The 106,392-nt window shown below is 41.4% G+C and carries 112 protein-coding genes and 1 riboswitch (1 of these 113 cut by a window edge); of the genes, 19 read left to right on the top strand and 93 right to left on the bottom strand.

The window, feature by feature from the left end:
- The first annotated feature begins 82 nt into the window (after positions 1 to 82).
- Positions 83 to 973 carry an SDR family oxidoreductase gene (locus NOM01_RS09035; protein WP_255748173.1) on the top strand — a complete coding sequence of 297 codons (891 nt, stop codon included), beginning with the start codon at positions 83 to 85 and terminating at the stop codon, positions 971 to 973.
- Positions 974 to 1,025: 52 nt separating this feature from the next.
- On the opposite strand, the gene NOM01_RS09030 is transcribed toward NOM01_RS09035, so the two are convergent.
- Complete coding sequence (locus NOM01_RS09030) at positions 1,026 to 1,499, bottom strand: GNAT family N-acetyltransferase (RefSeq protein WP_255748172.1); 474 nt, start codon at positions 1,497 to 1,499, stop codon at positions 1,026 to 1,028.
- 373 nt (positions 1,500 to 1,872) lie between these two features.
- On the opposite strand from NOM01_RS09030, the gene NOM01_RS09025 reads away from it, so the two are divergent.
- Both NOM01_RS09025 and NOM01_RS09020 read left to right on the top strand, forming a co-directional pair.
- On the top strand, positions 1,873 to 3,024 hold the full coding sequence (locus NOM01_RS09025; RefSeq protein ID WP_255748171.1) for a glycosyltransferase family 4 protein: 1,152 nt from the start codon (positions 1,873 to 1,875) through the stop codon (positions 3,022 to 3,024).
- A 200-nt stretch (positions 3,025 to 3,224) separates the two neighbouring features.
- Positions 3,225 to 3,662 (top strand): YrvL family regulatory protein, encoded by a 438-nt coding sequence (locus tag NOM01_RS09020; protein ID WP_255748170.1) that lies wholly within the window; start codon positions 3,225 to 3,227, stop codon positions 3,660 to 3,662.
- Positions 3,663 to 3,892: 230 nt separating this feature from the next.
- Here the strand turns inward: NOM01_RS09020 and NOM01_RS09015 are convergent, their stop codons facing one another.
- The 6 genes from NOM01_RS09015 to NOM01_RS08990 form a co-directional block, all read right to left on the bottom strand.
- Positions 3,893 to 4,084, bottom strand: coding sequence for a YwbE family protein (locus NOM01_RS09015; protein ID WP_255748169.1), 192 nt, complete (start codon positions 4,082 to 4,084; stop codon positions 3,893 to 3,895).
- Positions 4,085 to 4,171: 87 nt separating this feature from the next.
- Positions 4,172 to 4,975: an alpha/beta hydrolase gene (locus tag NOM01_RS09010; RefSeq protein ID WP_255748168.1), complete on the bottom strand. Its 804-nt coding sequence runs from the start codon at positions 4,973 to 4,975 to the stop codon at positions 4,172 to 4,174.
- 100 nt (positions 4,976 to 5,075) lie between these two features.
- Positions 5,076 to 5,414: a DUF5412 family protein gene (locus NOM01_RS09005; RefSeq protein WP_483315990.1), complete on the bottom strand. Its 339-nt coding sequence runs from the start codon at positions 5,412 to 5,414 to the stop codon at positions 5,076 to 5,078.
- Between the two features lie 295 nt (positions 5,415 to 5,709).
- Entirely contained in the window at positions 5,710 to 6,402 is a 693-nt protein-coding gene (locus NOM01_RS09000; protein WP_255748165.1) for an ABC transporter ATP-binding protein, read from the bottom strand.
- 4 nt (positions 6,403 to 6,406) lie between these two features.
- Positions 6,407 to 7,480, bottom strand: a complete 1,074-nt coding sequence (locus NOM01_RS08995; protein WP_255748164.1) for an ABC transporter permease — start codon at positions 7,478 to 7,480, stop codon at positions 6,407 to 6,409.
- A gap of 110 nt (positions 7,481 to 7,590) precedes the next feature.
- On the bottom strand, positions 7,591 to 8,178 hold the full coding sequence (locus NOM01_RS08990; RefSeq protein WP_255748163.1) for a TetR/AcrR family transcriptional regulator: 588 nt from the start codon (positions 8,176 to 8,178) through the stop codon (positions 7,591 to 7,593).
- A gap of 259 nt (positions 8,179 to 8,437) precedes the next feature.
- Here NOM01_RS08990 and NOM01_RS08985 point away from each other — a divergent pair, with 259 nt between their 5' ends.
- Together NOM01_RS08985 and NOM01_RS08980 are read left to right on the top strand one after the other, a co-directional pair.
- On the top strand, positions 8,438 to 9,340 hold the full coding sequence (locus tag NOM01_RS08985; protein ID WP_255748162.1) for a methyl-accepting chemotaxis protein: 903 nt from the start codon (positions 8,438 to 8,440) through the stop codon (positions 9,338 to 9,340).
- 164 nt (positions 9,341 to 9,504) lie between these two features.
- Positions 9,505 to 9,978 (top strand): glutathione peroxidase, encoded by a 474-nt coding sequence (locus NOM01_RS08980; RefSeq protein WP_255748160.1) that lies wholly within the window; start codon positions 9,505 to 9,507, stop codon positions 9,976 to 9,978.
- A 117-nt stretch (positions 9,979 to 10,095) separates the two neighbouring features.
- Here NOM01_RS08980 and htpG read toward each other — a convergent pair whose 3' ends face one another.
- Entirely contained in the window at positions 10,096 to 11,979 is a 1,884-nt protein-coding gene (htpG, locus tag NOM01_RS08975; protein WP_255748158.1) for a molecular chaperone HtpG, read from the bottom strand.
- A gap of 277 nt (positions 11,980 to 12,256) precedes the next feature.
- Between htpG and NOM01_RS08970 the strand changes: the two genes are divergently transcribed.
- Complete coding sequence (locus NOM01_RS08970) at positions 12,257 to 12,907, top strand: histidine phosphatase family protein (RefSeq protein WP_255748156.1); 651 nt, start codon at positions 12,257 to 12,259, stop codon at positions 12,905 to 12,907.
- Between the two features lie 135 nt (positions 12,908 to 13,042).
- Here the strand turns inward: NOM01_RS08970 and NOM01_RS08965 are convergent, their stop codons facing one another.
- Genes NOM01_RS08965 through NOM01_RS08955 form a run of 3 tightly spaced genes read right to left on the bottom strand, consistent with a single transcriptional unit; the run spans position 13,043 to position 15,297 of the window.
- Positions 13,043 to 13,576 (bottom strand): GNAT family N-acetyltransferase, encoded by a 534-nt coding sequence (locus NOM01_RS08965; protein WP_255748154.1) that lies wholly within the window; start codon positions 13,574 to 13,576, stop codon positions 13,043 to 13,045.
- A gap of 54 nt (positions 13,577 to 13,630) precedes the next feature.
- Positions 13,631 to 14,797 carry an aminotransferase gene (locus NOM01_RS08960; protein WP_255748152.1) on the bottom strand — a complete coding sequence of 389 codons (1,167 nt, stop codon included), beginning with the start codon at positions 14,795 to 14,797 and terminating at the stop codon, positions 13,631 to 13,633.
- A complete protein-coding gene (locus tag NOM01_RS08955) occupies positions 14,797 to 15,297 on the bottom strand; it encodes an Lrp/AsnC family transcriptional regulator (protein ID WP_255748199.1) in 501 nt (166 codons plus the stop codon). Before NOM01_RS08955 ends, NOM01_RS08960 begins: the two co-directional genes overlap by 1 nt.
- 221 nt (positions 15,298 to 15,518) lie before the next feature.
- Here NOM01_RS08955 and gpmA point away from each other — a divergent pair, with 221 nt between their 5' ends.
- The 3 genes from gpmA to NOM01_RS08940 all read left to right on the top strand — a co-directional run bounded on the left by gpmA (position 15,519) and on the right by NOM01_RS08940 (position 18,015).
- A complete protein-coding gene (gpmA, locus tag NOM01_RS08950; RefSeq protein WP_255748150.1) occupies positions 15,519 to 16,244 on the top strand; it encodes a 2,3-diphosphoglycerate-dependent phosphoglycerate mutase in 726 nt (241 codons plus the stop codon).
- Positions 16,245 to 16,261: 17 nt separating this feature from the next.
- On the top strand, positions 16,262 to 17,611 hold the full coding sequence (locus NOM01_RS08945) for an MATE family efflux transporter (RefSeq protein ID WP_255748148.1): 1,350 nt from the start codon (positions 16,262 to 16,264) through the stop codon (positions 17,609 to 17,611).
- 113 nt (positions 17,612 to 17,724) lie between these two features.
- The gene (locus NOM01_RS08940; RefSeq protein ID WP_255748147.1) at positions 17,725 to 18,015 is read left to right on the top strand and encodes a hypothetical protein; all 291 of its coding nucleotides are present in this window, start codon (positions 17,725 to 17,727) and stop codon (positions 18,013 to 18,015) included.
- 41 nt (positions 18,016 to 18,056) lie between these two features.
- On the opposite strand, the gene NOM01_RS08935 is transcribed toward NOM01_RS08940, so the two are convergent.
- From NOM01_RS08935 to NOM01_RS08905, 7 genes are all read right to left on the bottom strand, one after another.
- Positions 18,057 to 19,337: a condensation domain-containing protein gene (locus tag NOM01_RS08935; protein ID WP_255748145.1), complete on the bottom strand. Its 1,281-nt coding sequence runs from the start codon at positions 19,335 to 19,337 to the stop codon at positions 18,057 to 18,059.
- A gap of 379 nt (positions 19,338 to 19,716) precedes the next feature.
- A complete protein-coding gene (locus tag NOM01_RS08930) occupies positions 19,717 to 20,442 on the bottom strand; it encodes an ABC transporter ATP-binding protein (RefSeq protein WP_255748143.1) in 726 nt (241 codons plus the stop codon).
- On the bottom strand, positions 20,435 to 21,211 hold the full coding sequence (locus NOM01_RS08925) for an ABC transporter ATP-binding protein (protein WP_255748141.1): 777 nt from the start codon (positions 21,209 to 21,211) through the stop codon (positions 20,435 to 20,437). Before NOM01_RS08925 ends, NOM01_RS08930 begins: the two co-directional genes overlap by 8 nt.
- Positions 21,208 to 22,503, bottom strand: a complete 1,296-nt coding sequence (locus NOM01_RS08920) for a branched-chain amino acid ABC transporter permease (protein WP_255748139.1) — start codon at positions 22,501 to 22,503, stop codon at positions 21,208 to 21,210. Before NOM01_RS08920 ends, NOM01_RS08925 begins: the two co-directional genes overlap by 4 nt.
- Complete coding sequence (locus tag NOM01_RS08915; RefSeq protein ID WP_255748137.1) at positions 22,504 to 23,496, bottom strand: branched-chain amino acid ABC transporter permease; 993 nt, start codon at positions 23,494 to 23,496, stop codon at positions 22,504 to 22,506. It abuts the gene before it with no gap.
- A 193-nt stretch (positions 23,497 to 23,689) separates the two neighbouring features.
- Positions 23,690 to 24,871: a branched-chain amino acid ABC transporter substrate-binding protein gene (locus NOM01_RS08910; RefSeq protein WP_255748135.1), complete on the bottom strand. Its 1,182-nt coding sequence runs from the start codon at positions 24,869 to 24,871 to the stop codon at positions 23,690 to 23,692.
- A 352-nt stretch (positions 24,872 to 25,223) separates the two neighbouring features.
- Positions 25,224 to 27,401, bottom strand: coding sequence for a methyl-accepting chemotaxis protein (locus NOM01_RS08905; protein ID WP_255748133.1), 2,178 nt, complete (start codon positions 27,399 to 27,401; stop codon positions 25,224 to 25,226).
- Positions 27,402 to 27,669: 268 nt separating this feature from the next.
- Between NOM01_RS08905 and metA the strand changes: the two genes are divergently transcribed.
- Positions 27,670 to 28,578, top strand: coding sequence for a homoserine O-acetyltransferase MetA (gene metA / locus NOM01_RS08900; RefSeq protein WP_255748132.1), 909 nt, complete (start codon positions 27,670 to 27,672; stop codon positions 28,576 to 28,578).
- 203 nt (positions 28,579 to 28,781) lie between these two features.
- Here metA and plsX read toward each other — a convergent pair whose 3' ends face one another.
- The 6 genes from plsX to NOM01_RS08870 form a co-directional block, all read right to left on the bottom strand.
- Positions 28,782 to 29,795 (bottom strand): phosphate acyltransferase PlsX, encoded by a 1,014-nt coding sequence (gene plsX, locus NOM01_RS08895; RefSeq protein WP_255748198.1) that lies wholly within the window; start codon positions 29,793 to 29,795, stop codon positions 28,782 to 28,784.
- A gap of 144 nt (positions 29,796 to 29,939) precedes the next feature.
- Positions 29,940 to 30,722 (bottom strand): hypothetical protein, encoded by a 783-nt coding sequence (locus NOM01_RS08890; protein WP_255748130.1) that lies wholly within the window; start codon positions 30,720 to 30,722, stop codon positions 29,940 to 29,942.
- Positions 30,719 to 31,141: a permease prefix domain 1-containing protein gene (locus NOM01_RS08885; protein WP_255748129.1), complete on the bottom strand. Its 423-nt coding sequence runs from the start codon at positions 31,139 to 31,141 to the stop codon at positions 30,719 to 30,721. The genes NOM01_RS08890 and NOM01_RS08885 overlap by 4 nt, the downstream gene beginning before the upstream one ends.
- Positions 31,141 to 31,440, bottom strand: a complete 300-nt coding sequence (locus NOM01_RS08880; protein ID WP_255748127.1) for a PadR family transcriptional regulator — start codon at positions 31,438 to 31,440, stop codon at positions 31,141 to 31,143. The genes NOM01_RS08885 and NOM01_RS08880 overlap by 1 nt, the downstream gene beginning before the upstream one ends.
- A gap of 240 nt (positions 31,441 to 31,680) precedes the next feature.
- A complete protein-coding gene (locus NOM01_RS08875) occupies positions 31,681 to 32,925 on the bottom strand; it encodes an ABC transporter permease (RefSeq protein WP_255748126.1) in 1,245 nt (414 codons plus the stop codon).
- On the bottom strand, positions 32,918 to 33,817 hold the full coding sequence (locus NOM01_RS08870) for an ABC transporter ATP-binding protein (protein WP_255748124.1): 900 nt from the start codon (positions 33,815 to 33,817) through the stop codon (positions 32,918 to 32,920). Before NOM01_RS08870 ends, NOM01_RS08875 begins: the two co-directional genes overlap by 8 nt.
- Before the next feature lie 154 nt (positions 33,818 to 33,971).
- Between NOM01_RS08870 and NOM01_RS08865 the strand changes: the two genes are divergently transcribed.
- Positions 33,972 to 34,385, top strand: coding sequence for a DUF2871 domain-containing protein (locus NOM01_RS08865; protein ID WP_255748122.1), 414 nt, complete (start codon positions 33,972 to 33,974; stop codon positions 34,383 to 34,385).
- 117 nt (positions 34,386 to 34,502) lie between these two features.
- On the opposite strand, the gene NOM01_RS08860 is transcribed toward NOM01_RS08865, so the two are convergent.
- The 8 genes from NOM01_RS08860 to NOM01_RS08825 form a co-directional block, all read right to left on the bottom strand.
- Positions 34,503 to 35,414: a branched-chain amino acid transaminase gene (locus NOM01_RS08860; RefSeq protein WP_255748196.1), complete on the bottom strand. Its 912-nt coding sequence runs from the start codon at positions 35,412 to 35,414 to the stop codon at positions 34,503 to 34,505.
- A gap of 248 nt (positions 35,415 to 35,662) precedes the next feature.
- Complete coding sequence (locus NOM01_RS08855; RefSeq protein ID WP_255748120.1) at positions 35,663 to 37,519, bottom strand: glycoside hydrolase family 13 protein; 1,857 nt, start codon at positions 37,517 to 37,519, stop codon at positions 35,663 to 35,665.
- Between the two features lie 33 nt (positions 37,520 to 37,552).
- Positions 37,553 to 39,964 carry a glycogen/starch/alpha-glucan phosphorylase gene (locus tag NOM01_RS08850; protein ID WP_255748118.1) on the bottom strand — a complete coding sequence of 804 codons (2,412 nt, stop codon included), beginning with the start codon at positions 39,962 to 39,964 and terminating at the stop codon, positions 37,553 to 37,555.
- Between the two features lie 315 nt (positions 39,965 to 40,279).
- Positions 40,280 to 41,515 carry a glucose-1-phosphate adenylyltransferase subunit GlgD gene (glgD, locus tag NOM01_RS08845; RefSeq protein ID WP_255748116.1) on the bottom strand — a complete coding sequence of 412 codons (1,236 nt, stop codon included), beginning with the start codon at positions 41,513 to 41,515 and terminating at the stop codon, positions 40,280 to 40,282.
- A complete protein-coding gene (locus tag NOM01_RS08840) occupies positions 41,502 to 42,650 on the bottom strand; it encodes a glucose-1-phosphate adenylyltransferase (protein ID WP_370646017.1) in 1,149 nt (382 codons plus the stop codon). Before NOM01_RS08840 ends, glgD begins: the two co-directional genes overlap by 14 nt.
- 348 nt (positions 42,651 to 42,998) lie before the next feature.
- On the bottom strand, positions 42,999 to 44,426 hold the full coding sequence (gene glgA / locus NOM01_RS08835) for a glycogen synthase GlgA (RefSeq protein ID WP_255748112.1): 1,428 nt from the start codon (positions 44,424 to 44,426) through the stop codon (positions 42,999 to 43,001).
- 41 nt (positions 44,427 to 44,467) lie between these two features.
- A complete protein-coding gene (gene glgB, locus NOM01_RS08830) occupies positions 44,468 to 46,414 on the bottom strand; it encodes a 1,4-alpha-glucan branching protein GlgB (protein WP_255748110.1) in 1,947 nt (648 codons plus the stop codon).
- Between the two features lie 352 nt (positions 46,415 to 46,766).
- Positions 46,767 to 47,651 (bottom strand): 5'-3' exonuclease, encoded by an 885-nt coding sequence (locus NOM01_RS08825; RefSeq protein ID WP_370646016.1) that lies wholly within the window; start codon positions 47,649 to 47,651, stop codon positions 46,767 to 46,769.
- A gap of 182 nt (positions 47,652 to 47,833) precedes the next feature.
- Here NOM01_RS08825 and NOM01_RS08820 point away from each other — a divergent pair, with 182 nt between their 5' ends.
- Positions 47,834 to 48,691, top strand: coding sequence for an alpha/beta fold hydrolase (locus NOM01_RS08820; RefSeq protein ID WP_255748107.1), 858 nt, complete (start codon positions 47,834 to 47,836; stop codon positions 48,689 to 48,691).
- Positions 48,692 to 48,864: 173 nt separating this feature from the next.
- Here NOM01_RS08820 and NOM01_RS08815 read toward each other — a convergent pair whose 3' ends face one another.
- The 32 genes from NOM01_RS08815 to NOM01_RS08660 form a co-directional block, all read right to left on the bottom strand.
- Positions 48,865 to 49,338 carry a QueT transporter family protein gene (locus tag NOM01_RS08815; RefSeq protein ID WP_255748194.1) on the bottom strand — a complete coding sequence of 158 codons (474 nt, stop codon included), beginning with the start codon at positions 49,336 to 49,338 and terminating at the stop codon, positions 48,865 to 48,867.
- Positions 49,339 to 49,361: 23 nt separating this feature from the next.
- A riboswitch (PreQ1 riboswitch) is annotated at positions 49,362 to 49,410 on the bottom strand.
- Positions 49,411 to 49,545: 135 nt separating this feature from the next.
- On the bottom strand, positions 49,546 to 50,226 hold the full coding sequence (locus tag NOM01_RS08810; RefSeq protein ID WP_255748106.1) for a zinc metallopeptidase: 681 nt from the start codon (positions 50,224 to 50,226) through the stop codon (positions 49,546 to 49,548).
- A 174-nt stretch (positions 50,227 to 50,400) separates the two neighbouring features.
- Positions 50,401 to 51,189 carry a sporulation protein YpjB gene (locus NOM01_RS08805; protein WP_255748104.1) on the bottom strand — a complete coding sequence of 263 codons (789 nt, stop codon included), beginning with the start codon at positions 51,187 to 51,189 and terminating at the stop codon, positions 50,401 to 50,403.
- A gap of 102 nt (positions 51,190 to 51,291) precedes the next feature.
- Entirely contained in the window at positions 51,292 to 51,837 is a 546-nt protein-coding gene (locus NOM01_RS08800; protein ID WP_255748103.1) for a YpiB family protein, read from the bottom strand.
- Positions 51,838 to 51,900: 63 nt separating this feature from the next.
- Positions 51,901 to 53,157, bottom strand: a complete 1,257-nt coding sequence (locus NOM01_RS08795) for a tetratricopeptide repeat protein (protein ID WP_255748102.1) — start codon at positions 53,155 to 53,157, stop codon at positions 51,901 to 51,903.
- A 191-nt stretch (positions 53,158 to 53,348) separates the two neighbouring features.
- Positions 53,349 to 54,167, bottom strand: coding sequence for a tryptophan synthase subunit alpha (trpA, locus tag NOM01_RS08790; protein WP_255748100.1), 819 nt, complete (start codon positions 54,165 to 54,167; stop codon positions 53,349 to 53,351).
- Positions 54,164 to 55,333 (bottom strand): tryptophan synthase subunit beta, encoded by a 1,170-nt coding sequence (gene trpB / locus NOM01_RS08785; RefSeq protein WP_255748192.1) that lies wholly within the window; start codon positions 55,331 to 55,333, stop codon positions 54,164 to 54,166. The genes trpA and trpB overlap by 4 nt, the downstream gene beginning before the upstream one ends.
- Positions 55,334 to 55,385: 52 nt before the next feature.
- Entirely contained in the window at positions 55,386 to 56,036 is a 651-nt protein-coding gene (locus tag NOM01_RS08780) for a phosphoribosylanthranilate isomerase (RefSeq protein ID WP_255748098.1), read from the bottom strand.
- Entirely contained in the window at positions 56,017 to 56,802 is a 786-nt protein-coding gene (gene trpC / locus NOM01_RS08775) for an indole-3-glycerol phosphate synthase TrpC (protein WP_255748190.1), read from the bottom strand. The genes NOM01_RS08780 and trpC overlap by 20 nt, the downstream gene beginning before the upstream one ends.
- A gap of 4 nt (positions 56,803 to 56,806) precedes the next feature.
- Entirely contained in the window at positions 56,807 to 57,832 is a 1,026-nt protein-coding gene (trpD, locus tag NOM01_RS08770; RefSeq protein WP_255748096.1) for an anthranilate phosphoribosyltransferase, read from the bottom strand.
- A 301-nt stretch (positions 57,833 to 58,133) separates the two neighbouring features.
- Positions 58,134 to 58,925: a CheR family methyltransferase gene (locus NOM01_RS08765; RefSeq protein ID WP_255748094.1), complete on the bottom strand. Its 792-nt coding sequence runs from the start codon at positions 58,923 to 58,925 to the stop codon at positions 58,134 to 58,136.
- A gap of 40 nt (positions 58,926 to 58,965) precedes the next feature.
- On the bottom strand, positions 58,966 to 59,388 hold the full coding sequence (gene ndk / locus NOM01_RS08760) for a nucleoside-diphosphate kinase (RefSeq protein WP_255748092.1): 423 nt from the start codon (positions 59,386 to 59,388) through the stop codon (positions 58,966 to 58,968).
- 98 nt (positions 59,389 to 59,486) lie between these two features.
- Entirely contained in the window at positions 59,487 to 60,455 is a 969-nt protein-coding gene (locus NOM01_RS08755; protein ID WP_255748188.1) for a polyprenyl synthetase family protein, read from the bottom strand.
- A 57-nt stretch (positions 60,456 to 60,512) separates the two neighbouring features.
- Complete coding sequence (locus NOM01_RS08750) at positions 60,513 to 61,232, bottom strand: demethylmenaquinone methyltransferase (RefSeq protein WP_255748186.1); 720 nt, start codon at positions 61,230 to 61,232, stop codon at positions 60,513 to 60,515.
- A 5-nt stretch (positions 61,233 to 61,237) separates the two neighbouring features.
- Positions 61,238 to 62,032 (bottom strand): heptaprenyl diphosphate synthase component 1, encoded by a 795-nt coding sequence (locus NOM01_RS08745; RefSeq protein ID WP_255748090.1) that lies wholly within the window; start codon positions 62,030 to 62,032, stop codon positions 61,238 to 61,240.
- A gap of 54 nt (positions 62,033 to 62,086) precedes the next feature.
- Positions 62,087 to 62,317 (bottom strand): trp RNA-binding attenuation protein MtrB, encoded by a 231-nt coding sequence (gene mtrB, locus NOM01_RS08740; protein ID WP_255748089.1) that lies wholly within the window; start codon positions 62,315 to 62,317, stop codon positions 62,087 to 62,089.
- A 28-nt stretch (positions 62,318 to 62,345) separates the two neighbouring features.
- A complete protein-coding gene (gene folE / locus NOM01_RS08735) occupies positions 62,346 to 62,909 on the bottom strand; it encodes a GTP cyclohydrolase I FolE (protein WP_255748087.1) in 564 nt (187 codons plus the stop codon).
- A 471-nt stretch (positions 62,910 to 63,380) separates the two neighbouring features.
- Positions 63,381 to 63,653 carry an HU family DNA-binding protein gene (locus NOM01_RS08730; RefSeq protein WP_023510384.1) on the bottom strand — a complete coding sequence of 91 codons (273 nt, stop codon included), beginning with the start codon at positions 63,651 to 63,653 and terminating at the stop codon, positions 63,381 to 63,383.
- Between the two features lie 290 nt (positions 63,654 to 63,943).
- Positions 63,944 to 65,431: a stage IV sporulation protein A gene (gene spoIVA, locus NOM01_RS08725; RefSeq protein WP_255748086.1), complete on the bottom strand. Its 1,488-nt coding sequence runs from the start codon at positions 65,429 to 65,431 to the stop codon at positions 63,944 to 63,946.
- Positions 65,432 to 65,772: 341 nt separating this feature from the next.
- Positions 65,773 to 66,036, bottom strand: coding sequence for a stage VI sporulation protein F (locus NOM01_RS08720; protein WP_255748084.1), 264 nt, complete (start codon positions 66,034 to 66,036; stop codon positions 65,773 to 65,775).
- A 61-nt stretch (positions 66,037 to 66,097) separates the two neighbouring features.
- Positions 66,098 to 67,144 (bottom strand): NAD(P)H-dependent glycerol-3-phosphate dehydrogenase, encoded by a 1,047-nt coding sequence (locus NOM01_RS08715; protein WP_255748082.1) that lies wholly within the window; start codon positions 67,142 to 67,144, stop codon positions 66,098 to 66,100.
- A gap of 47 nt (positions 67,145 to 67,191) precedes the next feature.
- On the bottom strand, positions 67,192 to 67,794 hold the full coding sequence (gene plsY, locus NOM01_RS08710; protein WP_255748080.1) for a glycerol-3-phosphate 1-O-acyltransferase PlsY: 603 nt from the start codon (positions 67,792 to 67,794) through the stop codon (positions 67,192 to 67,194).
- A 17-nt stretch (positions 67,795 to 67,811) separates the two neighbouring features.
- A complete protein-coding gene (gene der / locus NOM01_RS08705) occupies positions 67,812 to 69,128 on the bottom strand; it encodes a ribosome biogenesis GTPase Der (RefSeq protein ID WP_255748078.1) in 1,317 nt (438 codons plus the stop codon).
- A 382-nt stretch (positions 69,129 to 69,510) separates the two neighbouring features.
- A complete protein-coding gene (gene rpsA / locus NOM01_RS08700; RefSeq protein ID WP_255748076.1) occupies positions 69,511 to 70,665 on the bottom strand; it encodes a 30S ribosomal protein S1 in 1,155 nt (384 codons plus the stop codon).
- Positions 70,666 to 70,738: 73 nt separating this feature from the next.
- Positions 70,739 to 71,335: a lysophospholipid acyltransferase family protein gene (locus NOM01_RS08695; protein ID WP_255748075.1), complete on the bottom strand. Its 597-nt coding sequence runs from the start codon at positions 71,333 to 71,335 to the stop codon at positions 70,739 to 70,741.
- A complete protein-coding gene (cmk, locus tag NOM01_RS08690) occupies positions 71,332 to 72,009 on the bottom strand; it encodes a (d)CMP kinase (protein ID WP_255748073.1) in 678 nt (225 codons plus the stop codon). Before cmk ends, NOM01_RS08695 begins: the two co-directional genes overlap by 4 nt.
- A 65-nt stretch (positions 72,010 to 72,074) precedes the next feature.
- Positions 72,075 to 72,761 carry a flagellar brake protein gene (locus NOM01_RS08685; RefSeq protein ID WP_255748072.1) on the bottom strand — a complete coding sequence of 229 codons (687 nt, stop codon included), beginning with the start codon at positions 72,759 to 72,761 and terminating at the stop codon, positions 72,075 to 72,077.
- 144 nt (positions 72,762 to 72,905) lie between these two features.
- The gene (gene ypeB, locus NOM01_RS08680) at positions 72,906 to 74,234 is read right to left on the bottom strand and encodes a germination protein YpeB (RefSeq protein WP_255748071.1); all 1,329 of its coding nucleotides are present in this window, start codon (positions 74,232 to 74,234) and stop codon (positions 72,906 to 72,908) included.
- An 11-nt stretch (positions 74,235 to 74,245) separates the two neighbouring features.
- Positions 74,246 to 75,100, bottom strand: coding sequence for a spore cortex-lytic enzyme (gene sleB / locus NOM01_RS08675; protein ID WP_255748069.1), 855 nt, complete (start codon positions 75,098 to 75,100; stop codon positions 74,246 to 74,248).
- Positions 75,101 to 75,288: 188 nt separating this feature from the next.
- Positions 75,289 to 76,494, bottom strand: a complete 1,206-nt coding sequence (locus NOM01_RS08670; RefSeq protein ID WP_255748184.1) for a Glu/Leu/Phe/Val family dehydrogenase — start codon at positions 76,492 to 76,494, stop codon at positions 75,289 to 75,291.
- A gap of 230 nt (positions 76,495 to 76,724) precedes the next feature.
- The gene (locus NOM01_RS08665; RefSeq protein WP_255748067.1) at positions 76,725 to 77,345 is read right to left on the bottom strand and encodes a genetic competence negative regulator; all 621 of its coding nucleotides are present in this window, start codon (positions 77,343 to 77,345) and stop codon (positions 76,725 to 76,727) included.
- Positions 77,346 to 77,566: 221 nt separating this feature from the next.
- Positions 77,567 to 78,334, bottom strand: coding sequence for a metallophosphoesterase (locus tag NOM01_RS08660; RefSeq protein ID WP_255748065.1), 768 nt, complete (start codon positions 78,332 to 78,334; stop codon positions 77,567 to 77,569).
- Between the two features lie 181 nt (positions 78,335 to 78,515).
- Between NOM01_RS08660 and NOM01_RS08655 the strand changes: the two genes are divergently transcribed.
- From NOM01_RS08655 to NOM01_RS08645, 3 genes are read left to right on the top strand one after another with little or no spacing between them, the layout of a single operon-like run.
- On the top strand, positions 78,516 to 78,752 hold the full coding sequence (locus NOM01_RS08655) for a spore coat associated protein CotJA (RefSeq protein WP_255748064.1): 237 nt from the start codon (positions 78,516 to 78,518) through the stop codon (positions 78,750 to 78,752).
- On the top strand, positions 78,745 to 79,014 hold the full coding sequence (locus NOM01_RS08650; RefSeq protein WP_255748062.1) for a spore coat protein CotJB: 270 nt from the start codon (positions 78,745 to 78,747) through the stop codon (positions 79,012 to 79,014). The genes NOM01_RS08655 and NOM01_RS08650 overlap by 8 nt, the downstream gene beginning before the upstream one ends.
- A gap of 25 nt (positions 79,015 to 79,039) precedes the next feature.
- A complete protein-coding gene (locus NOM01_RS08645; RefSeq protein WP_255748061.1) occupies positions 79,040 to 79,606 on the top strand; it encodes a manganese catalase family protein in 567 nt (188 codons plus the stop codon).
- A 63-nt stretch (positions 79,607 to 79,669) separates the two neighbouring features.
- Here NOM01_RS08645 and NOM01_RS08640 read toward each other — a convergent pair whose 3' ends face one another.
- The 4 genes from NOM01_RS08640 to NOM01_RS08625 all read right to left on the bottom strand — a co-directional run bounded on the left by NOM01_RS08640 (position 79,670) and on the right by NOM01_RS08625 (position 83,424).
- On the bottom strand, positions 79,670 to 80,128 hold the full coding sequence (locus tag NOM01_RS08640; protein ID WP_255748059.1) for a DUF2663 family protein: 459 nt from the start codon (positions 80,126 to 80,128) through the stop codon (positions 79,670 to 79,672).
- An 85-nt stretch (positions 80,129 to 80,213) separates the two neighbouring features.
- The gene (locus NOM01_RS08635; RefSeq protein ID WP_255748058.1) at positions 80,214 to 80,777 is read right to left on the bottom strand and encodes a CPBP family intramembrane glutamic endopeptidase; all 564 of its coding nucleotides are present in this window, start codon (positions 80,775 to 80,777) and stop codon (positions 80,214 to 80,216) included.
- On the bottom strand, positions 80,774 to 82,324 hold the full coding sequence (locus NOM01_RS08630; protein ID WP_255748057.1) for a RecQ family ATP-dependent DNA helicase: 1,551 nt from the start codon (positions 82,322 to 82,324) through the stop codon (positions 80,774 to 80,776). Before NOM01_RS08630 ends, NOM01_RS08635 begins: the two co-directional genes overlap by 4 nt.
- 14 nt (positions 82,325 to 82,338) lie before the next feature.
- Positions 82,339 to 83,424 (bottom strand): YpbB family protein, encoded by a 1,086-nt coding sequence (locus tag NOM01_RS08625; protein WP_255748056.1) that lies wholly within the window; start codon positions 83,422 to 83,424, stop codon positions 82,339 to 82,341.
- A gap of 154 nt (positions 83,425 to 83,578) precedes the next feature.
- Here NOM01_RS08625 and NOM01_RS08620 point away from each other — a divergent pair, with 154 nt between their 5' ends.
- Positions 83,579 to 83,836, top strand: a complete 258-nt coding sequence (locus NOM01_RS08620; RefSeq protein WP_255748055.1) for a ferredoxin — start codon at positions 83,579 to 83,581, stop codon at positions 83,834 to 83,836.
- A gap of 113 nt (positions 83,837 to 83,949) precedes the next feature.
- On the opposite strand, the gene NOM01_RS08615 is transcribed toward NOM01_RS08620, so the two are convergent.
- The 19 genes from NOM01_RS08615 to NOM01_RS08525 all read right to left on the bottom strand — a co-directional run bounded on the left by NOM01_RS08615 (position 83,950) and on the right by NOM01_RS08525 (position 100,500).
- Positions 83,950 to 85,737 (bottom strand): ATP-binding protein, encoded by a 1,788-nt coding sequence (locus tag NOM01_RS08615; protein ID WP_255748054.1) that lies wholly within the window; start codon positions 85,735 to 85,737, stop codon positions 83,950 to 83,952.
- Positions 85,734 to 86,456 (bottom strand): response regulator transcription factor, encoded by a 723-nt coding sequence (locus NOM01_RS08610; protein WP_255748053.1) that lies wholly within the window; start codon positions 86,454 to 86,456, stop codon positions 85,734 to 85,736. The genes NOM01_RS08615 and NOM01_RS08610 overlap by 4 nt, the downstream gene beginning before the upstream one ends.
- 220 nt (positions 86,457 to 86,676) lie before the next feature.
- Positions 86,677 to 87,399, bottom strand: a complete 723-nt coding sequence (locus NOM01_RS08605; RefSeq protein ID WP_255748052.1) for a pseudouridine synthase — start codon at positions 87,397 to 87,399, stop codon at positions 86,677 to 86,679.
- A gap of 131 nt (positions 87,400 to 87,530) precedes the next feature.
- Complete coding sequence (locus NOM01_RS08600; protein ID WP_255748051.1) at positions 87,531 to 88,061, bottom strand: spore maturation protein; 531 nt, start codon at positions 88,059 to 88,061, stop codon at positions 87,531 to 87,533.
- Complete coding sequence (locus NOM01_RS08595) at positions 88,061 to 88,654, bottom strand: nucleoside recognition domain-containing protein (RefSeq protein ID WP_255748050.1); 594 nt, start codon at positions 88,652 to 88,654, stop codon at positions 88,061 to 88,063. The genes NOM01_RS08600 and NOM01_RS08595 overlap by 1 nt, the downstream gene beginning before the upstream one ends.
- A 4-nt stretch (positions 88,655 to 88,658) precedes the next feature.
- Positions 88,659 to 89,789 carry a D-alanyl-D-alanine carboxypeptidase family protein gene (locus NOM01_RS08590; protein WP_255748182.1) on the bottom strand — a complete coding sequence of 377 codons (1,131 nt, stop codon included), beginning with the start codon at positions 89,787 to 89,789 and terminating at the stop codon, positions 88,659 to 88,661.
- Positions 89,790 to 89,981: 192 nt separating this feature from the next.
- A complete protein-coding gene (locus NOM01_RS08585; protein WP_255748048.1) occupies positions 89,982 to 90,305 on the bottom strand; it encodes a hypothetical protein in 324 nt (107 codons plus the stop codon).
- Positions 90,306 to 90,368: 63 nt separating this feature from the next.
- The gene (gene scpB, locus NOM01_RS08580; protein WP_255748046.1) at positions 90,369 to 90,971 is read right to left on the bottom strand and encodes an SMC-Scp complex subunit ScpB; all 603 of its coding nucleotides are present in this window, start codon (positions 90,969 to 90,971) and stop codon (positions 90,369 to 90,371) included.
- Positions 90,934 to 91,722, bottom strand: coding sequence for a segregation/condensation protein A (locus NOM01_RS08575; protein WP_255748044.1), 789 nt, complete (start codon positions 91,720 to 91,722; stop codon positions 90,934 to 90,936). The genes scpB and NOM01_RS08575 overlap by 38 nt, the downstream gene beginning before the upstream one ends.
- Positions 91,723 to 91,895: 173 nt before the next feature.
- Positions 91,896 to 92,273 (bottom strand): GNAT family N-acetyltransferase, encoded by a 378-nt coding sequence (locus NOM01_RS08570; RefSeq protein WP_255748042.1) that lies wholly within the window; start codon positions 92,271 to 92,273, stop codon positions 91,896 to 91,898.
- 165 nt (positions 92,274 to 92,438) lie between these two features.
- A complete protein-coding gene (gene lysA / locus NOM01_RS08565) occupies positions 92,439 to 93,761 on the bottom strand; it encodes a diaminopimelate decarboxylase (RefSeq protein WP_255748040.1) in 1,323 nt (440 codons plus the stop codon).
- A gap of 192 nt (positions 93,762 to 93,953) precedes the next feature.
- Positions 93,954 to 95,444: a spore germination protein gene (locus NOM01_RS08560; RefSeq protein WP_304654828.1), complete on the bottom strand. Its 1,491-nt coding sequence runs from the start codon at positions 95,442 to 95,444 to the stop codon at positions 93,954 to 93,956.
- Between the two features lie 29 nt (positions 95,445 to 95,473).
- The gene (gene spoVAE, locus NOM01_RS08555) at positions 95,474 to 95,824 is read right to left on the bottom strand and encodes a stage V sporulation protein AE (RefSeq protein WP_255748038.1); all 351 of its coding nucleotides are present in this window, start codon (positions 95,822 to 95,824) and stop codon (positions 95,474 to 95,476) included.
- Entirely contained in the window at positions 95,821 to 96,840 is a 1,020-nt protein-coding gene (gene spoVAD / locus NOM01_RS08550; RefSeq protein ID WP_255748036.1) for a stage V sporulation protein AD, read from the bottom strand. Before spoVAD ends, spoVAE begins: the two co-directional genes overlap by 4 nt.
- Positions 96,841 to 96,854: 14 nt before the next feature.
- Entirely contained in the window at positions 96,855 to 97,304 is a 450-nt protein-coding gene (gene spoVAC / locus NOM01_RS08545; RefSeq protein WP_255748034.1) for a stage V sporulation protein AC, read from the bottom strand.
- Positions 97,305 to 97,566: 262 nt separating this feature from the next.
- Entirely contained in the window at positions 97,567 to 98,325 is a 759-nt protein-coding gene (gene sigF / locus NOM01_RS08540; RefSeq protein ID WP_255748033.1) for an RNA polymerase sporulation sigma factor SigF, read from the bottom strand.
- 12 nt (positions 98,326 to 98,337) lie between these two features.
- Positions 98,338 to 98,778 carry an anti-sigma F factor gene (gene spoIIAB, locus NOM01_RS08535; protein ID WP_255748032.1) on the bottom strand — a complete coding sequence of 147 codons (441 nt, stop codon included), beginning with the start codon at positions 98,776 to 98,778 and terminating at the stop codon, positions 98,338 to 98,340.
- The gene (gene spoIIAA / locus NOM01_RS08530; RefSeq protein ID WP_253062812.1) at positions 98,779 to 99,129 is read right to left on the bottom strand and encodes an anti-sigma F factor antagonist; all 351 of its coding nucleotides are present in this window, start codon (positions 99,127 to 99,129) and stop codon (positions 98,779 to 98,781) included. It abuts the gene before it with no gap.
- Positions 99,130 to 99,327: 198 nt separating this feature from the next.
- Complete coding sequence (locus tag NOM01_RS08525) at positions 99,328 to 100,500, bottom strand: D-alanyl-D-alanine carboxypeptidase family protein (protein ID WP_255748028.1); 1,173 nt, start codon at positions 100,498 to 100,500, stop codon at positions 99,328 to 99,330.
- Positions 100,501 to 100,742: 242 nt separating this feature from the next.
- On the opposite strand from NOM01_RS08525, the gene NOM01_RS08520 reads away from it, so the two are divergent.
- Genes NOM01_RS08520 through NOM01_RS08510 form a run of 3 tightly spaced genes read left to right on the top strand, consistent with a single transcriptional unit; the run spans position 100,743 to position 102,208 of the window.
- Entirely contained in the window at positions 100,743 to 101,138 is a 396-nt protein-coding gene (locus tag NOM01_RS08520; protein ID WP_255748180.1) for a DUF5937 family protein, read from the top strand.
- Positions 101,116 to 101,535, top strand: a complete 420-nt coding sequence (locus NOM01_RS08515) for a hypothetical protein (protein WP_255748027.1) — start codon at positions 101,116 to 101,118, stop codon at positions 101,533 to 101,535. The genes NOM01_RS08520 and NOM01_RS08515 overlap by 23 nt, the downstream gene beginning before the upstream one ends.
- Complete coding sequence (locus NOM01_RS08510) at positions 101,471 to 102,208, top strand: ABC transporter permease (protein WP_304654834.1); 738 nt, start codon at positions 101,471 to 101,473, stop codon at positions 102,206 to 102,208. The genes NOM01_RS08515 and NOM01_RS08510 overlap by 65 nt, the downstream gene beginning before the upstream one ends.
- A 101-nt stretch (positions 102,209 to 102,309) precedes the next feature.
- Here the strand turns inward: NOM01_RS08510 and NOM01_RS08505 are convergent, their stop codons facing one another.
- From NOM01_RS08505 to NOM01_RS08480, 6 genes are all read right to left on the bottom strand, one after another.
- Positions 102,310 to 103,119, bottom strand: coding sequence for a purine-nucleoside phosphorylase (locus NOM01_RS08505; RefSeq protein WP_255748025.1), 810 nt, complete (start codon positions 103,117 to 103,119; stop codon positions 102,310 to 102,312).
- A 34-nt stretch (positions 103,120 to 103,153) separates the two neighbouring features.
- Positions 103,154 to 104,056, bottom strand: coding sequence for a tyrosine-type recombinase/integrase (locus NOM01_RS08500; protein ID WP_255748024.1), 903 nt, complete (start codon positions 104,054 to 104,056; stop codon positions 103,154 to 103,156).
- Positions 104,057 to 104,060: 4 nt separating this feature from the next.
- Entirely contained in the window at positions 104,061 to 104,303 is a 243-nt protein-coding gene (locus NOM01_RS08495; RefSeq protein ID WP_255748023.1) for a DUF4227 family protein, read from the bottom strand.
- A 149-nt stretch (positions 104,304 to 104,452) separates the two neighbouring features.
- On the bottom strand, positions 104,453 to 104,953 hold the full coding sequence (gene fur / locus NOM01_RS08490; RefSeq protein WP_255748022.1) for a ferric iron uptake transcriptional regulator: 501 nt from the start codon (positions 104,951 to 104,953) through the stop codon (positions 104,453 to 104,455).
- A gap of 221 nt (positions 104,954 to 105,174) precedes the next feature.
- Positions 105,175 to 105,807: a stage II sporulation protein M gene (spoIIM, locus tag NOM01_RS08485; protein ID WP_255748020.1), complete on the bottom strand. Its 633-nt coding sequence runs from the start codon at positions 105,805 to 105,807 to the stop codon at positions 105,175 to 105,177.
- Between the two features lie 110 nt (positions 105,808 to 105,917).
- On the bottom strand, positions 105,918 to 106,392 hold the 3' portion of the coding sequence (locus NOM01_RS08480) for an NUDIX hydrolase (protein ID WP_255748018.1). 62 nt of this gene lie beyond the right edge of the window; only the last 475 of its 537 coding nucleotides appear in the window; its start codon lies off the right edge, out of view; the stop codon is at positions 105,918 to 105,920.

Raw genomic sequence — 106,392 nt, 5'->3', positions numbered from 1 at the left:
TTTAACGTAAAATAAAACAGATGATTTAGTGCATGCTATGAATGAAAAAATGATTAAAATCTCAGAAAAAGAGGGAGAATTTATGGTTCAAACAGTCGTTGAAGATCCTACGAAAGAATACACGTCGAGCACTTATCCTAAGCAAGAACAGCCTGCCCCCGGACTGCAGTCGCGAATGAATCCAGTGCCGGACTGTGGTGAGAAAACCTACAAGGGAGCCGGCAGGTTACAAGGAAGAAAAGCGCTCATTACAGGTGGAGATTCGGGAATTGCCCGAGCAGCTGCAATTGCCTACGCACGGGAAGGCGCAGATGTCGCGATCAATTATTTGCCTTATGAGCAATCGGACGCTGAGGATGTCAAAAAGTTGGTTGAGGGTGCGGGGAAAAAAGCAGTGCTGATTCCCGGTGATATAACCAACGAAGCATTCTGCAAGCAAATGGTTGATAAAGCATTCCAAGAACTTGGCGGTCTAGACACGCTCGCCCTCGTTGCTGGCATGCAGCAGGCTTATAAAAATATTACCGAAATTCCAACAGATGTTTTGCGCAAATCCTTTGAAACAAATGTTTTTTCTCTTTATTGGATCGTTAAAGCCGCCTTGCCACATCTGCCAAAAGGATCTTCAATCATTACCACAAGTTCTGTTCAAGCATATAATCCAAGTCCGGAACTGCTGAGCTACTCGCCGACAAAAAGTGCGATTGCCACATTCACTAAAGGACTTGCAAAACAATTGATTTCAAAAGGGATTCGCGTCAATTCTGTCGCGCCTGGGCCGATATGGACACCGCTTCAAGTATGCGGGGGACAAATTCAAAGCGACATTCCAAAGTTTGGACAGTCTTCTCTATATAAACGTGCCGGACAGCCTGCAGAACTTGCCGGAGTTTATGTCCTGCTCGCATCCGATGAATCCAGCTATATAACCGGACAAATTTACGGCGTTACCGGCGGATTGCCGATTGCCTGATTAACCCAATAGATTTGATGAAACAGTTCTTGTAACACAGAGAACTGTTTTATTATTTTTGAACATAATACCGCATCATTCGTTTCCATTTCGAACGCCTCACTGTTTCTCTAAAACCGGCCTTCTCAAAAACAGAGGGAATCCCTTTCCATAAAAAAGCTGCTGGCTCATTTGAGTTATAAGGAATCTCTGGGTAGGCTTCAATCACTGCAGCTCCATTTTGTATGCAAAAATTAACAGTAGCCTGGATCAATTCTGCTGATAATCCTTGCCTTCGAAACGGTTTGGCAATAAAAAAGCAGGTGATCGACCATACAGGCAGATCATCAACTCGCTTGAAGACCCTTGAGCGTTCTAAACGACCATATTGATTGCGGGGCGATGCGGCGCACCATCCTGCTGGCTGATCGTTTATGTAAAGCAAAATGCCAACAGATTCGTCATTTTCAACGAGTTGATACATCGCCTGCTTATTTTTCTCCCCTTTTTGTGCTTCAAAGTCTGCTTTTTTCAAACGCCAGTTCATACACCAGCATCCCCCGCATGCTCCTCGTTCGCCGAATAGCACAGTGAAATCATCCCAATGTTCGCAATCCAATGCATAAGCCTTTATTTTTTTTGATTTATTTTCATAGACGAGCAAGGTCTCACCTCTTTCTAATTATATTGAAAACAGTTTAAGTCATATAGAATGATTTTTTCTTTTTAATATAGCTCATTATGTCTAAGCTGTCTCGGCATCATTGTATTTTTTTTACATTTTTTTTGTACCAGATTTACAACATATAGAACAAACTTAACGATCTCTAATTAAACTAAAAGAATGATCATGAATTTCTTTTCACGAAACGAAAACGCCCTTGGCCATTGACTGTCCGATATAATGGGGAGGCTCATCGATGAAAATTGCTATTTTTACAGATACCTTTACTCCACAGATTAACGGCGTTGCGAAAACTCTGGATCGTCTAACAAGCTATTTTGATCGTAAGCGAATAAGTTATACGGTATTCGCACCGATAAATGTAAATGACGAAAATACAAATAATCATGTACAAAAATTAAAAAGTATTCCATTTGCGGTTTATCCGGAATGCCGCCTTGCTGTGCCAAATCATCATCTTATTAAGAAAAAACTGCTGCATTTCAAGCCGGATCTCATTCATGTAGCAACGCCTTTTACAATGGGGCTGCTCGGAAAATATTACGCGAACAAGTTTAACATTCCGCTTGTGGGTTCCTATCACACTGACTTCGACGCTTACTTAACCTATTATAAGATGGAATTTCTCTCCCCAATATTATGGAATTACCTTCGCTGGTTTCACAATTCACTGCAAAAAACCTTTGTACCGTCTCATGAAACACTTAAACAGTTGGAGAAAAGACAGTTTCAGCATCTAAGCATTTGGAGCAGAGGTGTAGACTGTGACTTGTTTCATCCAGTTGAGCATCCAAACGACATTCGAAGAAAATATTCAATTACTGCAAAACACTTGATCTGTTTTGCAGGACGATTAGCTCCAGAAAAAGATATTGACACGCTGCAATCAATTATAGGCATGGTAAATGATAAGTATGGAACCAGTATCCAGTGGCTGATTGCGGGCGATGGTCCGCTTGCGAAGGACATGAAGTCCAGTGCCGCCAAAAATGTTCAATTTACCGGATACTTAACACCAGACCAATTAGCAGAGGTTTATGCCGCTTCTGATTTGATGGTATTTCCTTCATCAACTGAAACCTTCGGCAATGTTGTATTGGAATCAATGGCATGTGGAACACCTGTAATCGGCGCAAATGCCGGCGGAGTGAAAAATATTATCACTGATAATCTAAACGGCAAACTATGTACTCCAAAATGTGCTCGTGAATTTGCAGATGCACTTTTCACTTTGCTTAAGGATTCAACCATACGTCATGAAATGAGCCAAAGCGCCAGATCCTATGCCTTGTCACAAAGCTGGGACCGCATTTTCGCACAACTCCTCAATGACTACACCGAGCTGTTTGATCATAGCTCTTCAAACCTATTGAGAGTAGATATGTAGATCGAACATGGTGAACATTGGCGTTATGCATGCAATAATAAACTGCTTCATATTGCCACATTCTTTGATGTAGTTTACATTTATGATTTTTACCATTAAACGACCAAGACAAACTTTTCACCGGATTTATCTGTGTTATAATTTTATAATATGTTAAGTTTTTTCAAGAAATAAAGGATTACCGGAAGTGAGTTTTTGATATGAAAGATGATGAAAAACGATTGCCTATCGGCATTAAAATAGTTGTCGGAATATTAATTGGATCGATTATCATTGGGGCACTGCTGATTTCTCTTGGTGCAATCTTTTTCGGTTTTATCGGCATGTTCAATTTACTTGGTATCTTCTACGATAATTTTAGCACTTTATTCGCATTTACAATTTTTTATTGTGCTTTAGCTCTGTTCAGCAATGTCCCTTTCAAAGGCTGTATTTTTATGGTGAACTTTTATAAGACTCATCTAGGGCAAGCCAAGTGGGGCATTCTTTTTCTTATTGCTCTGTCAATTAACTTCATTTTAATTTCTTTTCTGGATGATCAAATGACTGGCATTTTTATTGGTCCTCGGACAAAAATTGTTGCTTCAGCATTTCTGGCAGCACTTGACCTTGTTGTTAATTCTGAACGAATTCGCTAGAATCAGCCCCCGTGCTTTTATTATTGATTGTGTTGGTACCCAGACAGAAATTCAATTCAAGTCGTACGCAAAAAAAAGAAGCAGTGATTCCTGATGTGAACCTCCAAAGTTGGATTTTTATTGTCCAACTTTAGGAGTTCAATTCATCCATTAATCGGTCAGGACTGTTTCTTTTCATGGAAGTTACATTCATAAAAGTTAATCAACACGGTAGAAAGTCTTCCCGAAGATTATTTTATCTCCTGCACTCGGCCAACAATGCCACTTTCTAACATGACCTTAATGCCGCGATGATGTACGGCTGAATTCGTCAAAATACGTTTTACAATACCTTCAGTTAACTTGCCCGTCCTCTGATCCTGCTTTTGCACTACCATCACCGTTGCTCCAATTTGAATATCCGCACGTCTTGTACCGTCCATTTTAATCGTCCTCTTTTCTGTTCCCATTGCTACTTTACCTTTATTTCACTCAACCCGCCAATCTAGGCTTGGAGTGAGCTTTCAGCACTATTCAAGGCCCAACCACCATTCATTAAGGAGCGGCCACCATTCCGAGCTTCTTTTAATTGTATCTACATGATTAGATGATGATCCATGTATGTAGGTTAGTTCAATACGTTTTGCAGCCTGAGGAGATAACTCAAATAACTGCTTGCGAAATCGCTCCGCATTTTCCGGTGGGATATGATTATCTTTCTCACCAAGGATCATTTTCATCGGAGGACAGTTGATATATCGGCTCAAATGCGTTATCGGATTCAATTGATCGTAAAAGAATTGAGCGTAACTGTCGGGCTTCCCAGGATCAAGTAATTGCTTGGGATGGAATAAGTTGTGCATACCCGGACGCAGCCAGTCCGGTGTGGTAACTATGGGTGCCACGCGAACAATACGTGAATCTATTCCTGCCGCAGCAACTGATATATCCCCGCCCATCGAGATTCCACCCATATAGATTTGCGGCACTACATCCAGATTTGCGATCGCCCAATCGATCACTTTCTCCGTATCTAAAATCGTCTGTCCCAGAATTGGCCAACCAAATCGACGCATATTGGAAAATACACGTTCCGTTATTTCTGCTCCGCTTTCTTTTCCACGTTCGCCATGCTGATAGTTGTCAAAAGCTAATCCAATAAATCCTTTACGCGCAATGTCAGATAAATAAGGTACAAGGTCTTCCTTAGTGCCGCCTAAGCCGCTTAAAAAGATCGCTAATTTTCTTTTACTGAGGGTTTCCTCTGGTTTGATATAGATCACCGGTATATGATCAACTAAAGTCTTTTGTACAGGTATGCCATTAATTTTCATAAGAACCTCCTTACTACCTTTAGGTTAACATTAATACAATTTGTTCACTAGTCAACGCATTCTTACAAGAACACTTTGGCCATGCAGAGGAAGACAGTGGTTACTTATCATGTCGATAATCATATTTTTGGCTTTCATCCTTCACATTGAATTCGTGATTACCTATGGCAACTGTTGTATTATTGATCCATTTAACCTGGGGGTTCTGTCTTAGGACATAATACATAGCCCGCTCTTTGTTCGTTACGTTATCTCTTATTACACCAAGAACTTCATCTTCTGCAAGTCCATTAGAATTGAAATACACGATCGCTGTATATTGCTTATTTGGTGATGCGTAATGGTCATGAAACTCTCCATGAGGAATCATGTTCAAATTAAATTCCCAATTATATCCGTATATGGAAAGAAAGCCAATAATAATTAATGTAGAGATCAATAGATGTTTGCTTTTTTGTATGTTACGCCATGCAAATAGTCGAACAATAAATATGATTAAGTTAACGATTAGGACCACAGTCAGAATACATGCGAGCACTAATAAAAGATAATAAAGATTAGAATTCAGATTCCCCTCACTCCAATGTCATTAAAAAAGTCAATTTCGTAAGTACTATTGATTACCTGTGCTTCTTCTATTTCGTCTTTTTGAAAGAGTTGATTTTAAATTAAAATTACTATTTAAAAATGATTTGTTTTGTAATTCAAAATTCCCAAGTCTAAAAAATTCAGTATTAAGGACGGATTTGCAAGTTGTCCGACACCAGACTGAGACCGCCGTCAACGATCGTATACACTTTGTCACAGTATTTTGTTAAGCGGTTATCATGTGTTACCATAATGGTCGCTTTGTTTTTTTCTTTAGTTTCTTGAGCCAGCATCTTGATTACTTCGAATGCTCGATTCGAGTCCAGAGATGCCGTCGGCTCATCTGCCAATATAAGGCTGGGATTAGTGTACAGCGCTTTGGCAATTGCCACTCTTTGCTTTTCGCCGCCTGAGAGATCTGCAGGATATTTCTTTGTTAAGTTTTCAATGCCTAATTGTTTTAAGAGTTGTGCTTTTTCCTGTTGATTCATATTGCCTTTTTTTACTTTATCAAGCAAACGGAACTGGTTGTCAACACTCAAATAAGGAACCAGATTAGAAGCTTGCAGGATAAAGCCAACTTCCTTAAGGCGAATCATTGACCGTTTTCTCTCACCTAGCTTTGTTACCTCTTGCCCATTTATCAGAACAGATCCATTTGTTGGGTTTTGCAATCCGCCTGCAATGGTCAAAAAGGTACTTTTCCCGGATCCCGAAGGACCAATAACAGCAATCAGTTCACCTTTTTCAGCCGAGAATTGAGTGGTTTTTAAAGCGGTTACTTGTGTATGTCCACTGCCATAAGTCTTTGATGCGTTTTGAATGTTTAAGATGCTCATTGGTTTAACCTCCGATCGCTTGTACAGGATCAATTTTCACAATCGTTTGAACGGAGAACAAACTGCCAAGGGCAGCGACGAAAATAAAAATTGCTCCGTAGCCAATAAGTGCCGGAATGTCTAATTGAATCGGAACAGCAGACGGTAAGAAAGCACCTGTGACTGCTGTTAAGATAAATCCGGCACAAACACCAAAAAGTGCTAACAGAAATGTTTGTGCGATTACAGAACGGATCAGAAAGAGCGATGAAATCCCCTGTGCCTTCATCACTCCGAAAATACTGACTTTCTGTATGGTCAGCACATAGAGAAAAATACCGATAGTTACCGATACAATGACAAATAAGAAATAAATCATGAAATCCAAGCTGATTTTTTGTGGTGTGTATCCAGGCATATGTTCAATAAACGGCTCAATGGGGGTCAGCTTAAAGCTAGAAGGAACTTTAATTTTAGTAAAATAAGGATCACGTATGACTACTCCATTAATTATGCCTTTGTCACTCGTATCCGTCTTACCATATTTTATTTTTTGTACAGTTGCAATGGTTGTATAAAGTACAGGGGCTGCGTTGAATTTTGCTTTTTTAGTAAATCCAACAATGACCAATTTTTGTTCCGAAGATGAAATCGTCAAACGATCCCCAAGCTTTAATCCATCAGCTTTTAACGAATCGTCTGCAATGACCTCATGATCACCTCTAAAGGAACGACCTTCCGACACGTTTGGCATGAGAAATTGGTCCTTGTGGATACCTGTGATGGCCACACTTTCTTTAATTTTTGTTCCGCTTTTTCTTGCTACGGCGAGAATTTGTGCGATTTCAGCCTTATGTTCCGCTGAGATACGTTGAGCCTCATGAAGGGTCATACTGGATTGAGAAAGATTCATATCAGATTCATCGGTTAAAACAATGGCATCTGCCTTCCATTGATCGACCGCCTCCCGATTCATTTCCGCGAGTCCGTTTGCTAGACCAGATAAAAGAAAAACCAAATAAGTCATTAGAGTCAAAACACCGATGATTAATAAGAAACGAAGCTTGGCGCTTTTCATTTCATTCCAGGCTAAGAACACAATGACCACTCCTCGTTTGTTTAGACATCTAATCCTCACATCACAATCCACTTATCAGTCGATAAGCGAAACTGCATAAAAAAAAATTTTGCCTAATACAAAATACTTTACTAGTTTAACAGTCCATGGAGTAAAAAATCAATGATTGCGCTCAGTCGGTCTGATAGTGAAGGTTCTGCTTCGTTTTCAACATGAGTGGAGGTCAGCGGGACTATTGAAGACAAACAAAAACGTGCTGCTGCGTCACTATTTATCTGTTCCCTAAGTATTCCTTGTTTTTCCCATTTCGCAAATAATTCTTTAAATGGATTTAGGTAAGTTTGCTGCCAGAGTTCATAAAGCATGTGCTGATTCTCCTGATTCATTTCATTTACAATATCCTGAATCATCATCATTATATTTGTCGGATGTTTTTGTATTAATACCATCAGCATTTTCTTTAATGCAATCTCCGGACGATCCGTATCTCTTTTTAGATTTTTAAATTCTTGTCGAATATCCGCTGTAACATACCGAAGTGCCGCTAAGTAGATGCTTTCCTTGTCTGGGAAATGGTGATAGAGTGCAGGTTGAGTCAAGCTGCACTGTTTTGCAATTTCACGTGTGGACACAGCATTATAACCTTTATCCATAAACAGTTTATTTGCGGTCTGAATAATTTTTTGTCTTGTGCGTTTGTATTCTTCTGCCCTTGTCAACTTTTTCCCCCTCATTCTAACTCTCAATAACTACTCAGTTAAAGATGTTGATCTTCGTTCGTATTCCCATAAGCTTTTAACAACTTTATTGTCTCATTAGTTGGACATAAATACATTAATATTGCAAGTTATTTTGCTCAAACTTACCAGCATAAATCGTTAAATCATATGGTTTCTAAACATAGTGTGACAAAAAGTGCTGTTCCCTGTTAAAGAGTGCTATAATTCCTACAGCAGATAACCAAGGGAGCAGTCGATTATGACGCAAACACAAGAAAATCTTAATCTACTTAGTAGAGCAGTAGATAAAAATTTAGCAATAATCAGCTTTAATACACAACATAAAGTGGTTTATGTCAATTCAAATTTTGCGCATACACTTAATTACACACAGGATGAAATGATTGGAATGGATCATTCATCACTGTGCTTTCCTTCCTTTGCAAATAGTCCAGAGTATCTGACCTTTTGGAAAGACCTATTGAACGGCAAAAGTTATCAGGATAAAATTGAGCGTAAGAGTAAGCAGGGTGAATCTATATGGCTTGAAGCAACCTATATGCCTATTTATGATGCGAACGATGAAAATGTCATTGGGGTCCTGAAGGTCGCAACCGATATAACAGAGCGAGAGAAACAAATCAGAACCTTCACACGAGAACTTAGTGAGATGGCAGCTGAATTAAATGCGCAATCTACAGAAGGCAATAGTAAAAACAACGAATTATTAAATGAAATTGACAAAATTGAAACCTATTCGAATGAAAATGCCGAAAAATTGACGTCCCTTCAAACACAGGCAAAACAAATTCGAGGAATTGTTGATGTCATCAAACAAATTTCAGATCAGACCAACATTTTGGCAATTAATGCTGCCATTGAAGGTGCACATGCTGGTGATTCCGGACGGGGATTTGTTGTTGTAGCAAAGGAATTACAAAGACTTTCAGACCAAGTGAAGCATTCGATTAAAGAAGTAGAGAAACAGGCTTCCTCAATAATTTCAAGTGTTAACGAGATGACACTTGGAACACAAACAGTACAGAAAAATGTTCATGAGAGCCGTGAAAATGTTGCGTCGGCAGTTCAATCTTTTAAAGATATCGCCAATGCTGCGAACGCCTTGGATAAACATTCCAATCAATATCAGGAGATTCTCTAATTAAGGCCATAGATTCGCTAATTAATAAATAATCAGCATACCGGAAGCTGGCACTGTGGTGATGCCGGCTATTTTTATTTTTCTAGACGCACTTTCTTTGCAGATTATACGAGCTCGAACTAGACTATAGATAACACAAACGAACTCAGAAAGAAGGATAACTGATGACGATCTATGATTATTCATTTTCGAAGCTTACGGGAAGCGAGACGGTCCCTTTGTCTCATTATCGAAACCAAGTGCTTCTTATTGTCAATACCGCGAGCAAATGCGGCTTCACACCTCAATATGAAGGATTGGAAAAACTGTATAAAGGATACAAGGATCAAGGCTTTACGGTGCTCGGCTTTCCAAGTGACAGTTTTTTGAATCAAGAATTTGCCGACGGCGAAAAAACCGCCGAGTTCTGCAAGCTGAATTATGGTGTCACCTTTCCTCTCTTTCAAAAATCAAAAATGAAAGGTAAAGAAATGAACCCGCTCTTCCATGAATTGTTGGAAGAATCAGGTGAGAAAAAAATCACTTGGAATTTCAACAAATTCCTCGTTGATCGCGGTGGCAAAGTCGTGCACTATTACGGCTCACGAACAAAACCGGAAGCAATTGAAAGCGAAATTCAGGCGCTGCTAAAGAAGTGAAGTTCCTCTGTATGGCTGCATGATCAATAAATCAACAGATTTGCCTTGAATTTATATAAAATAAAAGCTGCTTATCTCCTGTTGTTTTGGAGATAAGCAGCTTTTTTCTAAGATGAATCAGCCCATTAATTCACAAATATTATTCGAGAACGCAACCGGATCTGATACCGGGAGACCTTCGATGAGAAGGGCTTGATTGTAAAGCAGGTTCGTATAAAGATCAACTTTTGTTTGGTCGTTGAGATCAAAGGCAGCTTTAAGTGCTTTGAACACGTTATGGTTGGTGTTAATCTCGAGAATCTTGTCTGCCTTGACATTTTCATTGTTCGGCATTTGATTGAGCACTTTTTCCATCTCAATGGATACTTCGCCTTCTGTCGCGAAGCAAACTGGGTAGGACTTCAGACGTTTGGAAGCACGCACGCCTTTTACTTTGTCTGAAAGCACATCTTTCATTTTATCAAATAAGCCCTTGTTCGCCTTTTCGTCGGCTTCGTCTTGCTTCTTGTCCTTCTCGTCCTCAATACCAAGGTCACTGCTTGATACAGACTTGAATTCTTTTTCCTTATATTTCTGAAGCATCTTGATCGCGAATTCATCAATATCTTCGGTGAAATAAAGAATCTCATAGCCTTTATCGGCGACAAGTTCGGTTTGCGGGAGCTTATCAATCTTGTCATTCGTTTCACCGACTGCATAATAGATGTATTTCTGTTCTTCAGGCATACGTGAAACATATTCGTCCAGCGTGACCATTTTCTTTTCTTTCGATGAATAGAACATCAAAAGATCCTGAAGATCGTCCTTGTGCTGACCGTAATCCGAATAAACGCCATATTTCAGTTGACGTCCAAAGGCTTTATAGAATGTTTCATATTTCTCGCGATCTTCCTTAAGCAGCTTTTCGAGTTCTTTCCTGATTTTATGATTAATATTCTTAGCAATCAGTTTAAGCTGCTTGTCCTGCTGAAGAATTTCACGCGAAATATTCAGTGACAGATCCTCGGAATCCACCATGCCTTTAACAAAGCTGAAATAATCCGGGAGCAAATCCGCACATTTCTCCATAATCATGACGCCGTTCGAATACAGCTCAAGACCTTTTTCATATTCCTTGGAATAATAATCGAACGGAATGCTTTCCGGGATGTAGAGGATCGCGTGGTAGCGGATCATTCCGTCGGCCTGAATATTGATATAGCGAAGCGGCTTGTCAAATCCGTAATGCTTCTCCATATAGAAGTTTTCGTAATCTTCATCCTTCAGCTCCGACTTGTTCTTGCGCCAAATAGGAACCATGCTGTTAATCGTTTGAACTTCTTTTACTTCTTCAAATTCTTTCTCATTGTCTTTCTTTGGACGACTTTCCGTCACTTCCATTTTAATTGGGTAGCGGATGAAATCCGAATACTTTTTGATGATCTGACGCAAGCGATATTCCTCAAGATACTCACTGTACTTCTCATCCTCGGTATCTTCTTTCAATTCCAGGATGATATCTGTACCTACTGAATCCTTTTCAACAGGAGTTATCGTGTATCCGTCCGCACCCTCAGATTCCCACTTGTACGCTTGGTCACTATCGAGTGCCTTGCTAATGACGGTGACCTTGTCGGCAACCATAAATGAAGAATAGAAACCAACACCGAATTGACCAATGATGTCATGGTTATCCTTGGATTCATTTTCCGATTTAAATTTGAGAGAACCACTCTGAGCAATCGTTCCAAGGTTATCTTCCAACTCTTCCTCGGTCATACCGATTCCGGTATCGGAAATCGTCAACGTGCGCTTATCCTTGTCCGGAGTAATTTCAATGTAGTAGTTGTCCTTATCAAAATCAATCTTGTCGTCGGTCAGCGCGCGATAGTAGATTTTATCCATCGCATCACTCGAGTTGGAGATGATTTCTCTTAGAAAAATTTCCTTCTGTGAATAAATCGAGTGGATCATCATATCCAACAATTTTTTGGATTCTGCCTTAAATTCTTTCGTAGCCATCGGTAATCCCCTTTCTCGTGCATCTCTATAATAATCAGTTGTTTACGTAACGATTAGCACTCATCCAATCGGAGTGCTAATACTATTTTTATAGCTCATACAGCGTTATTTGTCAAATATGAGCAAGCAATAATTGGCATGAATAAGCTTTCCTTCGCTGATATCAATACTGAACTATATATGGTGCTAGTTTAAACAGTTAACCGTTTACATAAATTACAGTGCATGATACGATGAAAGAAATTGATAGTATAAATTAAAGTGATCAGGTGAAAAAATGAAAACAATTTATATTGTTCGTCATGGAGAAACACTGCTTAATCTGCTTAATCGCTCTCAAGGCTGGGCGGACTCACCGTTAACCAAAAAAGGCGTTCAACAGGCAATTGATTTAGGAGACAAACTCAGAAAACAATCTCTCACTTTCGACGCTGCTTTTTCGAGTGATACCGGAAGAGCACGCCAAACTGCCCAAGTTATTCTCGATCATTCGGGAAATGGTGAAACACCAATTAAAGAACTTTTTGAATTAAGAGAAGCATCATTCGGTCTTTTTGAAGGTGCCGATAATGATGTGATGTGGGAAGAAGGCGGAAAAGCAGTCGGTGAACCAGGTATGAGCCGTAAATCGCCGATTGATCTGAAAATCAAAGCACTCACCGGTATCAAACAGCTCGATACGATCGATTATGCAGAAGATTATCAGGACTTGAAAACGCGCATTCTCGCATTGAAAGAAAAGCTGCTCAAGTCGGATGCTTCGACAATCCTGATTGTTACCCACTCACTATACATTTGCTGCATGCTTTATGCACTCGTGGGTGAAGACTTAACCATTGGCAAGGTACCCAACTGCAGTGTAACGAAACTGCAACTGGACGGACAAAACTTCAAGCTTGACTATATTGGCAGAACAGAAGAACTGTAAAAAAAAAGAGGTTGCCCCAAAAGGGTATTCTCAAACAACTCCATGATTAAACATGGTCGATAAATTAAGAGTTTGCATAATCAAAGAGGGTGTATCATTGTCAAAAAGTGACTTTTGATACCCCCTCTTTTTTGATTATTGATTATCTGGCAGAAATGCATAAGTGATCGTGTCATGCGCAACACCATTTTGATAAATATAGTTTCTTAAAAGGCCTTCTTTTTTGAAGCCTAATTTCATTAACAACCTGTTTGATGCAGTATTTTCAGTAAAGACGACAGCGCCAATGCGTGTCAGGTGAAGGTCACTAAACCCATAGGATATAACTTCCGTAACAGCTTCTTTGGCGTATCCCTTATGCCAATAGTGAGGATGAAGCTCGTAGCCGATTTCAGCTCTTCTGTGTTTTGATGACCATGCATTAAACCCGATCGTTCCGATAAGTCCCGGCTGCTCTTTCCGTTCAATACTCCATCGGATGCCGCGCTTTTCACTGTAATTCCGAGAAAAAAAGGCAACAAATTGCTGTGCCTGTTCAATACTTGTTAAATTATCCTGACCATAATAACGTGTCACATTGTCATTTGAAAAGCAATCAAAAATACTTTGCGCATCTTCATAAACGATTTCTCTTAAAATCAGTCTTTCGGTTTCAAGTAACGGGACCACTTGCTCACCTCTTCGTAGAAAACTATTCACAGATAAGCCACTATAATGGTTGACTTACAATTTATCCACAAATCGGCGCATACGCTTCATTGCTTCCTGAAGCTGGCTCATCGAAGTGGCATAGGAACAACGCACATGGCCCTCTCCACTGTCGCCGAACGCATTGCCGGGAACCACGACAACGCGCTCCTCCTGCAACAAGCGAGTTGCAAAGGTTTCGGAGTTCATGCCGGTCGCTTCAATGCTAGGGAATGTATAGAACGCGCCTTCTGGTTTGTAACACGGCAATCCCATCTCATTCAGTGATTGTACAATGTAGTTTCTTCTTTGGCGATAGCTTTTACGCATATCTGCCATATCCGAGCGTCCGTTACGCAACCCTTCCAGTCCCGCATGCTGCGCCATGGTCGACGCGCACATGATCGCGTACTGATGAATTTTTAGCATGCCCTGCGAAATATCCCGTGGCGCGCAAACAAATCCCAAACGCCAACCGGTCATCGCCAGATCTTTTGAAAAGCCGCTGACAAGAATAGTTTGATCCTTCATCCCATCAATTGCGGCGAAGCTTGTGTATAGCTCATCGTAAACAAGCTCTGCATAGATCTCGTCGGAAAGAATCAGCAAGTCATGCTTTTTGGCAACTTCTGCAATACGTTCCATTTCAATTTTGCTGAGCATGGAACCGGTCGGGTTGTTCGGCGAGCAGATCATTATTGCTTTTGTTCGTTCAGTTACCGCGGTTTCAAGTTGCTCCGGTTGCACTTTGAAATCATTTTCTTTTTTTGATTCAACGATGACTGGAACTCCTCCAGCCAATGTCACGAGCGGTGCATAGGATACAAAACAAGGCTCGACAACGAGAACTTCGTCCCCAGGATCAAGAATGGCGCGCAACGCGATATCAATAGCTTCACTGGCGCCGACAGTCACTGTGACTTCATGTTCCGGATCATAGGAGACACAGTAATAGTCATCCACGTATTTCGCAATCGCTTCGCGCAATTCAAGCAATCCAGCATTCGCTGTATACGATGTATATCCGTCTTCAAGTGAAAGAATCGCAGCCTCGCGGACATTCCAAGGTGTGACAAAATCCGGTTCACCAACACCAAGTGAAATCACATCGGTCATGCCCGCCGTCGCGTCAAAAAACTTACGAATTCCCGAAGGCTTCAATGTCCGGACATGCTTTGCTAAGTACGAAGTTTTAATTGGCATCACGGGGACACCACAATTCGTTTATCCCGATCATCCGAATCGTACACAGTCCCATCATGCTTAAACTTTTTCAAAACAAAATGGGTTGTCGTCGAGATCACTCCATCGATCGTGGACAATTTCTGACTGACAAAGTGTGCTACTTCGTTTACTGACTGACCTTCGACCTGCACTGAAAGATCATAGGTTCCGGACATAAGATAGACCGATTTGACTTCCTTGTGACGGTAGATTCGCTCAGCAACATCATTGAAACCTACATCGCGTTTCGGAGTCACTTTAACATCAATCATCGCGGTGACTCCCTGATGACCATCGATTTTCGTCCAATCGACAAGCGAAACGTAACGGACAATAACTTTTTCATCTTCTAGTTTTTTAACCATTTGATGAATTTGATCTACACTTAAGTTCATCATTTTTGCAAGTTCATCATTCGTAAGCCGCGCATCTTTTTCCAGTATTTCTGCGACTTCAATTTCTGTTGCAGTAAGTTTCATACTCATCATTCCCCTCTTGCATTTGTAACTTACAGACATTATATAACGGTACAAGATCTCTAACCACTATTTTCAAGTAAAAAGTCGAAACATATACTTGCTTCTTTACAATTCAAGTATACGACGCTGATTGTTGATTCAAGACGCAATTGGAAAAATGTTTTCAATACAGTATACTAAAAATGACACTATTTAATCAGTGCGCATACGGAGGTATCATGATGAAATTAGTTATTGTGCGACATGGGGAAAGCGCATTTAACGAATCCAACCTCTTTTCCGGGTGGGAAGATGTAGATCTTACAGCAAAAGGAATAGAAGAAGCAAAAAAAGCTGGGACTAATCTTGCTCAGCAACAAATTATATTTGACCATGCATTTACATCAGTATTGAAACGATCCATTCGATCACTAAATTATATTTTACAAGAAATGAATCAGGAATGGCTGCCGGTACAAAAAACATGGCGGCTTAATGAACGGAGTTACGGTGCACTGCAGAGACTGAACAAAGCAGAAACTGCAGAAAAGCAAGGCAAAGAACTTGTTAACCGTTGGCGGAAAAGTTATGATGCACTGCCCCCGATGCTTGACTTGTCTGATCCGAGGCATCCGATTCACGACCCGCGTTATCATGATGTCGATCCGCGGCTGCTACCTGGCGGAGAAAGCCTGAAAACAACACAGGAACGTGTCCTGCCCTTCTGGTCTGACAACATTGCGCCTTTATTAATAGAAGGAAAAAATGTTCTTGTCGTCAGCCATCGTAATACGCTGCGCGCCCTTGTTAAGTTTCTTGAACATATATCCGATGATGCAATTGTTCACTTTGATGTTCCTACCGGGATTCCGGTTGTCTATGAATTCGATAAAAACTTGAACATCGTGTCAAAAAAGGAACTAACTGGGCAGGCAACTGTGGGCACGATCAATGCAGATATGAACTAAAGGTTGTGTAAAACGACTTGAATGCTGTATTAAAGAAGAAAACCAGCAAGGTACTTGCTTTAGCAATCCCCGCAATGGTCGAGAGTTTGCTGCAAACCGTTGTTGGGTTTGTCGACACATTATTTGTTGCACGGTTAGGATTAGCTGAAGTAACTGCAGTCGGTGTTGCTAATACATTACTAGCCGTCTATATTGCTGTATTTATGGCCATTGGTATTGGAACTTCATCAATTATTGCAAAACATATCGGTGCAGGAGATTCAGAGGGAGCACGAGAAGCGGCTCGGCAATCAACGTGGATTACGCTGGTTGCCGGTCTTCTTTTTGGTGTGCTTACCCTATGTTTTGCTGAACAACTTCTTCGTATGATGGGTGCCGGTGATGAGGTGCTCAGTCAAGGAGCACTTTATTTTCGTATTGTCGGCACACCAGCATTTGTTATTTCATTAATGATTAATTTTGGAAATGTTCTGCGCGCATCCGGAAATACAGTCTCTCCAATGATGATCAGTTTTTGGATGAATTTAATTCATATTGTGCTTGATTATGTGCTGATCTTTGGCATCTTCCAATTTACCGGCTTTGGCGTTGGCGGAGCTGCCGCAGCAACTGTACTCACAAGAATTATCGGCGTTATCATGCTTCATGCAGCAATTCGTCATTCTCCAGTGCATTTTTCATTAAGAAGGCAAAGGAAAAATCGCAATAAGCGTCTTATGTGGGAAATTATCCGATTATCCACTCCGGCTACCGGGGAACGACTAATCATGCGTCTCGGTCAAGTGGTCTATCTTGGCTTAATCGTCCACATGGGAACAGAAATATATGCAGCAAATGCAATTGCGGAAAATATTGAAACGTTCGCATATCTTCCCGGACTGGGATTGAGTGTTGCAGCAACCGTGCTCGTGGGAAAAGAGCTTGGTGCAAAAAGATACAAGGAAGCATATTCTTACGGGTTGCTGACTGCAATCATTTCAGTTGTTATCATGTGTATTACAGGCATTCTGCTGTTCTTTATGACTCCATTTTTTGCAGCATGGTTTACAGATCAGGTCAGCACTGCTGAAATGATAACGCTCGCCATGAGAATTGATGCATTTTTTATGCCGCCCCTCGCGATCGGTTTAGTACTTGCGGGAGCACTTCAAGGTGCAGGCGATACAAAAACACCGATGTATAGTACAGCAATCGGAATGTGGGGCATTCGCGTTGTTTTTATCTATTTGCTTGGCGTACGTGGAACGATGGGGATTGCAGGAATTTGGATTGCACAAGGCATTGATCTCACGGTTAAAGCACTCTTTCTCTACTTCTGTTACCGGAAAATGTTTAAGCATTCACTAAACAAGAAGGTTGTCTCATGACCATGTACCTAATCACCTTAGATTCAACAAAAAATAGGGTCAGTAGTCACTTTTCTATAGTGTATAAGTGACTATACTTAGTTTTAAACTATATGATCCGGGAGTGAATTCTGATGCAGGTGCCTCAGGTTCGGACAGTTATTACGACAGGGCAGTCAATGAAAAACACATTTAATCAGCTCTCTGCCTTAGAGCAAGAAAAAAGAGCGCTGCAATACCATGCTGACCAGATCCATTTTCAATCTAATTCCAGTGGGACTAAAGATAACCTGACGAAAATTGAAACCAGCATTACCGGGTTGGATCGACAAATTCAACAAGTACGGAACGAACAGATGACCTCTTCTTCAGATCAAATAACCATAAGTCGAGAAGCCTACCAGCTCTATAAACAAATAGTCTAAGAAACAAAAAGGAAACCAAGATGCGGTTTCCTTTTTGTTTCTTACTGGTGCGGCAAGAATTCGATCATTCGATTAACAAATCTTTCAAGAAATGTTCTGTCCTGATCTGTTCCATGAAAATTTGTACAAAAAGTCATTTTTTTTCTAAATGTGGTCACCGCAATTTGAAAATAAGGGGCGTATTTAATCGAACCGGATATAAAAACATCACGTATGACAAGACCAGCAAAAGCCAACTTGTTTTCATCAATGATACCTATATTTGTCATGCCATTAACAGGAATGCTATAAATGCTTGGAAAAATTCGTTTTGCTTCTGAAAGTGAATGTGTTTGATAGGCTTCTTCCAAGTCCCAGTAGACACGAAGCGGCTCAAGACTGCTTTTCTCTGCATCCATAGCTTTCTTTACGCTAAGCAGCGCCTCTTCAAAGGTCGTTCCAACATGACTTGGAACGACACATGTAATATTCGAGGTTAAATTGCAAAAGCCTGGATGCGTTTCTGGCGGTAAATAGGCGCGCAAATTAACCGGACAATCCAAAACAATAGGATCAGCCCGTACAACATCGGATAACGCACAGACATAAGCTGCAAACAATGCGTCATTAATGGTTGCTCCCTTGCTTTTTGCATCATTCTTTATAGAGTCAAAACGTGCTGCATTCGTCTCATGAGTAATAATAAACGGTTGATTTTCATCACCGCTAAGTGGAAGATGATCTTTTTCACTTTGCACATAATTTGTTAACTGTGCGTTCTTGATTTGATCTAATTGCTGATCATTCATCGTGTCAAAAATTTGATAAATACTGCGTGCTGTTGGATCAGGAAGATACGGATCGTCCAATAACGATTCGCCACTTGCAATACGCGAATAACAGGAACTCAACAAATATAAATACTCTTTGAATCCTCCACCATCGCAAATCATATGATTCAAGACAATCGCAAGCGAATCCTTTTTATTTTTTCTAATTACAGAAATTCGCAACTGCGGACCTTTTTTTTCATTCAGTTTCACCGTTAAATTTTTTTGAATTGCCGATTCCCGATCATCAGTTTCTTCAACATGCACCATAGTCTGTGCTTTCCAACCTGTTTCTTCCCAATACGCCTTATCATTCTGTTCAACATAGCGACATGAAAGAAGGGGCAATGATGACAAAGTCGCCTGAATTGCTTGAATCAGAACATTTTCATCAATCATTCCATCAAAATGAATAACGGCATGTAAATAGTGATCGTTCTTCTTCTTTTCTCCCGAAACAAAGTGCTTTATATCTGCACTTTCAGCCGAGTATGTTTTTTGTTGCACGGCCATTCATGATCACCCTTTCTTTTACTTCACTTTTCTATAAGCCCTTCGCTCCGCGTAAGTACTGCAAGCAGGACAAATATTTATTTGATTGCCATGATCATCTACATATTTTCTCATTCCCGGAACATGCTGATGGCAGAGTGCACATTTATTACTAGACAACAGTCTCTTCAAGGAATGGAACAACGTTCTTCGCAGCCCATTCATGAATGAATGCCCCCTTTAAATCAATAGATGATATTTATTATTATACGTGTTGCAAGAACGACTGATCAAATATTAGACACTGGTTTAATTATAGAAACAGATATAAAGACAGCTGGATTAACAAAAAGTTAATCCAGCTGTCTAAAGTTAAATAGATGTGAAAACATAAATCCGTTCAAGCAAGATAGGCTTCTCGAACCTGTTCGTTTTTCATCAATTCGTCCCCTTCGCCATGAAGCACAATTTGCCCGGTTTGGATAACGTAACCTCTATCGGCAATTTGCAATGCTTGGTACGCATTTTGTTCAACAAGCAGGATGGTCATTCCTTCTTTATTCATTTCTTGGATAATATCGAAAATTTGTTCAACTATGATTGGTGCAAGCCCCATTGACGGTTCGTCAAGCATTAACAACTTTGGCTTCATCATCAGTGCACGCCCGATCGCAAGCATCTGCTGCTCGCCGCCACTCATTGTTCCGCCTTTTTGGTTTAATCGTTCTTTTAATCGCGGAAAATAAGTAAAAACACGTTCCATTCGTTCAGTAATCACGCTTTTATCTTTAACAGAAAATGCACCGATTTGCAGATTTTCCCGCACGGAAAGTCGTGGGAAAATACGACGTCCCTCAGGAACCTGAGCAATGCCAAGCAATGCGGTTTGATGCGCTTGATATTTCGTTATTTCCTTGCCGTCAAAAATAATTGAACCGCTCTTAGGACGGACTTGCCCGCTAATGGATTTCAATGTTGTTGATTTCCCAGCACCATTGCTCCCGATCAAGGTCACTATTTCTCCTTTATCTATAAACAAGTCAATGCCGTTAAGTGCTTGAATTTGACTGTAAAAACTATCAATTTTTTTTACTTCAAGAAAATGATTTGAAAGTGTTTCAGCCATTTGCGATCGCCCCCTTGCCGAGGTATGCTTCAATAACTCTCTTGTTGTTTCTGATCTCGTCGGGTTTCCCAGAGGCAATGAGTTCACCATGGTCCAGCACATAAATAAAGTCGGATATTTTCATAACCAGCTTCATGTCGTGTTCAATAAGGATAATCGTTACATCAAGCTTGGACCGTAAATCGTAGATCAAATTTGTCAAACGTTCGGTTTCTTTAGGATTCATTCCTGCTGCCGGTTCATCCAAAAGCAGTACTTTCGGTTTTGCAGCCATAGCACGCCCGATCTCCAATCGACGCTGTGCACCGTATGCGAGATTACCGGCGTTTTCATTAACATAATCCTCTAACCCAACATATTTCAAGATATCATAGGCTTCAACTTTTGCCTTCTCTTCCATCTTCCGAATATGTGGTAATTGAAGCAGCGTGCCTACCCAATGAGCTTTAAGATTTTGATGCATCCCCACCATCACATTTTCCAGAACCGTCATATCATTAAATAAGCGGATGTTCTGAAAGGTTCGTGTAATTCCATAGTGTGATACCTGGTGAGGCTTCAGACCAACCAGTGATTTCCCATTGAGCAGAATATCGCCTGCTGTCGGTTTATAAACAGCGGTAATCATGTTGAAGAAAGTCGTTTTGCCGGCACCGTTTGGCCCGATAACAGCAGTAATTGAATTTTTTTCAACATTCATATTAATATTAGAGGTTGCCGTCAAACCCCCGAATTGTTTGGTAAGATTTTTCACTTCCAAAATATTCACGATTCGGTACCTCCTGATGTTGCTTTTTCACGAGCTAATGCCGCTTTTTCGGATTCTTTTTTCAGTAGTTCAACGTCTACCTTCCTATTTTTGTGCGGTATCAACCCCTGTGTACGATATAAGGCGAAGATGATGAGCAAAAGGCCAAAAATAAGCAGCTGCATTTTCTCGGGTGAAAGTGCCGGCGGAATCGAAATGCCGTAATCCGTACTCATTGATGATAACCAGTTCGAAATGTTCGTCAGCACTTGAGTTCTTAGGATAATAACAACCGCTGCACCTAGAATGACGCCTGGAACACTTCCCATGCCTCCGAGAATAACCATAACCAGAACCATTGTTGATTCCAGATATGTAAAGCTGGTTGCATCGACAAACATTTGCTTTGCTGCAAAGACAACACCCATCATACCTGAGAAGGAAGCGCCAATTGCAAAAGCAGCAAGTTTTGTTTTCACAAGCGGAATACCCATCGCTTGGGCAGCAATTTCATTGTCACGAACTGCCTTCCATGATCTGCCCAGCTTTGAATTTTCTAACTTGCGGACTACATAGATGACCACCAGAAAAATACCGAAGGCAATATAGTAAAACTGACTGGAGCTCCCGATACTTATTCCAAAGAAGTTTGGTGGAGTAATCGAAGCAATACCCATCGAACCGTTTGTAATATTGATCGGGTGATCCATATTGTTAAGCAAGATTCTAATAATTTCCCCGAAGCCTAGCGTAACAATAGCAAGATAGTCACCGCGAACACGCAATACCGGTATACCAAGGAGAATACCGAAAATTGCTGCAACGCACGCCCCTACAATAATAAAGATCCAAAATGTGCCCCCGGGAAGCGGGTAGTGACCAAAAGGCATAAACTTTGATGCCTGACCGCTGGCAAATATTGCATAGGAATATGCACCGACTGCAAAAAAGGCAATGAACCCAAGATCAAGCAATCCGGCAAAACCGACTACGATGTTTAGTCCTAATGCCATCGCACAATAAATACCAACGAGTGTACCAACTTCCATGTATGTTTGGTAGGAATCACTGTGACTTGCAATAAAAGGAACAATAGCCGCCAGAATGACAATTCCTGTGACCCATTTGGCTCTAAGATTGAAATTAAGGTAATACAAAATCAAAATCGAGAAAAGCAACAGCAAGAACGCGATCGTTGAATCAGGAAGAAGGAAAAGCCCTGCTCCTGTTAGGAAGACGTACGCAATGAACAAGATGATCTGATTCTTTTTGCTTTGCGTTAATTTTTCAAACAATGCACTCACACTTGTCACCTACACTTTCTCTACGACGGCTTTGCCAAACAAGCCTTCTGGTTTAAAGATAAGTACCAGAATCAATATGATGAAAGCAAACACGTCTTTGTATTCGGCGCCCATTGCACCATGAGTAATAATTGAAAGATTAGCCGCTGCAAACATTTCAAGCAGTCCAAGCATAACACCACCAAACATTGCACCGCGGATATTTCCAATTCCTCCAAGGACAGCAGCCGTAAATGCCTTTATTCCCAAAATGAAACCGATATAAGGATCAATGGTTCCATATTGAATCATAAACAATACACCGGTTGCACCACCGAGAGCAGACCCTATAAAGAATGTGACCGAGATAACACGGTTAACGTTGATTGTCATCAATGAAGCAGTATCACGATCTTGGGCAACGGCACGCATTGCCATGCCCCATTTCGTTTTGTTTACAAACAAATCAAGTGAAACCAGCATAACGATTGTTACAATCAGAACAACCAAGAATGAGCCCTGAAATGTCGCATTATTAAAATAAGGAATCACATGATGGATATCAATATTGAACTTATGATTAAACATTGACGGAGCCGTAACAATATAGTTTCCAGTTTTGAGTTCCGCGATAAACCGAACCGCATCCTCAAGTACAAACGAGATGCCAATGGATGTAATCAGCGCGATCAGTTTCGGCGCGTTTTTCCGTCGTAAAGGTCGATACGCAACACGCTCGATACCAACGCCGAGCAATCCTGTTGCGATCGCCGCGATAACAATCACAATTAAGAAAACGATTAGAGCAGGCATTGCCGATAAAAAACCTAACCCCATCATAATAAAGAGCACAACTGCTCCCATAAAAGCACCTGTCATGAATACGTCGCCATGAGCGAAGTTAATCAATTCCAGAATCCCGTAAACCATTGTATAGCCTATTGCGACGACTGCATAGACAACGCCTAGCGTCAGACCATCAATGAGTACTTGGGGCAAGTTCTGAAGAATATGTGCGAGCATTATCTCACCACTTTCCTTACGAGTTGTTAATATGGATGTATTTGTAAAGTGCAGATCATTTTCCGACTTGTACTATGTGATATCTTTCTAAAAAAATCCTAAAAGGGTATAGCCTTAGTGCTCCATACCCTTTTAGTCCACATCAGTTATTCATAAATGTCATTAAGACACTCAAATCTTTGAGAGCAGGCTATTATTGGCTGATTTCAGCTTTTTGTACCGGCGGGTATTTCGCTTGTTCAAAGTTGTAGATGTAAACTTTAGCGAATTTGTTGTCGCCTTTATTATCAAAGCTTACTTTCGTTGTTACACCGTCATAGTCTTGGACTGCACGGATCGCTTTCATAACTTGTTCACGAGATGGCTTTTTGCCGTCATTGTCGTTAATCGCGTTCATAAGTCCTTTAAGAATAACGCCGGCAGCATCATAGCCGTATGCTGAATAAGATTCAACATTCTTGCCGAACTTTTCTTTATATTTCTTGGCAAATGCCTGACCTTTTTCCGTTTTTGAAACATCTCCGGCAACAGAAGTCAGGTATACACCTTTAACTGCGTCTCCAGCGATTTGTACGGTTGATGAGGAGTCAAGACCATCACCGCCCATGATCGGTCCGGTAAATCCTTTTTGACGTGCTTGTTTGATGATCAAGCCGCCTTCAGCATAAACACCGCCAAAATAGATAAGGTCAGGTTTCTTTGTCATTGCCTGGCTGATAACACCATTGAAGTCTTTTTCACCTACAGTAATACCTTCGTAACCGACAATATCAGCACCAAGTTTCTTTGCTTGATCTCTGAATTGTTCTGCAAGACCAGAACCGTAAGCAGTTTTATCTTGGATGATAAAAATTTTCTTAGCTTTCAAAGTCTTAACTGCATAGTTCGCACCGGCTGGGCCTTGGAAGTCGTCACGCGCACAGATACGGTTAACAGTTTTTAGTCCACGGTCTGTGACAACCGTTGCTGTTGTAGCCGGAGAAACCATAGCCAGGTTATTCTTTTCATAAACTTCCGAAGAAGGAATCGCAACGCCTGAGTTTAAGTGACCGACAAGAGCGAGTACGTTCTTGTCAGAAGCAAGAATTTGGGCATTGGCAACACCTTTTTTAGGATCGCCCTGATCATCCAAATCCTTCAGCTTAATCGTAAAACCCTTCTTAGCAAATGCTGCTTGTTGGTCATCAATTGCTAATTCAGCACCGAGACGAATCGCATCGCCAAGTGTCGCACTACCGCCTGAAAGCGGTGATTGACTTCCGATTTCAATTACAGTCTTACCATTAGAACCACCTGATTTTGAAGAGCAACCGCCAATAACTCCTAATAATAATACTACTGCAGCCAATAATGGGATAATTTTTCTAAAATTCATTTTAACCCTCCTTTTTATAAAAACGGAACAACTCTAAAAACTCAGATAGTTTTATGTAGGACTCACCCCCGCAATTTATTTCTACTGTTTCTCTCTTTTTTAATGCGGCTCTTTAAAAACATAATAATTTATTATAAGACTATAGTCATTATCTATGTCATAATATCTGACAATGTATTTGAATAATCTCTTTTTTCTTGCATTTCAAAAAGCTGATTGTACCGATACGTTAACCGCTTTCTTTTAAGGCTGCTAGTAACTTAAAAATATTTGATTAAAAAGTACCATTTTTTCGATAAATGCAATAAATAAAATAAACCAATCAAAAAATGACTGGTTTATTAAAAAAAGCTTATACAGTTTTGAATGAGGTTACCATTTCTTGCAGCTGATTCGATGTATAATCCAAATTATCTGTGATTTGATTCAAGCGACTAATCTCTTCATTTACAGAGCGCAGCTTGTCAATTGATGCCTCGCTGCTTGATGCATCTTGTGCGGTTTTCATTTTAATCTCGTCTGCAGAGCGATTTATTGACTGAACGATTCCATCCAGATCCCTGCTCTCTTTTGTTGTTATTTCCAGCAATTGATCCGTTTTTTTAGAAATGTCGCCAACATTATTTGTAATATTATTAAAAGTTTCGATGGTCGATTTTATTTGCGCTGTCGATTGATTTACTTTATCGTTCGTATTCCTTATATCAATTAGGGTTCGTTTTGTTTCATCTTGAATGTTACGTACGAGATTGCCAACCGATTGTGTCGCTTCTTCAGTTTGTTCGGCCAGTTTTGACACTTCTTTAGCGACAACTGCAAATCCCTTTCCGGCTTCACCGGCACGAGCGGCCTCGATTGCAGCGTTCAGCGCAAGGAGCTGAGTCTGTTCACTAATGTCTTTAATTACGATTACTGCTTTGGTAATCATTTCAGAGTGCGTATGTAATTGATCAATGCGCTTCATTGTTCCGCTCATTTCGTGTTCGAGATCATTTACCAATTCAAGTGCATACGTTGATGCCTTATTTGCTCTGATCGTGTGCTCCTTTGTATCATCGGTATTCGCGCTTACTACATGGATCAGCGATCCCATTTCTTGTATGGAAGCAGAAAGACCGTTAAAATGATCCCGCGCGTTCTGGAACACATTATTTTGCATCTTTGCAGTTGTAATCAGCTCATCTACAGTACTGCCTACAAGATCCATTCCTCCGGCAATACTTTTTGTCATCTTGGAGACTGTTGTCACGACATTTTTCGATGAATTTGCTGATATACCGACACGCTTAATCATCATCATTTGGCTATTGATAAATTTATTGAACCAGCGAGATAATTCGCCAATTTCATCATAAGAATTTTTATCCAGCCTTTTCGTTAAATCGCCTTCTCCTTCAGCAATTTCATGAAGAATGTTTACTGTTTTTTTAATTGGAGAGGTCACCATACGCCTCGTTGAAAGAAGAACCGACAAAATAAGTGCAATCCAAGTGGCTAGCGTACACCAGATTCCGATTTGGAATGAAAGATAAAAACCGATACCATTTAATGCTAGAGCAAGTGCGCTTCCGACTGAAAAATAAAGCGGTATTCTGAAATTTAAACTTTTAAAATCATAAATTTCCGAAATATCCCCTTCGCACATCATCCCCCAGATCTCATTAGAGTGCGGCGGTCGTATCAACGTTCCTTTCCCTCCAACCATGATATGCCGATAATCCGGATATCCCGGCCATGTATCTAAATTATTTCCATTTTCAATTGTATTTTTAACACCAGGATGCAGTTCTTTGGTTTTAGGATCTGTAAAGCGAATCTCGAATTCGGTATGTTTCTCTATTTGAACTTTACCCCATTTTGCTGTGCGAACGCCGTCCTTCAAATTATCGCCAAGCGTAAACGTATCATCTTCAAATCGACTGCGTGAAATCGCTGTTCCCGGGAGTATATCCCGATCGGTTTTCACCATAAAAAGATAGTTGTCTCCAGAATCTTTATAAACATGAGTATCCTCATCTTGAATAACATTGCTCATTCGGTCATTCAAAACGCGTCCCATAAATACCCTTGGGACACCTTTGCCATTAGCAACTGGCAAAGAAAACATTAAGGTCACTTCGTCCGCGAAATGATAATCACTTAAGTCAATATCCAATGTACGTGCGTCCGAATAGGGTCCGTACATAAGTTTTTGATGATCCATCGCTTGTATGTAATTCGGAAGTTCAGCCAATTGCATTCCAATATGCTTGTCGCAGGTTGTTACGATAACCTTTCCGTTCTCATCAAGGAGCATAAATTCAATAAAGTCATTGCTTTGCGCTATTTGTTTTTTCATTATGTCGATAACTTTCTTGCCACGTTCATCATAACTGTAAGCAATTTGATTAGCATTTTCCAATTCAACCCAGCGGTCACGAAACCAGTCGTCCAACGCTTTTTTTCGTCCTCTGGATATTCCTTCAAACACTTTTTCGGATTCGTTACCAATCTCTCTATTTAACGCATGCATCAGACGCAATTGCAGCATTAAAGACCCTCCCCTGACGAGTATAATATCTTTTTTTCTATCATTTATGATAATATAATAAAATTGAAACTTTACTCTAACTTCATGCGAAGCTTAAATTCTGTATCATTCACCCGCTTCCACAATTTCTGTGCCAAATGGACTATATCTTTATTCTCGACATTCTTCGTCATTTTCTTTAGCACAGATTTTCTCAAACAAACTAGAAGCATTATTTAAAAAAGATTATAATAATAATGCCAAGTATACCATGAGGAGAACTGATGTTATGCCAATAAAAATACCTAAATTGCTTCCTGCGAGGGAGGTTTTGGAAAATGAAAACATCTTCGTCATGGATGAAGATCGAGCAACCACTCAGGACATCCGTCCGCTTAATATATTAATTTTGAATTTAATGCCGGAAAAGGAAATGGAAGAAACTCAGCTGCTTCGCCATCTTGGCAATACGCCGCTTCAAGTTAATATCTCTTTCATGAAAACGGCTTCTCATCAATCAAAAAATACAAGTCATCTTCACCTTGATCAGTTTTACACTGTTTTTGATGAAGTAAGAGAAAAAAAATTCGACGGTATGATCATTACCGGTGCACCTGTAGAACGGCTGCCTTTTACTGAAGTGGATTATTGGGCAGAACTGAAAGAAATTATGCATTGGTCGAAGAGTCACGTCACCTCAACCCTGCATATTTGTTGGGGAGCTCAAGCTGCCTTGTACTATCATTTTGGCATTAATAAAGTGCCATATCTTGAAAAGTTGTCAGGCGTATTCAGCCATTCTCTTTGTGATCCTAAGGAAAAATTGCTGCGTGGATTTGATGATGTTTTTTTTGCACCTCATTCGCGCTACACAGATGTTGATCGCTTAGCACTCGCGAAACATCCGGAAATTCATGTACTTGCACGTTCCGAAGAAGCAGGGCCGTTCATAATGATGGCAAACAAAGGAAAACAGATCATGATCACAGGTCATCTGGAATATGATACGGGAACACTTGCAAAAGAATATCATCGTGATTTAAATAAAAACATGACACCAAATTTGCCAAAGCACTACTTTCCAAATGATAATTCTGAAAAACAACCGATAAATAATTGGCGGTCTCATGCGCATCTTTTATTTTCAAACTGGCTGAACTATTACGTCTACCAAGAAACGCCTTATCAGTGGGATTAGTAACATTAGAAAACTTGACTTCGTCAAGCCTCTGACGAAGACGAAAACTTAGTTGCGACGGTTATGAATGACCAAGTATCCGCGTCGCCAAAGGATATGGCGTTATCCCGGATCATTTATACTATTTTCCTTAAAAATTTGTATACTTACTTATAGTACAAAAAAGCTCGGGCATATGCCCGAGCTTTTTTTGTTTCCTTATATTATGCTTTGCTGTTCATCCAGTCATATTGTTTGTCATGAAAAGTGTGTTCGATTGTACCGACAACATCTTCTTTAATCAAAAGCTGTGCCTGCTTAATCGCAGTATAGACAGCTTCGCTCTTTGCCGCACCATGCACTTTAATGATTGGAGCTGCTAAGCCAAAGAGCAAAGCGCCACCGTATGCTGATGTATCCATGTGCTGCTTTACCGATTTTAATTTACCATACATAAGACCGGTGAGTACTTTGGTATATAAGGAACCGCCTAGTGTTTCCTTAAGCAGTTTCATCAATGACATTGCCGTTCCCTCAATGCTTTTGAGTACCATATTACCGGAAAATCCATCGGCAACAATTACATCCGCCGGACCTTCAAGCAATTCACGGGATTCAACGTTGCCAACAAAGTTTATCGGTGCATTGCTCAATAATTTGTACGCTTCTTTGACTAATTCGTTGCCCTTGCCCGGTTCTTCGCCTATATTCAGCAAACCAATTCTCGGATTGGGCCGATGCATTACTTTCTCAGCGTAGATTGCACCCATAATTGCATACTGCAACATGTTTTCAGGCTTTGTCTCCGCATTGGCACCCACATCGAGGAACAAAAACCCTTTATTTTGATGAATGGTGGGTAAAGTCGGTGCAAGTGCAGGACGATCGATTCCTTTAATGCGGCCGACACCAAATAAACCGGAAGCCATCAAAGCACCGGTATTTCCGGCAGAAATCGCTGCATCGCATCGTTTTTCCCGAACCTCTTGAACAGCCAGTACCATCGACGCTTGTTTTTTTCGCCGAACGGCTTGAACGGGTGCATCCGTACCTTCAATTTTCTCTGTAGTGTGAAGAATCTCAATGCGATCCTGTTTGCCTACCAAATTAACCAGTTTATCCTGATCGCCTACAAGTGTGATCTGCAGTTCAGGGAATTCATTTAGTGCCTTTAACGTCCCTTCAACGATTGCTTCCGGTGCATGATCTCCACCCATAGCATCAATTGCCAACTTCATCATTTATTCTCTCCTTTATAAAAAAAACTTTCCAAGCCAAGCCGTACATGAAAGTTTCTCAATTCATCCATATCGTTGTTTGATTCTCGATTCACTGTATCACTTAATACGTATTCTGTCCAAACTATGTTTCAAAAAAAGTGTTTATGTTTCAATCTGTTTTCCTTTTGCCGGACATTTCACGAAATAATATACAGAAAGCGGCCACCAGAAAATAACAAATGCGGGATAAACAGCCCATAATTGATTTGGAGATAGAAGTGTGTTGATGGCTGAAAAATAAATGATAGTCATTGATGCGCCGAGAACAGCATATTGAAAAGGCTTTTTGGCTAAAAAGACACTGAGTGGCCACCAAAGGACAGCAAAAATTGGATGAATAGCCCAAAAAATTTCGGGTGTTGTGATCAGATTCAATGTGAAAAAAAATAAAAAAATCCAACCTGCACCAAGGACACTGAATATGCGCACTTTTTTCCCAAAAGTCATGCTCATTGGCCACCAGACAAGCCCAAAAATTATAAAAATACTCCAAAAAAAACTTGGTTCAAAGAATAGGTTAAGCATCACATAAAAAATAATGACAGAAAAACTGATGATATAAGATGCGGTCCTTGTCCAAGCTGTCCGACCTAAGCTAACAAGTATGGGAAACGCCACAGACAGCGGAATGATAAAGATATACCAGAGATATTGTGGTGTCTCAATTAAATTCTGGATCGTGCAAGCAGCCAAGAACAATAGGGAAACAATAAACGCTCCAATTTTTTTATTTTCAATGAACAGCCAGATTAGCGGGCAAAACAGTGATGCCAATGGATAGATCGCCCAGAAATGTCCCACATCTGTGAAGATATTGACCAAAAGTAAAAATACACCAGTCATAATGCAACCAGAGGCAACGAATCCTTGCAAATCTTTCCTCATGGTCTGTTCTCCAGTTTCTTGCGATGAAGATGATAAAACATCGCCAGCGGCCACCAGGCAATGCCAAACGAAGGGTAAATGAACCAGATAATATGCGGTGTATAGTAAAAATTTACAAAAACAACCAATGCAATGATAAGAAAGCTTCCCCATAAGGAAAAACCAAAATTTAGGCGTGCTAATTCTTGTTTACGATTTTGTGGAGTTTGTGGCAAATCCATTTCACGTTTAATTTCTTCAATATCACCAAATTCGACCATTACTTTATTGATAGCATCTTCCTCGGTTTTGCCTTCCTCAATTAAATCCGACACTTTTTCTTCCAAGTCGCGGAGAATTTCTTCTTTAACTTTTTCTGTTTCTACTCCTTCCGGCATGTCTTCAAATAATTTATTCGTGTATGCAGTCAAGCGTTTCATCAATCAATCTCCTCCATAAATAAATTAACAATTTCTTTAACCTCGCGCCATTCATCAACCATTTCACGAAAATATGCCTTTCCCAATGTTGTAATGCGATAATACTTTCGTTTTCCTCCATGAGATCGTTCTCCATAATAGGACTCAATCAACTGTTTTTTTTCGAGTCTTTGGAAGATGGCATAAAGCGTGGCTTCCTTAATTTCAAATCTTCCATCTGTTTTCTTACTAATTTTCTTGGATAATTCGTAACCATATGAATCCTCATCCTTGAGCAACCGAAGGATAATTGAATCCAAATGTCCTCTTAGAATATCGCTTCGAATAGTATCACCTCATCTCAGTCTGAATTACTCCATCTGATAAAGTAATAATAGCGCCAACTACTCTATCTGTCAAAGTAATTTTCCGCTTAAAAACTGACATGAACCATTGACTTAATGGTATTGAACCACTTTCGGTAAATGTGTTTGCTATTCTCAAAGAAAAAAGACCGAAAGCATACTCCTTCCGATCTGCCTTCAGTCTCTTTGTGCTGTTTATTTGGAAAGCTGAATTGCCTGTTTGATTTTCTTGATGAACGAACCGTTTGTGTACGTGAGCACTGACCCACGATAGAAACGCAAACTGAAAATAAAGAGTCCGACAATGGTTAAACCAAGAAGCACCAATGAAAGGAAACCTTGCCATAAGCTCATGTCTGTTGCACCAATACGCATGGGCATAATCATTGATGCGGTAAAAGGAATAAAAGAGAAAATTTTGATCAGCAAAGTATCCGGATTGCTCATTCCGCTGATCGCAATAAAGAATCCGACCATGAGCACCATCGTTACCGGCATAACCGCTTGACCTACATCCTGTACTTTGTTAACGAGTGATCCGAGCACAGCTCCTAACAGCGTGTAAAGAACGCACGCAAAGAAAAAGAAGAGAATAGCGAAAACAGTATAGCCTGCGGTGAGCGATGAAAATAAATCACTAATCAGGTGCCAGTACTTTCCGGATTGAAGGACGCGGGCCATGATTAAAGCTGCTCCGATTAGAACAGTGAATTGAGTCATTGCAAGGGCTAATACCCCGCAGACTCGAGAGAGCAAATGCACAATAGGCGACGTACTGGAAATAATGATTTCCATAATCCTTGAATCTTTTTCGGCAGCAATTTCAGATGAAATAATCGACAGATAGGAGAGAACAAATAAATAGATAATCAACGCGACTGCATACGAAACAATGGTAGCAGTCGTTTTTTGCTGGCTGCTCTTCCCCTTATCCGCGGTAGGAGAAATCACTTTTTGATTCAGGTTTGTTTTTTGATCGATGATCCGCTGTGCCTGATCCGCAGTCAATTTAAGTTGTTGAATGGTAAGCAGCTGACCTGCAGACCGTACCTGTTCCTCAAGTATTTGCTGGGTATTTAATTCGAAAGGTTTCTTTGTTCGAAGCTGAGCATCTAATTGGCTCCCTGATTTTAACGATAAAATAAGCAGTGCATCTACTTTGCCCGTCACTACTCGATGTTCTTCTTGCTTTACACTTTGCTTTGCCGGTTTAAAGATGATTTTTTTATTGTTCTTAAAATAGGAAATTGCGCTGCCCTTTGTCTGATCAGCGACTGTAATTGTCACTGGTTTTTCGTTTGAAGAAAACCACCCGCTAATTGTCGGCCACATAAAAAAGGCAGTGATCCCTAAGAGCATAATTAGTGTCGTGATGTAAAAGGACTTGGTTTTCAATTTACTAATGTATGATTGTTCAAACAGCAGCAGAAATTTAGACAAGTGTGCTCGCCACCTTTCGTTTGAAGAGCTCTTCAAGTGACAAATAGTCTAAACTGAACCGCTCGATGAACCCATCTGTGGTTAGCATCTGAAAGATCGGCTGTGCGTCGTTTTCGTGGGATAAAAGCAACCGATACATGTCTTTGTCTTTCGCAACGGAAACGACTCCTGGAATTTTAGAAAGCTCCATCTCATCAAACGGTCCACGAATGGTTAAATTAATTTTGCCAAACTGTTTCTTTAAATCAATTATTGCTCCTGTGAACAAGGATTTTCCTCTTTTCAGCAGGCAGATGTGATCGCATAGCTCTTCCACATGATCCATCCTATGGCTGGAAAATATGATCACGGTTCCCTGCTTCTTGAGCGAAACAATAGCATCCTTAAGCAAACCGGCGTTAACCGGATCAAGTCCGCTAAAAGGTTCATCTAGAATAAGTAACCGCGGTTTGTGAATCAAACTCGCAATCAATTGCACCTTTTGTTGATTACCCTTGGAAAGTGTTTCTGTCAGTACCTTTCTTTTGTCAGACAAATAGAAACGTTCCAGCCAATCATCAATCTCCGCTTTCAATGCAGCCTTTGAGCATCCGCGCAACCGACCAAAAAACATGAGCTGATCTTCGACCGGCATTTTAGGATACAAACCGCGTTCTTCCGGAAGATAGCCAATCATATCACGATTCAATGTGTGAACCGATGCATCAGCCCACTTGATCGTTCCAGAAGAAGGAGCTAGTAAATTCAAAATCATGCGGAATGTCGTTGTCTTCCCCGCACCGTTTTGACCAATCAAGCCAAATATTTCACCTTGCTCTGCGACAAAATTAAGATTATCAACAGCATGAAAATCTTGAAATCGTTTCGTCAAGTGTTCAATGGTTAAAGTCATCGTTTCCCTCGCTTTTCTCGATAGTTTTCCGATTCCTCACTTGCTTCCCGATGTAATTGTAACAAGAGCAGTACAAGCAGCGCAAATCTCTATCCATTTCTCTTGATCACGATATAATAATAGAGAATGATACATAAGACGGGAGATTCTGTTCATGAAAAAATTATACAATGCAGCACTTATTTACATGATCATGGGACTTGTTTCAGGTATTTACTATCGTGAACTGACGAAAGCCCTTCATTTTCAAGGGGACTCTATGCTTTCTATTCTGCATACCCATTTGCTCATTCTCGGCATGTTTTTCTTTTTAATTCTTATTGCCTTGGATAAACAGTTTTCTATCACCCATAACAAACGGTTTTCATTGTTCTTTTGGACATACAATGTCGGCGTTGTTTGGACTATCGCTGTCATGGCTGTTCATGGAACGCAAGATGTTCTCGGTGCCCTGTCCGGCGCAGCTATCGCCGGAATGGCGGGAATGGGACATATTGTGTTGACGATCGGTCTAATCCTATTTTTCATTATCCTCAAAGATGCTCTTTTTCCCAATAAAAGATCATAAAAAAAAGAGGTAAAGATTAAGATGATAAAATCAGACTGTTCATGCCTGATTTTATCATCTCTTTCATTCCCTCTCTTTTTCGTTACTGTCTATATCTATCCGCAAGAGATGATTCGATTATTTATCGTAAACAGGTGTGCAGGATTCTGCATATTTCGGATTCTTGCCAACAGTTAAACTAAAAAACAGCTGCTTGATTTGTTTGCAGACTTCGCCTTCATGACCGGTTCCGATTGTACGGTGGTCGACTTCAACAATAGGAGTGACTTCCATTGCAGTACCGCTGAAGAATACTTCATCCGCAACATACAGCTCAGATCTTGAGATGCTGCGTTCTACCACTTCAAGTCCCAACTCTTCTTTTGCGAGTTTCATAACGAGTTCACGAGTGATGCCCTCGAGAATATTATCGGAAGTCGGTGGAGTAATCAGCTTACCTTTGCGGAACATAAAGATATTTTCGCCAGAGCCTTCACAAACATGATCGCCGTCAGTGAGAAAAATAGCTTCGTCAAAACCGGCACGTTTTGTTTCCAGTGCGGCCAGTGCTGAGTTCATATAGGCTGCAGTTGCCTTCGTACGCGGCGGAAGCTGATTGTTTGAGATTCTCTTCCAAGAAGTGACTCCGACACTCAGTTCCGCCTTGCCGGCGTATTTATTGAGCGGTTGCGTATAAATGACAACCTTTACATCTTTTACATCCAGCGTTGGTCCAATATCAAGCGCGTCATTATAAACAATCGGGCGAAGATATGTAGTGGTCCGACAGTTATTCGCTTTCAGAAGTTCAACCGTCCCTTTGATAAGATCATCAACGGACAGATCAAAATCCAGATTAACCGTCTTAGCAGATTCCTTGAGCCTTTCATAGTGTTCTTTAAGTTTGAACCCGTAAAGCTGCTGTGCATCATCATCCCAATAAGCGCGAATGCCTTCGAAGACTCCTAAGCCATAATTAAATGCTTTACTGCGGACGCTGATCTTTACATCTTCCTCTTTAACAATTTTACCTTGATAATACGCATACACTTCTGACAATGTAAACTCCTCCTTGTGTTTCTGATATTAGCAGAAATTTCAGTCGGCTGTTTGTCGGCTGTTGCAGGTTTTATATTAGTTCTGCTCAATTTCTGCCTTTATTTGTGTACGTATATAATAACATAAATCGTCAGAAATATTTTCTAAAATGAACTATTTTAAAGAAAAAATTGGCGAATGGTCAACATTCAGGTACAGTCATAGATTTAATTGAACGGAATAAATAGATTGAAATCAAATTAATCTTGATTCCTTTGATAAATCAAGAACGATTGAGCATCTACCTTTTTCTCTGTTTGAAGCATCATTTTTAGGCAATGATGAATCAGCTCACCTCTCGTCTCGTCAATCAACTGATCGAGGTTCATAACAATAGATTCTAAAGAAGGATTTAGCAGGAGAAGTGTATATTTGTCTTTTGATCGAATGCGCAAGCAGCCAAAAATCAATCCCAATGAAAAGGGGTAGAAATCTCCAATCTGAAGATTATCATCGGTACGACGTACCTTAATTGCTTCTCGAAACATGGCTAATATGTTCTGATTTTCTCTGCCCCAAGGATAAAAACGACGATTATCCGGATCTTTGCCCCCAATAACACCTGCCTCGTCACCATAATAAATGCAAGGGACACCCGGAAGCACCATCAGCAGCCAAATTGCAAGTTTTATTTTTCTTTCATTTTCACTTAACAGGGTGAAAACACGCTCTGTATCATGAGTACCTATATTATTCATATTTGCAAGTAAAGCATCCGGAGGATAATTAGATTTGATCGTAAAACTCATCCTGGCTGCTTGTCGTGCATTTATTTTTCTATTGATTAAGTCAATAATCAACGTGCGGAATGGATAGTTCATGACACCATGAAGCATGCCGCCATTAAGATAATGCCGTCTCTTTCCATAAGAGATTTTATTTGATGCATCTTCCCAAACCTCGCCAATTAATACTTTGCCGTTATCCTTTTCATCATGCCGATCGACTGCTTTGCGAATACCTGCAATAAATTCGTCGCTCAACTCATCCGCCACATCAAGCCGCCATCCCCCGATGCCGGCAGCAGTCCATGTGTCAACGACACTATTCTCGGAACCGAAAATAAAGTCTTGATAGGATTTTTTCTCTTTGTTCACCGTCGGCAGATCAGCTATATTCCACCAACACTCATAGTGATCGTGATCGCCATGGAAAGTGAACCAATCATGATACTTGGACGACAGATCTTGATAAGCACCACTGTTACCGTAGTGACCAAAGCGGTTAAAATAGTTGCTGTCGGCACCGACATGATTAAATACGCCATCGAGAATGATACGAATACCCATACGCCGTGCTTTAGCAATTAATTTATCAAAGGTTTTTCGATCACCGAACATTGAATCGATCTGAAGATAGTCCGCGGTATCATATTTATGATTGCTGCTCGCCTCAAAAATCGGACTGAGATAGAGAATTGTTACACCTAATTTTTTTAAGTCATTTAATTTATCTATAATTCCAATCAAATTTCCACCATAAAAATCCCACCGAGCAATATCACCATTTTTATCACGAATGTAATAAGGCAAATCCTCTGTTGTTGCATAAATAAATGTATTTTTTTTCGGATGTAAGACGCGCTGGTACCGATCACCATTAAAGAATCGATCAATAAAAATATGATAGATGACACCGTGAACATACCAATCTGGTGCAGGATCACGGTGATCAAAACAGGTAATTTGGTACTGTTCAATTTGAGTAGGATCCGTTACGACGCGACCCTCTCCCCCATAATTATCAACGTCTTTACCAAAAAACACAGTTATTTCATGCTGATCTTCCAAATAAGAAACCCGAAAATGGTAGAAATAGAGTCCAGCGTTCCCTTCAGTTTTAAACTTTGAATAATACATTGAATCATTTTCAGCAGATCGAGCCATATGCTGCACTTGAGTCTGCTCACCGTCTTTTTGAATCATTAAATCAACTTTGGTGATATTACTGCCGATTGCGCGAATTGAGAAATAGATCGCACTGCCGATTCTAACCGCTCCGAACGGTCTTCTGAATGACTCTGACCATGAGTTAAAATATACATTTGGAATGCCCATAAGCAACTCCTTCTTCCTCGTTCCTTACATGACTTAGATTGGATGAACCTTTGACGACACATCCCAAATCTGGCTGGCATATTGCTGTACCGTATAGTCTGATGAGAAAATACCGGCACCGGCAATATTAATGAGTGCCATTCTCTGCCATTTGAGCGTGTCACGATAAAGTCGATCAATTCGTTCTTGCGCAGCAACATAGGAGTCAAAATCTCTTAAAACGAAATATTCATCCCCATATTGAACCAACGAATCAAAGATTGAGTGTCCTTCTGCCTCTGCCCCCGGTATTGTGCCGTCAATGAGTGCATCAAGTATACGGTGAAGGACTGGATTGTGTTCATAGTAATTTCGCGAATGATAGGAGCCGTCTTGATAATACTGATAGACTTCCTCCTCGCGCAATCCGAAAATCACGATATTCTGATCACCAACGCGGTCCCTGATTTCAACATTGGCACCGTCAAGCGTAGCCAGTGTGATGGCTCCGTTCAACATGAGCTTCATATTGCTTGTTCCCGAAGCCTCCTTTGATGCTAGAGAGATCTGCTCACTTACATCTGCCGCAGGTATAATTTTCTCAGCGAGTGAGACCCCGTAATTCTCAACAAAAACAATTTTTATTTTGTTCTCAATCTCGGGATCCTGATTAATAAGATCGGCAACCGAATTAATAAGCTTGATGATTTGTTTTGCGTACGTATAACTTGGTGCTGCTTTTGCACCAAAAATAAAAACACGCGGCTGAATGTCAGCCTGCGGATCGTCCTTGATTTTAAAATATAGGCTCAGAATATGCAGTAAATTAAGCAATTGCCTTTTATATGCATGTAATCTCTTAATCTGAACGTCAAAAATAGCATCCGTATTTATTTTCAGATGCATTGCTTTATCGACATACTCAGCAAAGCGTTCTTTATTCAATCGCTTGATTTGTGCCAATTCAAGTAAGGTACCCTTATCATCACGAAATGCTTTTAACATATTCAATTCAGTAGGTGTTGTTTCCCATTCATTGCCGATTTTTCGCCGAATCAGATCTCTAAGCGGTTCATTCGCAAGCATTAACCAGCGCCGTTGCGTGATCCCGTTGGTCTTGTTGTTAAACTTGGACGGATAGATCAAAAAGAAATCGTGAAGCACTTTCTCTTTAAGAATTGTTGTGTGAAGCTGTGCCACACCATTGATGCTGTGACTTCCAATGATCGCCAGATGTGCCATCTTAACATTTCCGCCTTCGATAATACGTGTCCTTTCAACAATAACAGGTTCAAATAATGTACTCATTTTCATGGTGAATCGCCGATCAATTTCTTGAATAATTTGATCGATGCGTGGCAAAAGTGAACGCATCATATCGATCGGCCATTTTTCCAATGCTTCGGACATAATTGTATGATTTGTGTAGCTCATCACATTGATCGTCACATTCCAGGCGTGATCCCAGTCCATATGCTCTTCATCGAGCAAAAGGCGCATCAACTCAGGAACGCAGAGTGCAGGATGTGTATCATTTATATGAATCGCTACTTTTTCTGCAAGGTGGTTCATGTGCAAATGCATTTTCTTATAATGACGAAGGATACTTTGAATACCTGCGGAAACGAAAAAATACTCTTGCTTTAATCGAAGCAAACGTCCTTCATAATTCGAATCATCAGGATAAAGTACTTCTGAAATGCTTTCAATTTCATTCCGTTGATGAATATATGACCAATAATCAGTGATATCATCCTTCGGAGGAACCTCTGCTGACCAAAGGCGCAAGGTATTAACAGTACTATTATTGTATCCGATCACCGCACTGTCATAAGGAACAGCCAAGACTTCTTGAGTATCTGAATAATGCGGTTCAAGAACGCCTTCTGCATTTTGTTCGAGCCATACTTTCCCGTAAAAACGCACGGTTACCGCAGCATGCATTTTTCGTGTTTCCCAAACATTTCCGTTTTGAAGCCAATTTTCCGGGAGTTCAACCTGATAACCATTAACAAATTTCTGTTCAAATAAACCATATTTAAAGCGAATGCCATTTCCATGTGCGGGAATTTCGCTTGTTGCCATCGAATCGATGAAACAAGCGGCTAAGCGGCCAAGCCCTCCATTACCAAGTCCGGGATCAGGCTCAACAGTTATAAGATGCTCGAGATCAATCCCAAGATCTTGCAAACCGTTCCGAACTGTATCCAGAATGCCTAAATTGAGTAGATTACTTTTCAGCATACGTCCGAGGAGAAATTCCATCGAAAAGTAATAGGCTTGTTTCTTTTGCTTTTCAATGTATTGCTGATTTGTACGGCTCCAATTCTTTGATAAATACGAACGCAGCACGTTTCCTAATGTAAAAAACTGTTCTGTTGATTCAGATTCCTTGATATCCATTGAATAAACTTCAGTCAGCATTTTTTTAAAATCTTCTTTAAATTTTCGTTTTGATAGATCCATATCTTGACCATCCTTAGTTCATCTTTAGTAAGACCTGCTACATTAGAAAAAAAGCAATCAAAAACAGCCGTGAATTTGCCTGAACAAGCAGCACTGATTGTAAACAAACAATCATTTCTATTACATACAACTGCTTATTCTGTCCGGCTGTTTCAGAATGCAACTATCTTGGATGACTGACGGACGCGGCTTTTTATTTCTGCTATTAACCTATCATTCCCGGAAACAACAGACTTTAAAAGCCGCTGTAAAATTTATTTGATAAAGCATTTGAATCTGCCAATTTTTTACGAAGGAAAGTGCATAAGAAACCTATTATTTGCGTGAAAAAAGCGTCTCAATATTTGGTGTATTAATCGTGTTCTCTTGATTTTTCAACGGTGCAGTATCTGTAGTTAGCCCCTCGGCAATTCTGCTGATTACTGAATTCTTTTCAATGACAATGGGTTTATTCTTCGTTCCAACCAATTTCGTGTTCGGCTCAATTCGAACTTGTTTATCTAAGATTACATAGTGCAGTTCTGCCCCGCTGCCGATTGAACTGCCTTGCATTATAATCGAGCTGTTCACAACGGTATTCTTCTCAATAGTCACATTGCGAAAGATCACTGAATGCGAAACTTCACCATGAATCATGCAACCATTAGCAATCAATGAATCTTCCACGTCGGAGGATCGGGAATAGTAGGTTGGTGCCTCATTCTTCACTTTTGTATGAATAATTTGACTGCCCTTCAGCAGTGCTGTCATATTCCGATCCTCAAGCATATCCATATTTGCTTGATAATAAGCTTCAACAGAATCTATATTTTTTAAATATCCGGTGTATTCAAAGCCGTTGGATGGCAGATTAACGATCGCTTGATGAAGAACATCGTTTAAATTACAATGTTCACTTTCAGCAACTGCATTGCGGATCAGCTTTGTTAATAATTCTGTTTTTAAAATATAGATATCCATATTAATAAATAATTGGCCCATATTTTCGCTCATACTGCATGATCTGAGACCGCGCACATGACCATCCTCGTCTATTGTCAGACATGATTCATTTTTGTCCTCATTATTCTGAACCTCAGTTGACTTATAGACCACCGTTATTTCCGCACCTTGTTCAATATGATGGCGCAATACTGCTTTGACATCAATATTGCAAAGCATTCGCGTTCCCATAATAACTGTATATTCAGATTCGGATTTGTCGAAGAAGGCTATATTATTAAAATAATTGAAGATATCTCCTTCATGACTGACTCCATTACGGCCACCATCCGCACCTGGATCAGAAAAGAAAAACAACCCGCCGTGCAAACTATCTAGTCCCCATTCCTTGCCACTGCGTACATGATCGTAAATTGAGCGCAAATTATCATGGGTAAAAACACCGATGGTCTCAACACCGGCTGTGGTTAAATTCGTCAAGGGTAAATCAATCAGCCTATATCTGCTGCAGAAAGGCAGGCTGGCAATCGGACGATGACGCGTCAATGGATACGTCGCCAGCCTCGATTCTGTCAAATTGAGAATCCCGCACATTTTATTCCGCCTCATCATTAAGCCCCCCTACAATTTCATTGTAACCAACCACTTCAATTGACTGGTCCCCGACTATCTGAGCATTATTTGCAAATACAGCATGCTCACCGACGATCGCATGATCAATGGTCACATTTTTTCCAATCACTGTATTTGCCATGACAATAGAGTCTTTAATGACACTATTAGCCCCTATTTTCACATTTTGTGAGATAATGGAGTGATTAATTTCGCCACTGATGTAACAGCCGTCAACGATCAGTGATTCCTTAACTTTTGCTCCGGATGCAAGATAATGCGGAGGGGCAACCGGATTCTTTGAATAGATACGCCAGCTTTTATCGCGAATGTTTAACTCGTGATCAGGATTAATGAATGCCATGTTCGCTTCCCATAGGCTTTCAATGGTACCAACGTCTTTCCAATATCCATTGAATGAATAAGCAAATACGTTCTCTCCATTGGCAAGAAAGGAAGGGATCACATTTTTTCCAAAATCGTCCATATTTTGACCCGTTGCATGACTTTCTACCAAGTAGCGGCGTAGGACTTCCCAAGTAAAAATATAAATACCCATTGATGCCAAATTGCTTTTCGGCTTAGCCGGTTTTTCTTCAAAATCTATAATTCGATCTGTATTATCAGTATTCATGATTCCAAATCGCGATGCATCAGTAAGTGGTACATGAATAACAGCTACGGTTGCTGATGCTTTCTTCCGTTTATGAAAATGAAGCATATGCTCATAATCCATTTTGTATATATGATCTCCGGATAGGATCAATAAGTAAGTCGGATTATGGCTGTCGATATAACTAATGTTTTGATAAATCGCGTGAGCAGTCCCCTCGAACCATTTTTCACCGTCGAGGCTGGAATGGGGCTGCAAAATGGTCACACCGCCGTCCTTATGATCAAGGCCCCAATGCGAACCGTTGCCTATGTGACTGTTTAGTTCGAGCGGCTGATACTGGGTGACAACACCAATCGTTCGGATACCTGAATTGGAACAATTGCTTAAAGAAAAATCAATAATTCGATATTTACCGCCAAAAGGCACCGCTGGTTTTGCAATGGTTCGTGTAAGTTTTCCTAAGCGGGATCCTTGACCACCTGCCAAAATCATTGCAATCATTTCATTTTTCATCATTCTGGAAAAAGAATGGCGAGACCACCCTCTTCCGCACACCTCCTTTACTCACTAAAGTTCCATTAATACATCATATGAAGGGTAACTTAAAAACATATGCAGAAAGTTATTTTGAAATAAAAAATGATCTTTGACCGGCACAATCGCGTAAACGTTTACACTTGTTTTTTTGCAGCGAAACGTAACCGTAAGAATTTTGGAAGTTTTTTCAATAAACACCTGAAAAATGCAAATTGTGTCTGAAGTCAGTAGCATTGTATTTCTAAAACTATTATATAACAGATTTAAGAAATTGAGATCTAATTTGTTGATAAAGTTCTGAATTTTTACAGAATCTAAAAACAATTTTTATTTTGTGAGCTTTTGATACAACTGAATATATTCCTTTGCTGATTGCGACCACCCGAAATCTAAATGCATTGCTCGATTTACCAATTGATGAAATTTTAGTTGCTGATCTTTGAAAAGCCGAACAGCACGTTCGACCGTATACAACATGTCGTGTGCATTGTAATTCGTGAAACTAAAGCCGTTTCCCTCACCAGTGAATTCATTATAAGGAAGAACCGTATCTTTCAGACCTCCTGTTTCTCTTACAATAGGAAGACTGCCGTAACGCATAGCAAGCAGCTGACCAATGCCGCATGGTTCAAAGTTTGAGGGCATCAGAAATAGATCAGACCCTGCATAAATTTTACGCGCCAGTCCGTCGTCAAAAAAGATATTTGAAGAAACTGTATCCGGATATTGTTCGGCTAACCATCGGAATGCGTCTTCATCTCCTCGTTCTCCGGTACCAAGCAAAACAAATTGAACGTCAAGTTGCATGATTTCGTGAAATACACGAAGTACAAGATCAATTCCCTTTTGTCCAGTCAGCCTCGTGATCATCGCAATCATAGGTATCTCCGAATCAACATTGAGGTTGAGCCGCTTTTGAAGTTCTGTTTTGTTCGCTCGCTTTCCCTCAGCCTCATCGTAGTTAGCAAATAACTGTTTATCAGTTTCAGGATTATAGCTCTCATGATCAATACCATTCACGATCCCCCGAAGCTTGCCGCTCCTCCAGCGAAGAAATCCATCGAGTTTTTCTCCATAATATGGCATCTGAATTTCACGTGCATACGTACGGCTGACGGTTGTCAGAAAATCTGAATAAGCCAATCCTGCTTTCATGTAGCTTACATGATCATAAAATTCGAGTCCGTCTTTATGAAAATATGAAAAATCAAGATCGAGAAGATCACTTAATACCGATTTTGAAAATACGCCTTGATAACGCAGATTGTGAATGGTAAACACAGTGCGAATATCCTTGTAGAACATTTGATTTCTAAAATGAGCATCTAATAAAACACTTACTGGACCTGTTTGCCAATCATGACAGTGAATCACATCCGGTTTATCGAATAGATGCGGAAGAATTTCCAAAACAGCACGAGAGAAGAAAGCAAAACGCTCTCCATCATCATCGTATCCATAGCAGCCCGAACGTCCAAAATAATACTCATTATCCAAAAAGTAATAATGGATTCCTGATTGTTCGAGGTGGAAAATTCCGCAATACTGATTTCTCCATCCAACCGGAATAAAGATATATTTCATGTAAGTCATTTGTTTCAGATAAACAGGATTTAGATCTTGATATTTAGGAAGAACAACACTGACTTGGACATCCTCTTTCTTTAACGCTTTCGGCAATGCACCGACTACATCCCCCAATCCCCCTGTCTTAATGAACGGAACACATTCAGATGCGGCAAACAGTACATTCATCCTTCTCTCTCCTTTTTCACTGGCACACAGCCTACATTTTCTCAAGCTTGGTCATAGGTCATCATTGTTTTTCTTTTTTTTGTCTCCTTCATAAGAATACTCATTCCTAACGGAGGAATCGTCAGTTCAACATGGTGCGGCTGATTATGAAACGGCTCGTCTATCGATTCAATGGGTTTGCGATTACATTGTCCGGATCCGCCGAAAGTTTCTGAATCACTATTAAACATCTCTAGATACTTGCCGCTTGCCGGCACACCAAGCTTAAAATGTTGATAAACGTTTGGTGTAAAATTACATATGACAATGCAATAATCGCCTTTTCGTTTTCCTTTTCTAAAAAAGCTGATCATACTTTGATCAGCGTTGTCGGCATCAATCCATTCAAATCCTTCCTGCTCGTGATCTAGCCGCCACAGGCAGGTCATTGTTTGATAGAAATGATTCAACGCAACGGTGTAATGATGGAAAGCGCGATGCATCGGAAAATCAAGCAAATTCCAGTCCAGTTGCTCCAAGTCCTTCCATTCATCAAACTGAGCGAATTCACTGCCCATGAATAGTAGCTTCTTCCCCGGGTGGGTCATAAAATAGCCATATAAGACACGTAAGTTAGCAAATCGCTGCCATTCATCGCCTGGCATTTTGTTCAATAAAGACCGCTTTCCGTAAACGAGTTCGTCATGTGAGAAAGAAAGAATAAAATTTTCCGAATAGGCATAAAGCATTGAAAAAGTAATCAAGTTGTGATGATGCTGCCGCTCGTTGGGATCAAAGGTCATATACTTCAAAATATCATGGACCCAGCCCATATTCCATTTGAAATTAAAACCAAGCCCGCCTTTATCGGTCGGCCCGGTGACCATCGGATAATCAGTTGCTTCTTCAGCAATCATTAATGCAGAAGGAAATTTAATGTATACAGCTTCATTTAGTTTTTTAATAAAATCAATGGCTTCCAAATTTTCATGACCGCCATATTTGTTCTTCAATTCAAAGGGGAGATCGTTATTATGGTTTAAATAAATCATTGACGATACAGCATCAATGCGAAAGCCTTCGACATGGTAGACATCCATCCAAAAGCGTGCATTGGAGATCAGAAAGCTGACTACCTCATTTTTACTGAAATCAAAGTTATATGTCCCCCATTGAGGGCGATCAGCTAATTTAGGATCACATGGCTCATAAAGTGGAGTACCATCAAATTTACCGAGACCATGAGTATCGCGGCAAAAATGTGCTGGCGTCCAATCAAGGATCACGCCTATGCCCCGGCGATGACAAGCATCGACAAAATACATGAAATCATCTGGGCTGCCGAAGCGGCTTGTCGGCGCAAAATAGCCGGTAATCTGGTATCCCCAAGAACGGTCGTAAGGGTGTTCCATAATTGGCATGAGTTCAACATGTGTAAAACCGTTTTCAAGAACATAGTTAACAAGCTCATCAGCAAGTTCTTTGTACGTCATCAGTCGATTGTTATCCTTTTTTCTCCACGAACCAAGATGGCATTCATAAATTTCCATTGGGCGATGGTAATCATCAACCTTGTCCCTCTGTCTCATCCATTTAGCATCATGCCATTCGAACTGATCAAGACGGCAAGTCAAAGAAGCAGTGTTTGGTCTTGTCTCAGCATAGAAAGCATATGGATCTGCCTTCAAAACAATTGATCCGGAAGGAGTTTCAACCGCGTATTTATAACGTTCCACAACCCCAATGCCTTCAATAAAGGTTGTCCAAACTCCCGATTGTTTCACCGGGTTCATCTTGTGTCTGCCCACTTCCCAATCATTAAAGTCGCCGACAATAGAGACCGCGCGTGCGTTGGGAGCCCACACCGTGAACCGAAAACCGTCGTTGCCGCCAATTTGTATATAATGAGCACCGAATACTTTGTATCCCTCATGCAAAGTACCTTCGTGAAAGAGATACAGATCAACATCATTAGGGGATAACTGCGGCTCATTTTCAATCGTTAACATTGATCCACGCCCTTTTATTATTATTATGGATTGAACGATATTCTCGTGTTCTTTTAACATGCTTCTTTTCATGCGAGAGAATCATTGCAATCACTGTTCTTTTAAAGTTTATAGTTAAACATTCAACGGAAATCGTTAAATTCCTTCATCAATAGACGACTATTTTTTGTCAAAATAGAGAAAATAGTAAAATTATTTACGATAAAAAAAAGCAAGATCAGTTCTCTGATCTCCTCTATTTTAGATTTCAATTAATTATCCAATTTGTTTTATGGTCTATTTACTTACTAAATGCAAGCGCAATCTCATTTCATAATTCATGAGTTAATATAAAAGGTACTGCTTTTGAAGGCTATTCATTAGCCAAAAATACAGAATTCGGACCTTCCTGATTCCATCTTTGTTTCACCAGGTCATATTTTACTAACCGCATCCCGAGCTGATCTACTTTCTCTATGAATGAATCAGTGACTCCTGAATAACCGGCACTCTCCAAGTCTATCGAAACCGGTGCATGACAATTAATTTCTGCCAATCGGCGTGAGAGATGAAGCATATCTATATCCATGCTGATTTTCTTCTGCTGTCCATTTGGCAGCATGTCCAGATGATCGATTATTGAGTCAATGCTTCCGAACTGTTTAATCAACTTAATGGCAGTTTTTTCGCCGATACCGCGAACACCTGGATAACCATCGCTTGAATCACCCATTAGCGCTTTCACTTCAATGAATTGACGAGGTGTCACACCATAATGATCATAGAAGGTTTCTTCATTAAAACTACGGTAATTGCCGTAGCCTTTTTGAAGAATATCTACATGAATGCGCCGATCCAGAAGCTGCAGCAAATCTCTGTCCCCTGTAACAATAGAAACATCGAGTTCATCTTGAGCTTTCTTGGCGAGAGTGCCGATACAATCGTCTGCTTCAAATCCGGACACACCGATATTAGGAACGCCGAATGCATCAATCATTTCCTTTGCCAGATCAAATTGAGGTACCATTTCAACAGGCGGTGCGGCTCGGTTTGCTTTATATCCGTCGAATAATTCATTGCGAAAGGTTTTTGATCCCATATCCCAACAAACCGCCAGATGCGTTGGCTTTCTGCTTTGGATCGCCATCAAGAGATGGCGTAAAAACCCCTGAACACCATTAGTTGGAATTCCTTGATCGTTGAACATAAATTGGCCCGTAGGGGCCGTTGCATAGAATGCCCGAAAAAGCAATGCCATTCCGTCAACAAGTAATAATTGCGGTTGATTTGCCAAAAAAAAGCCTCTCTTCATTTAAGCTTTCTTCATTATATCATGAACTTTATCTGAAACTGGAACAAAAAGACGGTTTTAAAAATCTGCCATTTGCGATAAGCTATAAAAAGCGATCCACAAACGGATCGATAATTGGAGTGTTTTTTATGAAAGTAAGTCATGTTATTTCCCTTTTCATCGCCGTTGCATTAATCTCAGTGAGCTTTTATTTCTTTTTCGGAAAAGCAGACATGAATCAATTGAAAATCGCTGATTCATCGGTAAAAACATCCGCAACTCAAACAAATAAACAGCAGATTCCTACCGTGTTCATTCACGGATGGAAAGGCTCGGAACGATCGTTTCGCACGATGTTTCAGCGTTTACAAACGAATTACGATGGACCGGAACGAGCAATTGTAATAACTGTCGAACCGAACGGTGTTATTAAATCAAGTGGAAAAATCACGAATCAAAAAATCCCTTTGATCCAAGTCATTTTTGCAAGCAATCACGAATCCATGGAACAGCAGGCTGACTGGCTGAAGAATGTCTTCTTAGTTTTGAAACGTGATTATGGACTTAAGCAAGTAAATGTCGTATCTCATTCAATGGGAGGAAAAGCTTTTACTTGTTATCTTGAACAGATAAAAGATCCTTCTGACTACCCCTCGATAAAGAAGTATGTAGCAATCGCTGCCCCGTTTGATTGGATTAATGGTCCACTGAATGACAAAGACTATACTCTTGAAGCACTTAAACGGGAAAGTTATTTATTTCAGCACCGCAGCCGCTTGCCGCAGAATCTGAATGTATTGGCGATCGCCGGAGAGATGCGAAATGCTGTGGAAGGTGATGGCGTTGTTTCATGTCAGAGCGCTTTTTTCGGTCAGTATTTTTTTAATCGGGCTCATTATCAAGAAAAAACAGTATATGGTCCGAATGCACAGCATAGTATGCTCCACGAAAATCCTCAGGTTGACCAATTGATTGCGAAATTTCTGTGGAGTATTCATCCGAAATAAGAAAAACAACTGTGGTCCGTCGTACTGGTGCGCGAACATCCCACGCTTTTCACTATTTAGGCTTGAAATGAACGGCTTTCTTCGCAAGAGCATTATGACAAGGATTATGTCGTTCGCCAATTACTTAGCAAAAAAACATCCGAGTGATTATCGGATGCTTTTTTTGTTTTTATTCAAATCAATTTTTCAAATGGAATACGGCGGCTGATCGCATACATAATCGGAGCACCAATTAACATTACGGCACACTCGCCAATTGCAACCGTAAGCCATGTCCATAGAAACGGCAAATGAAATACGATTGACAGTTCCCATGCAATAAGGCACATGGTTAGTGTAAACACACCCGTATTGACCAGCATTCGCGCCCAAATATTCTTTACAAATTTGGAAACGACAATTGTAATTAAAAGCGCTAAAATCGATTGTCCCGTGCCGAAGATCAAGTCGTATGGGAGCAGCGGAGAAAAAAATAAATTACCGATGAATACACCGCAAATAATTCCCCAAAAGTACTTCTTGTTAAACACGATGAAATGGTTCAGCATCTCAGCGATTCTGAATTGAACAGCAGAGAAACTGATCGGCTGCAGAAAAAAAGTAAGCACGATATACAACGCTGCTAAAATGGCATTAACTGCCAACATTCTAATTGTCTTCAAACAAAAACTCCTCCTTAGTTTTTTGATAAACGTGGGATGGTTTCGAACCACGTGAGCATACGCTCAAACTACTTTATTGTAATATAAAACAATCCTTTGTCAATTTTATTTTCTCGTACTTTAGAAAAACGCAAAAAAACCGCGGCCTCATTAAAGGCGGCGGCCAATCATTTATTCGTTTACTTAATGTATTTACTCTTCGCGATTAGACATTGTAATCATCAGAATGAAACGAATGAGTTCCATCAAAGATACCAGTGCCGCGGCGACATAAGTCATAGCCGCTGCTGAAAGAACTTTTTTCGCTTGTTTTTGTTCATCCTCTTGAACGATACCTAATGAAACAATCTGTTTCAAAGCCCGCCCGGATGCATCAAATTCAACCGGAAGCGTAACCAACTGGAAGAGAACTGCGGCAGCAAAGAATAGAACACCGATCGAAGCCAGCTGCATCATACCGAGGAATACGCCTGCCAAGATAAGAATATAGGACAAATTCGATCCTAAGTTGGCAACAGGAACAAGTGCACTGCGAACCCGCATAAATGTATAGTCCTTAGCATCTTGAATCGCGTGTCCCACTTCATGGGCGGCCACAGCCGTTCCGGCTATTGAAGCACCATGATAGATATCTGTTGATAAATTAACCGACTTGTCTCGCGGATCATAGTGATCCGTCAAGGAACCGGCAACCTCTCTTACTGTTACATCGTAAAGACCATTGGCATCTAAAATGCGTCTTGCCGTTTCAGCTCCGGTCATACCGGTTGAATTACCGACTTCAGAATAACGTGAGTACGTCGAACGGACACGCATCTGCGCCCAAATAGGGATCAGCATTAACACGCCTAAATAAATCAGGTATTGAATCATGCTCATTCCTCCAAAACTGATCATTTGAGAATGTTCAGAAACGAGACAACATACCAAAACATGCGCAATCAACCTTTCAACGCATTCATTAAGCCGTTGTCGATTTCGATGAACAAACTTCTTTATAGTCAATTTTAGTCAAACTTTGATTGTTTGTCAAAAAATTAAACCTTATTACCTCACATGTTCCCGGCGCAAATGTTCTCCCATATAACGGCGCCATGACGCATAGGCAAGCACACAAACAATAATCCCGCCAATAATTGTGGCTAATCCCACCATACTTTCCTCGTGATTCTGCGAAGATTGATCAAATACATTATTCAATTCGCGATCAATCCCATTCAATTGTCGAATTCTAGTGCTCGTTTTTAAGCTTTTCTCCCGTTGATCACTGAATGAATTGATTTGCTTATTGACTAGATTTACCACATCTGTTTGGCCGTTGATAACCATCGCCGGATAAACAACCGCATATTTATCTAGAAATTCGTTAAGATAATATTGAAAACGTTCATTATCCTTATTATTAAGTGCGGATTTCATTTTAGACACCGGTGCAGTAACTGCATAATGCAAATTTTTCCATAGAGGTTTTCCATCCGGCGCAAGAGCATCAAAACCCAGTCGAAGTGAGACTGCAGCATCGGTAATTTCACGTTGATTTTCACCTGAATTGGCCATCAGAACCTTTAATTTGGCAATAGCTGTGTTTATAACTCGCTGATCTTTTTCTGAATAGTTCTGCGGTGAACGATTCCATTCCTTACTTAACTCATTGAGCAAACTGTACGCTGCAGTATCTTGATTTGCATCTGTATACTGAAATACGCGATCAGATAAATTGATTAAGTCCTCTGTATGATTTTTAGCAGCTTTTGTGTCATTTTCTGCTCGTCCTTGTACAGGAAAACCGATAAAAAGAATGAAGGAAATAAATATGGCAACCAGCTTCGCATTCATTGCTTGTCCTCCTTTTAACTCCTAGTAATGACTATATGAGTCATGGGACAAGAGTAGACCGCTAAAGCTGCTTGCCAACAAATTTTTCATTTGACAATTTGCTTACCTTTGATATTTTTGCAATTGGTTTAATTGTTTGGACAACAGATAAAATTGATCTTGGTTCCCCTGATCAAGCGCCTCATTAATTGCCTTATTCAACCGATCGGCAATAAAATTTCGTTCCGCTTCAACAGCCGCGCAATTTGCCATTTCCCCATATTTTTCATGTACATCTACAGGGTTATTCGGGTTTTCTTCCAAAACGGAAAAATAGATTGGAGAGCGGCGTACCGTTTCAATGTCCAGCTCCATGTAAATATCTTCTTCTTGGTTCATACGCAAATCATGAAACGCTTTCTCAGGATCATTGGTTTCAACAGTTGTTTTTACATAACGAAATATAGGGCGTCCATTATCAGGACATCCAATCGTGATCGAGCGGCTGACACGCGCCACTTCATCAACAATATGGATCAAACCAAGCAATTTATCGTTGCTCATCAGATAATGAAGCAGCCAAATAATTTCTCGGTTAGTTAGCAAATGACGATCTAAAATCCAACGAAGAAACGTTTTCTTCTGTCCATTTGATACCGTCTGTTCCATTTTGCCGTACCCTCCTGTCCCGCTTTCGCATTCATCAGTCTTTATAATGGATATATTCGCTGTTTAACCTAATTCATCCTGCTTAATTCGCTCAACAAATGAAGCGAGATCTTGGTTTTCCGGACTTAACTGTGACGCCTTTTCTAACAAAGCCAAACCCTCCCGCTGCTTACCTGTCTCTCTTAAGAATTCGCCGTACTCCTGCAGAAACTCGGGATTGTTCGAAAAAGCTGTTTGACACCTTTTGTATAGATCAGCCGCTTTTTTTATGTCATCGGTTTGATTATATGCTGTGGCAAGGAACCAGATGAGTGTTGGATCATCACTTTCAACAGATGAAAGCAAATCGATAACCGCATCATAATCCTCTGCCTGCACATTTAATTCTGCCAGATGCGTTAATGCGTCCATATTTTCCGGATTCTGCTCCAGACACTTTCTGAAGTATTCCGCCGCTTTTTCTTTTTCATGCATTTTAGCTGCTAATATTCCTGCGGATTCATACAATCTTTCATTATATTCATCCTGTTCAATGCCCGCCTCAATAGACTCCATTGCCTTATCCAGCTGTCCCTCATGCTCATAGGCCTCTGCCAGCACCGTATAAAGTGTACTGTAACCCGGATCCATTGTCTTTAAAGTCTCCAGTGCTTTGATGGCCTTACGATGCTTGTGAATCTGCATTGCTGTAATGGCCAGCCCAAATAAACCATCGAGTGTTTTCTCCTTCTTTAACCCAAGCTCGTACTCCCGTATGGACGATTCAAAATTGCCGCTCAAACTCAGTGCTTCCGAAAGTTTCAAATGAACATTCTGATCCGAAAGCTCCTTATTATCCTTTACCTCGATGAAGCAATCCACTGCCTTGCTTGCCTCGCCAATCGATAAATAAAGTTCACCAAGAGCGAGAATCAGAATCGGCTGATGCGGTGAAAATTTTAGCGCACCGAGAAGCTTGTGTTCTGCAACCTCATCAAGACCTTCAAGTTGATAAAGGTCGGCAAGCATCACCTGCGCACTCAAAAAATTTTCATCTAATGGATGAATTCGCTGCAAATATTGAATGGCCGTCGATTCGTCATTTTTATCAATCAAGAGTTCGGAAAGCTGCAAAATAAGTTCGCTATCATTCGGATAGCGCTTAAGCAGTCCCTCATACGTTTTCTGAGCATCATCCAAAAATCCGTATTGCTGAAAAACTGACGCTGCACCAAATTGTGTTCGATCGTCTCCATTTAAAACAAGATCATGAAGCAGCTTAATTCCTTCTTCAGTTTGTCCACTATCTAATAATGCGGTCGCTGTTTCTAAAGTACGCATGCTTTAATTCCTCCCCAAAAAAACCGAACAATAACCTACTTTAGCCATCATAATCAACTTTCATGCCGACTTCAAGAAGGACTAACTGTGATTGCACATTTTCATATATATAAGGGCAGAGGAAGAAAGGATAATTAGAGTAAAAAAACCTTGACAGCTTCATGCAGTCAAGGCTTGAATTCTTCCTCAAATCATTTATTTACAGGCACAAACAGTTTCTCACAAAGCAGCCTGCGTATTTGATCAACAGCACTGGAACGAGTACCTGAGTCGGCTAATTCTATCGTATAACGCCCAATTAACGTTACAATTGCGCTTCCTACGATAAAACCATCGGCATGATTTTTGAGTTCTTCTACCTGCTCAGAAGATGAAATACCAAAACCAACAGCAATGGGCAGCTCGCTTACCTTTTTCACACGTTTGAGAAATGGAAACACATCCGGATGAAAGCTTTTTCTCATCCCGGTAACGCCGAGTGATGACACGCAGTAAATAAAGCCTTGCGCCTCATTACAAATCATGCTCAGCCTGCGATCAGATGTTGTTGGTGCGACAAGCGAGATCAGGCTCATATCTTGCTTGCGGCATGTATCCGCAAGCAGCCGGCTCTCCTCATAAGGGAGATCAGGAACAAGCAGCCCGTCAACTCCAATAGTTTTTGCCTGTTGAAAAAAGACATCAACCCCGAATTGCAGGAGTACATTGGCATAGGTGAAAATGATAACCGGAATTTTTAGTCCTTGTCGGCGCATCATTTTAACGAGTGCCATTGCATCAAACAGTGTTTCGCCGTGGCTGAGTGCGCGTTTTGAGGCTTCCTGAATTACAGGCCCATCCGCCAAGGGATCTGAGTAAGGAATACCAAGCTCAAGTGCGTTCGCTCCGATTGATTGAAGCATGAGCGCAATCTGAACGGTTGATTCATTATCAGGATCTCCGGCGGTGATAAATGGAATGAACAGCATGCCTTTATCTTTTTTTATATACTCACGCATCCTGGCTGTCATTGGTGGTCACCACCGTTTTCTTCATCCATCACATGCAGTATTGTCTGCACATCCTTATCTCCGCGTCCGGAAAGACAGACAAGTACATTTTGATCGTGTTTCATTGCTTTTGCTCGTTTCATTGCCAAAGCGAGCCCATGTGCACTTTCTAGTGCGGGCAGAATGCCTTCGAATTTAGATAATTTAATGAGTGCGTCAACCGCTTCGTCATCTGTGATCGCCTCATAGGTCACACGTCCTGATTGATATAGATAGGCGTGTTCAGGACCAATACCCGGGTAGTCCAATCCAGCTGAAATAGAATAGGGCTCGGTAATCTGCCCATTTTGATCCTGAAGAAGATATGTTTTCATGCCATGAACAATACCGATGCTTCCCTTAGTCAGTGTAGCCGCATGGGCATCGGTATTAATCCCCTTGCCTCCTGCCTCTGCACCAAATAATTGAACAGAATCTTTGAGAAAAGCGGTGAATAATCCCATAGCATTGCTTCCTCCGCCGACACAGGCAAAAGCGGCGTCAGGCAGTTTGCCAATTTTATCGATCATCTGGGACCTTGCTTCATCGCCGATTATTCTCTGAAAATCGCGGACAATCATCGGATAAGGATGGGGTCCCACAACCGAACCGTCAATGTAAGCTGTGTCCTCAACGTTTGCTGCCCAATAACGAAGCACTTCATTGACCGCATCCTTCAACGTTCCATTTCCCGAATGAACGGGAACAACTTCTGCACCCAGCAGTTTCATCCGGAATACATTAAGCGCCTGACGCTCCACATCGACAGCACCCATAAAAACCTTGCAGGGCATTCCGAAATACGCGGCAACCGTAGCAGAGGCTACTCCATGCTGACCGGCACCGGTCTCTGCGATTATCTTCTTTTTCCCCATTCTGCGCGCGAGTAATGCCTGCCCAACAGCATTATTGATTTTATGAGCCCCGGTGTGATTCAAATCCTCCCGTTTCAAAAAAATACGAGCTCCACCGATTAGATTGCTCAATCGTTCACAATAGGTCACGGGTGTCGGTCTGCCGGAATACTCATGGAGAATTCGATGGTAATCGTTTAAAAATGAGGGGTCATCAATTGCTTCTTTAAAGCCTTGTTCAAGTTCCAAAACTGCGTGCATCAATGTCTCTGGGACATATCGTCCGCCAAACATTCCATAGCGCCCATTTTCATCAGTTCTGTATTTTTCCTCCAACTGCGGCTGCCTAATCACCGTAACACACCTTCTCTTCAATTTTTCGTATTAATGCTCTGTCTTTACGATGTTCTCTTTCAATACCTGATGCGATATCAATCCCAATTGGATGATAGGTCAACAGTTCAGAAATATTTTCTGAGGTAACTCCCCCAGCGACAAAGCATGGGACATGCTGATGATCTGCTTCACGCATATATTCCGGTATGCTCGCCCAATCAAACGATAAACCGGTGCCGCCAAGCTGCCCCTTTACTTTCGTATCAATAACAAATCCATCCACAATATTCTGGTAGCATCGCATCATGTAACCTGTCATTTTATCGTGATGAAGGGCCTTCCATATCGGCAGCTTTATTACACTTTTAATCGAAGCGACTTGTTCAGGCGATTCCTGCCCGTGAAGCTGGATAAGATCTAGTGGAACTTCCTGCAGGACCAAATTCATCTTTTCAAGTGAATCATCAGCAAAAACGCCGACTAATTTCTTGCCGATCGTAGGTCCAAACCGTTTAATCCAATGCGCAACCGATTTTGGACTTACTGTTCTGTTACTCCTGTCCGTAAAAATAAATCCAATAAAATCTGCTTGGCTTTCAACAGCTGCCTGCATATCTTCGAAAGATTGATTTCCGCAGAATTTAAGTAAGGGACGCGTCATGCGAAACACCTTCACCAAATAGTTCCCGGATCTTCTCTTCCGGCGAATCAGAACAGATTAGTGCCTCACCGACTAGTGCGGCATGTGCACCTTGCCTTAGAAGATAACAAATATCCTGTGCCTTGCGGACTCCGGATTCGCTGATCATGACCGCTCCCTTTGGAACAGCAGCAGCTACCTCTTTTGTTACAGACAACCTAGTCTCAAATGTCCTTAAATTACGATTATTAATACCGATGATCTCCGGAGTAAATACTTTGAGAAGAGGATCTAATTCACTCACACTGTGCACCTCCACCAATGATTCCATGCCGTGTTCTTTTGCTGCCAAATAAAACTCATGGAGTTTCATTGGATCAAGAGCTGCAGCAATCAAAAGAATGGCGTCTGCACCGCAGCGAGCGGATTCCTCAATCTGCCTTTCGTCAATGATAAAATCTTTACGCAGGACCGGCAGTTGAACCTTCGCCTTTACAGCTTTTAAGTTCTCAATTGATCCATGAAAATAGGTATGGTCAGTGAGTACACTGATCGCGTCAGCACCTGCGTGAGCATAGACTTCGGCAACATCTTCTGCCACAATACGGCGCGCAAAAACACCTTTCGATGGTGATGCCTGCTTCACTTCAGCAATTAACCCCAATTTGTGATTTGGATGCGTCAGAGCTGTTTTCAGAGAATAATGAATGGCTGAATTTGTATTTTTTTCCGGCATCGAAAAAACGGCGAGTTCTTCCGTCTTTGTCTTCACTATTTTATCGAGAATAGATTCAGGCATGAGCTGCCTCCGTCGTTTGCTGACGCATCAGATTCAGCTGATCGAGCGCTGCACCAGAATTAATCGCTTCCTGAGCTTCATGAACACCTTCGGCAATTGAACGTGTTTTGCCTGAGACATAAAGTCCTGCGCCGGCATTTAGCAAGACAGCATCAGCTGCCGTTTGATTTTTCCTGCTGCCTGCAAATATCGTTTCAATTAATTCCGCACTTTCTTTCGGATTTTTGACTCGGATATCCGCAACACTTCCGGCAGAGAGACCAACATCTTCCGGCGTCAAAGAAAAGGTTCGAATCGTTCCGTTTTCAATAAGAAACGCATTCGTACGTCCGGCAATGGTCAGTTCATCCATCCCATCTTCGCCGGTTACTACCAGCGTCCGCTGTGTTCCTAGCTTCACTATAGTCTGGGCATAGCGTTCGGCAAGGTCTCCGCTATATACCCCGAGAAGCTGACATTCAGCGCCAGCCGGATTCGTCAATGGTCCGAGTTGATTAAAAATGGTTCGGAAACCAAGTGCCTTGCGAGGTTCAATGGCATATTTCATTGATGCATGATAGAGCGGTGCAAATAAAAAGCACATATGTGTTTGATCAAGCAGTTCAGACGCGTATTCTGGCGTTGATCGGATATCAATCCCCAACGCTTCCAATGCATCGGCAGCTCCGCTGGTCGAGGAAACAGATCGGTTACCATGTTTGGCAACATAGATACCAAGAGAAGAAAGCACGAGTGCAGCCGCTGTTGAAATATTAAAGGTTGCGGAACCGTCTCCCCCTGTTCCAACGATGTCAATGAGCGGTTGCTTATAGTGAAGCGGTTTGGCATGGGCACGCATGCTGCGCACTGAACCCGCCAATTCATCAACGGTCTCTCCTCTCATACTGAGAAGGGATAAATAAGCGGCTATTTGGCTTGAAGAAGCCTTTCCTTCCATGATTTCATCCATCATTTCTGCGGCTTCCTGTTCTGAAAGCTGCTTTCCTGTTACTAAATCCTTCAATGTTTCTTTGAACATGGGCTCCACTCCTCTTTTTGAGGAATGAGCGGGTGTGAGTTGCTTAGAGGGGAATGGATATAAAAAAATCCAAGGAAAAACAATAAACCCCACAGGAAGCCCTGTAGGGTGTGGCAGCAATAGTTATAAACCCTCAGCTCTTCTCAACTGTGCTCATTCTCTTTTCTCATCTCAAAAACCTTGGCCGATCGCGCCCTCCGGCTCAATCCGACCTTTACAAATTAATAACTTCATAACGTAAATTCATCATAGTCAACTTGTTTGTAACTGTCAACTGTAAATAAATAATAAATTTGAATAATCAACGTTCATTTGCTGTTTTTTGATAAAAAAAGGTTTCTGTCGAACGCAAATGATATGCAGCGGGGCTGAATATTTGTTCTGTACTTCCAACAAACAGAGTACCATCTGGCTTTAAGGAGTTGCTCAACTTTTGATAGATCGTCTTTTTACCTTCTTCAGTGAAATAAATGAGCACATTTCGACAAACAATGATATCAAATTGACCAGGGCTCGGGTCTAAGAGCAGGTCGTGCTTCATAAAGGACACCGTCTGTTTCAGATCGTCCTCCACTTCAAAGAGCAGACCTTTTTTTGAAAAATGCCGTCGTTCATCATCAGTTAAGGCCTCAATTGCCTGCTCCAAATATGTGCCTTGACTCGCCGTGTTTAAAACTTTCTGATCTATATCCGTGGCAATAATTGAAAATGTATTCTTAGACATATATTTGCTGCAAAGAATCGCCAATGAATATGGCTCTTCTCCTGTCGAACATGCAGCACTCCAAACACTCAGTTGTTTCTTTTCAGATGCTAGATTGCGAATTTTATTTTCGAGAATGTCCCATCTAGAACGGTTTCTGAAAAATTCGGTCACATTGATCGTCATCCGGCTCAGTATCTCGTCAAGCAGTTGCTTATTCTCCCTCAATTGATGTGCATAGGCCACAAAGGAAGGAATCTCTCTTCTTAATCGAAGCGAATTCAGACGGCGTTTCATTTGTTCTTCTTTATATAGAGACAAATTGATACCTGTGAGCTGAAAAAACAAGCTTTTAAACTGCTCGTAATCTTGCTCTACTACCTCGCTCATTGTTTAATCTCCTCAATCAAACCCTGATTCATTTTTCCACTTATTCATGACTTACAAATTCATCCGCTTGAAAAAAGAGATTAATTTCTCGATCTGCATTTTCAGGTGAATCTGATCCATGAATAACATTTCGATTCATACGTGTGGCATAATCTCCACGAATTGTTCCTGGTGCTGCCTTTTCAGGATCAGTGGAACCCATCATGAATCGCGAGAGCTTAATAATGTCCTCACCTTGCCAAACCATAGCAAACACCGGACCGGAAGTCATAAATGTCGTCAGGTCTGTGTAATACGGCCTTCCTTCATGTTCATAATAATGCTTCTTGACCAATTCGTCGGATATAACCATGAGTTTGCCGGCAATCATTTTAAAGCCTTTTGCCTCAAACCGTGCAATAATATTTCCAATCAATCCTCTTCTAACAGCATCTGGTTTAATCATTAAAAATGTGCGTTCCATTATCATCAGGCTCCCTAAACTTAGAATTAGCATCGCAATCGCATGAACCGTTGTGCATCAAAATGTTACAAATGCAGACTCACTTGCAGCTTATTTGATTAATAGTTTCTTGTCCCAATATAATCCGCTATTTCTTTTAATGAGTGAGTCACACGCAATTGCGGCAACTGTTCCAAGATTGCTCTTGCTTTGCTTAAATAAGCATCACTCAAATGCTCCGAATCTTGTATCGCTCCGCAATTGCGAATGGAATATATGACTGAATCCCATTCTGACTGCTCCGGATTTTCTCTCTCCAGAACATGCAAAATAGCGTCTCGCATTCCATATTTATGCAACGCAAAGAATGTAGGCAATGTGATATTCCCGTTCCGCAAATCACCGCCCGCCGGTTTTCCCAATTGTTTCTCAGTCCCAACGATATCAAGAATATCATCAGTCATTTGGTAGCTCATTCCTAAATAATAGCCAAAATAGTAGAGGCTTAATCCTACCTTCGAAGAGCATCCCGAAGCTAGGGCTCCTAACTGGCAGCTGAGCGCCATCAGCAAAGCAGTTTTTCTTTTGATTCTTCTGAGATAAATGCGCAAATTTTGTTTCCAGTTATACAATTCTTTAATTTGATCGATTTCACCAAGGCTTAAATCACGAATGACTCGCGATATACTCAAATGAATTTCATGATTATCAAAATCAGAAATTAATTCAATCGCTTTAGCAAAAATAAAATCTCCGGTAAACATCGCCACTCGATTATCCCATTGTGCTTTAACCGTTGGTTTTCCGCGTCGAAGATCCGAATCATCAACGACATCATCATGAACGAGAGAAGCCATATGAATCAATTCAAGCATGACAGCCGAGTTCATCACTTCTTCACGTGAAGGATCGCCGTATTGCGCGCAGAGCAGTGTCAGTAACGGGCGAATACGCTTCCCCCCTGCTCTGAGCAAGTCAAGTGAAGCTTCGTTCAGAATGGGATGAGGTGCCATAAGCACCGATTCCAATCGACCTTCAATCTGTTTTAAGTTACTTTTCTGTTCCTTGTAAATTCGGGTCAGGGTCATCTCTTTCACCTTTCGTTACCGCTCATTATGCAAACAAATTATTGCTAAAAAAAGCAATTACTCGTGATCCAGTGGTTTGGTTCCCTTATGGATTGCAGCAATGCCACCCATTAATGAGCATACCGATATATTTTCAAAACCGGCTTTTCGGAAGAGTTCAGTTAATGTTTTCTGATCAGGGAATTTTGATGCAGACTCATTTAGCCACGCATATTCTTTATAGCTACCGGCAAATATTTTTCCAAGAAGCGGCATAATAAATCGAAAATAAAAAAAGTACAGCTGCCTGTATATCGGTATTTTAGTTTGTGATGTTTCGAGGCAGACAAGACTGCCGCCAGGACGCAAAACACGATTGATCTCCTTTAACACAGTCAAATAATCGGGAACATTTCTGAGACCGAATCCGATCGTTGCTCGATCAAATGATGCATTTTCATAAGGGATAGCCATCGCATCGCCATTTACAAGTTTGACGTTCTCAAGTTGACTTGATTCTTTTTTATGCTCGGCAATTTGCAACATATTATCGCTGAAATCAAGACCGACAACGCTTCCTTGAGATCCCACTATCTTTGCCATTGAGATCGCCCAGTCGCCGGTCCCACAACAAACATCAATAACTCGATCTCCTTCATTTGCTGCGACAATCCGATCCGCTTTTTGCCGCCACACCTTATGACGATTAAAACTAATTAATGAATTCATCGCGTCATAGTTCTTATAGATCTTTTGAAAGACACGGTGAACCTTCTCATGTTTCTCTTCCTGCTCCATCATCATTAATAAGTCCCTTCTCCAACACCTTCAGCCATTCGGCTGAGTTGATCGCGCAAATAATCAATGATCTGCATCAGCCATTCTGAATGATTTTCCTGCCTGTCCAGAGCATGAATCAAATGTGCCGCTTTATTCTTAATTTCTTGATCAAGCTTGACGGTCAGTGTCTCGACACTGCCTAGAACGGCTTGCGAAAAATAGCTGGTTCGTTCGCAATTCCCATGCGCTTTTCTTTCAATGACAAGCCTTTTTATTAAAAAAAAGGCATTTAAGTAAGGAATAATAGGCGCTTGACCGAGTTGGCGGGCAATCTTCTCTACAAGAGCGCTCTCAATTTTCATCACAGCTTCCAATGTTTCAGACCAATTCAGACGTGTTTTTGAATAAAAAAACGCACATTTATGTATATTGAACGTTTGGATCGCCTGCGCCACCCATTTGACAACCTCCATATTCGATTGGCGCGCAAGTGAATAATAATATAGTGCACTGTAAAAATCTCCGGATAGTACAGTCAGTTGTCTCTTCTTTGTTGCTTTTATGTCAGAACATTTTTCAATCGTCATCGTCTCATGGGTGTTCAAGCCAATTTCCGCTACCATAACGCTCTTAGCATGGGCACCGGCGTTCAGCGTTGATTCTTGTTGGCGAAACAACAAATAATAAATCATGAGTTTATCCCGATCAATTATCGGTTCCGGTAAAATTGTTTTTACGTAATCATGATTTAATTCGTTTCGAAGTTGATGATAGATTAGGTCTAGCTCCTCATTTAGCGACAATTCAGTACCCCCCATGCAAATAATCACCACAAGATTTGTCCTCACTCCAAATGGTGATGACCTTGTTGATCATTCCGATGTGATTGTGCCGTGCTTTGTTTGTATGGTTGCTTTACCGTGTACTTTAATTGCCGAAGTGTGCTCTGTAAATTGTGCGATCATTACTTCACCTTTGTCGAGCTTTTCCGTATGAAAAAACCGTGTTTCCGCACCGCGAGTCAGCCCAATGACATTGACACCGTCTGCTTCTGCTTTAATAACAAAATAATCGCCCAATACTTCTTCATTCCTTAGTTCCATGATCCATTCCTCACTTTTTCATTTGGAATTAATGGTTAATTAATGACATCGCTTCTGCTCGAGCGGTTGAATCCTTTTGGAAAACGCCGCGCACAGCCGAAGTAATCGTTCGTGCCCCAGGCTTTTTTACTCCCCGCATCGTCATGCACATATGTTCCGCTTCAATGACAACAATAACGCCATAAGGACGAAGCGTTTCCACGATACTGTTTGCTACTTCTGTTGTCAGCCTCTCTTGAAGCTGTGGGCGTTTCGCAACTGCTTCAACTGCTCTGGCAAGCTTGCTCAGCCCGGTCACTCGTCCGCCTCTTGGTATGTATCCCACATGAGCCTTACCGAAAAAAGGAACCAAATGATGCTCGCACATTGAATAGAAGGGAATATCCTTCACTAAAACGAGTTCTTCATGAGCTTCATCAAATGTTTTCGATAAGTATTCTTTCGGATCCTGCTGCAATCCTTGAAAAATTTCTTCGTACATGCGCGCCACTCGTTGAGGCGTCTCAATAAGACCGCTCCGATCCGGATTCTCGCCAATTGCTTCAAGAATCATTCGCACAGCCTTCTCTATTTTTTCATGATCCACGTTCACTGAAATTTGCCTCCCAATCTATCCTGCCCGTCGCACCTAATCATAAACTAAACGCCTCTTGATGCTTTCACCATAGAATCATAAAGCCGTTTTGTATTAGTAAAGTTTACAAAAAAAGAAACAGTGGAGACACAGCATAATCAACTTCAACATTCCTGTAGTGTATCCGCTTCTGCCTTTGTTCATGTTCGCCTGTGTCAGAATTCCTAAGTAAACATAAATCACTTGTCCTAGTAAAAAATTTTAGCATAGGCAAACATAAAAATAAAGGAAAGTCGTCCTTACTTGATCTTATTTATTCTCATTTAACCGTGAATGTTTTATGCGGCTCCATTCATTTTTTATCCCTTTCAACACGAAGAGGTCCTGTTAACTTCTGCAGAATCATGTAAAGTTAGCATCTTGTGTAGCAAAAAGAGCCATCCAAAACGGATGGCTCTTTCGTACTTACGTCCTATGTATCGTCTCAGATCATTGGACGGCTTCTTTCAATGCTTTACCAGGCTTAAATGCTGGAACTTTGCTTGCACTGATTTCGATCTCTTCGCCCGTTTGAGGATTGCGGCCTTTGCGAGCAGAACGTTCGCGAACCTCAAAGTTGCCAAATCCGATTAATTGAACCTTGCTTCCACTTTTCAAAGCATCGGCAATCGTTGACAGGACAGAATCAACCGCTTTTGTAGCATCTTTTTTGGATAATTCAGCAGATTCTGCAACCGCAGTAATCAATTCAGTCTTATTCAACACTTTCACCTCCTTAAAAAGGAATAACTCCTTTTTGCGCTGGATGAAACATCAACAACGCTTATAATATACGATGTGATGGAAGAATTCAACAGCTTTTATAAAAATATTGCCATATTCACGCGTTTTTAACCGTTTCTTGAAGAAAAAAGAGCATTTTTGCTTCTTATTCGCTTATTGAAAATAAAATCCGTCAAAAGTCAATAGATTCGCGCCTTCCAGCCCGTAAATAAACAAAAAGAAAAAGACCCCATTTGGGATCTAGAATTTCACTCATTTCGGAAAGGATCTCACAAAATGATGGCGATTAAGCCCCCGGATCCTTCGTTAATGATGCGTTCCAACGTTTCTTTTAATTTGTATCGAGCATTCTCAGGCATCAATGCCAGCTTCGCTGAGATGCCTTCACGGACGATGGAATTCAATGAGCGGCCGAAAATATCGGAATTCCAAATCGAGAGCGGATCATCCTCAAAATCTTGCATGAGATAGCGTACCAATTCTTCACTCTGTTTTTCAGTACCAATAATCGGCGCAAATTCAGACTCTACATCGACTTTGATCATATGAATTGAAGGCGCAACCGCCTTGAGCCGAACTCCAAAACGTGATCCCTGTTTAATAATCTCAGGCTCATCAAGACTCATATCGCTGATTGATGGTGCCGCAATACCGTAACCGGTCTGTTTCACCATCTTCAACGCATCGGCTACTTGATCATACTCTCGTTTTGCATGGGCAAAATCCTGCATCAGTTGAAGCAAGTGATCTTTCCCACGAATTTCGACGCCAACGACCTCTTTCAGCACCTGATCATAGAGATTATCCGGAGCAAACAAATCAATCTCGGCGGTTCCTTTCCCCATTTCAATCCCTGATAGCTGAGCGTTCTCAATGAAATCATATTGTCCGAAAGTTCCAACGACACGATCAACGTCGCGCAAACGCTTAATATCTTTAACGGTTTCTTTAACCGCGTCCTCATAGCTCTTGCGCAGCCAGTGTTCATCATTCAGAACCATAACCCAGCTCGGCAGATTTACGTTGACTTCCAGAACTGGAAATTCAAACAATGCTTCGCGCAAAATGTTATTGATATCGTGTTCCGTCATGTTCTCAACACTTTGAGCAAGCACGGGGATATCATACTTCTCCGAAAGTTCCTTGCGCAATGCTTCTGTCTCCGGATGATAAGGGTGCGTTGAGTTGACGATGAGAATAAATGGTTTACCCACTTCTTTCAATTCATCAACAATACGTTCCTCAGATTCAACATAATCCTCACGTCCGATTTCACCGATTGAACCGTCAGTTGTAACGACAACGCCCAAAGTAGAATGTTCCTGAATGACTTTGCGCGTCCCAATTTCTGCCGCCTCTTGAAATGGAATCGGTTCATCATACCATGGTGTGTGTACCATGCGTGGGCCGTTTTCATCTTCGAACCCCTTTGCTCCTTTAACCGCGTAGCCAACGCAGTCAACCACACGAATGTTGACGTCAAGTCCGTCTTCCACACTCACTTTAACTGCATGATTAGGAATAAATTTGGGCTCGGTCGTCATGATTTGCTTTCCTGCGGCACTTTGAGGCAATTCATCTTTTGCACGAACGCGATCTGCCTCATCCTCAATATTCGGCAAAACAACGAGCTCCATAAATTTCTTAATAAATGTAGATTTTCCTGTTCGGACGGCTCCGACAACACCTAAATAAATGTCTCCCCCGGTACGTTCAGCAATGTCTTTGAAAATGTCTACTCGTTCAAGTTTTTCCAAAGTTGGCACCCTCCCGCTCCTCCTTCTGCAATAAACTACCTCGGTGATCGTTCTAAACATATGACTTTGTCCATTGATTATGCCAATAAAAATTTGATCTTCCGAAGCGATCTGTTGAAAAATGGGCCGGCAGCGCAAGTGTTTCGGCTGCCTATCTATACTAAACTATTGTCCAATAATTTTTTTATGCCATTTATGGATAAAAAAATGGAGAGAAAACGTTGCCGTTTTCTCTCCACATGACTAATTCCTTCCACGCCCTTTGCGCTCTTGCAGAATGATTGACGCACCTATACATTATGCTATTCCTACTTCGTTTGCCGCTGGCGACGGCCCAATACTTATCGTTTTGGGCCGAAAATTTTTGACAGCGATGTAAGATTGCTCGGCATATTACCCGAAGTAATGGCTTTCACAATAGCCTCTTCCTTTTCCTTTGAAACGGGTACGCCTGCTGTACTCCCAATGCGAGCAATGAGTTCTCTGACGACCTTAGGATCGCTGAAATTAGCGTTTGAAACTGAGTTGGCTATCTCCAGGATATCCTCTTTCTTCACGTTCGTCTTCTTTTCAATGTTATCAAAAAAAGGATTATTAGAATCCAATGAACGTCCTCCTTTACCCTGCATTCTTTACATAGTATGCAAGGAGGGAGTAACGTGCCACCTATTGTTCCCGTGCTATTTTTTCAGCCAGGCTTTGAGAAAGCGGCTCAATTTCATCCTTCTTATCACGATTCATCAATTCGTCAACCGCTTCTTTTGGATGCTTATCTTCAAATAATACCTGATAGATTGCAGTCGTGATCGGCATTTCTATGTTCATCTTTTTAGCTAAGGCATAAGCAGCTTCTGCTGTCCGGACACCCTCTACAACCATCCCCATCTGTTGTAATACAGTATCAAGCTTCTCACCTTTACCAAGCAAATTTCCTGCTCGCCAGTTTCTGCTGTGCACACTCGTACAGGTAACGATTAAATCACCCATGCCGGTCAGCCCTATAAATGTCAATGGATGTGCACCCATTTTCGTCCCAAGTCGGGATATCTCCGCGAGCCCACGAGTAATCAACGCAGCCTTTGCGTTATCTCCGTAACCGAGTCCGTCAAGCAAGCCTGCACCAAGTGCAATAATGTTTTTTAATGCACCGCCTATTTCTACGCCTACTGTATCTTCATTGGTATACACACGAAAATAATGATTAAAAAAGAGATCCTGTGCTTCTTGAGCAGCATTAATATTAGACGATGCAACGGCAACCGTTGTAGGATGTCTCAAGGCAACCTCTTCAGCATGGCTGGGTCCTGAAAGAACCACAACTGCTGTTCGAAGCGATGCAGGGATCTCTTCCTCAATAACCTCAGACATCCGTTTAAACGATCCCGGTTCAATACCTTTCACACCATGAACGAACAAGATTGGCTGTTCGATAATGGTACGAATCTGCTTCAATACATCACGCATTGCCTTTGCTGGAACAACAAGAAGCACAGCGGATGCATGACTAAGAGCCTCACTCAAACTATTTGTACCGCTAATTAGATCAGATAGCACAACCCCTGGCAGATACTTTTGATTTGTATGCTCGTGCAGAATTTCGTTTGCCTGCTCTTTTCTGTGGCTCCAAAGCGAAACTGTGAAACCATTATCCGCGAGTACCATCGAAAGCGCAGTACCCCAGCTTCCAGCTCCCAAAACTGCTATTTTCTTCATTGCTCTGCCTCCTCGATTCAAAGTTTACAGCGAACAACAGAAAATTCTTAAGCCTGAGCTTTCTTGTGGCCGAGTTTATTTTCCTTACCTTGAATTAACCGAACGATGTTCGCCCGATGCTGATAAAAGGCCAGGACCGTAATTAAAAAGGCCACAACTAAGACGCCTGCGGAATAGCCATGAATGATCCATCCCAATATTGGCGTAAACAAAAGGAAAAACAAAGATCCTAGCGAAACAAAACGTGTGACTGCGATAATCAAGATGGTAATGACACCTGCAATTAACGCAAAAAGCGGCATAATCATAAAAAAGACGCCAATAGTTGTTGCAACGCCCTTGCCGCCTTTAAAACCGTAATAAATAGGGAAATCATGTCCGATTATTGCCGCTAAACCGGACAGTGCCACCGCCCAGTCGGGTAAGCCAAGTAAATTGGCCATCAAAATGCAAACAACCCCTTTTAGAACGTCCAAAATCAATACCCCAACGGCAGGTCCTGTTCCCAGCACACGCATCGTATTTGTTGCGCCTGCGTTGCCGCTGCCTGTTTGGCGGATGTCAATCTTTTTAATCTTCTTTGTAATTAAGTAGCTGAAGCTGATTGATCCGATAAGATAAGAAATAATTATAGAAAACGCGATCAGCATGATTCAAACCTCTCCTCTTACTTCTCATTCTTTTTTCTTGATAATATTTTTATCGGTGTACCAATGAATCCAAAAGTCTCACGAAGCCTGTTTTCAATATGGCGCACATAAGAAAAATGCAGAAGCTCCGGATCATTGACAAACAATACGAATACTGGCGGACGAACGGCTACTTGAGTACCATAATAAATTTTCAATCGCTTACCTTTATCTGACGGTGGCGGCGTCATAGCTACCGTATCCATAATACAATCATTCAACAAACTTGTCTGCACACGCAGGCTATGGTTTTCAGCTACCTGCTCAATAACCGGCAGAATTTGATCAACACGGCTTCCGGTTAACGCAGATAGGAAAACGATCGGTGCATAGTCAATAAATTGAAACTGTTCACGAATTTTCTTCTTGAACTTGTCCATGGTCTTCCCGTCTTTTTCAACAGCATCCCATTTATTAACTACAATAACAATCGCTCGTCCTGCATCGTGCGCGTAACCGGCAATTTTTTTGTCCTGTTCGATTATTCCTTCTTCTCCGTTTATCAAAACCAAAACCACATCGGACTCTTCAATGGAACGCTGCGCTCGAAGCACGCTGTATTTTTCCGTCTTTTCATAGACACGTCCCCGGCGGCGGATACCTGCTGTATCGACAATAACAAAATTTTGACCGTTGCGTGTAAATGGAGAGTCGATCGCATCACGTGTCGTTCCCGCAATATCACTAACAATCACACGTTCCTTGCCGAGTATTGTGTTGACGAGAGACGACTTGCCCACATTAGGACGGCCGATCAAAGCAAAGCGAATAGCGCCGTCCTCTTCCGGGTTAGGCTCAGATTTCGGAAATTTATCAATCACTGCATCGAGCAAATCGCCTATGCCTTGTCCATGTGCGCATGAAATCGCATAAGGATCCCCAAGTCCTACAGAGTAGAACTCGTACATCAATTCTTTTTGCTTAAAATTATCTAACTTATTTACACCAAGAACAACAGGCTTCTTGGATCTTCTTAATAATTGGGCAACTGCTTCGTCGGCATCCGTTAATCCTGTTCGTCCATCGACCAGAAACAAGATCACATCAGATTCATCAACGGCAATTTCAGCTTGGGCGCGCATTTGCGCGAGCAGCGGCTCATCGCCAAGATCAATACCACCGGTGTCGATGACATGGAATTCATTGGTCAGCCAAGATCCGTTTCCATACAGCCTGTCTCTTGTAACGCCCGGTTTATCCTCAACAATGGCCATGCGGCCACCGACAATACGGTTGAACAGGGTAGATTTTCCGACATTAGGACGGCCGACTATAGCAATCGTAGGTTTAGACATAATGTTCCTCCTTCAAAAACTGATCATGATCGAGGTTTACTTAGGGGCAAATTTCCCCCTGGTTCCTCTGTTCTATCATCATCAATTTGTTACTCATCATAATGATTTCGTATCAGTGATGATCTAGCAAGGGTTCTTCATCTTTCACTAATCACTTCATCAAATATTAATGAACAAAGCTAATCATAAAAGAAACCTTTCCTTTAACAGGAGAGGTCCAAAAATTAAACGTTCTCGAATTGTATATCTCATTTATTGCCCATGCAGCAATAACCTATGCAAATCAGTATTAAGATTCCATCACAGCCTTGAAAAAGCGGAAAAAGCAGGGAGCAGGTAAGCTTCCAAACATTTTCCGCCTCTTTCATGTTCACGCATTAAATTATTTATATTTTTTTAACTGATCGCCAATCATGTCACCAAGGGAAAAACCTGTTGTTGCTTCTTCAATCTCAGGTGTTTCAGCAGGCTGTTCTGCATGATTTTCTGCTTTTGGTTCTTCAAGTGCTTTGATGCTCAACGATACACGTTGTTCATCAAAATTCACATCCAGAACTTTCACCTTGATTTGCTGGTTCTCTGAAAGCACTTCTTCAGGAGTTCCAATATGATCATGTGAAATTTCGGAGATATGAACTAAGCCTTCAACACCTGGGAGCAATTCAACAAATGCACCGAATGGAACTAGTCTTTTCACTGTTCCTTCAAGAACATCACCGGCATTGATCTTCGATTTTGCCGTTTCCCAAGGTCCAGGCTGAGTTGCTTTAATTGACAGTGAGATCCGTTCATTAGCAGGATCTACCGATAAAACTTTGACCTTGACTTTATCCCCTTCGGAGACGACTTCTGAAGGAGTTTCCACATGATAATGAGCAAGTTGAGAAATGTGAACAAGTCCATCAACTCCGCCAATATCTACAAATGCGCCGAAATCAGTCAGCCGTTGAACAGTCCCTTCAAGGACGGAACCTTCTTTAATCCCTTGAAGCGTCTCAATTTTTTTCTGATCCGCTTCTTCGTCCAAAACTGCACGATGGGAAAGGATAACTTTCCTCTTTTCACGATCTAATTCGACGATTTTAACATCAAGTGGTTTGCCTTTATAGTCACTGAAATCTTCAACAAAATGACGTTCAACAAGAGAAGCTGGAATAAACCCGCGAACACCTAAGTCAACAACCAAACCGCCTTTAACAACATCAGCAATTTCAACGGAAAATGTAGTTTTTTCGTTGAATTTAGCCTCGAGATCACCCCATGCTCTGTCTGCGTCAACTTCACGTTTCGACAGGACGAGTTCATCATCTTCCAGCTTTGTTACCTTTACACTGATCTCGTCACCTTCATGAAGCATATCCGAGACTTTTTCAACGTGAAGGCTTGAAAGCTCGCTGATTGGCAGAATGCCGTCCACTTTATATCCAACATCAACTAACGCATGTTTTTCTTCAACTTTTGTTACTTTTCCATTAACTACATCGCCTACACCAATCGCATCAAAAGATGCCATTTCATGATTTACTTCTTCAACCATTCTCCGGGACCTCCTTTAATTAACCAACCGAGAAAATATCCTACTCATAACTTCTTACAAATAGACGCTTTTGTCAAGCAGTTGGCTCTGTGTATTCATCAAGCAATGCCTGAATATGTTTCATGATGATTGCGCTTGCCTCTGAAGATTTCATCTTTAATTCTTTCATTTCTTTCGTGTTAATCGGTTTGCCAAAAATGATTTTCATCTTGCTTCTGAATTTATAGTTGCCAATTATTGCACAAGGAACGACAACCGCATCCGTCTGCAGTGCAAAGAATCCTGCTCCTGAAAGGCCTTTCTTCAATGGCGTATGTTCCAGATTCCTGTGTCCTTCAGGAAAAATAAGCAATGCATGTCCTTCTCGGATAAGCTTCACTGCTACTCTGAGTGCGCCACGATCTCCGGTGCCGCGCTTTATTGGAAAAGCATTTAAGTGGCTGAGCAGCCGACCAAAGCCCGGGATATTGAAGAGCTCAGATTTAGCAACAAAACTTAATGGTCTCGCAAGACTGATACCGATCATCGGTGGATCAAAATTAGAAAGGTGGTTGCTGCAGATCAGTGTACCGCCCTGCTCAGGAACGTTTTCCCGCCCTATAACCTGGATTCTAAAAGTTAGTTTATAAAACACTTTAACTAATGTTTTTCCAAAAGAATAGAGATTCAAGATGGCTGTTTCTCCTTTACAAAATGCAGAATTTTCTCAACCACTTCCTCAATGCTAAGCGAAGTGGTGTCAAGTGCCACTGCATCTGCTGCTTTAACAAGTGGGGAAACATCTCTTTCCATATCCTTTTTGTCTCTGAGTGCAATGGATTCCTTCAGTGTTTCCATGGACGGATGTCTGCCTTTTTGCAGTTCTTCCCGATATCTGCGAACTGCTCGTTCTTCAACTGAAGCAATTAAAAATATTTTAACCTGCGCATTCGGAAGAACATGTGTTCCAATATCTCGTCCGTCCATGACAACACTGCACGATTGTGCTAATTTGCGCTGACGGTCCACCATCTCAGCTCGCACAGCCTCGTAAGAAGAAACCAGTGAGACATGTTCGGAGACCTCAGGATAGCGAATAAGGTCAGTCACATCGTCTCCGTCCACGTACACCTTCTGTCCCCTGACACCTTGTACCAGTTTAATTTCTGTTGAATCCAACAATTCTTTCAACGCTTGCCCATTATTTAAATTGACTTTCTCTTTAAGTGCTTTATACGTGAGCGATCGATACATCGCTCCTGTATCAATATAAACAAACCCCAATGTTTTTGCAGCAATTTTGGCAACTGTACTTTTTCCTGCAGCTGCCGGTCCGTCAATTGCTACTTGAAATAAATTCTCCATAATACCTGCTTACTCCCATCTGTCTTGACTGATTGTTTGACTATTTAAAAACATTTTGCTGTCTATCAGCCTTTATGTCTGCGCGATTCCATTTCGAGCAGTTTTTTCCTTGCTTCCAGCTGCTTTTCAAAGCAAAAGCGTATAATCGGCTGGCGTTCTCTCTCTGACTGCAACAAAAATTTAATGGTCGCCCTTTTCCCATTTGTGTGTTTATCAGTAAAAATTCTAATGACTCTCGATTGCACCTTGATATATTGATCAGCACCTGAAGTCATTGGAAGAACAATCCAGGATACAATCGAATCTTCTTCTTCAATTGGAAAATCATCGGGCAAGTTGATTAATGATCCACCGCCGCCAATATCACTGGTCATCGTTGTAAATGGGCGAAATGCCCCCTCACTTGAATGGATCGCAATATCCAAGTTCGCTTCCACACGGACATAGTTTCGACGCTGAATCTCTTCCATGCTGTCCTCACCGTCAAAACTCATGAGCATCAAAGGAACCTGACCAGAAATTCGTTGAATAAACGTTGTCGGAAAACGAAAGACTTGACTGTCATTAATATATATAGCCGTAAATACAGTTCCATTCAGAAGCACTGGTGTTTTTCCTGTTTTTTCTTCAATCGGATAATCAATCAGCAATGCATTGTCTTTAACTTCGGCAAGCTTGCATCGATAGCGCACACTTTGTGCATGATTGTTCATTTGTTCTAAGACCAGTGTTCCGCCAACCTTCAGTTTCATGATCGTCTCCTCCGCATTTTCAATCAACCATGAATTCATCTTTTGCCAAATTACTCCAAAAGTCTTGCACCTTGTGTTCATTATACAGTAGAATCCTCGGTTCAGCCAAGCCCCTTGGAAACAGATCTAACCAGCATCCATCTGCTATTCCTTCAAAAGTTCTATTTTTTCCTGATCTCCATTCTCAGCATTCAGCATGACACGATAGGTATCATTTGCTCGCGTCGCAAAAAATTCATAGCAAAGCACATTTTTCAACATCGCGTTCTGAAAAACAGCGAGATCCGATTCCTGTACCTTTAGATTGGGATTCAGTTGTTTCCGAGCTTCACTCTCTGAGAGTTTAGGCTGAAGCGGAACATCGTCATACTTATTAAATAAATAGTCTGTTTGATCAAATGCAAGTATTTCACCATTATCAAGCGCAACTTTTATTCTCATCGATGCGGGATAGACACGAACACCGTTTTTCTGAAGCACATAAGTTAGTACGGCAACATGATTATATTTGTTACGTTTTGTTAAAATCATATCCTTTACTTGACGCTGTTTCAGAAAAGTTTCTGACCTTTTTGAGGCATCATATAGATTTATGGTCTCTTTTTCAACCGGACGTTCAAAAAGAAACCAAGCAATATGGCCACCTTTTTTTGTTACCGATGCGTTCAACGATCTTCCTTTATCCTTCATAGCAATTTCGTAGGCAGGAACATTTGACCCTTTGCCAGTCTGAGTAACTTTGCGTGTTTGTGCGTGCGGTTTATTGACCCACTTCTTTAAATTATCAACCGCTTGACTGCTTTTTATCTGTGCTCCTTTCATCGGATTAATCTTCTTTTTTTCAAGAACAACATTACGCGGGTTTTCAGGGCTGAAGCTTTGCGTATAATCGGTCGCTTGCCCGTCCACCCGCTTCATTCCATCAATGACTTGATTATCCTGATTTTGTTTTTTACTTTTAAGAGCTTGTTCAACATCCATCCAACGCAGGTGCTGCGACATTACCTTCGATTGAACATCTCTTAATTCGTCTCGTATTGTCATGGATTCTGTATAAAGTTTTGCAAGATTTTTGGATTCTTTATTACTTAATGGGCGATCATTAATCGTTTTAACACCCGTATTATAGGTGAATTCACCGACATGCGCGAGAAATTCATTGGTTCTGTTGAACGGCAAAAAGGTAAGCGGAAGTTCATTGGCTGCCGCATGAGCAAGTGCACTTAATCGCCAAGTTTCCACGAGTTGCGGACGCATTGATTCTCGTGACTGCATGGCAAGCGCCGTCCCAAGAGATTCTTCTAAAGAATCAACATAATAAGTCAGTTCATGAAAAGCTTGCTGGTAGTGATTTTCCGCGTTTATCATCACTGTCTTCTTCATTTGGTGCTCCTGATAGCCCCAAACGCCAAGACCGATCAGCAGAGCGACCGCGATGACAGACAAACCGGCAATCCAATAACGGCGTTTCATATGCGTCCCCCCTATTTACAAAAAATGTGTTTGCCAATTTTCCCAATCTGAGGTCTAGTCCAGATCCACGCAGATGTTGCTGTGTCCGGATTAAAATAGTAGAGAGCCCCATTCGAAGGATCCCACCCGTTAATTGCATCCATTACTGCTTTCTTAGCCGACTCATTCGGTGTCAGCCATATTTGTCCGTCGGAGACCGCTGTAAATGCACCCGGCTGAAAAATGACATCGGATATATTATTGGGAAAGCGTGGGTCTGCCACTCGGTTGATAATCACCGCAGAAACAGCAACTTGGCCTATATATGGCTCACCACGTGATTCTCCATAAACCGCATTTGCCATCAGATTCACATCTGATTTAGAGTAACCTTGAGGCAAGTTATCCATTGTGTAGTTGCCGCCTTGCTGCGGTGTATTCCCACCTCCGGACTTATTGTTCGCATTGCCTGAATTGCCACCCGATGACTGAGTATTTCTCTTCTTCACTTGCTGATTAAGCGGGACTCCTCCATAATAAGTGAATTCATTTCCTTCTCTTATGTTGCGATTGACAAAGGCTTGGTCATATTGAGAAGCTTTTATTAATTTTTGCTTGGTCGTGCTTCCCACCATACCGTCAACGGTCAAACCAAATTGGGACTGAAAATTACGCAATGCCCAATAGGTTCCATAGCCAAATGAACCGTCAATTTTTCCCTTATAGAAGCTAATGTACTGAAGACGCGCCTGAAGTTCGACGACATCTTCTCCCGTATCACCGCGCATAATGACTCGATTTGAGAATGCATCGGCTTCAAAAGTATGAGACAACAGGAGCGATGCAAGAATAGCAGCACATATGCCTCGAATCAGTCGTTTTCTCAATGACTTAATCCTCCCCGGAGTGTACATAGAGCCACTCAATAGTTCATATGATTTCCTTGAAACTCTGAAATCAGCTTTATGTTTCCAAGAAAAGATGGTTTTATGCATTGAGGAACAGCACAAAAAAAACGATTATGGATACACCATAACCGTTTAAAGCTATCATTATTTCTTTCTCATCCATTCATTTAAATCCAACCGCGCACACGTGCAGACTCTGCAAGTGTGTAAACCCCAGCAAAACAAGACGCTGCCTTCAATGAAATACCGCGTTCCTCAGCTATATTATGTACGCGAGTAAAAGCATCAGCTAAAATTTGCCGAACCCGACGTTCTCCCTCTTCTTTGCTCCAGATCAATCCTTGTCTGTTCTGAGCCCATTCAATATAAGAAGAGGTCATATCACCTGAGCTTGTCAAAATTTCAGGGATAAAAAGGATTCCATTCTGTGTCATCCAATTGGCTGCCTCATCGGTCACTGCTCCATCCGCTGCCTCAACCACAAGTTTACTCTTGATTTTAAGAACATTATTATCTGTAATTTGATTTGCAACCGCAGCAAGCACCATAATATCACAAGGCTTCTCAACAAGTTGCTGACTTGTCAAGGTGTGCTTATAAAGTTTTGTAATGGTTCCGAAACTGTCCCGACATTCAATCAATGTATTCATGTCTAATCCCGATGAACGATAAACCGCTCCATAGGCATCTGAAAGTCCGGTAATAGTGACTCCCGAGTCGGCCAGCGATTTAGCAACATAGCTTCCGAGTGACCCGAATCCTTGCACAATCGCGGTCGAATGCTGCAAATCAATGCCTTTCTTTTTCGCTGCTTCAGAAATGAATAAAACGATACCGCGACCAGCCGAATGTTCACGGCTCTTCAAGCCTCCCAGAACAATTGGTTTACCGGTTATAAATCCGGCAGACTGATCCGGGCATAATTTACTGTACTCATCCATCATCCAGGCCATCACTTGGGAATTGGTAAAAATATCTGGCGCAGGTATATCTTGATAAGGGCCGATAACTGAACGAATTGCTTGTATGTATCCTCTACTTAGAAGTTCAAGCTCATGAAAAGACAGTTCCCTCGGTTCGCAGATGACACCGCCTTTTGCACCGCCAAAAGGAATGTTGAGTAAACCGTTTTTAAGGCTGTTCATCAAAGATAGGCCTTTCATTAAAGGCTCCGAAACCTCAGGATGAAATAAGACACCGCCTTTGGTGGGGCCAATTGAAAAGCTGTGTTGAACCCTGTAACCTGAAAAAACGCGAACTTGTCCGTTATCCATTTTAACAGGTATCCGGACAGCAAGGATTTGCTGCGGCTCTTTCAATAGTTCAAATACATCCTGCGAATAGCCAAGTTCAGCAAGCGATTCTTTAATCATCGCTTGAGCCGATGCTAAGACGCGTTTGTGCTTCGTTAAAAGATCCCGTTGATCAACCGACACCAAAATCTTCCTTTCTTATTTTCTGCACACCATTGTCTCTGTCTTCTTTCCTTTGACGCAACAATTGATTCATCAAGCGGCGTGCGGGTGCATAAAGTTTAATAAACCAGTCATCCCGTCTTCTCCATAACGATGACAAAGTAACCGCAATGAAAAACTCCGCGTGATCAAGAATGCGGAGCTTTAATAAAATAGCGATATAACTCGGATACAGCAATATCTTTTATCAGACATTTACCATATTCCTCAAGTCTGTAAATGGTAATGGTTGATGTATTTCCATACTCCGCAAGGATAGCGACAAGCGTTTCGATATCGAATGCGTCCGATAAATGCTGTTCATTAAAATGTATATAATATTTGTTTTCAAATAGAAATAGGCTTCCTGTTCGAATTCCTAAATCATGAAGTGTTTTCGATAGTGAAATCACATCATCAAATTGCTCAAACTGGTAAAGTACGTCCTGACTTTCATCCAATGTCACCTGCATTTGAATGAAATCTTCGTCATCTTCAAAGTCATCGTCGGATTCATCATCACGATCTTTTCTTCCTCTTGACACAATGACAACCATTCCTTGCGCCGGGAGGGAGAATACTTCAACGTCGATGGGACCGGATGCTTCGAAACCCAATTCGTCATCCGCCTCAAGCATCATATCCCGAAATAATTTCTCGACTCTCGGCAAGTCGTGCCACATATCTTCTTTTGTAATGCCTCGTTCTTTGAGATCGTCAAAAGTCAGGAATATTTTAATCCTGTCGCCATTTAAACGTTCCAGTCGCATCGCAAATGTCCTCCTTGCCGTCCAGCCTAATCTCTTTAGTGTAGTGTCGCAAACTTATACTATAGTTATATGATCTTGACGAATTTCGGTGTCTCTTGCCTGGACATGCATCCAAACGACGAGAGACAAGAACAAATTCGCCGACCAATAGTCGAACGAGAGACTTGAGTGTAGTATACAACGCAAAGACATAATTGTACATGCTTTTACACATTTCCAATTCATCTCTGCTTGAAAGTAAGCATTAATGCATCAGGCTTTGCACCTAAACGCAAAGGCAGTTTAGTTGTCCCGTAACCGCTACTGATTATTAGTGTTCCAAACGGCAGTTCTTTTACCCCTGCCTTCTCTTTTAAAGTAAATCCGAATAAGTTAATTTGTCCGCTGTGCGTATGTCCTGAAATGCAGTAAGCAATGCCCATCTGTGGTGTCAGCGCTTTCTTAATATCTGGATTATGACTGAAAAGAATCGTCGGCACTCCGCTTTTTCTCGCTGCAAGTGTTTTATTTAAATTTGCGTGGTGATGCAGCAAATCATTTAATCCCGAAAAATTGAGTGCTGCACCACTTTTAGTTACAGTATATGTCGTGTTATTTAAAATCGAAACGCCGCTTTCATCAAGCAGTTTTTTTAAACGATCATATCCGGAATCCCAATCATGATTTCCCCAAATGAAAAAAACAGGGCCGAGATTCAACAGCAATTGAATATTTGTGCGCACTCTCGAAAGAGGCACTCCTTTTTCCGTCAGGTCTCCTCCAATAAGAATGTAGTCTGGGGAATCCTTAAACGACTCCAGCCACTTTTTTGAAATCGTGCGCCGATGAATATCCGAGATAAAAAATAACTTCTCACCAATAAAAGGTTCGGGCAAATCATCAATCTCAAGATTGATGGAGATTAATCGATTCATATGCGCCTCACAAAACATGTAAGTAATTAAAATCACAAAAAGGATTATTGCCACAGCCAATAAATCAACAGTCATTGGAAATCACTCCGTATCATAAGGCATATGAATAGTGCCAATGTTAAAAGATTCGAACGAACGTGTGCTTATACGTTCTCGTTTAAAAAAATCGATGAAATCATTGGGTCTATGTACGAGCTGGGATAGCATATAAAGAAATGATGAATAGAAAAATGATTTCAAGAAGGGAGGCGCTGATTTGTCTACATCCAGAAAATGGTACACTCCATACGTCAGTCCAAATGATCCATGTCCACCGCTCGGACCCATTTCTTATGAGACACCCGTGCAGCTCTATCTAGGTTTTCAGCCGCGGGGCATGGAGCAGTTTTCACCATTTGAAGCATTGACACACGGCACATTATGGCCGGGATTATTTACACCATATACCAATCCATATCTCTCAAAAAGAGAGGAGCTGAACACAGATGGATGAACCGATACAAGTACCGGACAGCTATTACTCGGATCTGAAGGCACTCCAAGCTGTTGATTTTACTCTTGTTGAACTGACTCTTTATTTAGACACTCATCCTAATGACCTTGAAGCACTTAAGCAGTTCAATTCAACCGCTAAGAAAAGTGCCGAACTTCGTGACGGATTTGAAGCACGGTACGGCCCATTAAGACAATTTGGGCACAGTCTATCCGCTTATCCATGGCAATGGAAGGATACACCCTGGCCATGGCAAGTATAAACGATGACCGAGGAGGCCGATATTTGTGTGGTATTACGAAAAAAAATTGCAGTATCCGGTGCGTGTCGGCATCTGTAATCCAAGAATGGCAAAATTTCTGATTGAACAATACGGCGGCGCTGACGGCGAACTGGCCGCTGCCCTTCGCTATTTAAATCAGAGATACACAATACCTAGCCGCGTTATGGGCTTACTCAATGACATCGGAACCGAGGAATTTGCCCATTTGGAAATGATCGCCACTATGGTGTATAAACTAACTAAAGATGCGACACCTGAACAGTTAAAGGAAGCCGGTTTAGGTGAACATTATGTTGATCATGGTAAATCAATCTATTATCATAATGCTGCCGGGCAAAACTTTAACATGGGCATCCAATCAAAAGGAGATCCAATCGCTGATCTTTATGAAGACATTGCAGCAGAGGAAAAGGCGCGTTCCAGTTATCAATGGATCATTAATGTCTCCGATGACCCCCAAATTAATGATTCTTTAGGCTTTTTACGCGAACGTGAAATCGTTCACTCACAGAGATTTCGTGAAGCAGTTGAATTACTAAAAGAGGAACAATCAAAAAAAAGAGTATTTTAACGAATAAAAACAGGCAATTTAACGGCTGCTTCTCATGCCTAATAGAAGCGGTCGTTTTTGTAATTATTTATAAAATAAATTGATATCAAATTCCTTCTTCAAATGTCGAAGAATTCCGTAACGGGCCGTATTGCCAAGCTGATCCGGCTGATCATTCATCCATAGTTCTTCCGTGCGATCAATGATCTCTTCCCGTAAATCGTCATAATCATCCTCAGCATCTTCGCGCTCACCATGACAATAAGTAAAGAATAACAGAAACACAGCGCAAATCATCAAGAAAATCCAGCTCGCCGGACGGCTGATCAACATACGTAAATCGCGCATTGATTCGAGCATACCGGGATGAATGAAAAAAGTATAGCCGATTCCAATACCTGCAAATAAGGTAAGACAAAGACCAAAGATTGCTTCTCTATGCTTCCATTTGTCTTTTTCTTTTTTTCTTTTAATGAGCTCTGTTAAAATAGTTAACGTAATTCCAGAAATCCGACCGTTATCGTGATACTCTTGAAGCGACATGTCCTTCACCTCTCTCACATTCATAACTATGAGTGTGACCATGAAATTAGGACAATCACAGGTTACAAATCGTTAATCAAGCACATCATAGACGACCCTTTTTCAAATAATTAAGCGCAATAGGCAACGTATTAATTGTGAAATGTGCTGTGATTGGTGTCAGCAAACTACCCGTTTGAACGAATAGAAAACCGAGACCAAAACTTAGAACAAGGGTTATTCCTAAAAGCGCCGGCTTCGTCACATAACGAATATGTAAAAAGACAAAAATAAGACTGGCAGCAACATATCCTAGTAAGTGCTGAAGAATACCTCTGAATAGAGTCTCTTCAATTAACGAAACAGCAGCCATAATGAGTACAAGCGCTGACAGAGGAAATGCGCGTAACAGATGCTCATTTATTCCTTTGTCATCAAACCATGCATTTGGCAAGACATGCTCGGCAATAGCTTGGATGGAAACCATACCCACTCCGAAACTAAAACCGATCATAAGTTCTAACCCGTTGACTTTGTACCAAGTCGCGAGAGGAAATGACAAGTTGAACAGTTTAATAAGTGTCATTGAAAGCAGCAAAAGCAGGCCTTGAGAGAAATAAAGAGCTCGACGCATCTCAGAATCGGATAAATGAAGATCAGTTCGGCTCATTGTTTCGACCTTTCGCTTTCTTTAAAAATATAGGACAGCCTTTCTTCCCAACTCATCAACTGCTTTCGATTAATCACTGTATCTTCAAAGTTCACCGAATCAAAATCGGCAAGATTGATCCCGCATTGATCGCAGCAATAAACGGGCTTCTCATGTGAATCTTCATGATAAACCTTTAAATAATAGGCTCTTCTGCATTCTGTAGCCGTTAAATAATTTTTCATGATAGAGAGATCGTTCAATAATACCCGTCGGCGCTGCTCGATCATCGACTTGCTTCGTTTAAAAATCGAGTGAAAGGATTGATAGGCAGGCTTTTCCCGTATCCGTTCATAAATGAACCGAGCTGCGGTTTCGCTTGATCCTCGCTCCTGTAAATCGTTCAAAAATTGATCTTTGTTTTTTATTGTGAGGACTCCTTCATCTAACTCATGTAACGTATGGAGCAAAAAGGCATCCTCGGGAAAATTGCTGTCTATAAAGCCTTCCGGATATTGATTATCTTGCGGTGAATAATAAAGAACGGCAAGACCTTGCTGTCCGTCACGCGAAGCACGGCCGATTTCCTGAAGGTATGCATTCATTGTTGCCGGAAAATGAAAATGGACGACCAGTCGAATGTCTGGTTTGTTAATTCCCATACCAAATGCATTGGTACAGCAAAGCAGATCTAATTGATTATCCAAAAATTGGTTTTGTATTTTTCTCCGATCTATTGACTCCATTCCACCATGATAAAAAGCTGCACGAAGTCCGAGTTGTCGTCGTACCAGTTCAGCCAGTCTCTCAGTCCAGTCGCGGCTTGCACAATAAACAATTCCCGGAAGACGTGTGGTACGGAGCAGCTTGCACAATTGTTCCATTTTTTCATCGTCATTGGAAACGTTCCGAACAACAAGTGCAATATTCGTCCTGTCAACGCTCATGATCGTCTGAGCAACCTCATGCAACTCCAAAGATCGAATGATATCTTCTCGCACACGTTCATCCGCTGTTGCAGTCACGGCGAGGCAGGCTGGATGTCCAAGCTGTTCTCTGATACGGGCAAGCTGCAGATAGTCCGGTCTGAATTCATGTCCCCATTGAGATACACAATGTGCTTCATCAACGACAAAAAGCGAAATAGTTATTTTTGCCAAAGCTTCACGTATGTCAGAACGGCAAAGCATCTCCGGGGAAATATAGAGAAAACGCAGCTCTTCCAAATGACGAAGCACGCGGATGCGTTCTTGTGCGTGCATCATTCCGTTCAATGCTCGGGCATGCCTTTCACCTGCGGCGCGCAATGCGTTAATCTGATCTTCCATTAACGACAAAAGCGGTGAAACAATCAATACGGTGCCATTAAGTAAGTAACCGGGAATTTGATAACACAGCGATTTACCGCTTCCCGTCGGCATCATCGCAAATACATCCCTGCCATTTAAAACATCTTGTATGATTTTTTGCTGCCCGGAGCGAAACTGATGATAGCCGAATTTTTCTTTTAAAATTATCTTAGCTTCGCGCAGCAAGTCTTCTTCACGTAAATTATTCAGGCTACCCATTATGTTCCTCTCCTTTATCGAACCGTATTTTTTGCAAGAGCCAGGCGGATTTGGAAATAGGAAACACCTTCTTGAAGAGCTTTTTTAATCGTTTTAAGTTGACGTGTGTTTAAACGGTTTGCATGATCCATTATGCGATGCTCCAGCTCATCGGTAAGATATTCGGACAAGTCAAATGTTGGATCTTTCAATGCAATTTCTACTAAGTGATCTTCAATTGTTCCGATGGACAAATTTCTACGATGAGCCGCTTCCTGTGCTGACAATCCAGATTTCAAGAAACGAAGTGACACTCCGGCAGTGGTTGAAAGTCCGCTCACTCCAGGGCTCATTAATAAAGCAGTAAAAGGGTAGCGTGATTTATTTTTTGATAGTTCCTGCATGATTCTTCTGAGCGCCGCCTTAAAAAAGGTTCGGCATTCAAACAGATCCTTCCCGGATTCATCGGAAATTTGTCTCAAAGTAAGTCCTGTCATATGATATCCGGAAAACTGAGATGCAAATATATTCGCTTCGAGGATGGGGATACTCGTCAATAATCGGCGAATTTCTTGATAAAATTGATGAACTAATTGATTGCGGCTTAGTGAACTTTCCATTATTATGCGGCGAACAGCCTCTGTCACTGCCGGAAACTTCGTAATTGGCAAGAAAGCGGTCTGTTGATAACGAAGTGCCGATAGCGTTTGAATGAGCAATTGCAGTCTTAGCCAGAATTGCTTTTCAGTCGTGACGTAATTTGTTATCCTCAACCCATCCGGAATCATACGTTCAATTTTGAACATGCTTAGCTTATCCATTCCCTTTTCAGTGAGGATGACGCGCGTCTGTTCTGAGTTCACATATTTTATCCACTCATGATCGCCCAGATGCTCGATTAATTTTTGAAACGATTGACGTTCCAGATCATCACATAGATGATAAAACGGCTCCACCCGAAACAGAAAACTGTCCTGTATGCTTTGAGACGATTTTTTGCCTTTTAATAAATGGTATATTCCTGATAGGGTCCTTTCCCCGTTAAACTGCTTGATCAGGAATAGAAGAAGTGTTTCGCTGAACATGAGGGCATCATCCCCAATTCGTACTTTTTCTGTCATGTTTTGTTTCCTTTTATTTTACCCTTTTCCAAGACATGTTTCGACAAATGTTCATTAATTCAATCGATGAATTCTATTGAAAAGATTCAGCTGCTTCATTAAAATGAAAGTGATATAGTAAATCGTTGAAATTGTTATGGAAAGGAAAATGATGATGGCTGAAAAATATACAATTGTAGATAAAGAAACATGTATTGCTTGCGGCGCATGTGCGGCAACTGCGCCTGATCTGTATGATTACGATGATGAAGGAATTGCCTTTGCACTTCTTGATGACAACAAGGGGAACACAGCTGTTCCTGAAGAATTACTTGAAGATCTGGTCGATGCTTATGAAGGTTGCCCGACGGAGTCTATCCGCATATCAGATGCTCCATTTAACGGAAAGCCCGATCATGCTGTCGGCATTTAACCATCTGATCAATGTTCATGCATATAAAACGAGGGTTGAAGCAAACAAACTGCTTCAACCCTCGTTTTATCATTGATTGTTATTAGAGCATGCTATTGCTTAAGATCAACTAATTAAACATGATCACGTCTCAGCGTAAATTGAAATGTGGTTCCCTCTCCCTTTATGCTGTTAACGCTTATTTCTCCGCCATGCGCCTCAACAATATGCTTTGCGATGGCCAGACCCAGTCCAGTGCCGGCCTTTCCTCTTGTTCTCGCTTTATCTGCTTTATAAAAGCGCTCAAAAACGAATGGGATATCTTCTTTGGCAATACCTACTCCGGAATCACGAACAAAGACATAAAGTAAATCATTCTCGATACGCGCTGCAACACATACCGTGCCGCCTTTTCTTGTGTGCCGCACCGCATTGTCAATGAGATTCGTCATAACCTGCTCCACACGATCAGGATCCAATAAAAATGATTGACCGTTGACTTCTGATAATTCGGATTTCATTTGAATCCCTGTGTCTTTTGCTATTTTGTTGAATTTCACAATAATATGTTGAAAAAATTCATCAAGCGAGATTTCACGGCGAACAAGTTGAAAGTGCCCAGTCTCAAGCTTAGCTAAATCGAGCAACTCATTAACCAAACGGCCCATTCGCTTCGATTCATCCAATATGATTTGTGCCATATCTTTTTTTTCTTGAGCACTTTCAGCAATATCATCAATGATCGCTTCACTGTAACCCTGCATCATCGCAATCGGTGTTCTCAATTCATGACTCACATTGGCTACAAAACTTTTAATCATTTGATCATTATGTCTTTCCTCGGTCATATCGCGCAGTACAGCCACAGCACCTCGTATTTTTTCTTTATCATAGAGGGGCTTCATAATCACTACCCAAACACGTCCTTGGACGCCTAGTTCTCGTACTTTTTGTGCACCGTCTTCAGCTACATCGAGAAATAGTACCTTTAAAAGATCCGGGGTATTCCTTTCATTTGGATCTATGTTGTGTTCATAGTTCCAAGAATAAATAAAATGATCTGCTGGCGGGTTACTGGCAGCTATTTGGGCATTCATGTTCATTAAGAGAACACCATCTGCCATGTTCTGCAAAATTCCGGAAAGCTGCTCTTTTTCCTGATTCAGTGCATTCAAATTCATTTTCAGTTTTTTTCTCATATTATTAAAAGCAACAGCCAGATCGCCGACTTCATCACGCGTGATCACGGGAACATTGATATCAAAATTTCCGAGCGCAACTTGCAGTGCCGCTTTCCTCATCTTTCGCAACGGAGAGCCGATTCGTGTTGAGAGAAAAAAGGCAAAAAATGTAGTCAGCAGGATAGAAAATCCGGCACAAATAAAAATCAGCTTTCTTGATTGATCCAGTGCGCTTTGCGCAATCTGAACAGGCTGAATAATATATACGGCTCCATGAACGCTCGCATCTTTTTGTATCGGGACACCGACAATCAGCAAACGTCGGCTTACCTTTTTATTCCCCTTTTGTACCTGAAAAGAACCAACTTTGCTCACTGTTTTCTTTCCATTGAGGGCAGCCTTCAATACTGCATCCTTTTCAAAAAAACTGCGCGTCAAATCAGGGTTGGAGCTCCCCTTAGGACCGCTGCGCACCTGATCATTCATAATCAGTACATAGCCCGCATTATATACATCCGCAATATCATCTATTGATTTGAGTGTCTCATTAACAGAGAGGCCCGATGGACTTGCGAGTAAATGCGCTGACTTTACACCGATTTTTTCCATTTGCTGTTCCGCTTGCTGAATATTACTGTTTTCAAAGAATTGTAATAAAAACAAAGTCAAGAACAGAAGTACGATTGTAACAATCGCTATGATGGTTGCCCAAAGTTTGCCGATAATACTACGCCAAATCATGTTGCAGAATCGACCTCAATTTTATAGCCGACACCCCATACAGTTATAATCATTTCTGCTGCTTTTTCAGAAACCTTATTCAGTTTTTCTCGCAATCGCTTCACATGCGTATCCACAGTTCTAAGATCACCGAAGAACTCGTAATTCCAAACGTCCTTAAGCAACTGTTCTCTTGAAAAAACTTTATCTGGATTTTGTGCAAGGTAATAGAGAAGCTCGTATTCCTTAGGTGTCAAATTCACTTCATGTTGATCAACCTTTACACGATGCGCGTCATGATCAATCATTAGGTGAGGAAATACAATCACGTTTGTCGCTGTCGTTTCCGTCTCCAAAAATTTCGTTTTTGAGGAGCGACGCAATAAGGCCTTTACTCGAAGTACAACCTCTCGCGGACTAAACGGTTTGACAATGTAATCATCTGTACCGACTTCAAACCCTTGAACTCGATTTGCTTCTTCGCCTTTTGCGGTCAGCATAATCACCGGTGTGGCTTTATATTCGCGCAGTTTCTCGCACACCTCTTCGCCATCCATTCCTGGCAGCATGAGATCAAGAAGAATTAGATCATAGTCTTTGTCCAATGCTTTTTGAAGCGCTGTTTCTCCGTCTCCCGCTTCATCAATTACATAGTTCTCACGTTCAAGATACATTTTTAAAAGCTTACGGATTCTCTCTTCATCATCAACAAGCAGAATCGCCGCTTCCTTCTCTTCCATTCAGATCCTCCCTTTTCCACCCAAATCCTTATCTCTTTTCTTTATCGCTCGCTAACCTCAGAAATGGTATTTATGAGGCAACCCCTCTAGATAAACAACACAATACGTTGTCCGATAAATATTTCAAAAAATTTTTTTAAAATACAAAAGCTAACTATGTTGTATTTGTGTCAATCCTATGTCTTATTTTAAACAATTTCTTTAAAAAATACAGTATTATTTATGAATGTCGCGTTATATGCATTAATGTTTTCACTTCATGCGGTTTTAATGCGCGGCTTTCACCCGGATGCAATCCAGTCAATCCAAGAAATCCGTAACGTTCACGCTTCAATTTGCGAACATGAAGATGCAGTGCAGAGAACATGCGGCGAATTTGACGGTTTCTCCCCTCATGTATCGTGAGCTGAACCGAGGCTGTCCCGTTCTCTTTATCGGAAGCAAGCAACTGAACGCGAGCCTTCGCGGTCATGCCGTCCTCCAGGCGAATTCCTGAAGCGAGTTGACGTAATTGATCATTAGTCGGGATTGGATTGACATGAGCTATGTACGTCTTATCAAATTCAAAACTTGGGTGCATTAATTTGTTTGCGAGCTCACCGTCATTCGTCATTAAAAGAGCCCCTGATGTATCATAATCCAATCTGCCTACTGGAAAAATACGTTCAGGCACCTGTTTAAAAAAATCAACAACCGTGGTCCGATTGCGGTCATCCTTTACGGTCGTGATCACACCGGTCGGTTTGTAAAATAAAAAATAGACAAGTCGTTCCTTGTCAAGCGGTACACCATTAACGGTCACCTTATCGTTTACCGATACCTTTGTGCCAAGTTCCGTAATGGTATCTCCATTGACTTGCACTTTACCTTCTACTATCAGTTGTTCCGCTTTGCGCCGCGATGCGACACCTGCTTGGGCAATAACTTTTTGTAATCGTTCCATCCTTCCACCTCAGAAACATCATAACGCGAAGAAAATGTTTTCTCAAGTTTCATCATTTATTCACTTTCCATTCACATTCAAGACAAAAGAAAAGAGCCGTCGGAGTTCAACGCACTCACTCATTCATAATCTCAGCCAAACATTAAAGTTACGATCCATACAGCACAAATGACACCGACAAGATCCGCCAGCAGCCCGACTTTAAGTGCATCTCCTATTTGATGAATACCCACTGCGCCAAAATAAACCGTAACGACATAAAAAGTCGTATCCGTACTCCCTTGCATCACAGAAGCCAGACGTCCGATAAAGGAATCAGCACCATAAGTATGAATAAGATCAGCCATTAGTCCTAGAGCACCTGTTCCTGATAGAGGGCGCATCAAGGCAAGCGGAAGGACTTGCGGCGGCATTCCGACAGCCGAAAGCAGTGGCGCAATAAGATGGATCAACGCTTCCATAGCACCAGAAGCACGAAACACACTGATGGCCACCAGCATTCCAACCAAAAATGGCATCACCGATATGGCTAGGGAGAAGCCTTCTTTCCCTCCTTCAACAAAAGCATCATATGAGGGAACTTTCTTAAACGTCCCATAGAGCAAAACAATCGCGATCAGACAAGGAACAAGCCAGGTTGAAAACGTTGTGATTAGCCCCATCATTTTCTCCCCTTTCGCTTCCTCCGATGATAGAAATAGCGGTCAATACAGAGAGCGGCTGCAGTTGTGCAACACGTAGCAATTAAAGTCGGACCAACAATATCAGTCGGTACTTCTGCCCCATACTTCATACGGATCGCAATCACCGTCGTCGGAATTAATGTCAATCCCGATGTGTTTAATGCAAGGAGCGTGATCATGGATCGGCTTGGCGTCTTCTTCCCTCTATTAAGCTGCTTGAGCTCCTCCATTGCTTTAATCCCCATTGGTGTCGCCGCATTTCCGAGTCCAAACATATTTGCAATGGTATTTGACAGGATGTAGCCCATCGCAGGATGGTCCGGGGGTACCTCAGGAAAAATCTTTTTCATCACCGGCTTGAATAAATGACTCAGCTTATCCAATAATCCTGATTTCTCTGCTATTTTCATTAATCCAAGCCAAAAAATCAAAACACTGATCAGGCCGAAACAAATCTGCACAGCATCGCTTGCTGAAGTGAACAATGCTTTATTAACATCATCCATTGTTCCATTAACGGCAGCATAACCCATACCGATGAGAAACAGGGCAACCCAAATTATATTGATCATAGGCTCATCGCCCATCCCCAGTGACAATTGCATGAAGAAAGCCACTAAAACGCGACCAAAATCCCTTCTTCTCCTTATAATTTGAATGATAATAGACAGGCAGCGAAGCCAATTTCTTCTGTTCCACATACAGATTCAATCGTCCTGCAGGCGATGCAGGCTTCCAATGTTTATCTTTCTTTGGCTTTATAAGTAATAAATTCTTTTTTAATTGTTTTTTTTCATTGTTCGTCAAAGGTACTGTTACAGAGCGCTGAACATAGAGTTTATTTTGATAAAAAGTGTGGACATGTGCGTTCAGTTTTCCTTTTTTTATGACTTGAATTGCTTTGTAGCGTGCAAAGGCCCACTCGAACATACCTTGATGATCCTGCCAATCATCACCATCATTTAAGGTGACCGCAATTAAATTAAGATGATTCTTTGACGCTGTTGAAATCAGTGTTCTTCTCGCTTTTTTGGTGAATCCTGTTTTTCCCCCGGTCGAATATTTATACAAGCGAAGCATTTTATTTTTATTTTTCCATGCGCGAGCAACTTCCTTATTTGTAGCTGGAACCCGATGAATTCTTGTTCCGACGACCTTGCGAAATTGAGCATTGTCCATTGCATAGCGCATGAGCAGTGCCATGTCATATGCGGTTGAATAATGATCCGGATTTTCAAGGCCGTTAGGATTGGTAAAATGGGAATTAGTCATGCCCAAAACATGTGCCTTTTCGTTCATCATTAGAACAAAACCAGATTCGCTTCCGCCTACTGCTTCAGCAATCGCACGTGATGCATCGTTTCCTGAACGAAGCATGAGCCCGTACACCATATCTTTAAGCTTCATTTTCTCTCCGGCTTTCAAATAAATCGACGATCCTTCTGTACGAAGCGCCTCTTGACTCACTGTAAAGGTCTTATTCATTTTGCCGGATTCAATGGCTAGAATTGCCGTCATTACCTTGGTAATGCTGGCAATGGGTAATTTCTCATTGCTGTTGTACTTAAATAAAACGCGTCCAGACGTTTGGTCCATAAGCACAGCAGATTGTGCGGATACTTTGGGTTCCGCAGCCTTTGATTGATGCGGGAAGAAGGCAAAAATAAAAATGAAACAAAAAAGATAAAATAAAACTCTCTTTAACATGATCCCCACAATTTTCATCCCCTGTCCTGATCCAAATCGGACTCATATTAAAGGGGCAAAACGAACCGGGAAGATCAGGCAAAGAGAGCCTGGCCAGATTGATTGTTGTATTAATCACTTGTTCCCGGATTTTTTTGGACACCCTTGGTAACAAGTTATGCCGGGACAAGCAGAATATGAATTTTTATTCGTTCAACTATAAAACTTCACAACCTGGAAAATGATAAACCATAGGATGAGACATGCACCTGAAAAGACACACCAAAAGACTGTGGTCCTCCGTGGCCAAGCAGTGGAAATCAAAAGCAGGAACAATGGAAGAACTGCAAAAAGTGAAAGAAATAAAACTTCAAGCAGAGAATGAAAAAGAAGTGATAAAAAACTTCCGTGGATCATAGTCACTGCTGTCAATGCAGGAACAGCAACAAGTACCGGTGCAAACAAGGCGAAAACGATAATCTGTCCGCGATTTTCTTCAACAAATGGATGCCAATAGTTTTTTAAGCGTCCATACATCATTGACGACCTCCCTAAATAAGCCGACTGTTGAGAACATGGGTGTTAAAAATCCGGGCTTTTTTACAATTCTTTAATCGTTTCTTTATAATGATCATAGAATAAATCATAGGCGTCAATCTGCTCATTCTGGTGCTTCATCATTTCAGAAAGAGGCGGAAGTTCACTTAAATCATGCAGGCCGAAATAATCGAGAAAAACTGGAGTAATACCATAAAGAATCGCACGGCCACTGCCCTCTGCCCTTCCAACTTCTTTGATAAGTCCTTTGACTACCAACGTCTGCAGTGCCCGTTCGGATTTAACACCGCGTATTTCTTCGATATCTATACGCGATACCGGTTGTTTGTATGCAACAATTGCGACCGTTTCAAGTGCTGCCTGAGAAAGCGGTGCAGTTTTCGGTATGGCTGCAAATAATTCCGTATAGTTCGCCATAAATGGTTTTGTCGTCAGACGATAGCCATTCGGCTGATCTATGATCATCAATCCGCTTGCTTCATTTGCTTCATAATCTTTTTTCATTTGTTCTACGTGATTCATTATTTCTTGAATGGTGCATTCTGGAAGTACCTTATTTATTTGTTCGATCAAACACCCTTCTTCTCCTGTCAGATAAAGAAGTCCCTCAATAATCGAACGGATTTTCGCTGGCTTCAAAGTCATCTGCTCCTTCTCCGAGATTAATCAATATATCATCGAAATTCTCACTCTGCATGCACGTAACGGCGTTCATCTTCATCAGTTCAAGCAGAGCAAGAAAAGTAACGATAAGGTGCGTCCGATCTGGATAAGAGAAAATGGATTGGAAGGATAAACCGTGATCCGATGCTTTTAATTTCTGCAAAACCAAATTCATCTGCTGACCAATCGGCAATACCTGACGGTCAATTTTTGTGTTCAGCGGCTGCTCCAGCTTTTTCTTCAGCATTAAACGTCGAAACGCACGAAGCATATCATGCACCGTTGCTCTTCCCGTCAGCGGTATTGTCGTTAAATCATTATTCTCATAGCGAGTAAGGTCAGACGGCGGTTTAGCAAACAGCTGCAGACGTTCCTTCTCACTATCTTTTAAAGTTTCCGCAGCTTCCTTAAAGCGACGATAATCGAGAAGCTGCTGCATAAGTGTTTCACGTGTCATTTCCGGATCCTCATAGGAATCACCATCTTCATCATTTGACAGCTCGGGCTTTGGCAGCAGCATCCTGCTCTTCATTGCAATTAATGTTGCTGCCATCAGCAAGTACTCACTGGCAATATTCAATTCAAGTTTTTGCATATGATGAATAAAATCCAAATACTGATCCGTGATCTCAGCGACTGGTATATCATAGATATCAATTTCGAGTTTTTTAATCAGATGCAGAAGCAAATCAAGAGGGCCTTCGAAAGCATCGATTTTCACCTTGTATTCCAAGCCTTATCCCCCTGATCCCAAACTTAATGCCATAATCATAGCACAGAACATGTATTCCGTGAATTCTTCTTTGGCTTTGTTAAACGATTGTGTTGTCTGTCACTAGATAATCATTCATTCGTGAAAAGCCAAGCTTATAACATTAGTGCTGCAGGCAAAAAAAAGAAACCAGTTTATGAATTGGTTTCCTTTTCATTACCTTCTTCAAAGCATTTGTCAAAATATGACTTGATGGCCTGAGAAGGGGTCAATTGAACGTGTTCACCAATCATTTTACCCAGCGCCAGGATCATTTTCTTGCCAACGCCTTCTGCACGGTAAGATGGATTGACACTAATATGCTCAACAACTGCTTCTTGGTCGGAAATCATCTGAATTCCAATCACGCCCAGTATGTCTTCATCATCTTTCCATAAGAACAACTGCCAGCTCTCTTCATCTTCATAACGTTTAATGGTTTGCAGCAGCAGCTTTATCTCTTTCTCAGACGGGACAAAAGACAGCAGACCCATGGCTATCTTTTCATAACTCTTCTTATAGCGAATCAGCATTTTGAACCCCTCATAACTATGAGATAACGAAATCTTCACAAAATCTTTAGGAACTTTGTTCACTTTTTATATTATAACCAAAAGAATAGACCTGTGCATCAATTCGATGGAACAAGCAAGAAAAAGGCGTGTAATACGCCACTGATTCCATTCTTTTATTCGCAGTCACTTGTTTCGCGATAAATCTTTGAGTGCAATATCCTGACGAATTAAGTCCTCATACGTTTCTCGGCGTACAACCAGCGAAGCTTCCCCGTCTTCGACGAATACAACTGCAGGATTTGAAATACGATTATAATGACTGGCCATGGAATAACCATATGCCCCTGTTGAAAACACGGCAATGAGATCGCCGCTTGTACATGACTCCGGCAAAAATGCCTCCTTAATCAGAACGTCACCGGACTCGCAGCATTTCCCTGCGAGGGCAACCTGGCTTTGAGCAGCTTCAGAGGCTTTATTTGCACAGATTGCATGATACTGTGCTTGATAGAGTGATGGCCTAATATTGTCCGACATGCCTCCGTCAACAGCCAAATACTTGCGTATACCGGGAATGTCTTTCGATGAACCCACTGTATACAGCGTGGTACCTGCTTCACCGACAATCGAACGTCCGGGCTCAACCCATAGCGACGGCATTGATAAATTATGTTCAGCGCATTCTTTCTCCGCGGTAGTCACAATGGTATCGATATAGCGCTCAATGGGCAGAGGACGATCGCCATCCGTATAATGGATACCAAACCCGCCGCCGACATTGAGTACCTGAAGCTGGAAGGCAAAATTTTTCGTCCATTCACTAACATGCTGCATCATTATTTTGATCGCACCAGCAAATCCGTCCGTTTCAAAAATCTGAGAACCTATATGAGAATGGATGCCTATCAGATTAAGATGCGGCGATTGAAGTGCTTGTTTCACCGCTCGCTCTGCCATTCCATTATCCAAATTAAATCCAAATTTTGAGTCGTCCTGACCCGTCATGATGAATTCATGTGTATGTGCCTCTACGCCCGGCGTAACGCGGAGCAAGATATCCATCTCTTGATTGCGATCTGCGCACATTTTTTCAAGAAGATCTAATTCAAAAAAATTATCTACAATAACGGCACCGATTTTTGCGTCTAAAGCCATAGTTAGTTCCGCATACGATTTGTTGTTTCCATGAAAGTGAATCCTCTTCGGATTCATGCCTGCCTTCAATGCAGTAAACAGTTCTCCGCCAGATACGACATCCAAAGAAAGACCCTGTTCATCAATCAGTTGAATCATAGCGATCGATGAAAATGCCTTGCTGGCATAGGCAATCTGCCAACTTAAGCCGGCATGCCGTGCAAATGCTTGCTTAAATTCATTTATCTTATTTTTAATCAATGCCGTATCATAGACATAGAGCGGTGTACCGTATTCTTTGGCAAGCACGGTCGTATCGATACCGCCTATGCATAAATGTCCCCGGCCATTAATCGCCTGTGTTCCGAACACTGAATTACCTCCCCCATCGAAAGACAAATCCTCGATCAGCCTGAAGATTCCCCATCTATCAGTTTTAACTATAACAATAAGTTTATGACTGCGCTGCAACGTGCCACATTCAACTCATCAGCGCTGTTTCAAAAAAAGAATACGTTCAAAATTTTAGTGCTAGTGTATCATGATTTACTTGAGAAGACAAGATTACTTCGTCTTGCCTTTAGCTGGTTGGCGATATTTATCAAGAGGACGCACAATGCTCGGACGCACAACCGATGTTGGGAGTGCACGGCGAATCATAATATTATATAGCCCCGTTGGATTGAATGGAATAAACGGCCAAAGATACGGCGTATTCAAATTTATGACATGCGACAAATAAATGATGATCAGCGTCGTAGCGATCATAAACCCTGGTATGTGAAATAGTCCTACAGACAAGATTAAGAAGATTCGAACCATTTTATTTGCTAATTGAAGTTCATAACTAGGTGTTGCAAATCCGCCTATTGCGGCCACACATGTGTAGAGAATGACCTCATTGACAAAAATTCCGGCTTCGATTGCAATTTGCCCAACCAGCACAGCTGCAATGAGTCCAAGCGCTGTGGATAACGAGGTTGGTGTATGAATGGCAGCTAGACGCAATGTTTCAATACCCACTTCAGCAATTAAGATTTGAAGCAGTAACGGGACATTGAAGTCCTTATTATTTGGACCAATAAAATTGAGAAAATCAGGCAGCAAATGGTCCTCAACAAGCAGAAGCCATAATGGAACAAGAAAAACAGACGCCAAAATCGCCATAAAACGGAACCAGCGAAGCAATGCGCCTGAAGCGGTGACTTGGCGATATTCTTCCGCATGCTGCACATGGTGAAAGAGCGTCGTCGGCAAAATCATAACACTTGGTGATGTATCGGTAATGATCACCACATGACCTTCAAGCAAATGTACAGCAGCCACATCTGGGCGACCGGTATAACGAACAAGAGGAAACGGATTCCATCCTTGTTTTAAAATAAATTCTTCAAGCGCGTTATCTGCCATCGGTATACCATCTACGTTTATAGCTTTTAACTCTTTTCTAATCGTTTTAATCAATCCTGGATTCGCCACGTCTTTCAAATAGCAAAGGCACACATCAGTTTTTGAGCGCACACCGATTTGTGTTAGTTCACAACGAAAACGAGGATCCCTGATACGTCTTCTGATCAAGCCGGAATTTTCAATAATATTTTCTGTGAATCCATCCTTAGAACCGCGTACAACCTTTTCCACGTCAGGCTCTTGCGGCTGCCTTCCGGGGTAGTGACGCAAATCAATACATAATGCTTTTGTTTCACCATCAATAAACACAACTATTCGTCCGGTCAGCATTTTGTCTACAGCATCATTAATTGTATTGATTTCTTCGACCTGCTGGTGGACAAGATGCTGCTTGATTTCCTTAAACACATCAACATTTTTTGTGTTTTCATTGGAGAAACGCATAAATTCGCGCATCATCACAACGAGAATGCTGGAATCCACTAAGCTGTTTGTATAATATATTCGGCATTCACGACCAAGCAACCTGATTTCTCTTAAACCAATATCAAAATTATGTGGTCCGAAATCAAGAGTTTTCTGCATGGTATCCGCATTTTCAGAAATTTTCTCATCAATTGGCAACTGTTGTTTTTGATTTTCCATAATTATGACTCCTCCATAATGCTTGCTGATCAACCCTTTGGTTTAAAAAACAAAGCGATCAAAAAACCAAATAAAATCGCCGATGTTATACCAGCCGAAGTCAGCTTGAAAATCCCCATTGCAATACCGAGATAGCCATGTTCATGACCCTCCGACATGGCGCCGTGCAGCAGTGAATGACCGAAACTGGTAATGGGAACTGTAGCTCCTGCACCAGCAAATTCAATTAAATGGTCATAAATACCGAATACATCGAGCAATGCGCCTAAAACGACAAAAGTTGCGACAACGTGAGCCGGTGTCAATTTGAAGACATCCATTAAGATTTGTCCGACGACACAAATAGCACCGCCGACTAGAAATGCATACACAAAAATCACAGTTGTTCCTCCTTTGCTGATTCAAGCAAGACTGCATGTGCAATGCATGGAATCGTTTCTTTCTCTTTCGGGGTCGAACTATTGAGCAGTGCACCTGTTGCAACAACAAGAACGCGCCTCAATGATCCCTCAGCAAGCCGATTGCACAAATAACCATAAGTAACCACGGCAGAGCAAGCACAACCACTTCCCCCGGCATTTACCGGTTGATCCGATGTATAAACCATCGTTCCGCAATCTTGATGAACATTCGTGATATCCAAACCCTTTTCAAGAAGAATCTCATCAAGAATCGGAGACCCGACACTGGAAAGATCACCGGTAACGATCATGTCATAATCCTCAGGGCTGCGACCTGTGTCCTGAAAATGATTCCAAATAGTATCTGCAGCAGCCGGTGCCATTGCAGTACCAAGATTGCTCGCGTCGTCAATGCCCCAGTCAATTACTCTTCCTATTGTCGCTTCTCGGACCCTTACTTTTCCAGGTTCTTTGGTAACAATCGCTGCACCTGCGCCAGTTACAGTAAAGGTTTGTGTCAATTTTGTCGGGCCGCCATATTCTGTGGGATAACGAAATTGCCGCTCCGCAGTTGCATTATGGCTGCTGACCGCGCACAAAACATGATCTGCGAAGCCACTATCGACAAGTTGTGCGCTTGTCGCTAACGTTTCCATTGACGTGGAGCAAGCTCCAAACATACCGAGAAAGGGAATTCGGTTCTCGCGGGCTATAAAATTTGACGTCACACTTTGATCCATTAGATCACCTGCTAAAAACAAATCGATATCACCTTCTGCTTTTCCGGCCTTCGCCAAGCAAAAAGAAATTGCTCGTCGCATGAGCGCTCGTTCCGACTTTGCCCATGTTTTTTCACCGCAATCCAAATGTTCGTACTCCTTATCAAAGTTCCCTGATAATGGTCCCCTTGCCTCTAAGGGACCTACAGCTGTTCCTGTAGCTGCTAAATAAATCGGATGATTAAATCTCCATGTCTGTTTTTTTACCTTACTCACTTCACCACTCCTCCTTAGAACGCATGTTCAATGAACAACCGAATGATGCCAAGCACCGCTGCTGACACAACACCGAATACAATAACTTCTCCTGCAAGTTGAAACAGATTCGTTGCAATTCCAAGTACCACGCCTTCACTTTTATGCTCCAATGCACTACTTGTAATTGAATTGGCAAAACCGGTAACAGGTACGATCGTTCCCGCACCTGCGAACCTTGCAATCTTGTCGTAAACCCCGAATCCGGTCATAAGCGCCGCTATTAGTATGAGTGTCGCCACTGTCGGGTTTCCTGCTGTCTGTTTTGAGAAGTGGAAAAAATACATATAAAAGGTTTGTATTCCTTGACCGATTATGCAAATAATTCCGCCAACCAAAAAGGCCTTTAAACAATTCATAAAATACGGTATTTTAGGCTGATAGGCCTTGACGTTTTCTTTATAGTTCTTGGGATCATTCAACATAAGAAGATACTCCCTCCAAATTTGTGCTGAAGGTTAGTATTTGCCAAGTTCGGGAAATTATGCTTAAATGCAGGCTTAATTGAATTGGTGATGGAGATGAAAAAAACTATCCTTTAACGAAGCCATAAAAATTAATTAATGACAAGCAATGTAAGAAAATTGGTTTTCTCCATGTCTTGTTGCAAATGAAGGAACTGCCGCGTTTGCCTGACCGTTTATGGTGAATTCCGCTTATCATTGTACAAAAAAGCCAGATGACCGTTTACTCGGCCATCTGGCTTTTGATCTCTTCAAGAATTTTCTTTTCAAGTCGCGACACTTGTACCTGTGAAATACCAAGCCGTTGCGCAACCTCTGTTTGCGTTTGATCCTTAAAATAACGCAGATACACAATCAGTTTTTCACGATCATTCAGCTGTTCCACTGCCTCTCGAACAACCAGTTTGTCAAACCACTTCCCACTGTCATTGTCCGAAATTTGATCCAGAATAGTGATTGGATCGCCATCGTTTTCAAAAACAGTTTCATGAATTGACGACGGTGCGCGAATCGCTTCTTGAGACAGAACAATGTCTTCAGGCGACAGCTCCATCGCTTCGGCGAGTTCTCCAATTGTCGGATTTCTGCCTAATTGTTTTGATAACATGTCCTTTTTTTTCCGAACTTTAATACCTGTTTCCTTCAATGAGCGGCTGACTTTAACCGCACCGTCATCGCGTATAAAGCGCTGAATCTCGCCGATGATCATCGGCACGGCATAGGTAGAGAACCGAACATCATAGGAAAGGTCGAATTTATCAACAGATTTAAGCAATCCGATACAGCCAATCTGGAAGAGGTCATCTGGTTCGTATCCTCGATTAATAAAGCGCTGAACTACCGACCAAACAAGACGCATGTTCTTCTGAACAAGGCGGTCGCGTGCTTCATGATCACCTGCTTGACTCTGCTTTATCAATCGCTTTACTTCATCATCATCCAGCAACGGTTCTTTCGACGCTGTTTTGCGATCAAGCTCCATGTGCATGTCTCCCTACTTGCATACCGCTCGGTTTCGGGCGATTTCCTTGGTCATGATGATCGTCGTTCCCTTTCCTTCCTCCGTTTCAATCGTGACGTGATCCATAAAGTTTTCCATGATTGTGAAACCCATCCCTGATCGTTCAAGCTCAGGTTTAGTCGTGAAAAGCGGTTGCTTTGCCTGTTCAACATTTTTTATGCCCACACCGTCATCATGAATGTTTACGGTCACAACTCCATCTTCAAGTGAAGCATTGATCATCACCTTGCCCACGCCACTATTTTCATAGCCATGAATAATACAATTCGTTACCGCTTCGGAGACAACCGTTTTTATTTCTGTCAATTCATCAAGTGTCGGATCCAATTGAGCAACGAATGCAGCCACCGTCACTCGAGCAAATGATTCATTTTCACTGACTGCTGAGAACGTTAATGTCATCTCGTTTCTCATTCAGGCCACCCCCAGAGTGTGAAGCGCATAGTCTTCATCCGTTTCCAGACGGATAATTTTAAACATGCCACTTAACTCAAATAAGCGTCGTACAGCTGGAGAAATGGAACAAACGACCATTTCTCCCCCGAGTCCGGAAATTCTCTTGTAGCGGCCAAGAATCACGCCAAGACCTGAACTATCCATAAAACTGAGTCTGCCAAGGTTCAACAAAATATGATGAACCGGTTCATCGTCCATGACATGGTTTACCTTTTCTCTCAACTCATCTGCGGTATGATGATCAAGTTCACCCTCAAGCCGGATACACAGCACGCCGTACTTTACTTCCAAATCCATTTTTAAACTCAATGCTGCTTCCTCCCTCCCTGAACGGAAATTGTATCTTTTCCAAGTTCATTCCGATCCTTTACGATCGACTCATCATCGAATCTTGATGACTTATGATACTACTTTCTCTCTTTTTCTCTTTGACTCCTGCCTGCCGACAGAACTAGTGCAAATTCAACAAAACAAGATCATCATTGTCACGAATCAAGCTACATTTCGTCAATGTGTCATAATAGTGCCGGCGCTTCTCTTAAATAACTGCCACCACGATGCACGCTTCACATTGTCCTTGACCATTAGAGGTGTTTGGGAAATCACTTTGCCCTTCTTTTTCACAATAAAATGTCCGACAACAGTGCCTGATTTTAATGGTGCCTGAAGTGATTTATCTATTTTCACTGATTTCTTCAGCCCCTTGGTACTTTCTCCTTTTTTCAAAAGCAGAACAGCCGGATGCTGCGTTACGATCGGAACTTGTGCATGGTCGCCTTTATTCACTTTCGCCATCGCTACCGTTTTATTTTGATCTAACAATGGTTTCGTTACGTAAGCAGCAAAGGCATGATCCATTAAACCTGCAATTTCTTTATTTCGCTCCTTAGGTGACGGTGCGCCCATAACCACTGCTACAACACGCATACCGTTCCGCTTTGCTGTTGCCGTCAGACAATATTTTGCTTGATTCGTGAAGCCGGTTTTTAAGCCATCTGCACCAGGATACGTTTTAATCAATTTATTCGTATTTACAAGCCAGAATTTCTTATCTGTATTCTCTCTCAAGTAATCTTCATATTTTGATGTGTAGTGAAGCACTTGAGGATACATTAAAAGCGCCCGCGCCATCACCGCCATATCATGAGCGGTTGTGTAATGATTGTCGGTTGGAAGACCGGTAGGGTTAACAAAATGTGTGTGTGTCATCCCAAGCTTCTTTGCTTCCTTGTTCATTTGGGCCACAAATGCTTTCTCAGAACCTGAGATATGCTCTGCCATCGCAACTGATGCATCATTTGCGGAGGCAATACAAATTGCTCTCAGCATTTCGTCCACCGTCATAGATTCACCAGGTTCAAGAAAAACTTGAGATCCCCCCATAGACGCCGCGTGCTCACTCACATTCACCTTATCTTTCAATGAAATTTGATGGTTTTCCAGCGCCTTGAAAATTAGGAGAAGCGTCATTACCTTCGTCATACTCGCGGGCGGAAGCTCTTTATTTTCGTTTTGTTTAAATAGAATCTTCCCCGTATCCTGCTCGATAACGATTGCTGATTTAAGTTTGCCAGTCTCCGTATCTGCGTTTCCCTTCGTTTTGGCAAATGCCGATGCCGACGGAACGAAAGTCGCAAAAAGGAGCGTGGCACAAGCCATCCACATAGAAAATGCCTTCATGAAAAAACCTCCTCACTATGATCCTTATCATTCTGTCCACGAGCAATTCTTTTATACGGATCAATAGAGAAATTCCAAGCATTTTGAGAGCGATTACTACATGAATCATTGATTTTTTATTGACAGGTTACTAGGCGATCTCTATAATACTTAATAATTTTGCAAAATTAACTATTTGATTCGCCGATTAGCAAATCAAACATAGTGGGAGCATGGCCATGTTCGCGCACCTTGAATAATGGATCAGAAAACATGTTCAGGCTGTTTATTCGCCCTACCGTGAATTACTGACCAGCCTGCATGTCTTGAACAAACCGCAGCACCATCTTGATCGCCTTGAATGGGCAAATCGCACCCGGCAATCACTATCAGCCGAGATGCTTAATACTCTATCATTTTTTGGAAACGTGACGGATGATTGGATGTTTATTATGGATTGTGAACAGGCGTTTGGATTCGAAAATCGCTATGTGGAAGATTCGATTGAACAATGGAACCATATTGATTGCGAGGCGTTTACTTCATTTATTTTAGGTACGCGTCACAAACTTGATCACGCTCATTTAAACCCTGAAGAGCGCGAAATTCTTCGCCGTCCGAAAAAAATATCAGAAAATGTTCTATCACTTTCTTCATGACTATCACACGATGGTTTTCGCGCGCGAGCTCTATCATATTGAACCTTGGATGATTCGCTCGGTGAACCAGTTTAACGAAAAGGTGCAAAAAGATCCGAACGGAGCATTACGCTCGGTTCATCCACGATTGATTGTCGGCGATCAATCGGTCCAATTTCTCAAAGCGAGGGCATACACGCGCTATTATGAGGATTTGAAATCAATAACAATTATTCCATCGACATTTATCGCACCGCATCTATTAATTGACGTTGACACGCCTGATCTTTTTATAGCAAAGCAGTTGTTTGTTCCCTCTTCGGGTATAGAGGACGGCGTCCCAACAGATTTGACTGAGAAGCTTCCTATGGCCGATCATTCAGTTCATCAATGCTTACTTCGCATTCAAACCGTTTAATCTTGGACAAAACAGCCCGCTTTCTCGGTTTGTTCCAGTTGAAAAGCTCGGACTCTTTTTAATAACCGGCTGCCTCGCCTATATCTACTTCTGGAGCCTTGTACAATCAGCATGGATGATGGGCTATGAACGTCAGCAAGGAACTTTGGAACTGATCCTGCTCACCCCTGCCTCTCGAACATTGGTGATGTTCAGCCGTGCCGCCGCAAATTTAGTAGAAGCTGTATGGATGTTTTCAATTTTTGCCATACTTACCATTCTGTTTATGGGCGGACTCCATGTCGCACATTGGTGGCTCCTTCCGTTCGCTGTCATGGTGCTTCTCCTATCGGCTATTGTTTGGGGCGGATTTTTAAATACAATTTTTCTCTTTTCACGCGACGCTGGCTTTCTCTATACTATTTTTGAGGCGCCAATGGAATTTTTCTCCGGTGTGCGCATGCCACTCATGGCATTTCCAATTTGGGCAAAAGTAATCTCCTTTCTTTTCCCATTAACCTTTGTCTTGAATATTCTTCGTGCCATTGTGATGGAAGGGAAGACATTGGGCAGCATATGTAACCCCTTAATCGAATTAGCCAGCATCTTGATTGTGCTGACAGCTGCCTCATTTATTCTCGTTCGTTACGCGGAAAAACACGCAAAGGACACCGGCAATCTGACAATGTTTTAAATGCATGGTGTTCATATGGCAATTGACTAACTTAAAGTTCGAATAAATAAAAAAAAGAACCGAATTTTTTCCGGTTCTTTTTCTGTTTATTGAAATTGATTTCAGATTGAACGAATAATTGACTTAATCAGAGCTGTAAAATCTGATTTAACTCGATCAGCCGTCTCAATCACTTCTTTATGAGAAAGCGGCTGATCCAGTATACCGCACGCCATATTGGTTATGCATGAAATGCCGAGCACATCCAGCCGTAGGTGGCTGGCAGCAATCACTTCAGGAACCGTTGACATACCTACCGCGTCCGCCCCCATTACGCGCATCATTCGTATCTCAGCAGGTGTTTCATATTGAGGCCCATGAGTAGCCAAATAAACGCCTTTTTGAACTTGAATGCTGAGTGTTTCAGCTGCTCTCTCAGCCTTTTGAATGAGATCCGGGCTGTACGCGTGTGACATGTCGGGAAAACGTGGTCCTATTTCGTCATCATTTGGTCCAATAAGCGGACTATCGCCGAGCATGTTGATATGATCGGTGATCAACATCAAATCCCCTGGAGCAAAATCCGTATTGATTCCCCCGCAAGCATTGGTCACAATTAACTTTTCAATACCCATCGCCTGCATGACATAAACAGGAAAAGCGACTTGTACAAGCGAATAGCCCTCATAATGATGATACCTTCCTTGCATCGCAACAACCGTCTTTCCCTCAAGCTCGCCGATGACAAATTGGCCTTTATGCCCTTTAACCGTAGACTCGGGAAAATGAGGGAGGGATCGATAAGGAATCTGTACTGCATTTGTTAGTTCGTCGGCTAGATCACCGAGTCCGGATCCAAGAATTAATCCGATCTCCGGCCTTCGTGCAGTCTGCTTCCTGAGTTTTTCCATTACTTCTTCAATCGGTTTCATATTTTATCGCTCCAGTCGTTATGTACGAGTTTTCTTATTTTAATTTTACACGCGGATGATACATTGCGTAAACTTTTTTTAAAGGTAATCGATTTGGACGCGGATATTGCATCGTAGCAGAAGTATGCTGACGCCCCATCAATTCATCGATGAATTCGAGTGGTGCACCATTTTGCAACAGATGCGCTGTAAGCGACTTTCTCAACGTTTCCGGTGAAATAGACACAGAGATGTCTGCCTGATCAGCATAATGTTTGAGAATCTTCCAGATTCCCTGCCGTGTTAAGCGTTTATTCATGCGGTTCATGAAAAGCGGTTGGTTTAAATCTATTTTTTCTCCATCTTGAATAAGTGATTCTATGTACATACGGAGTGCAGAAATGGCCAGGGAATCAAGCGGCAATATCCGTTCGTTTCCTTTCTTACCCAAACAGCGAATAAATTCCAAATCAAGATTCACGTGTGCGGCATCAAGACGAATGCATTCGGAAACACGCATTCCTGTAGCATAAAGAACCTCAAGTAAGGCCCGGTCGCGTTTTCCGATCTTCGTTCGCAGGTCCGGTGCATCCAAAAGTTGTTTCACTTGATTAGTTGTCAATAATGGTGGCAGCGGATTTCGCTGAATCTTAGGCAATTCCAAAGAATAGGCGGGGTCAGCAGTCGTTTGCTTACTTATGAGCAGATAGCGATGCAGACCGCGGATGGCTGCAGCTTTTCGTGCAATTGTCGACGGCGCGCAGCCTGAATCTTTAAGGAAATACATATAATTAAGCACGATTACCTCAGTGACATCCTGCCATACGCTGCATTGCTTCTTAGAGATTAAATAATCAGTATATTGTGTCAGATCGCCTCGATAGGCTTCGATTGTATTTGAAGACAAACCGCGTTCCTTATTAAGTAAATCCAAAAAATGGTCTACCAGTTTCCTCAATTGTTTATTCACCATCTCTCAAAAACTCAAAAAACCGTGAAAAATCAAGAGTATGTGTCACTTTGACATTCCCTGATTGCTCATGGCGAATCACTGCTACTGCACCCGACCCTGGTTCATCATACCGATGAACTTGACCCAAAAAATGGTCCATCCACATCATACCGAAATAAAAAACAGCGGTTAATAAAACAAACAGACAGCATATTTTTATAAAATTTACTCCGACATGGAAAATATCTCTCATTTGTTCATCCCGCCTGTCCATATAAAGTTGCTCTCTTATTATTATGAAACAGGCGGATAAATCATATCAAAAGTAGAAACTTAAAATAGATAAATTCCGAATAAATGAAAAAACAGTCTGAAAGTTTCAGGCTGCCGAATTGAGAACAGTCACACCTTTTCCGGTTCCTGTTCTGATTCTTTTTCTTTATTTAAACGATTTTCTTCTTCACGTTTTTCCAAGCAACGATGGCAGATCCCATGGAAAGTCAAGCGGTGATCTTTAACTTTGAAATGCCATTTTCGCTCAACCACTTTTTCAACTTCCCCAAGCAAATCTTCTTGTATTTCATCCACAGATCCGCATTCGATACAAACAAGATGATGATGAAAATGGCTTGCACCTTCTCTACGCAAATCATAACGTGAAACGCCATCACCAAAATTAATTTTGTCGACGATTTTCAGTTCTGCTAACAATTCAAGAGTTCGATATACTGTAGCAAGTCCGATTTCTGGTGCTTTCTCTTTCACAAGGAGATACACATCTTCAGCGCTGAGGTGATCTTGTTCATTCTCCAACAAGACCCTTACAGTCGCTTCTCGCTGAGGCGTCAGCTTATACTTCTGCCCATGAAGCTGCTTCTTAATTCGATTAATTCTGCCTTCCATACAAGCCCCCCCTTTGCAAGAACGATGCATAAAACAGATTAGCGGCCATTATGAAATGACGGTCGATCCGATCCGCTACCCGCACCAATGCGGAATGACCCGCAAATAACTACTGGTTTTTACAGGAAAATTATAATCCTTATTGAGAATGGTGTCAATTAAATATAATAATTTTTAAATTATAATTATTTTATTTATAATTACCTATTACTAGCAATCGATCACGCTATAAAAAGGCGTATTAAAGCAGGTGACACATACGCTTCATATCCAGAGGCAATTGCTGCTATTAATACTGTACTTGCTAAAACAAGACCATAATTGATAAATTGCGGCAGCATTGGCTGATTTCTCGTTTTCATCAAGAGTTGACGAATCATTTTCAATGAAAAGGCAACGGACAGAACGGCAATAAACAAGTAGTTAGGTATGATCAGCAAATTTTGCGGAAAAATGCTGACAAGAATAGCCATCAGTCCTTTCATTCCCATTTGACTGACTAAAAAGCCGACAGTAAAGCCGAGAAAAATTCCTTTGACAAAAATGAGCAAAAAGATGAGCGGAAGTCCGATCACGGAAAGACCAAGCACCCAAATTAAAATAAGATACTGTAAATCGTGAAATAGGCTGTCTTTAAAAAGTGCCCTCGGATCAGCAACCTGATTCTTTGCTAGTTCACCGAAAAATTGCTGCAAATAGTGGAGCAGATCGTTTTTGGATTCATAGGGCAGGCAGTTTACCACAATGGCCCCAAATATGATCCCCATAAGCAGCAGCCCTGTAACAAAGGTATAAAGTGATAAGTAATCGCTAATATGCTGATGAAGCACCTTTTTTAGACGTTCTGCAATCATTTTTGTCAACCTCCCGGCATTTCGATCATATGAAATCTATAATTTCATTCTATGATTACAACGGATAACTATGATCGAATCGAGAGATTTTACGACTCTAGCCTATGATTTTATTTTGCGTGAAGCTGCATATATTGAACGGCGTAAACAGATTTCGCATCATAAATACGATGATCTTTAACCATTTGAACCGCCTCTTCAAGACTTACTGCACACACTTCCAGAAATTCGTCCTGATCAAGATGCTGTTTTCCTTCAATGAGCGAATCTGTAAAATAGACATGAAGCAACTCATCAGAGAATCCTGGAGATGAATAAAATGAAGCAATTTTCTCCATTTTTTTACAACGATAACCGGTTTCCTCTTCAAGTTCCCTTAATGCCGAATCATCAGGGTTCTCGTCGGGTTCTAGTTTTCCCGCTGGAATTTCATAGATGATCCCGTTCAACGGATAACGATATTGTCGCACGAGCAATAATTTTCCTTCTTTATTAACAGCAATTACAGCGACTGCACCGGGATGCTTTACAACCTCGCGCGTTGAGGTTTCCCCGTTAGGCAGTTCCACTTGATCAACAAACAAA

It is taken from the genome of Sporolactobacillus sp. STSJ-5, assembly GCF_024385605.1.
GTDB lineage: Bacteria > Bacillota > Bacilli > Bacillales > Sporolactobacillaceae > Sporolactobacillus.
Note: the sequence above shows the minus strand (reverse complement) of the source record. Positions and strands in the feature narration are given on the sequence as shown.

Excerpts from the sequence above, each read along its gene's own strand:
- NOM01_RS09035 (WP_255748173.1), top strand. The coding sequence starts at position 83 with ATGGTTCAAACAGTCGTTGAAGATCCTACGAAAGAATACACGTCGAGC.
- NOM01_RS09030 (WP_255748172.1), bottom strand. The coding sequence starts at position 1,499 with ATGAACTGGCGTTTGAAAAAAGCAGACTTTGAAGCACAAAAAGGGGAG.
- NOM01_RS09025 (WP_255748171.1), top strand. The coding sequence starts at position 1,873 with ATGAAAATTGCTATTTTTACAGATACCTTTACTCCACAGATTAACGGC.
- NOM01_RS09020 (WP_255748170.1), top strand. The coding sequence starts at position 3,225 with ATGAAAGATGATGAAAAACGATTGCCTATCGGCATTAAAATAGTTGTC.
- NOM01_RS09015 (WP_255748169.1), bottom strand. The coding sequence starts at position 4,084 with ATGGACGGTACAAGACGTGCGGATATTCAAATTGGAGCAACGGTGATG.
- NOM01_RS09010 (WP_255748168.1), bottom strand. The coding sequence starts at position 4,975 with ATGAAAATTAATGGCATACCTGTACAAAAGACTTTAGTTGATCATATA.
- NOM01_RS09000 (WP_255748165.1), bottom strand. The coding sequence starts at position 6,402 with ATGAGCATCTTAAACATTCAAAACGCATCAAAGACTTATGGCAGTGGA.
- NOM01_RS08985 (WP_255748162.1), top strand. The coding sequence starts at position 8,438 with ATGACGCAAACACAAGAAAATCTTAATCTACTTAGTAGAGCAGTAGAT.
- NOM01_RS08980 (WP_255748160.1), top strand. The coding sequence starts at position 9,505 with ATGACGATCTATGATTATTCATTTTCGAAGCTTACGGGAAGCGAGACG.
- htpG (WP_255748158.1), bottom strand. The coding sequence starts at position 11,979 with ATGGCTACGAAAGAATTTAAGGCAGAATCCAAAAAATTGTTGGATATG.
- NOM01_RS08970 (WP_255748156.1), top strand. The coding sequence starts at position 12,257 with ATGAAAACAATTTATATTGTTCGTCATGGAGAAACACTGCTTAATCTG.
- NOM01_RS08960 (WP_255748152.1), bottom strand. The coding sequence starts at position 14,797 with ATGCCAATTAAAACTTCGTACTTAGCAAAGCATGTCCGGACATTGAAG.
- NOM01_RS08955 (WP_255748199.1), bottom strand. The coding sequence starts at position 15,297 with ATGAAACTTACTGCAACAGAAATTGAAGTCGCAGAAATACTGGAAAAA.
- gpmA (WP_255748150.1), top strand. The coding sequence starts at position 15,519 with ATGAAATTAGTTATTGTGCGACATGGGGAAAGCGCATTTAACGAATCC.
- NOM01_RS08940 (WP_255748147.1), top strand. The coding sequence starts at position 17,725 with ATGCAGGTGCCTCAGGTTCGGACAGTTATTACGACAGGGCAGTCAATG.
- NOM01_RS08935 (WP_255748145.1), bottom strand. The coding sequence starts at position 19,337 with ATGGCCGTGCAACAAAAAACATACTCGGCTGAAAGTGCAGATATAAAG.
- NOM01_RS08930 (WP_255748143.1), bottom strand. The coding sequence starts at position 20,442 with ATGGCTGAAACACTTTCAAATCATTTTCTTGAAGTAAAAAAAATTGAT.
- NOM01_RS08915 (WP_255748137.1), bottom strand. The coding sequence starts at position 23,496 with ATGCTCGCACATATTCTTCAGAACTTGCCCCAAGTACTCATTGATGGT.
- NOM01_RS08910 (WP_255748135.1), bottom strand. The coding sequence starts at position 24,871 with ATGAATTTTAGAAAAATTATCCCATTATTGGCTGCAGTAGTATTATTA.
- NOM01_RS08905 (WP_255748133.1), bottom strand. The coding sequence starts at position 27,401 with ATGCTGCAATTGCGTCTGATGCATGCGTTAAATAGAGAGATTGGTAAC.
- metA (WP_255748132.1), top strand. The coding sequence starts at position 27,670 with ATGCCAATAAAAATACCTAAATTGCTTCCTGCGAGGGAGGTTTTGGAA.
- plsX (WP_255748198.1), bottom strand. The coding sequence starts at position 29,795 with ATGAAGTTGGCAATTGATGCTATGGGTGGAGATCATGCACCGGAAGCA.
- NOM01_RS08890 (WP_255748130.1), bottom strand. The coding sequence starts at position 30,722 with ATGAGGAAAGATTTGCAAGGATTCGTTGCCTCTGGTTGCATTATGACT.
- NOM01_RS08885 (WP_255748129.1), bottom strand. The coding sequence starts at position 31,141 with ATGAAACGCTTGACTGCATACACGAATAAATTATTTGAAGACATGCCG.
- NOM01_RS08870 (WP_255748124.1), bottom strand. The coding sequence starts at position 33,817 with ATGACTTTAACCATTGAACACTTGACGAAACGATTTCAAGATTTTCAT.
- NOM01_RS08865 (WP_255748122.1), top strand. The coding sequence starts at position 33,972 with ATGAAAAAATTATACAATGCAGCACTTATTTACATGATCATGGGACTT.
- NOM01_RS08855 (WP_255748120.1), bottom strand. The coding sequence starts at position 37,519 with ATGGGCATTCCAAATGTATATTTTAACTCATGGTCAGAGTCATTCAGA.
- NOM01_RS08850 (WP_255748118.1), bottom strand. The coding sequence starts at position 39,964 with ATGGATCTATCAAAACGAAAATTTAAAGAAGATTTTAAAAAAATGCTG.
- glgD (WP_255748116.1), bottom strand. The coding sequence starts at position 41,515 with ATGAGGCGGAATAAAATGTGCGGGATTCTCAATTTGACAGAATCGAGG.
- NOM01_RS08840 (WP_370646017.1), bottom strand. The coding sequence starts at position 42,650 with ATGATGAAAAATGAAATGATTGCAATGATTTTGGCAGGTGGTCAAGGA.
- glgA (WP_255748112.1), bottom strand. The coding sequence starts at position 44,426 with ATGAATGTACTGTTTGCCGCATCTGAATGTGTTCCGTTCATTAAGACA.
- glgB (WP_255748110.1), bottom strand. The coding sequence starts at position 46,414 with ATGTTAACGATTGAAAATGAGCCGCAGTTATCCCCTAATGATGTTGAT.
- NOM01_RS08825 (WP_370646016.1), bottom strand. The coding sequence starts at position 47,651 with ATGGCATTGCTTTTTCGGGCATTCTATGCAACGGCCCCTACGGGCCAA.
- NOM01_RS08820 (WP_255748107.1), top strand. The coding sequence starts at position 47,834 with ATGAAAGTAAGTCATGTTATTTCCCTTTTCATCGCCGTTGCATTAATC.
- NOM01_RS08815 (WP_255748194.1), bottom strand. The coding sequence starts at position 49,338 with ATGTTGGCAGTTAATGCCATTTTAGCAGCGTTGTATATCGTGCTTACT.
- NOM01_RS08810 (WP_255748106.1), bottom strand. The coding sequence starts at position 50,226 with ATGATTCAATACCTGATTTATTTAGGCGTGTTAATGCTGATCCCTATT.
- NOM01_RS08805 (WP_255748104.1), bottom strand. The coding sequence starts at position 51,189 with ATGAATGCGAAGCTGGTTGCCATATTTATTTCCTTCATTCTTTTTATC.
- NOM01_RS08800 (WP_255748103.1), bottom strand. The coding sequence starts at position 51,837 with ATGGAACAGACGGTATCAAATGGACAGAAGAAAACGTTTCTTCGTTGG.
- NOM01_RS08795 (WP_255748102.1), bottom strand. The coding sequence starts at position 53,157 with ATGCGTACTTTAGAAACAGCGACCGCATTATTAGATAGTGGACAAACT.
- trpA (WP_255748100.1), bottom strand. The coding sequence starts at position 54,167 with ATGACAGCCAGGATGCGTGAGTATATAAAAAAAGATAAAGGCATGCTG.
- trpB (WP_255748192.1), bottom strand. The coding sequence starts at position 55,333 with ATGTTTGGCGGACGATATGTCCCAGAGACATTGATGCACGCAGTTTTG.
- NOM01_RS08780 (WP_255748098.1), bottom strand. The coding sequence starts at position 56,036 with ATGACGCGTCCCTTACTTAAATTCTGCGGAAATCAATCTTTCGAAGAT.
- trpD (WP_255748096.1), bottom strand. The coding sequence starts at position 57,832 with ATGTTCAAAGAAACATTGAAGGATTTAGTAACAGGAAAGCAGCTTTCA.
- NOM01_RS08765 (WP_255748094.1), bottom strand. The coding sequence starts at position 58,925 with ATGAGCGAGGTAGTAGAGCAAGATTACGAGCAGTTTAAAAGCTTGTTT.
- ndk (WP_255748092.1), bottom strand. The coding sequence starts at position 59,388 with ATGGAACGCACATTTTTAATGATTAAACCAGATGCTGTTAGAAGAGGA.
- NOM01_RS08755 (WP_255748188.1), bottom strand. The coding sequence starts at position 60,455 with ATGACCCTGACCCGAATTTACAAGGAACAGAAAAGTAACTTAAAACAG.
- NOM01_RS08750 (WP_255748186.1), bottom strand. The coding sequence starts at position 61,232 with ATGGAGCAGGAAGAGAAACATGAGAAGGTTCACCGTGTCTTTCAAAAG.
- NOM01_RS08745 (WP_255748090.1), bottom strand. The coding sequence starts at position 62,032 with ATGGGGGGTACTGAATTGTCGCTAAATGAGGAGCTAGACCTAATCTAT.
- mtrB (WP_255748089.1), bottom strand. The coding sequence starts at position 62,317 with ATGGAACTAAGGAATGAAGAAGTATTGGGCGATTATTTTGTTATTAAA.
- NOM01_RS08715 (WP_255748082.1), bottom strand. The coding sequence starts at position 67,144 with ATGAAGAAAATAGCAGTTTTGGGAGCTGGAAGCTGGGGTACTGCGCTT.
- plsY (WP_255748080.1), bottom strand. The coding sequence starts at position 67,794 with ATGCTGATCGCGTTTTCTATAATTATTTCTTATCTTATCGGATCAATC.
- der (WP_255748078.1), bottom strand. The coding sequence starts at position 69,128 with ATGTCTAAACCTACGATTGCTATAGTCGGCCGTCCTAATGTCGGAAAA.
- rpsA (WP_255748076.1), bottom strand. The coding sequence starts at position 70,665 with ATGGTTGAAGAAGTAAATCATGAAATGGCATCTTTTGATGCGATTGGT.
- cmk (WP_255748073.1), bottom strand. The coding sequence starts at position 72,009 with ATGGAGAATTTATTTCAAGTAGCAATTGACGGACCGGCAGCTGCAGGA.
- NOM01_RS08685 (WP_255748072.1), bottom strand. The coding sequence starts at position 72,761 with ATGAAACTGAAGGTTGGCGGAACACTGGTCTTAGAACAAATGAACAAT.
- ypeB (WP_255748071.1), bottom strand. The coding sequence starts at position 74,234 with ATGAAACGCCGTTATTGGATTGCCGGTTTGTCTGTCATCGCGGTCGCT.
- NOM01_RS08670 (WP_255748184.1), bottom strand. The coding sequence starts at position 76,494 with ATGATTAAAGAATCGCTTGCTGAACTTGGCTATTCGCAGGATGTATTT.
- NOM01_RS08665 (WP_255748067.1), bottom strand. The coding sequence starts at position 77,345 with ATGCGACTGGAACGTTTAAATGGCGACAGGATTAAAATATTCCTGACT.
- NOM01_RS08660 (WP_255748065.1), bottom strand. The coding sequence starts at position 78,334 with ATGACTGTTGATTTATTGGCTGTGGCAATAATCCTTTTTGTGATTTTA.
- NOM01_RS08650 (WP_255748062.1), top strand. The coding sequence starts at position 78,745 with ATGGATGAACCGATACAAGTACCGGACAGCTATTACTCGGATCTGAAG.
- NOM01_RS08640 (WP_255748059.1), bottom strand. The coding sequence starts at position 80,128 with ATGTCGCTTCAAGAGTATCACGATAACGGTCGGATTTCTGGAATTACG.
- NOM01_RS08635 (WP_255748058.1), bottom strand. The coding sequence starts at position 80,777 with ATGAGCCGAACTGATCTTCATTTATCCGATTCTGAGATGCGTCGAGCT.
- NOM01_RS08630 (WP_255748057.1), bottom strand. The coding sequence starts at position 82,324 with ATGGGTAGCCTGAATAATTTACGTGAAGAAGACTTGCTGCGCGAAGCT.
- NOM01_RS08625 (WP_255748056.1), bottom strand. The coding sequence starts at position 83,424 with ATGACAGAAAAAGTACGAATTGGGGATGATGCCCTCATGTTCAGCGAA.
- NOM01_RS08620 (WP_255748055.1), top strand. The coding sequence starts at position 83,579 with ATGGCTGAAAAATATACAATTGTAGATAAAGAAACATGTATTGCTTGC.
- NOM01_RS08615 (WP_255748054.1), bottom strand. The coding sequence starts at position 85,737 with ATGATTTGGCGTAGTATTATCGGCAAACTTTGGGCAACCATCATAGCG.
- NOM01_RS08610 (WP_255748053.1), bottom strand. The coding sequence starts at position 86,456 with ATGGAAGAGAAGGAAGCGGCGATTCTGCTTGTTGATGATGAAGAGAGA.
- NOM01_RS08605 (WP_255748052.1), bottom strand. The coding sequence starts at position 87,399 with ATGGAACGATTACAAAAAGTTATTGCCCAAGCAGGTGTCGCATCGCGG.
- NOM01_RS08600 (WP_255748051.1), bottom strand. The coding sequence starts at position 88,061 with ATGGGGCTAATCACAACGTTTTCAACCTGGCTTGTTCCTTGTCTGATC.
- NOM01_RS08595 (WP_255748050.1), bottom strand. The coding sequence starts at position 88,654 with ATGATCAATATAATTTGGGTTGCCCTGTTTCTCATCGGTATGGGTTAT.
- NOM01_RS08590 (WP_255748182.1), bottom strand. The coding sequence starts at position 89,789 with ATGTTAAAGAGAGTTTTATTTTATCTTTTTTGTTTCATTTTTATTTTT.
- NOM01_RS08585 (WP_255748048.1), bottom strand. The coding sequence starts at position 90,305 with ATGTATGGACGCTTAAAAAACTATTGGCATCCATTTGTTGAAGAAAAT.
- scpB (WP_255748046.1), bottom strand. The coding sequence starts at position 90,971 with ATGACTTTGAAGCCAGCGAAAATCCGTTCGATTATTGAGGGACTTCTT.
- NOM01_RS08570 (WP_255748042.1), bottom strand. The coding sequence starts at position 92,273 with ATGCTGATTCGCTATAAGAAGAGTTATGAAAAGATAGCCATGGGTCTG.
- NOM01_RS08560 (WP_304654828.1), bottom strand. The coding sequence starts at position 95,444 with ATGGAAAATCAAAAACAACAGTTGCCAATTGATGAGAAAATTTCTGAA.
- spoVAC (WP_255748034.1), bottom strand. The coding sequence starts at position 97,304 with ATGTTGAATGATCCCAAGAACTATAAAGAAAACGTCAAGGCCTATCAG.
- sigF (WP_255748033.1), bottom strand. The coding sequence starts at position 98,325 with ATGGAGCTTGATCGCAAAACAGCGTCGAAAGAACCGTTGCTGGATGAT.
- spoIIAB (WP_255748032.1), bottom strand. The coding sequence starts at position 98,778 with ATGAGAAACGAGATGACATTAACGTTCTCAGCAGTCAGTGAAAATGAA.
- NOM01_RS08525 (WP_255748028.1), bottom strand. The coding sequence starts at position 100,500 with ATGAAGGCATTTTCTATGTGGATGGCTTGTGCCACGCTCCTTTTTGCG.
- NOM01_RS08515 (WP_255748027.1), top strand. The coding sequence starts at position 101,116 with ATGTTCTATCACTTTCTTCATGACTATCACACGATGGTTTTCGCGCGC.
- NOM01_RS08505 (WP_255748025.1), bottom strand. The coding sequence starts at position 103,119 with ATGAAACCGATTGAAGAAGTAATGGAAAAACTCAGGAAGCAGACTGCA.
- NOM01_RS08495 (WP_255748023.1), bottom strand. The coding sequence starts at position 104,303 with ATGAGAGATATTTTCCATGTCGGAGTAAATTTTATAAAAATATGCTGT.
- fur (WP_255748022.1), bottom strand. The coding sequence starts at position 104,953 with ATGGAAGGCAGAATTAATCGAATTAAGAAGCAGCTTCATGGGCAGAAG.
- spoIIM (WP_255748020.1), bottom strand. The coding sequence starts at position 105,807 with ATGATTGCAGAACGTCTAAAAAAGGTGCTTCATCAGCATATTAGCGAT.